This is a genomic window from Mycobacterium sp. MUNTM1 (genome assembly GCF_054660795.1).
This window is the reverse complement of the sequence record NZ_BAAGDE010000008.1, coordinates 55,936-137,133: the sequence shown is the minus strand read 5'-3', so window position 1 is coordinate 137,133 and position 81,198 is coordinate 55,936. Positions and strand designations below refer to the sequence as shown.

74 protein-coding genes, 1 tRNA gene, 3 rRNA genes and 1 pseudogene (1 of these 79 only partly in view) are annotated in these 81,198 nt (G+C 66.6%); 53 read left to right on the top strand and 26 right to left on the bottom strand.

Annotated features, from left to right (window positions below):
- Positions 1-260: 260 nt before the first annotated feature.
- The 15 genes and pseudogenes from rpmE to ACYQ8K_RS07030 all read left to right on the top strand — a co-directional run bounded on the left by rpmE (position 261) and on the right by ACYQ8K_RS07030 (position 13,131).
- Positions 261-491: a 50S ribosomal protein L31 gene (gene rpmE / locus ACYQ8K_RS07100; RefSeq protein WP_007773875.1), complete on the top strand. Its 231-nt coding sequence runs from the start codon at positions 261-263 to the stop codon at positions 489-491.
- 99 nt (positions 492-590) lie between these two features.
- The gene (gene prfA / locus ACYQ8K_RS07095; protein ID WP_459967773.1) at positions 591-1,664 is read left to right on the top strand and encodes a peptide chain release factor 1; all 1,074 of its coding nucleotides are present in this window, start codon (positions 591-593) and stop codon (positions 1,662-1,664) included.
- Between the two features lie 13 nt (positions 1,665-1,677).
- A complete protein-coding gene (gene prmC, locus ACYQ8K_RS07090) occupies positions 1,678-2,583 on the top strand; it encodes a peptide chain release factor N(5)-glutamine methyltransferase (RefSeq protein WP_459967772.1) in 906 nt (301 codons plus the stop codon).
- Positions 2,580-3,239, top strand: coding sequence for an L-threonylcarbamoyladenylate synthase (locus ACYQ8K_RS07085; protein WP_459967771.1), 660 nt, complete (start codon positions 2,580-2,582; stop codon positions 3,237-3,239). The genes prmC and ACYQ8K_RS07085 overlap by 4 nt, the downstream gene beginning before the upstream one ends.
- A 28-nt stretch (positions 3,240-3,267) precedes the next feature.
- A pseudogene (locus ACYQ8K_RS07080) lies at positions 3,268-4,477 on the top strand (glycosyltransferase family 4 protein); the annotation flags it as partial.
- Between the two features lie 215 nt (positions 4,478-4,692).
- Positions 4,693-5,187, top strand: a complete 495-nt coding sequence (locus ACYQ8K_RS07075) for an ATP synthase subunit I (protein WP_459967770.1) — start codon at positions 4,693-4,695, stop codon at positions 5,185-5,187.
- Positions 5,180-5,938, top strand: coding sequence for a F0F1 ATP synthase subunit A (gene atpB, locus ACYQ8K_RS07070; RefSeq protein WP_007773884.1), 759 nt, complete (start codon positions 5,180-5,182; stop codon positions 5,936-5,938). The genes ACYQ8K_RS07075 and atpB overlap by 8 nt, the downstream gene beginning before the upstream one ends.
- Before the next feature lie 81 nt (positions 5,939-6,019).
- Positions 6,020-6,268, top strand: a complete 249-nt coding sequence (locus ACYQ8K_RS07065) for a F0F1 ATP synthase subunit C (RefSeq protein WP_024636915.1) — start codon at positions 6,020-6,022, stop codon at positions 6,266-6,268.
- 9 nt (positions 6,269-6,277) lie between these two features.
- Positions 6,278-6,811: a F0F1 ATP synthase subunit B gene (locus ACYQ8K_RS07060; protein ID WP_459967780.1), complete on the top strand. Its 534-nt coding sequence runs from the start codon at positions 6,278-6,280 to the stop codon at positions 6,809-6,811.
- 6 nt (positions 6,812-6,817) lie between these two features.
- Positions 6,818-8,158 (top strand): F0F1 ATP synthase subunit B/delta, encoded by a 1,341-nt coding sequence (locus ACYQ8K_RS07055; protein ID WP_459967769.1) that lies wholly within the window; start codon positions 6,818-6,820, stop codon positions 8,156-8,158.
- A 52-nt stretch (positions 8,159-8,210) separates the two neighbouring features.
- Positions 8,211-9,899: a F0F1 ATP synthase subunit alpha gene (gene atpA, locus ACYQ8K_RS07050; protein WP_459967768.1), complete on the top strand. Its 1,689-nt coding sequence runs from the start codon at positions 8,211-8,213 to the stop codon at positions 9,897-9,899.
- A gap of 6 nt (positions 9,900-9,905) precedes the next feature.
- The gene (locus tag ACYQ8K_RS07045) at positions 9,906-10,814 is read left to right on the top strand and encodes a F0F1 ATP synthase subunit gamma (RefSeq protein ID WP_459967767.1); all 909 of its coding nucleotides are present in this window, start codon (positions 9,906-9,908) and stop codon (positions 10,812-10,814) included.
- Positions 10,815-10,832: 18 nt separating this feature from the next.
- Positions 10,833-12,281 (top strand): F0F1 ATP synthase subunit beta, encoded by a 1,449-nt coding sequence (gene atpD / locus ACYQ8K_RS07040; RefSeq protein ID WP_459967766.1) that lies wholly within the window; start codon positions 10,833-10,835, stop codon positions 12,279-12,281.
- A gap of 34 nt (positions 12,282-12,315) precedes the next feature.
- Complete coding sequence (locus tag ACYQ8K_RS07035; RefSeq protein WP_459967765.1) at positions 12,316-12,681, top strand: F0F1 ATP synthase subunit epsilon; 366 nt, start codon at positions 12,316-12,318, stop codon at positions 12,679-12,681.
- A 6-nt stretch (positions 12,682-12,687) separates the two neighbouring features.
- Positions 12,688-13,131: a DUF2550 domain-containing protein gene (locus ACYQ8K_RS07030; protein WP_064949973.1), complete on the top strand. Its 444-nt coding sequence runs from the start codon at positions 12,688-12,690 to the stop codon at positions 13,129-13,131.
- A 21-nt stretch (positions 13,132-13,152) separates the two neighbouring features.
- On the opposite strand, the gene ACYQ8K_RS07025 is transcribed toward ACYQ8K_RS07030, so the two are convergent.
- A complete protein-coding gene (locus tag ACYQ8K_RS07025; protein WP_459967764.1) occupies positions 13,153-13,734 on the bottom strand; it encodes a cob(I)yrinic acid a,c-diamide adenosyltransferase in 582 nt (193 codons plus the stop codon).
- Between the two features lie 68 nt (positions 13,735-13,802).
- Here ACYQ8K_RS07025 and murA point away from each other — a divergent pair, with 68 nt between their 5' ends.
- From murA to rrf, 4 genes are all read left to right on the top strand, one after another.
- Complete coding sequence (gene murA, locus ACYQ8K_RS07020) at positions 13,803-15,056, top strand: UDP-N-acetylglucosamine 1-carboxyvinyltransferase (protein WP_459967763.1); 1,254 nt, start codon at positions 13,803-13,805, stop codon at positions 15,054-15,056.
- 370 nt (positions 15,057-15,426) lie between these two features.
- Positions 15,427-16,957: ribosomal RNA gene (locus tag ACYQ8K_RS07015) — 16S ribosomal RNA — on the top strand.
- A 282-nt stretch (positions 16,958-17,239) separates the two neighbouring features.
- A 23S ribosomal RNA gene (locus ACYQ8K_RS07010) occupies positions 17,240-20,349 on the top strand.
- Between the two features lie 82 nt (positions 20,350-20,431).
- Positions 20,432-20,544, top strand: a 5S ribosomal RNA gene (rrf, locus tag ACYQ8K_RS07005).
- The 16S, 23S and 5S rRNA genes sit together here, the layout of an rRNA operon.
- 64 nt (positions 20,545-20,608) lie before the next feature.
- Here rrf and ACYQ8K_RS07000 read toward each other — a convergent pair.
- Positions 20,609-21,100, bottom strand: coding sequence for a methylated-DNA--[protein]-cysteine S-methyltransferase (locus tag ACYQ8K_RS07000; RefSeq protein ID WP_459967762.1), 492 nt, complete (start codon positions 21,098-21,100; stop codon positions 20,609-20,611).
- Positions 21,097-22,584, bottom strand: a complete 1,488-nt coding sequence (locus ACYQ8K_RS06995; protein ID WP_459967761.1) for an AlkA N-terminal domain-containing protein — start codon at positions 22,582-22,584, stop codon at positions 21,097-21,099. Before ACYQ8K_RS06995 ends, ACYQ8K_RS07000 begins: the two co-directional genes overlap by 4 nt.
- A gap of 226 nt (positions 22,585-22,810) precedes the next feature.
- On the opposite strand from ACYQ8K_RS06995, the gene ACYQ8K_RS06990 reads away from it, so the two are divergent.
- A complete protein-coding gene (locus tag ACYQ8K_RS06990) occupies positions 22,811-23,884 on the top strand; it encodes a GGDEF domain-containing protein (protein WP_459967760.1) in 1,074 nt (357 codons plus the stop codon).
- Positions 23,885-23,914: 30 nt separating this feature from the next.
- On the opposite strand, the gene ACYQ8K_RS06985 is transcribed toward ACYQ8K_RS06990, so the two are convergent.
- Positions 23,915-24,829, bottom strand: a complete 915-nt coding sequence (locus ACYQ8K_RS06985) for a LysR family transcriptional regulator (RefSeq protein WP_459967759.1) — start codon at positions 24,827-24,829, stop codon at positions 23,915-23,917.
- Positions 24,830-24,918: 89 nt separating this feature from the next.
- Between ACYQ8K_RS06985 and ACYQ8K_RS06980 the strand changes: the two genes are divergently transcribed.
- Positions 24,919-26,154, top strand: a complete 1,236-nt coding sequence (locus ACYQ8K_RS06980) for an MFS transporter (protein WP_459967758.1) — start codon at positions 24,919-24,921, stop codon at positions 26,152-26,154.
- A 25-nt stretch (positions 26,155-26,179) separates the two neighbouring features.
- Here ACYQ8K_RS06980 and ACYQ8K_RS06975 read toward each other — a convergent pair whose 3' ends face one another.
- Both ACYQ8K_RS06975 and ACYQ8K_RS06970 read right to left on the bottom strand, forming a co-directional pair.
- On the bottom strand, positions 26,180-26,554 hold the full coding sequence (locus tag ACYQ8K_RS06975) for a hypothetical protein (protein WP_459967757.1): 375 nt from the start codon (positions 26,552-26,554) through the stop codon (positions 26,180-26,182).
- A gap of 63 nt (positions 26,555-26,617) precedes the next feature.
- Entirely contained in the window at positions 26,618-28,237 is a 1,620-nt protein-coding gene (locus tag ACYQ8K_RS06970) for an adenylate/guanylate cyclase domain-containing protein (protein WP_459967756.1), read from the bottom strand.
- Positions 28,238-28,282: 45 nt separating this feature from the next.
- Here ACYQ8K_RS06970 and nucS point away from each other — a divergent pair, with 45 nt between their 5' ends.
- On the top strand, positions 28,283-28,954 hold the full coding sequence (nucS, locus tag ACYQ8K_RS06965; protein WP_459967755.1) for an endonuclease NucS: 672 nt from the start codon (positions 28,283-28,285) through the stop codon (positions 28,952-28,954).
- A gap of 23 nt (positions 28,955-28,977) precedes the next feature.
- A complete protein-coding gene (locus tag ACYQ8K_RS06960; RefSeq protein WP_459967754.1) occupies positions 28,978-29,286 on the top strand; it encodes a hypothetical protein in 309 nt (102 codons plus the stop codon).
- Position 29,287: 1 nt separating this feature from the next.
- Here ACYQ8K_RS06960 and mce read toward each other — a convergent pair whose 3' ends face one another.
- Positions 29,288-29,755 (bottom strand): methylmalonyl-CoA epimerase, encoded by a 468-nt coding sequence (gene mce / locus ACYQ8K_RS06955; protein WP_459967753.1) that lies wholly within the window; start codon positions 29,753-29,755, stop codon positions 29,288-29,290.
- Between the two features lie 89 nt (positions 29,756-29,844).
- On the opposite strand from mce, the gene ACYQ8K_RS06950 reads away from it, so the two are divergent.
- Positions 29,845-31,026 (top strand): acetyl-CoA C-acetyltransferase, encoded by a 1,182-nt coding sequence (locus ACYQ8K_RS06950; RefSeq protein ID WP_459967752.1) that lies wholly within the window; start codon positions 29,845-29,847, stop codon positions 31,024-31,026.
- 180 nt (positions 31,027-31,206) lie between these two features.
- The gene (locus ACYQ8K_RS06945; protein ID WP_459967751.1) at positions 31,207-32,121 is read left to right on the top strand and encodes a co-chaperone YbbN; all 915 of its coding nucleotides are present in this window, start codon (positions 31,207-31,209) and stop codon (positions 32,119-32,121) included.
- A 7-nt stretch (positions 32,122-32,128) separates the two neighbouring features.
- Here the strand turns inward: ACYQ8K_RS06945 and glgB are convergent, their stop codons facing one another.
- Both glgB and ACYQ8K_RS06935 read right to left on the bottom strand, forming a co-directional pair.
- Complete coding sequence (gene glgB, locus ACYQ8K_RS06940) at positions 32,129-34,324, bottom strand: 1,4-alpha-glucan branching protein GlgB (protein ID WP_459967750.1); 2,196 nt, start codon at positions 34,322-34,324, stop codon at positions 32,129-32,131.
- Between the two features lie 23 nt (positions 34,325-34,347).
- Positions 34,348-36,441 (bottom strand): alpha-1,4-glucan--maltose-1-phosphate maltosyltransferase, encoded by a 2,094-nt coding sequence (locus ACYQ8K_RS06935; protein WP_459967749.1) that lies wholly within the window; start codon positions 36,439-36,441, stop codon positions 34,348-34,350.
- 227 nt (positions 36,442-36,668) lie between these two features.
- Here ACYQ8K_RS06935 and glgP point away from each other — a divergent pair, with 227 nt between their 5' ends.
- Positions 36,669-39,314, top strand: coding sequence for an alpha-glucan family phosphorylase (gene glgP, locus ACYQ8K_RS06930; RefSeq protein ID WP_459967748.1), 2,646 nt, complete (start codon positions 36,669-36,671; stop codon positions 39,312-39,314).
- A 9-nt stretch (positions 39,315-39,323) separates the two neighbouring features.
- Here the strand turns inward: glgP and ACYQ8K_RS06925 are convergent, their stop codons facing one another.
- Positions 39,324-41,318, bottom strand: a complete 1,995-nt coding sequence (locus ACYQ8K_RS06925; RefSeq protein ID WP_459967747.1) for an ATP-dependent DNA helicase — start codon at positions 41,316-41,318, stop codon at positions 39,324-39,326.
- 17 nt (positions 41,319-41,335) lie between these two features.
- Entirely contained in the window at positions 41,336-42,661 is a 1,326-nt protein-coding gene (locus ACYQ8K_RS06920; RefSeq protein ID WP_459967746.1) for a nicotinate phosphoribosyltransferase, read from the bottom strand.
- Positions 42,662-42,727: 66 nt separating this feature from the next.
- Here ACYQ8K_RS06920 and clpS point away from each other — a divergent pair, with 66 nt between their 5' ends.
- The 7 genes from clpS (at position 42,728) to rph (ending at position 47,940) form a co-directional block, all read left to right on the top strand.
- Positions 42,728-43,033, top strand: a complete 306-nt coding sequence (clpS, locus tag ACYQ8K_RS06915; protein WP_064950340.1) for an ATP-dependent Clp protease adapter ClpS — start codon at positions 42,728-42,730, stop codon at positions 43,031-43,033.
- 24 nt (positions 43,034-43,057) lie between these two features.
- A complete protein-coding gene (aosR, locus tag ACYQ8K_RS06910) occupies positions 43,058-43,639 on the top strand; it encodes an oxidative stress transcriptional regulator AosR (RefSeq protein WP_459967745.1) in 582 nt (193 codons plus the stop codon).
- A gap of 10 nt (positions 43,640-43,649) precedes the next feature.
- A complete protein-coding gene (locus ACYQ8K_RS06905) occupies positions 43,650-44,699 on the top strand; it encodes a P1 family peptidase (RefSeq protein ID WP_459967744.1) in 1,050 nt (349 codons plus the stop codon).
- Positions 44,700-44,758: 59 nt separating this feature from the next.
- Positions 44,759-45,451 carry a rhomboid family protein gene (locus tag ACYQ8K_RS06900; RefSeq protein WP_459967743.1) on the top strand — a complete coding sequence of 231 codons (693 nt, stop codon included), beginning with the start codon at positions 44,759-44,761 and terminating at the stop codon, positions 45,449-45,451.
- Complete coding sequence (gene murI, locus ACYQ8K_RS06895; protein WP_459967742.1) at positions 45,448-46,263, top strand: glutamate racemase; 816 nt, start codon at positions 45,448-45,450, stop codon at positions 46,261-46,263. Before ACYQ8K_RS06900 ends, murI begins: the two co-directional genes overlap by 4 nt.
- 72 nt (positions 46,264-46,335) lie before the next feature.
- Positions 46,336-47,118, top strand: coding sequence for a cyclic nucleotide-degrading phosphodiesterase (locus tag ACYQ8K_RS06890; protein WP_076052426.1), 783 nt, complete (start codon positions 46,336-46,338; stop codon positions 47,116-47,118).
- Between the two features lie 42 nt (positions 47,119-47,160).
- Entirely contained in the window at positions 47,161-47,940 is a 780-nt protein-coding gene (gene rph / locus ACYQ8K_RS06885) for a ribonuclease PH (RefSeq protein WP_459967741.1), read from the top strand.
- A gap of 55 nt (positions 47,941-47,995) precedes the next feature.
- Here rph and ACYQ8K_RS06880 read toward each other — a convergent pair whose 3' ends face one another.
- Positions 47,996-48,439 (bottom strand): nitroreductase family deazaflavin-dependent oxidoreductase, encoded by a 444-nt coding sequence (locus ACYQ8K_RS06880; RefSeq protein WP_459967740.1) that lies wholly within the window; start codon positions 48,437-48,439, stop codon positions 47,996-47,998.
- 139 nt (positions 48,440-48,578) lie between these two features.
- Between ACYQ8K_RS06880 and rdgB the strand changes: the two genes are divergently transcribed.
- The gene (gene rdgB, locus ACYQ8K_RS06875; RefSeq protein WP_459967739.1) at positions 48,579-49,190 is read left to right on the top strand and encodes an RdgB/HAM1 family non-canonical purine NTP pyrophosphatase; all 612 of its coding nucleotides are present in this window, start codon (positions 48,579-48,581) and stop codon (positions 49,188-49,190) included.
- Between the two features lie 63 nt (positions 49,191-49,253).
- Here the strand turns inward: rdgB and ACYQ8K_RS06870 are convergent, their stop codons facing one another.
- Both ACYQ8K_RS06870 and ACYQ8K_RS06865 read right to left on the bottom strand, forming a co-directional pair.
- Positions 49,254-49,604 (bottom strand): DUF3817 domain-containing protein, encoded by a 351-nt coding sequence (locus ACYQ8K_RS06870; RefSeq protein WP_459967738.1) that lies wholly within the window; start codon positions 49,602-49,604, stop codon positions 49,254-49,256.
- Positions 49,601-49,981 carry a hypothetical protein gene (locus ACYQ8K_RS06865; RefSeq protein WP_459967737.1) on the bottom strand — a complete coding sequence of 127 codons (381 nt, stop codon included), beginning with the start codon at positions 49,979-49,981 and terminating at the stop codon, positions 49,601-49,603. The genes ACYQ8K_RS06870 and ACYQ8K_RS06865 overlap by 4 nt, the downstream gene beginning before the upstream one ends.
- A gap of 97 nt (positions 49,982-50,078) precedes the next feature.
- Between ACYQ8K_RS06865 and ACYQ8K_RS06860 the strand changes: the two genes are divergently transcribed.
- Positions 50,079-50,162 (top strand) — tRNA-Leu (locus tag ACYQ8K_RS06860).
- An 88-nt stretch (positions 50,163-50,250) separates the two neighbouring features.
- Positions 50,251-50,580, top strand: a complete 330-nt coding sequence (locus ACYQ8K_RS06855; RefSeq protein ID WP_459967736.1) for a hypothetical protein — start codon at positions 50,251-50,253, stop codon at positions 50,578-50,580.
- Positions 50,581-50,586: 6 nt separating this feature from the next.
- On the opposite strand, the gene ACYQ8K_RS06850 is transcribed toward ACYQ8K_RS06855, so the two are convergent.
- On the bottom strand, positions 50,587-51,009 hold the full coding sequence (locus ACYQ8K_RS06850; protein WP_459967735.1) for a thiol-disulfide oxidoreductase DCC family protein: 423 nt from the start codon (positions 51,007-51,009) through the stop codon (positions 50,587-50,589).
- A gap of 250 nt (positions 51,010-51,259) precedes the next feature.
- Between ACYQ8K_RS06850 and ACYQ8K_RS06845 the strand changes: the two genes are divergently transcribed.
- From ACYQ8K_RS06845 to ACYQ8K_RS06835, 3 genes are all read left to right on the top strand, one after another.
- Complete coding sequence (locus ACYQ8K_RS06845) at positions 51,260-53,875, top strand: ABC transporter ATP-binding protein/permease (protein ID WP_459967734.1); 2,616 nt, start codon at positions 51,260-51,262, stop codon at positions 53,873-53,875.
- Positions 53,872-55,608, top strand: a complete 1,737-nt coding sequence (locus tag ACYQ8K_RS06840) for an ABC transporter ATP-binding protein (protein ID WP_459967733.1) — start codon at positions 53,872-53,874, stop codon at positions 55,606-55,608. Before ACYQ8K_RS06845 ends, ACYQ8K_RS06840 begins: the two co-directional genes overlap by 4 nt.
- A gap of 87 nt (positions 55,609-55,695) precedes the next feature.
- On the top strand, positions 55,696-56,772 hold the full coding sequence (locus tag ACYQ8K_RS06835; protein WP_459967732.1) for a phosphotransferase family protein: 1,077 nt from the start codon (positions 55,696-55,698) through the stop codon (positions 56,770-56,772).
- A 4-nt stretch (positions 56,773-56,776) separates the two neighbouring features.
- Here ACYQ8K_RS06835 and ACYQ8K_RS06830 read toward each other — a convergent pair whose 3' ends face one another.
- The 3 genes from ACYQ8K_RS06830 to ACYQ8K_RS06820 are packed head-to-tail and all read right to left on the bottom strand — an operon-like array spanning position 56,777 to position 59,290.
- A complete protein-coding gene (locus ACYQ8K_RS06830) occupies positions 56,777-57,205 on the bottom strand; it encodes a pyridoxamine 5'-phosphate oxidase family protein (protein ID WP_459967731.1) in 429 nt (142 codons plus the stop codon).
- A gap of 49 nt (positions 57,206-57,254) precedes the next feature.
- Positions 57,255-58,076, bottom strand: a complete 822-nt coding sequence (locus ACYQ8K_RS06825; protein ID WP_459967730.1) for a mycofactocin-coupled SDR family oxidoreductase — start codon at positions 58,074-58,076, stop codon at positions 57,255-57,257.
- 29 nt (positions 58,077-58,105) lie between these two features.
- A complete protein-coding gene (locus ACYQ8K_RS06820) occupies positions 58,106-59,290 on the bottom strand; it encodes an acyl-CoA dehydrogenase family protein (RefSeq protein ID WP_459967729.1) in 1,185 nt (394 codons plus the stop codon).
- Positions 59,291-59,412: 122 nt separating this feature from the next.
- Here ACYQ8K_RS06820 and fabG point away from each other — a divergent pair, with 122 nt between their 5' ends.
- From fabG to ACYQ8K_RS06790, 6 genes are all read left to right on the top strand, one after another.
- Positions 59,413-60,153, top strand: a complete 741-nt coding sequence (gene fabG, locus ACYQ8K_RS06815) for a 3-oxoacyl-ACP reductase FabG (protein WP_459967728.1) — start codon at positions 59,413-59,415, stop codon at positions 60,151-60,153.
- Positions 60,150-61,370 carry an acetyl-CoA C-acetyltransferase gene (locus ACYQ8K_RS06810; RefSeq protein ID WP_459967727.1) on the top strand — a complete coding sequence of 407 codons (1,221 nt, stop codon included), beginning with the start codon at positions 60,150-60,152 and terminating at the stop codon, positions 61,368-61,370. Before fabG ends, ACYQ8K_RS06810 begins: the two co-directional genes overlap by 4 nt.
- Complete coding sequence (locus ACYQ8K_RS06805; RefSeq protein ID WP_459967726.1) at positions 61,367-62,566, top strand: CoA transferase; 1,200 nt, start codon at positions 61,367-61,369, stop codon at positions 62,564-62,566. Before ACYQ8K_RS06810 ends, ACYQ8K_RS06805 begins: the two co-directional genes overlap by 4 nt.
- 24 nt (positions 62,567-62,590) lie before the next feature.
- Positions 62,591-63,784 (top strand): acyl-CoA dehydrogenase family protein, encoded by a 1,194-nt coding sequence (locus ACYQ8K_RS06800; protein ID WP_459967725.1) that lies wholly within the window; start codon positions 62,591-62,593, stop codon positions 63,782-63,784.
- A gap of 4 nt (positions 63,785-63,788) precedes the next feature.
- Positions 63,789-64,481, top strand: coding sequence for a GntR family transcriptional regulator (locus ACYQ8K_RS06795; RefSeq protein ID WP_459967724.1), 693 nt, complete (start codon positions 63,789-63,791; stop codon positions 64,479-64,481).
- Positions 64,482-64,565: 84 nt separating this feature from the next.
- On the top strand, positions 64,566-64,928 hold the full coding sequence (locus ACYQ8K_RS06790) for a hypothetical protein (RefSeq protein ID WP_459967723.1): 363 nt from the start codon (positions 64,566-64,568) through the stop codon (positions 64,926-64,928).
- Here the strand turns inward: ACYQ8K_RS06790 and ACYQ8K_RS06785 are convergent.
- Genes ACYQ8K_RS06785 through ACYQ8K_RS06760 form a run of 6 tightly spaced genes read right to left on the bottom strand, consistent with a single transcriptional unit; the run spans position 64,925 to position 71,905 of the window.
- Positions 64,925-66,445 (bottom strand): class I adenylate-forming enzyme family protein, encoded by a 1,521-nt coding sequence (locus ACYQ8K_RS06785; RefSeq protein WP_459967722.1) that lies wholly within the window; start codon positions 66,443-66,445, stop codon positions 64,925-64,927. The genes ACYQ8K_RS06790 and ACYQ8K_RS06785 overlap by 4 nt on opposite strands.
- Positions 66,438-68,006: a class I adenylate-forming enzyme family protein gene (locus tag ACYQ8K_RS06780; protein WP_459967721.1), complete on the bottom strand. Its 1,569-nt coding sequence runs from the start codon at positions 68,004-68,006 to the stop codon at positions 66,438-66,440. The genes ACYQ8K_RS06785 and ACYQ8K_RS06780 overlap by 8 nt, the downstream gene beginning before the upstream one ends.
- Positions 67,996-69,465, bottom strand: a complete 1,470-nt coding sequence (locus tag ACYQ8K_RS06775) for a class I adenylate-forming enzyme family protein (protein WP_459967720.1) — start codon at positions 69,463-69,465, stop codon at positions 67,996-67,998. The genes ACYQ8K_RS06780 and ACYQ8K_RS06775 overlap by 11 nt, the downstream gene beginning before the upstream one ends.
- On the bottom strand, positions 69,465-70,265 hold the full coding sequence (locus ACYQ8K_RS06770) for an enoyl-CoA hydratase/isomerase family protein (RefSeq protein WP_459967719.1): 801 nt from the start codon (positions 70,263-70,265) through the stop codon (positions 69,465-69,467). Before ACYQ8K_RS06770 ends, ACYQ8K_RS06775 begins: the two co-directional genes overlap by 1 nt.
- Positions 70,256-71,068: an enoyl-CoA hydratase/isomerase family protein gene (locus ACYQ8K_RS06765; RefSeq protein WP_459967718.1), complete on the bottom strand. Its 813-nt coding sequence runs from the start codon at positions 71,066-71,068 to the stop codon at positions 70,256-70,258. Before ACYQ8K_RS06765 ends, ACYQ8K_RS06770 begins: the two co-directional genes overlap by 10 nt.
- 15 nt (positions 71,069-71,083) lie before the next feature.
- Positions 71,084-71,905 (bottom strand): enoyl-CoA hydratase/isomerase family protein, encoded by an 822-nt coding sequence (locus ACYQ8K_RS06760; protein WP_459967717.1) that lies wholly within the window; start codon positions 71,903-71,905, stop codon positions 71,084-71,086.
- A gap of 172 nt (positions 71,906-72,077) precedes the next feature.
- Between ACYQ8K_RS06760 and ACYQ8K_RS06755 the strand changes: the two genes are divergently transcribed.
- Positions 72,078-72,773, top strand: coding sequence for a hotdog family protein (locus ACYQ8K_RS06755; protein ID WP_459967716.1), 696 nt, complete (start codon positions 72,078-72,080; stop codon positions 72,771-72,773).
- Positions 72,770-73,678: an enoyl-CoA hydratase/isomerase family protein gene (locus ACYQ8K_RS06750; protein ID WP_459967715.1), complete on the top strand. Its 909-nt coding sequence runs from the start codon at positions 72,770-72,772 to the stop codon at positions 73,676-73,678. Before ACYQ8K_RS06755 ends, ACYQ8K_RS06750 begins: the two co-directional genes overlap by 4 nt.
- Before the next feature lie 19 nt (positions 73,679-73,697).
- Here the strand turns inward: ACYQ8K_RS06750 and ACYQ8K_RS06745 are convergent, their stop codons facing one another.
- Entirely contained in the window at positions 73,698-74,498 is an 801-nt protein-coding gene (locus tag ACYQ8K_RS06745; protein ID WP_459967714.1) for a TetR/AcrR family transcriptional regulator, read from the bottom strand.
- Between the two features lie 192 nt (positions 74,499-74,690).
- Here ACYQ8K_RS06745 and ACYQ8K_RS06740 point away from each other — a divergent pair, with 192 nt between their 5' ends.
- Both ACYQ8K_RS06740 and ACYQ8K_RS06735 read left to right on the top strand, forming a co-directional pair.
- A complete protein-coding gene (locus ACYQ8K_RS06740; RefSeq protein WP_459967713.1) occupies positions 74,691-75,488 on the top strand; it encodes an SDR family NAD(P)-dependent oxidoreductase in 798 nt (265 codons plus the stop codon).
- A gap of 43 nt (positions 75,489-75,531) precedes the next feature.
- Complete coding sequence (locus ACYQ8K_RS06735) at positions 75,532-76,548, top strand: dihydrodipicolinate synthase family protein (RefSeq protein ID WP_459967712.1); 1,017 nt, start codon at positions 75,532-75,534, stop codon at positions 76,546-76,548.
- A 64-nt stretch (positions 76,549-76,612) separates the two neighbouring features.
- On the opposite strand, the gene mbp1 is transcribed toward ACYQ8K_RS06735, so the two are convergent.
- Positions 76,613-76,852 carry a microaggregate-binding protein 1 gene (gene mbp1, locus ACYQ8K_RS06730; protein ID WP_459967711.1) on the bottom strand — a complete coding sequence of 80 codons (240 nt, stop codon included), beginning with the start codon at positions 76,850-76,852 and terminating at the stop codon, positions 76,613-76,615.
- A gap of 354 nt (positions 76,853-77,206) precedes the next feature.
- Between mbp1 and ACYQ8K_RS06725 the strand changes: the two genes are divergently transcribed.
- The 4 genes in view from ACYQ8K_RS06725 to ACYQ8K_RS06710 are tightly spaced (at most 31 nt apart) and all read left to right on the top strand, a layout consistent with a single transcriptional unit that may run on beyond the window.
- Positions 77,207-78,052: an enoyl-CoA hydratase gene (locus tag ACYQ8K_RS06725; protein ID WP_459967710.1), complete on the top strand. Its 846-nt coding sequence runs from the start codon at positions 77,207-77,209 to the stop codon at positions 78,050-78,052.
- Positions 78,053-78,082: 30 nt separating this feature from the next.
- Complete coding sequence (locus ACYQ8K_RS06720) at positions 78,083-79,285, top strand: amidohydrolase family protein (RefSeq protein ID WP_459967709.1); 1,203 nt, start codon at positions 78,083-78,085, stop codon at positions 79,283-79,285.
- A 31-nt stretch (positions 79,286-79,316) separates the two neighbouring features.
- The gene (locus tag ACYQ8K_RS06715) at positions 79,317-80,942 is read left to right on the top strand and encodes an acyl-CoA synthetase (RefSeq protein ID WP_459967708.1); all 1,626 of its coding nucleotides are present in this window, start codon (positions 79,317-79,319) and stop codon (positions 80,940-80,942) included.
- On the top strand, positions 80,939-81,198 hold the start of the coding sequence (locus tag ACYQ8K_RS06710; RefSeq protein WP_459967707.1) for an amidohydrolase family protein. Its footprint extends 571 nt past the window's final position; the window shows 260 of its 831 coding nt (coding positions 1-260); the start codon lies at positions 80,939-80,941; the stop codon falls past the right edge of the window. The genes ACYQ8K_RS06715 and ACYQ8K_RS06710 overlap by 4 nt, the downstream gene beginning before the upstream one ends.

Sequence of the window (81,198 nt, the reverse complement as noted above, 5' to 3'; positions counted from 1 at the left end):
GAGGACCTCCTACGGGTGAATGCCAGACACATCCACTCCGTCAGGAGGTCCTCCCACTTTCAAGCAGGCACGCCGTCAACAACCTCTCAGGTCACGACAACTAGCCCCCGGGAATGCGCGGGCGCGGCTCGCTGTTTGGGATGATGGCGGTTGACCTGGCATAATCGAGGCTCGATTATCCAACCGCCTGAGGTTTGGAAGTTCACGCCCGACCGTCCGAGCTGGACGGGGGCGGGCGGCAAACGATCGAAGAGGACATCATGAAAGCTGACATTCACCCCGCCTACGGGGAGACCACAGTGCTCTGCGGGTGTGGCAACACCTTCCAGACGCGCAGCACCAAGGACGGCGGACACATCGTCGTCGAGGTCTGCTCGCAGTGCCACCCCTTCTACACCGGCAAGCAGAAGATCCTCGACAGCGGCGGCCGCGTGGCCCGCTTCGAGAAGCGGTACGGCAAGCGCAACGCCGGCGCTGCTGCCGACAAATAGCTCGGTTACCGACGCCCGAACTGTGCGCACCAATGCACAGGCCGGGCGTCGGTTTGCGTTCGGCGTAGTGACAGGCGAAGCGGGGCAGGAGGTGTGGCGGTGACCAAGCCGGTACAGACCATCGATGTGCTGCTGGCCGAGCACGCCGACCTCGAGCGCCGGCTGGCGGATCCGGAATTGCACAGCAATCCCGACGAGGCCCGCAAGGCCGGTCGGCGGTTCGCCCGGCTGGCCCCGATCGTCGGCACCTACCGCAAGCTGGTGGCCGCGCGTGACGATCTGGAAACGGCGCGAGAGCTGGCCGCCGACGACGCATCCTTTGCCGCCGAGGTGACGGATCTGGAGACCCAGGTGGCCGAGTTGGACACCCAACTCACCGACATGCTGGCCCCGCGTGACCCGCACGACGCCGACGACATCGTGCTCGAAGTGAAATCCGGTGAGGGCGGCGAAGAGTCGGCGTTGTTCGCCGCCGACCTGGCGCGGATGTACATCCGCTACGCCGAGCGGCACGGCTGGACCGTCACCGTGCTGGACGAAACCACTTCGGACCTGGGTGGCTACAAGGACGCGACGCTGGCCATCGCCAGCAAGGGTGACACCGCAGACGGAGTCTGGTCGCGGATGAAATTCGAGGGCGGCGTGCACCGCGTTCAGCGTGTCCCGGTGACGGAATCCCAAGGCCGCGTTCATACTTCGGCGGCCGGCGTGCTGGTGTATCCCGAACCCGAAGAAGTCGGCGAGGTGCAGATCGACGAGTCGGACCTGCGCATCGATGTCTATCGCTCGTCGGGCAAGGGCGGCCAGGGCGTCAACACCACCGACTCCGCGGTGCGCATCACGCACCTGCCCACCGGCATCGTCGTCACCTGTCAGAACGAACGCTCGCAGCTGCAGAACAAGGCCCGCGCGCTGCAGGTGCTGGCCGCACGCCTGCAGGCCCTGGCCGAGGAGCAGGCCCTGGCGGATGCCTCGGCGGACCGTGCCAGCCAGATCCGCACCGTGGACCGCAGCGAACGCATCCGCACCTATAACTTCCCGGAGAACCGGATCGCGGACCATCGCATCAACTTCAAGTCGCACAACCTCGACCAGGTCCTCGACGGCGACCTCGACGCCCTGTTCGACGCCCTCGCCGCCGCCGACAAGCAATCCCGGCTGCAACAGGCATGACGGTCCCGCGACGATGCAGAGCGAAGCGATGAGGTGGGGGCACCTCCCGCTTGCGGGGGAGAGCGGGACAATCCAGCTGAGCCTGCGGCGCGCGATCGACGATGCTGCGGCCACCCTTGCCGAAGCGGGGATCGACTCCGCGCGTTGGGATGCCGAACAACTGGCGGCCCACCTGGCGGGAACCGACCGCGGGCGCCTGGCCCTGCTGGACCGGCCCGATGAGGAGTTCTTCGGGCGCTACCGCGACGTCGTGGCCGCCCGCTCGCGACGGGTGCCGTTACAACACCTGCTGGGGACCGCGGCATTCGGTCCCGTGCTGCTGCACGTCGGACCCGGGGTCTTCATACCCCGCCCCGAGACCGAAGCCCTGCTGGAATGGGCTGTCGCGCAACAACTTGCGCCGCGGCCCGTCATCGTCGACTTGTGCACCGGTTCCGGTGCTTTGGCGGTAGCGCTGGCTCACCACCTGCCCGACGCGCGAATCATCGCCATCGACAACTCCGACGCCGCGCTCGACTACGCGCGCCGCAATACGCGGGGCAGCGCGATCGAGTTGCTGCGCGCCGACGTCGCCGACGCCGCGCTGCTCGCCGAACTGGACGGCCGGGTCGATATGGTGGTGGCCAACCCGCCGTATGTCCCCGACGGCGCCGCGCTGGATCCCGAAGTTGCGCAACATGATCCGCACCAGGCGGTCTTCGGCGGCCCGGATGGATTGGCGGTGATCGGCCCCCTCATCCGCCTCGCCTGCCGCTGGCTGCGCCCCGGCGGGCTGATCGGTGTCGAGCACGACGACACCACCTCGGCACAGACGGCGGAATTGTTCCATCGCACAGGGGCGTTCGACGACGTCCGGGCCCGAACGGACCTGACCGGCCGGCCGCGTTTCGTGACGGCCCGAAAGAGGGCGACCCCATGAGTGAGGTCTTTGACTGCGCGGACCCGGGTCAGCGCTCACTCGGAATCGCCGCGGCGGCAGGAGCGCTCAAGGGCGGCCGGCTGGTCGTCATGCCCACCGACACCGTTTACGGTATCGGCGCCGACGCGTTCAACAGCGCCGCGGTCTCCGCGCTGCTGTCGGCGAAGGGCCGGGGCCGAGACATGCCGGTGGGGGTGCTGGTCGGTTCCTGGCACACCATCGAGGGACTCGTGTACACCATGCCGGACGGGGCGCGCGACCTGATCCGCGCCTTCTGGCCGGGCGCGTTGAGCCTTGTGGTCAGCCAGGCGCCGTCGTTGCAGTGGGATCTCGGCGACGCCCGCGGCACCGTGATGCTGCGCATGCCGCTGCATTCCGTTGCCATCGAACTGTTGCGTGAGGTCGGGCCCCTGGCGGTGTCCAGCGCCAACATCTCCGGCCGTCCGGCGGCCGTGGACGCCGACGAGGCGCGCACCCAGCTCGGCGATCTGGTGGACGTCTATCTGGAGGCGGGCCCGGCGGATCAGGGGGCCGCCTCGACGATCGTCGACCTGACCGGTGCCACGCCGCGGATTCTGCGGCCGGGCCCGGTGAGCGCGGAGCGGATCGCGGAAGTGCTGGCCGTCGACCCCGAAAGCCTGACCGCCCCGGCCTGACTGGAGGGGTTGTCGGGGTGCCAGGTTTGTCCAGTACGGTCTCGGTGATGTCCAGCGACGTAACCAACCTTGCCGGTGGGTTGCTCGCGCTGGCCGACCGCGGCGCCGGCGTTCCGCTTCGTGAGCTCGCGCTGGTGGGATTGACCGCGGCGATCATCACGTACTTCGCGACCGGGCCGGTAAGGGTGCTGGCCACCCGGCTGGGTGCGGTCGCCTATCCGCGCGAGCGCGACGTCCACGTCACCCCGACCCCCCGGATGGGCGGGCTGGCGATGTTCCTCGGCGTCATCACGGCCGTCTTTCTGGCGTCCCAACTTCCGGCGCTCACCCGTGGGTTCGTCTACTCCACCGGAATGCCGGCGGTCCTGGTGGCCGGCGCGGTCATCATGGGCATCGGCCTCATCGACGACCGTTGGGGCCTCGACGCGTTGACCAAGTTCGCGGGGCAGATCACGGCGGCCAGCGTGCTGGTCACCATGGGCGTGGCATGGAGCGTCCTCTACATCCCGATCGGCGGCGTCGGCACCATCGTGCTCGACCAGGCATCGTCGATCCTGCTGACCCTCGCCCTGACCGTGTCCGTCGTCAACGCGATGAACTTCGTCGACGGGCTCGACGGCCTGGCCGCCGGGCTCGGGCTCATCACCGCGCTGGCCATCTGCATGTTCTCCGTCGGGCTGCTGCGCGACCACGGCGGCGACGTGCTGTTCTATCCGCCGGCGGTGATCTCGGTGGTGCTCGCCGGTGCCTGCCTGGGCTTTCTGCCGCACAACTTCCACCGCGCCAAGATCTTCATGGGCGACTCCGGCTCGATGCTGATCGGGCTGATGCTGTCGGCCGCATCGACGACGGCCGCCGGCCCGGTGTCGCAGAACGCCTACGGCGCCCGCGACGTGTTTGTCCTGCTGTCGCCCTTCCTGCTGGTCGCCGCCGTCATCTTCGTGCCGATGCTGGATTTGCTGCTGGCGATCGTGCGCCGCACCCGCGCCGGCCGCAGCGCGTTTAGCCCCGACAAGATGCATCTGCATCACCGGTTGCTGCAGATCGGTCACTCGCACCGGCGGGTGGTGTTGCTGATCTATCTGTGGGTCGGGATCGTCGCGTTCGGCGCCGCCAGCACGATCTTTTTCCGTCCCCGCGATACCGCCGCGGTGATGCTGGGTGCGATCGTGGTGGCCGGCATCGCGACGGCGATCCCGCTCTTGCGCCGTGGCGACGACTACTACGACGAGGAGTAGTAGTAGGGTTCGCGGTGTGGTACGGTGCTGGTAGAACCCCAAAAAGCCGCGCAGGCTAACGGTCCATCGGAGGCTAATCCGATCGGGCTGGTTCGAGACCGGCCTCGGGAGATACCCCTTGGGTGATTCAACTGTGACGTGCGATACGCTCGGCGGGCCACCGATCAGTCGGTCGAGGGGTTCCCGTTTTACCAACCTGGGATTGAGGTGCTGCAGTGACGACACCAGCGCAGGACGCGCCGTTGGTGTTTCCCTCTGTTGCTTTCCGTCCGGTTCGGCTCTTCGCGATCAGCATTGCCATCACGGCGGTGGCGGTGCTCGCCGCCGGACTGTCCGGTCACCTGATGGTGGGCGTCTTCTTCGGCGTCGGGCTTCTCCTGGGTTTGCTCAACGCGGTACTCGTGCGTCGTTCGGTTGAATCGATCACCGCCAAGGATCACCCGCTGAAAAGGTCGATGGCGGTCAACTCGGCGTCACGACTGGCCATCATCACCGTCGTCGGGCTGATCATCGCCTACGTCTTTCGGCCCGCCGGCCTGGGCGTCGTGTTCGGATTGGCGCTTTTCCAGGTCCTATTGGTCGCCTCCACGGCGCTTCCGGTGTGGAAGAAGCTGCGCGCCGGCGACTGGGCGGAGTCTTCGGGCGCTGCCGAAGGCGGCGTGATCGCAGGATCGGAAGGAACGGAAGGAAGGAACCCCACCGATGCCTGAGACGACGTTCCTGGCCGAAGCCGCGATCGAGGTGGGCGAGCACACCCACGCGAAGTGGCTCGGCATGACCGTCAACACCGACACGATCCTGGCGACCGGGATCGCCGCGGTGATCGTGCTGGCACTGGCCTTCTTCCTGCGCGCGAAGATCACCTCCACCGGTGTGCCAAGCGGCGTCCAGCTGTTCTGGGAAGCCATCACCGTTCAGATGCGCGATCAGATCGAGAGCGCCGTCGGCATGCGGATCGCACCCTTCGTGCTGCCGCTGGCCGTCACCATCTTCGTGTTCATCTTGATCTCCAACTGGCTGTCGGTGTTGCCGCTGCAATACACCGACAAGTCGGGACACACCACCGAGCTACTGAAATCGGCGGCGGCGGACATCAATTACGTTCTGGCGCTGGCTCTCTTCGTGTTCGTCTGCTACCACGTGGCGGGCATCTGGCGCCGCGGCGTCGTCGGGCACCCGCTTGCCGTCCTCAAGGGCCACGTCGCGTTCCTCGCGCCGATCAACCTGGTCGAAGAACTCGCCAAGCCAATCTCGTTGTCTCTCCGACTCTTCGGCAACATCTTCGCCGGCGGCATCCTGGTCGCACTGATCGCCCTGTTCCCGCCGTACATCATGTGGGCGCCCAACGCGATCTGGAAGGCCTTCGACCTGTTCGTCGGGGCGATCCAGGCCTTCATCTTCTCGATTCTGACCATCTTGTACTTCAGTCAGGCCATGGAGATCGAGGATCACCATGACTGACACCATGAATTGTTTTGGCCCAAGCACCATTACAGAGGCCTGGTAGACCCCTACCAGATATCAAGGAGGATAAGAATGGCTCTGGACCCCCAAGTCGCTGCCGCTGCACTCATCGGCGGTGGACTCATCATGGGCGGCGGCGCGATCGGTGCCGGTATCGGTGACGGTATCGCCGGTAACGCGCTGGTTTCCGGCATCGCCCGGCAGCCCGAGGCGCAAGGCCGGCTGTTTACGCCGTTCTTCATCACCGTCGGTCTGGTTGAGGCGGCCTACTTCATCAACCTGGCCTTCATGGCGCTGTTCGTCTTCGCCACGCCCGTCGGCACCTAATCCGCCGTGATGGGTGACGCGAGTCTGAGCGTTCTGGCATCCAGCCAGGTGGTGGCCGAGGGAGGCAACAACTTCCTCGTTCCCAACGGCACCTTCTTCTTCGTGCTGGCCATCTTCCTGATCGTGCTGGCCGTCATCGGCACATTCGTTGTGCCGCCGGTGATGAAGGTGTTGCGCGAGCGCGACGCCATGGTCGCCAAGACGGCTGCCGACAACAAGAAGGCGGCCGAGCAGTTCGACGCGGCCAAGGCCGACTACGAAGAAGCGCTGACCGAAGCGCGAGTTGAGGCGTCGTCGTTGCGCGACAACGCCCGCGCCGAAGGTCGTAAGGTGGTTGAAGACGCGCGCGCCCGTGCCGAACAGCAGGTGATGTCGACGTTGCAAATGGCATCCGAGCAATTGAAGCGGGAGAGGGACGCCGTGGAACTGGATCTGCGTGCCAACGTGGCGTCCATGTCGGCGACGTTGGCCAGTCGAATCCTCGGCGTCGACGTCGCCCCCGCCGCCGCGACCTCATCCGCAACCAAGACATCCGGACGGTAATTACGTATGTCGACTTTCATCGGCCAGTTGGTGGGCTTTGCGGCCATCGTGTTCCTGGTGGTGCGTTATGTGGTGCCGCCGGTGCGCCGGTTGATGGCCGCTCGGCAGGACGCCGTGCGTCAGCAGCTCAAAGATGCTGCGAAGGCAAGTGATCGGCTGACCGAGTCGACCACGGCGCACACCAAGGCTGTGGAATCCGCGAAGGTTGAGGCCAAGCGGGTCGTCGAGGAGGCCCAGACCGACGCGGGCCGCATCGTCGAGCAGTTGCGGGCCCAGGCCGACGTCGAGTCCGAACGCATCAACGCGCAGGGCACCCGCCAGGTCGACCTCCTGCGCACCCAGCTGAGCCGGCAGCTGCGTCTGGAGCTCGGCCACGAAGCGGTGCGCCAGGCGGGCGAGCTGGTGCGCAACTACGTCGCCGACGCCGAACAGCAGTCGGCCACCGTCGACCGGTTCCTCGACGAGCTCGACGAGATGGCGCCCGCGTCGGCCGACGTCCAGTACCCGTTGATGACCAAGATGCGCTCGTCGAGCCGCGTCGCGCTGACCAGCCTCTCGGATCGGTTCAGCTCAATCGCCAAAGACCTTGACAGCAAGGCACTTTCGACTCTCTCCAATGAACTGGTGGCGGTCGCCCAGATGCTGGACCGCGAGATCGTGGTCACGCGGTACCTGACCGTCCCGGCCGAGGACGGGGCGCCCCGGGTCCGGCTGATGGAGCGGTTGGTCTCCGGCAAGGTCGGTGACGCCACGCTCGAGGTGTTGCGCTCGGCGGTCGCGGAGCGGTGGTCGGCGAACTCCGACCTCATCGACGCCATCGAACACGTGTCGCGGCAGGCGCTGCTCGAGGTCGCCGAGCGTGACGACAAAGTCGACGAGGTCGAAGAACAGCTGTTCCGGTTCTCCCGCATCCTGGACGCGCAGCCGCGGCTGGCGATCCTGCTGGGCGACTACGCCGTTCCGGTGGACGGCCGGGTTGCGTTGTTGCGCAAGGTGCTTGACAGCGCGAGCGGCAGGGTGAACCTGGTCGTGACGGCGCTGCTGACCCAGACGGTCGAACTGCTGCGGGGGCAGCCGGCCGAGGAGGCCGTTCAGTTCCTGACGGAAGTCGCCGTGGCGCGCCGCGGCGAGATCGTCGCTGCGGTCGGCGCGGCGGCCGAGCTCAGCGACGGCCAGCGGTCTCGTCTCACCGACGTGCTCGGCCGCATCTACGGCCACCCCGTGTCGGTGCAGCTGCAGATCGACGGCGACCTACTGGGCGGCCTGCTCATCTCCGTGGCCGACGAAGTGATCGACGGGACGCTCGCTTCTCGCCTTGCCGCGGCCGAGGCTCAATTGCCCGACTGACCATTCACCACAATCACACGCGAACCAAGATCAAGTAGGAAGACGAAAAGCCATGGCCGAGTTGACAATCTCCGCTGATGACATCCAGAGCGCCATCGAGGAGTACGTAGGCTCTTTCACGTCCGACACCTCACGAGAAGAGGTCGGTACCGTCGTCGAGGCTGGAGACGGCATCGCGCACGTCGAGGGCCTGCCCTCGGTCATGACCCAGGAACTGCTTGAGTTCCCCGGCGGCGTCCTCGGCGTCGCGCTCAACCTCGACGAGCACAGCGTCGGCGCGGTGATCCTGGGTGACTTCGAGAAGATCGAAGAGGGACAGCAGGTCAAGCGCACCGGCGAGGTCTTGTCGGTCCCCGTCGGCGACGGCTTCCTGGGCCGCGTCGTCAATCCGCTCGGTCAGCCGATCGACGGCCGCGGCGACATCGACACCGACATCCGCCGCGCGCTGGAGATCCAGGCGCCGTCGGTGGTGCAGCGGCAGAGCGTCAGCGAGCCGCTGCAGACCGGTATCAAGGCCATCGACGCCATGACCCCGATCGGTCGCGGCCAGCGGCAGCTGATCATCGGCGACCGCAAGACCGGCAAGACCGCCGTCTGCGTGGACACCATCCTGAACCAGCGGGAGAACTGGGAGAGCGGCGACGAGCGCAAGCAGGTGCGCTGCGTGTACGTGGCCATCGGCCAGAAGGGCACCACGATCGCCTCCGTCCGGCGCGCCCTGGAAGAGGGCGGCGCGATGGACTACACCACCATCGTCGCGGCGCCGGCATCCGACTCCGCCGGGTTCAAATGGCTTGCGCCGTACACCGGTTCGGCGATCGCCCAGCACTGGATGTACGACGGCAAGCACGTGCTGATCGTCTTCGACGACCTGAGCAAGCAGGCCGAGGCGTACCGGGCGATCTCGTTGCTGCTGCGCCGCCCGCCGGGTCGCGAGGCCTACCCCGGCGACGTGTTCTACCTGCACTCGCGGCTGTTGGAGCGCTGCGCGAAGCTGTCCGACGAACTCGGGGGTGGCTCGCTGACCGGCCTGCCGATCATCGAGACCAAGGCCAACGACATCTCCGCCTACATTCCGACCAACGTCATCTCCATCACCGATGGGCAGTGCTTCCTGGAGTCCGACCTGTTCAACCAGGGTGTGCGGCCGGCCATCAACGTCGGTGTGTCGGTGTCGCGCGTGGGTGGCGCGGCACAGATCAAGGCCATGAAGGAAGTCGCCGGCTCGCTGCGACTGGACCTGTCGCAGTACCGCGAACTGGAGTCGTTCGCCGCGTTCGCCTCGGACCTGGACGCGACGTCCAAGGCGCAGCTGGAGCGCGGTGAGCGCCTGGTCGAACTGCTCAAGCAGCCGCAGTACCAGCCCATGCCGGTTGAGGAGCAGGTGGTTTCGATCTTCCTGGGCACCGGTGGTCACCTGGACTCGGTGCCCGTCGAGGACGTCCGGCGCTTCGAGACCGAGCTGCTGGACCACATGCGGGCCTCGGAAGAGAAGTTCCTCACCGGTGTGCGCGACAGCGGAAAGCTTTCGGAAGAGGGCGAGAACCAGCTCACCGAGATCATCAACAACTTCAAGAAGGGCTTCGCGGCCACCGGCGGTGGATCGGTCGTGCCCGACGAGCACGTCGAGGCCCTCAACGAAGAGGATCTGGAGAAAGAGTCCGTACAGGTCAAGAAAGACAAGCCGAAGGACAAGAAGGAGTCCAAGGATTCCAAGGCGTCCGGCAAGGACAAGAAGTAACTACCGATGGCAGCCACACTTCGCGAATTGCGCGGCCGGATTCGTTCGGCCGGGTCGATCAAGAAGATCACCAAGGCCCAGGAGATGATCGCGACCTCGCGCATCGGTAAGGCGCAGGCCCGGTTGGAATCCGCGCGACCCTACGCATTCCAGATCACCTCGATGCTCACCACGCTGTCTTCCGAAGCCGCCTTGGACCACCCGTTGCTGGTCGAACGAGACGAGCCGAAGCGGGCCGGCGTTCTGGTGGTCTCCTCGGATCGTGGCCTGTGTGGCGCGTACAACTCGAGCATCTTCCGTCGCTCCGAGGAGCTGTTCTCCCTACTGCGGCAGGAAGGTAAGACACCGGTCGTCTACACCGTGGGCCGAAAGGCGCTGAACTACTTCAAGTTCCGCAACTGGGACATCACCCAGTCGTGGACGGGCTTCTCCGAGCAGCCGTCATATGAAAACGCCGCGGAGATCGCGTCCACTTTGGTCGAGTCCTTCATGGCCGGCACGGGTGACGAGGAGTCGCAGGACGGCCAGGGCGTCGACGAGCTGCACATCGTCTACTCGGAGTTCAAGTCGATGATGTCGCAGGCCGCGGTCGCCCACCGCATCGCTCCGCTGGTCATGGAATACGTCGAGGAGACCGACGAACTCCACACCTTGTACTCGTTCGAGCCGGACGCGACAACGCTTTTCGAGGCACTGCTGCCGCGGTATGTGACGACCCGGGTCTATGCGGCGTTGCTCGAATCGGCGGCATCGGAGCTCGCGTCGCGTCAGCGAGCGATGAAGTCCGCAACGGACAACGCGGATGACCTGATCAAAGAGCTCACGCTGATGGCGAACCGCGAGCGGCAGGCCCAGATCACCCAAGAGATCAGCGAAATCGTCGGTGGCGCAAACGCGCTCGCCGACGCTAAGTAGCACACGAGGAAGAAGAAAATGACTGCTACTGACGAAAAGACCACACGCGCCGAGACCAGCGGCCGCGTGGTGCGAATCACCGGTCCCGTGGTTGACGTCGAGTTCCCGCGCGGCTCCGTGCCGGACCTGTTCAACGCGCTCAACGCCGACATCACTTTCGAGGAGCTCAAGAAGACCCTGACGCTCGAGGTCGCCCAGCACCTCGGCGACAACCTGGTGCGCACCATCTCGCTGCAGCCCACCGATGGTCTGGTGCGCGGCGTGGAGGTGACGGACAGCGGCAAGCCGATCTCGGTCCCCGTCGGCCAAGAGGTCAAGGGCCACGTCTTCAACGCCCTGGGTGACTGCCTGGACAAGCCGGGATACGGCGAGGACTTCGAGCACTGGTCGATTCACCGCAAGCCGCCGGCGTTCGAGGAGCTCGAGCCCCGCACCGAGATGCTCGAGACCGGCCTCAAGGTCGTCGACCTGCTCACGCCCTACGTGCGTGGTGGCAAGATCGCGCTGTTCGGTGGTGCCGGCGTCGGCAAGACAGTGCTGATCCAGGAGATGATCAACCGTATCGCCCGAAACTTCGGTGGTACTTCGGTTTTCGCCGGCGTGGGGGAGCGCACCCGCGAGGGCAACGACCTCTGGGTCGAGCTGAAGGAAGCCGATGTGCTCAAGGACACCGCGCTGGTGTTCGGTCAGATGGACGAGCCGCCCGGCACGCGTATGCGAGTGGCGCTGTCCGCCCTGACCATGGCCGAATGGTTCCGCGACGAGGCCGGCCAGGACGTGCTGCTGTTCATCGACAACATCTTCCGGTTCACCCAGGCCGGGTCGGAGGTCTCCACGCTGCTCGGTCGTATGCCGTCCGCGGTGGGTTACCAGCCCACCCTGGCCGACGAGATGGGTGAGCTGCAGGAGCGCATCACCTCGACGCGAGGCCGGTCGATCACGTCCATGCAGGCCGTCTACGTGCCCGCCGACGACTACACCGACCCGGCGCCGGCGACGACGTTCGCCCACCTGGACGCCACCACGGAGCTGTCGCGTTCGGTGTTCTCCAAGGGCATCTTCCCGGCGGTGGACCCGCTGGCGTCGAGCTCGACCATTCTGGACCCGAGCGTCGTCGGTGACGAGCACTACCGCGTCGCGCAGGAAGTCATCCGAATCCTGCAGCGCTACAAGGACTTGCAGGACATCATCGCGATTCTCGGTATCGACGAGCTGTCCGAAGAGGACAAGCAGCTGGTTCAGCGGGCACGACGGATCGAGCGGTTCCTGTCGCAGAACATGATGGCGGCCGAGCAATTCACCGGCCAGCCGGGCTCGACGGTGCCGGTGAAGGAGACCATCGAGGCGTTCGACCGGCTGACCAAGGGCGATTTCGACCACATCCCGGAGCAGGCGTTCTTCCTGATCGGTGGCCTCGACGACCTGGCGAAGAAGGCCGAAGGCTTTGGCGCCAAGCTGGAATCCTGAGGCGTGAGCGACAAGGCTCTGAAAGGCTCTTGGCATGGCTGAATTGAACGTTGAGATAGTCGCCGTCGACCGCAAGATCTGGTCGGGTGAGGCAACGTTTCTCTTCACCCGCACCACCGTCGGCGAGATCGGCATCATGCCGCGCCACATCCCGCTGGTGGGGCAGCTGGTCGACGACGCAATGGTGCGCGTCGAACGAGAGGGCGAAGACGATCTGCGGATCGCGGTGGACGGCGGATTCCTGTCCGTCACCGAGGAATCGGTGACGATCCTCGCGGAATCCGCCGAGTTCGAATCCGAGATCGACGAGAGCGCCGCCAAAGAGGCTGCTGAGTCTGACGATCCGCGTATCGCCGCCAGAGGGCGCGCGAGATTGCGCGCCGTCGGCGCGATCGACTAACCGCCGATGAGCGCGCCCATGATCGGCATGGTCGTGCTCGTCGTCGTGCTGGCGAGCGCCGTAATCGGGCTGAGCTATCGGCTGTGGAAGCTGCGTCAGGGCGGCACGGCTGGGATCATGCGGGACATCCCCGCGGTCGGAGGCCACGGCTGGCGGCACGGCGTAATCCGTTACCGCGGTGGCGAAGCCGCGTTCTACCGGCTCTCCAGCCTGCGGCTGTGGCCGGACCGACGGCTGAGCCGGCGGGGCGTGGAGATCGTGTCCCGGCGCGCGCCGCGCGGCGACGAGTTCGACATCATGACCGACGAGATCGTCGTCATCGAGCTGCGCGACACGACCCAGGATCGCAGGTCTGGCTACGAGATCGCCTTCGACAAGGGCGCCTTGACCGCGTTCCTGTCCTGGCTGGAGTCGCGTCCGTCACCGCGTTCCCGTCGCCGCAGCCTGTAGGCGAACCGGCCGCCCGGCCGACTACGTGCCGGCGTTCTCGCCGCCGGGTTTCCACAGCACGTCGCCGTCGGGGTTGGCCACGCGCGACAGGATGAACAGCAGATCCGACAGGCGGTTCAGGTATTTCGCCGGCAAAACGTTGACCTGTCCGGGCGCGGCGTCGATGGCAGCCCATGCCGACCGCTCGGCTCGACGTACCACGGTGCGGGCGACGTGCAGCAACGCCGACAACGGCGAACCACCGGGCAGCACAAACGAATTCAGCTTGGGCAGCGGTTCGTTATATGCGTCACACCACTTTTCGAGCCGATCGATGTAGGGCTGGGTGACCCGCAGCGGCGGATATTCGGGGTTTTCGACCACGGGAGTCGACAGATCCGCGCCGGCGTCGAACAAGTCGTTCTGGATCTGCCGCAGCACGCCGGTGAGTTTCTCGTCCGGCTGACCCACGGCCACGGCGACGCCGATCGCCGAATTGGCTTCGTCACAATCGGCGTACGCAACCAGGCGAGGATCGTTCTTGGAGACACGCGAGAAGTCACTCAATCCCGTGGTGCCGTCATCGCCGGTTCGTGTGTAGATGCGAGTCAGGTGTACAGCCATGAGCAAACCGTACTCGGGTGTGGGTTGGCCGACTGACAAGCCGATATCGCTTCACTAGACTGACCCGGGTGGCTGAGCGATTCGTGGTGACCGGCGGGAACCGCTTGTCAGGCGAAGTCGCAGTGGGGGGCGCGAAGAACAGCGTGCTCAAGCTGATGGCCGCGACGCTGTTGGCCGAGGGCACCAGCACGATCACCAACTGCCCCGACATCCTGGACGTGCCGCTGATGGCGGAGGTGCTCCGCGGCCTGGGTGCGACGGTCGAACTGGACGGCGACGTCGCGCGTATCACCTCGCCCGATGAGCCCAAGTACGACGCCGACTTCGCCGCGGTGCGCCAGTTCCGCGCGTCGGTCTGCGTGCTGGGACCGCTTGTCGGCCGCTGCAAGCGCGCCCGCGTCGCGCTGCCGGGCGGCGACGCGATCGGGTCGCGCCCGCTGGACATGCATCAGGCCGGGCTGCGCCAACTCGGTGCGCAGTGCAACATCGAGCACGGATGCGTGGTGGCACAAGCCGATACGTTGCGCGGGGCGGAGATTCAGCTGGAGTTCCCCTCGGTGGGGGCCACCGAGAACATCCTGATGGCCGCGGTCGTGGCCGAGGGCGTGACCACCATCCACAACGCAGCGCGCGAGCCCGACGTGGTGGATCTGTGCACGATGTTGAATCAGATGGGCGCGCAGATCGAGGGCGCTGGTTCGCCGACGATGACCATCACCGGCGTCCCCAAACTGCACCCGACCGAGCACCGCGTCATCGGGGATCGCATCGTCGCCGCGACCTGGGGGATCGCCGCCGCGATCACCCGCGGAGACATCACGGTGACGGGCATCGACCCGGCGCACCTGCAGGTGGTGCTGCACAAGCTGCACGACGCCGGCGCCACCGTCACCCAGACCGACGACAGCTTCCGGGTGGTGCAATACGAACGCCCGAAGGCGGTCAACGTGGCCACCCTGCCGTTCCCCGGATTCCCGACGGACCTGCAGCCGATGGCGATCGCGCTGGCCTCGATCGCCGACGGCACCTCGATGATCACCGAGAACGTATTCGAGGCGCGCTTTCGATTCGTTGAAGAAATGATCCGCCTGGGCGCCGACGCCCGAACCGATGGGCATCACGCGGTCGTGCGGGGGTTGCCGCAATTGTCGAGCGCACCGGTGTGGTGTTCGGACATTCGGGCCGGCGCCGGCCTGGTGTTGGCCGGGCTTGTCGCAGACGGAGACACCGAGGTCCACGACGTCTTCCACATCGATCGCGGCTACCCGTTGTTCGTGGAAAACCTGGCGATTTTGGGAGCGGAGATCGAGCGGGTACAGTAACCAAAGTCAGTGCCCCACAAGCGCGGTCACCAACGCGAAGGTGGACGAGAGCGGGGCCTTGACTCCCTCGCTGGATTGGTACTAGCCTGGCACGGCTGCTCCCGAGACGGTCTCTAGAAGATCAAAATTGGGAGTTGACTTACCTGCCGGATCTGTATTAAGCTGGCAGGGTTGCCCCAAAACGGGCGAAACAAGTGTTGTTTGAGAACTCAATAGTGTGTTTGGTCTTTTTATTTGTTGTTGTTTTTTGGCCATACTTAAACACTCCCCGTGTGTCGGTATGGTCGTATTTTGACGCCAGTTATTTGGTGTCTTTTTGTTAGGTCAGATTTTCTCTGATTTGAATTCACCTCGTCCTGCGAGGAGTTTTTGTTTGGAGAGTTTGATCCTGGCTCAGGACGAACGCTGGCGGCGTGCTTAACACATGCAAGTCGAACGGAAAGGCCTCTTCGGAGGTACTCGAGTGGCGAACGGGTGAGTAACACGTGGGCAATCTGCCCTGCACTTCGGGATAAGCCTGGGAAACTGGGTCTAATACCGGATAGGACCTTTAGACGCATGTCTTTTGGTGGAAAGCTTTTGCGGTGTGGGATGGGCCCGCGGCCTATCAGCTTGTTGGTGGGGTGATGGCCTACCAAGGCGACGACGGGTAGCCGGCCTGAGAGGGTGTCCGGCCACACTGGGACTGAGATACGGCCCAGACTCCTACGGGAGGCAGCAGTGGGGAATATTGCACAATGGGCGCAAGCCTGATGCAGCGACGCCGCGTGGGGGATGACGGCCTTCGGGTTGTAAACCTCTTTCACCATCGACGAAGGTCCGGGTTTTCTCGGATTGACGGTAGGTGGAGAAGAAGCACCGGCCAACTACGTGCCAGCAGCCGCGGTAATACGTAGGGTGCGAGCGTTGTCCGGAATTACTGGGCGTAAAGAGCTCGTAGGTGGTTTGTCGCGTTGTTCGTGAAATCTCACGGCTTAACTGTGAGCGTGCGGGCGATACGGGCAGACTAGAGTACTGCAGGGGAGACTGGAATTCCTGGTGTAGCGGTGGAATGCGCAGATATCAGGAGGAACACCGGTGGCGAAGGCGGGTCTCTGGGCAGTAACTGACGCTGAGGAGCGAAAGCGTGGGGAGCGAACAGGATTAGATACCCTGGTAGTCCACGCCGTAAACGGTGGGTACTAGGTGTGGGTTTCCTTCCTTGGGATCCGTGCCGTAGCTAACGCATTAAGTACCCCGCCTGGGGAGTACGGCCGCAAGGCTAAAACTCAAAGGAATTGACGGGGGCCCGCACAAGCGGCGGAGCATGTGGATTAATTCGATGCAACGCGAAGAACCTTACCTGGGTTTGACATGCACAGGACGCGTCTAGAGATAGGCGTTCCCTTGTGGCCTGTGTGCAGGTGGTGCATGGCTGTCGTCAGCTCGTGTCGTGAGATGTTGGGTTAAGTCCCGCAACGAGCGCAACCCTTGTCTCATGTTGCCAGCGGGTAATGCCGGGGACTCGTGAGAGACTGCCGGGGTCAACTCGGAGGAAGGTGGGGATGACGTCAAGTCATCATGCCCCTTATGTCCAGGGCTTCACACATGCTACAATGGCCGGTACAAAGGGCTGCGATGCCGTAAGGTTAAGCGAATCCTTTTAAAGCCGGTCTCAGTTCGGATTGGGGTCTGCAACTCGACCCCATGAAGTCGGAGTCGCTAGTAATCGCAGATCAGCAACGCTGCGGTGAATACGTTCCCGGGCCTTGTACACACCGCCCGTCACGTCATGAAAGTCGGTAACACCCGAAGCCAGTGGCCTAACCTTTTGGAGGGAGCTGTCGAAGGTGGGATCGGCGATTGGGACGAAGTCGTAACAAGGTAGCCGTACCGGAAGGTGCGGCTGGATCACCTCCTTTCTAAGGAGCACCACGAAAAGCATCCCAATTGGTGGGGTGCGAGCCGTGAGGGGTTCTCGTCTGTAGTGGACGAAAACCGGGTGCACAACAGCAAATGATTGCCAGACACACTATTGGGCCCTGAGACAACACTCGGTCGATCCGTGTGGAGTCCCTCCATCTTGGTGGTGGGGTGTGGTGTTTGAGTATTGGATAGTGGTTGCGAGCATCTAGATGAACGCGTGGTCCTTGTGGCCGGCGTGTTCATCGAAATGTGTAATTTCTTCTTTGGTTTTTGTGTGTAAGTAAGTGTTTAAGGGCGCATGGTGGATGCCTTGGCATCGAGAGCCGATGAAGGACGTGGGAGGCTGCGATATGCCTCGGGGAGCTGTCAACCGAGCATTGATCCGAGGATTTCCGAATGGGGAAACCCAGCACGAGTGATGTCGTGTTACCCGTATCTGAATATATAGGGTGCGGGAGGTAACGCGGGGAAGTGAAACATCTCAGTACCCGTAGGAGAAGAAAACAATTGTGATTCCGTCAGTAGTGGCGAGCGAACGCGGAACAGGCTAAACCGCACGCATGTATAACCGGGTAGGGGTTGTGTGCGCGGTGTTGTGGGATTGATATGTCTCAGCTCTACCTGGCTGAGGGGTAGTCAGAAAGTGTCGTGGTTAGCAGAAGTGGCCTGGGATGGCCCGCCGTAGACGGTGAGAGCCCGGTACGCGAAAACCCGTCACCTACCTTGTATCAACTCCCGAGTAGCAGCGGGCCCGTGGAATCTGCTGTGAATCTGCCGGGACCACCCGGTAAGCCTAAATACTTCTCGATGACCGATAGCGGATTAGTACCGTGAGGGAATGGTGAAAAGTACCCCGGGAGGGGAGTGAAATAGTACCTGAAACCGTGTGCCTACAATCCGTCAAAGCCTCTTCGTGGGGTGATGGCGTGCCTTTTGAAGAATGAGCCTGCGAGTCAGGGACACGTCGCGAGGTTAACCCGTGCGGGGTAGCCGCAGCGAAAGCGAGTCTGAATAGGGCGCATCCCCTTTGGGGTGTAGTGGCGTGTTCTGGACCCGAAGCGGAGTGATCTACCCATGGCCAGGGTGAAGCGCGGGTAAGACCGCGTGGAGGCCCGAACCCACTTAGGTTGAAGACTGAGGGGATGAGCTGTGGGTAGGGGTGAAAGGCCAATCAAACTCCGTGATAGCTGGTTCTCCCCGAAATGCATTTAGGTGCAGCGTTGCGTGGTTCACCACGGAGGTAGAGCTACTGGATGGCCGATGGGCCCTACTAGGTTACTGACGTCAGCCAAACTCCGAATGCCGTGGTGTAAAGCGTGGCAGTGAGACGGCGGGGGATAAGCTCCGTACGTCGAAAGGGAAACAGCCCAGATCGCCGGCTAAGGCCCCTAAGCGTGTGCTAAGTGGAAAAGGATGTGTAGTCGCAGAGACAACCAGGAGGTTGGCTTAGAAGCAGCCACCCTTGAAAGAGTGCGTAATAGCTCACTGGTCAAGTGATTATGCGCCGATAATGTAGCGGGGCTCAAGCACACCGCCGAAGCCGCGGCACATTCACGTCTACGTGGATGTGGGTAGGGGAGCGTCCCTCATTCAGCGAAGCCTCCGGGTAACCGGTGGTGGAGGATGGGGGAGTGAGAATGCAGGCATGAGTAGCGATAAGGCAAGTGAGAACCTTGCCCGCCGTAAGACCAAGGGTTCCTGGGCCAGGCCAGTCCGCCCAGGGTGAGTCGGGACCTAAGGCGAGGCCGACAGGCGTAGTCGATGGACAACGGGTTGATATTCCCGTACCCGTGTATAGGCGTCCCTGATGAATCAGCGGTACTAACCACCCAAAACCGGATCGACCATTCCCCTTCGGGGGCATGGAGTTTCGGGGCTGCGTGGGACCTTCGCTGGTAGTAGTCAAGCGATGGGGTGACGCAGGAAGGTAGCCGTACCAGTCAGTGGTAATACTGGGGCAAGCCTGTAGGGAGAGCGATAGGCAAATCCGTCGCTCATTAATCCCGAGAGGTGATGCATAGCCGATTGAGGCGAATTCGGTGATCCTCTGCTGCCAAGAAAAGCCTCTAGCGAGCACATACACGGCCCGTACCCCAAACCAACACAGGTGGTCAGGTAGAGAATACCAAGGCGTACGAGATAACTATGGTTAAGGAACTCGGCAAAATGCCCCCGTAACTTCGGGAGAAGGGGGGCCGGAATACCGTGAACACCCTTGCGGTGGGAGCGGGATCCGGCCGCAGAAACCAGTGGGTAGCGACTGTTTACTAAAAACACAGGTCCGTGCGAAGTCGCAAGACGATGTATACGGACTGACGCCTGCCCGGTGCTGGAAGGTTAAGAGGACCCGTTAACCGTAAGGTGAAGCGGAGAATTTAAGCCCCAGTAAACGGCGGTGGTAACTATAACCATCCTAAGGTAGCGAAATTCCTTGTCGGGTAAGTTCCGACCTGCACGAATGGCGTAACGACTTCCCAACTGTCTCAACCATAGACTCGGCGAAATTGCACTACGAGTAAAGATGCTCGTTACGCGCGGCAGGACGAAAAGACCCCGGGACCTTCACTACAACTTGGTATTGGTGTTCGGTACGGTTTGTGTAGGATAGGTGGGAGACTGTGAAATACAGACGCCAGTTTGTATGGAGTCGTTGTTGAAATACCACTCTGATCGTATTGGACACCTAACGTCGAACCCTTATCGGGTTCACGGACAGTGCCTGGCGGGTAGTTTAACTGGGGCGGTTGCCTCCTAAAATGTAACGGAGGCGCCCAAAGGTTCCCTCAACCTGGACGGCAATCAGGTGTTGAGTGTAAGTGCACAAGGGAGCTTGACTGCGAGACTTACAAGTCAAGCAGGGACGAAAGTCGGGACTAGTGATCCGGCACCTCTGAGTGGAAGGGGTGTCGCTCAACGGATAAAAGGTACCCCGGGGATAACAGGCTGATCTTCCCCAAGAGTCCATATCGACGGGATGGTTTGGCACCTCGATGTCGGCTCGTCGCATCCTGGGGCTGGAGCAGGTCCCAAGGGTTGGGCTGTTCGCCCATTAAAGCGGCACGCGAGCTGGGTTTAGAACGTCGTGAGACAGTTCGGTCTCTATCCGCCGCGCGCGTCAGAAACTTGAGGAAACCTGTCCCTAGTACGAGAGGACCGGGACGGACGAACCTCTGGTATACCAGTTGTCCCACCAGGGGCACGGCTGGATAGCCACGTTCGGACAGGATAACCGCTGAAAGCATCTAAGCGGGAAACCTTCTCCAAGATCAGGTTTCTCACCCTTTTAGAGGGATAAGGCCCCCCGCAGACTACGGGTTCGATAGGCCAGACCTGGAAGCCCAGTAATGGGTGCAGGGAACTGGCACTAACCGGCCGAAAACTTACCAACACACAATCGCAACCACAGTCCATTTCGACGGCAGCAATGCCGCGGAACGCCACACCCCCCACCAAACAAATTTAAATAGAGTTACGGCGGCCACAGCGACAGGGAAACGCCCGGTCCCATTCCGAACCCGGAAGCTAAGCCTGTCAGCGCCAATGATACTGCCCATACGGGTGGAAAAGTAGGACACCGCCGAACATACACAAAAACACCCCCGGCAACGGGGGTGTTTTTGCATTCGCAATTCGTTTTGCATTCGCAATTAATCGAATAGCGTCAAATTCTCCCGTTGCTTTTCTAATTCGAGCAGTGCGCGCTTGCGGCCGAGCCCGCCGCCGAAGCCGGTGAGGCTTCCATTGGCCCCGATGACGCGATGGCAGGGGACGACGATGGCGATGGGGTTGTGGCCGTTGGCCAACCCGACGGCGCGGGCGGCGCCAGGCGCTGCGATCTGCTCGGCGATTTCGCCGTACGAGCGGGTTTCGCCGTAGGGAATGGTCAGCAGCGCCTGCCATACTCGCCGCTGAAATTCGGTGCCGTGCATGTCGAGCTCGACATCGAAATTCGTCAGCTCGCCGGCGAAATACGCGCCGAGTTGTTCGACGGCCTCGCCGAACGCCCGCGGGTTGGGCGACCATCCGGTGCGGCTCGGCTCGTATGTCTGGTCGACCATTCGGAGATTCGTCAGCACCGCGCCGTGACCGGCCAGCGTCAGTAGCCCGATCGGGCTGTCGATGGTGCGGTACTCGATCATGCGACCTCCCGTGGCGGCCAATGGTTTACCGGATGTTCGAGGGTGGTCCAAAGGTATTGGGTGGCGTAGGAACGCCAGGGTCGCCACCGAGCGCTGCGCGCAACGAGGGAGCGCTCGTCGGAGGGGAACCCCAGCTGTTCGGCGGCCAGACGCAGGCCCAGATCGCTGGCGGGGAAGGCGTCGGGATCGCCGAGGCCACGCATTGCGATCACCTCCGTGGTCCAGGGGCCCACGCCGGGCAAGGCGAGTAATTGCGTTCGGGCGCTTTCCCAGTCGCAGCCGGCGCTCAGGACGACACTGCCGTCGGCGAGGCCGGCGATCAGAGCGCTCAGCGTCCGTTGCCGGGACTTGGGCACCGCCAAATGGACGGGGTCGATGACCGCGAGCTGCTCAACGGACGGGAAGGTGTGCGTCAGCGTTCCCGCGGGATCGTTGATCGGCTGCCCATAGGCGGCGACCAGGCGGCCCGCGTGGGTGCTCGCCGCCTTGGTGGACACCTGCTGGCCCAGCACCGCGCGCACCGCGAGTTCGGCCTCGTCGACGGTTCGGGGAATCCGCTGCCCCGGCGCCTTGGCCACGACGGCGCAGAAGTCCGCGTCCCCAACCAGCGCCTCGTCCACCGCTTCCGGATCGGCATCGAGGTCCAGCAGCCGACGGCAGCGCGCGATAGCCGTCGTCAGATCGCGGAAGTCGTCGAGCACGAGCACGCAACGGACGTGATCGACGGCGGGGGTCAGGCTGACGATCGCGTTGCCGAACGGAAGGCGCAGACTGCGGCGGTACGCGCCGTCGCGGACCTCCTCGCAGCCGGGCACCGTGCCCGCCGCCAGGTGACCGAACACACCGACGTAGGCGAACGGCGTGCGTACCGGGAGCCGAAGACACACGGTGCCAGGCGAATTCGGGGTCGATGGGGAGCGTGTCGCCGCGCGTTGGCGCAGCGCGCGTGGTGTGTTCTCGAACACCGAGCGAACGGTGTCGTTGAATTGGCGGATGCTGGAAAAGCCGGCGGCGAATGCGACGTCGCCGAATGGCAGGTCCGTCGTCTCGATCAACACCCGGGCGGTCTGTGCCCGTTGTGCGCGGGCCAGTGCGAGTGGGCCGGCCCCGACTTCGGCCTGCAATAACCGCTCCAGCTGCCGGGTCGTGTATCCCAGGCGGGCGGCCAGGCCACCGACACCGTCACGGTCCACGGTCCCGTCGGCAATCAGGCGCATCGTTCGCGCCACGATGTCACCGCGCACATTCCATTCCGGGGATCCCGGCGACGCGTCGGGGCGGCACCGCTTGCAGGCCCGGAAGCCGGCCCGCTGAGCGGCCGCCGCCGTCGGGTAAAACCGCACGTTACGGGCGAACGGTGGCCGCACCGGGCAGCTGGGCCGGCAGTAGATGCGGGTGGTCAGCACCGCGGTGACGAACCACCCGTCGAACCGTGCGTCCTTGGACTGGACGGCGCGGTAGCAGCGTTCGAAGTCGTCGTGCACGGCTCCAGACTTACACCCGCCCACCGACAAAACTGGCGGAAAAGCGACATCGTCGTGGGATGGGCCTGAGGCGGGTAATCGGGCCGTGGCGGTGACTCGCCATCCCGCGGGGATTTCTCGTCGAATCGAGGTATTTACCGCGCTCGATGGTATTTACTGTGATCCGGCTCACTGACTCTGGTGGTGTGGCTCGGCGGGGTGAGCGAGTCCTGGGAAAGGCGAACGAATGAGGTGGCTGGCGACTTGGTGGGGCCAAGACGACCATTTCGACTGGCTGACAGGCTATTTGCAGGCCCACGGGCTGAGCACGCCCACCCGCAGGGTTCTGGCCGGGGTGGCGGCTTCCCTGGTCCTGGTGCCGGTCAACGTGTTGTACGGACCCGTGCCGATGTATCCGCGTGTGGCGCTGACCGTTTCGGTCGTCGCCGCCATCCTGGGGCTGGGCATGACGGCGCTGTGGTTGAGCGGATGGCCCACCCGGCGCCAGTCCGTGTTCTACATCATGACCGGCGCCGTATCCATCGGCGGGGGTTGTCTGTGGCAACCCCAGCCGCTCATCGGGCTGATGGCGTGTGCGGCGATGGCGGTGACGGGCGGCTACATCGCGTTCTTCCACACGGCCAGGCTCATGGCGCTGAACTTCGTCATGGCCAGCGCGATCGCGGCGTGGCAGGCGGTGCGCCTGGCCGCTAGCGGACAGGCGGTGCTGGCCTTCTCCGGTTACTTCCTGGTGCTGGAACTCAATGCGGTCGTCCCGCTCGCCATCCAGGTCGTGGTGCGGGCACTGTGGCTCGACCTGCTACGGGCCAACCGCGACCCGCTGACCGGGCTGCTGAATCGCAGGGCCTGCGATCGGGCGATCGTGGGCCGGATGCTCGCCGGCGCCAATCACATGCATCTGGCGGTGGCCATGCTTGATCTGGACCGCTTCAAAGAGCTCAACGACACCCGCGGGCACGCCGCCGGCGACGAGGCGCTCATCGCGGTCGCGGGCACCCTGACGACAGCGTGCGGCCAGACCTGCGTCGTCGGTCGCGTCGGCGGGGAGGAATTCCTGGTCGCCGACATCGTGACGACCGAACAGCTCCCGTCCTGGGGCCGACAGCTCTGTGACGCCGTGGCCGCGGTGAACGCGGCCGTGACCGCCAGCGTCGGAATCGCCACCCTGGCGCTGGGCAGCGTCGTCTCCGAATATGCCGAGCACGCGTTTCACCAGTTGGTCGCCCACGCCGACACCGCGATGTACGAAGCGAAGCGGTGTGGGGGTAACCAGACCCGCCATCACCAGATCGCCGTCTGAGTCGGCGCCCGCGGTCCCGACGCCGCGGCCCTAGCGTTCTGCGGGACGGATTGTCGGGGGCCGCATCTCGTGGTGCTCTACTGCCGCGGCGGCCGCGATGAAGTCCCGTGCCGAGCGAGACAGCGGGCGATCCGAATTCCAGATCATGCCCACATCACGGTATGCGTCGGCGTCGGCCAGCCGCAGCACCCGCACGCCCGGCGCGTACTCGCTGCCGTCGATAGGCACCAGGCTGACGCCCAGCCCGGCGGCGACCAGGCCCGCGACCGTCGTGAGATTCGGCGCCTCCAAGCCGATGCGGGGCCGGAATTGTGCGGCGGCGCAAAGCTCGTCGAGCAGTCGGCGCATGCCGAATCCGAGCTGCATGGTCACGAACGGTTCGTCGGCCAGATCGGTCATGGATACCGCCGTGACACCTGAAAATCGGTGATCTTCTGGGACGGCGACACCGAGGCGCTGACGAAACAGGCTGCGCCAGGCCAGGGTTCGTTTGCGCGGCCGTGGTGACACCACTCCGACGTCGACGACGCCGGACTGCACGCGATCGCCGATCGATTCGGCGGCCCCCTCCTCGAGCGTGAAAGTCACTCGCGGCGAGGATTCCCCGAATGTCGCGATCAAGCGCGGCACCACGGTCGACCCGAACGAACTCAGAAAGGCCAACCGGATCTCGCTGACGGCCGGGTTCGTCAGGTCCTCGATCGCGCGCCTGGCCGAATCGAGCTCCAGCTGGGCCCGCCGGGCGTGCTCGTAGAAGATCCGGCCGTAGGTGTTGAGGGACAGCCTCCTGCCGTGGCGGTCGAACAGCGACACCCCCAGCTGTTGCTCCAGACGCGCCAGCATCCGGGTCAGCGTCGGCTGTGCGACATGAAGCTGCTCGGCCGCCGACGTGACGTGCTGCAGCTCCGCGAGTGTGATGAACCACTCGTAGTCGCCGTCCGCCACCCCGCCACCTCTACTTATGCGATTTACACATCATAAACCGTGAAATAATTCATTTCCTTTTGGGCGATGCGGCACGAAGCATCGTTGCTATGCCTCAGGCCCCCGTCGCGCATCAAGCGGGAACCAAGGGATACCGGCGCATCACCGCGGCGCTGTACGGCGCCGGCCTGTCCAGTTTCGCCGCGATGTACTGCACGCAGGCCCTGCTGCCGGCGTTGTCGGCGAGTTACCGGATCACCCCGGCCACCGCGGCGTTGACGATCTCATTGACGACGGGAATGTTGGCGCTGTCGATCATCCCGGCGAGCGTGCTCTCCGAGCGATACGGGCGCACCACCGTGATGCTCGCCTCGGGGATGGCTTCCAGCGTCATCGGGATGCTGCTGCCGTTGAGCCCCACGCTCGGCGTCCTGCTTGCGGGACGCGCGCTGCACGGCGTCGCGCTCGCGGGCATACCCGCGGTCGCCATGGCCTTCCTCGCCGAGGAGGTGCACGCCGCGTCGCTCGGTTCGGCGATGGGCCGCTACGTCGCCGGGACCACGGTGGGCGGGCTGGCCGGACGGATTGTGCCCTCGCTGGTAATCGACGTCAGCAATTGGCGGGTCGCCCTGCTGGCCTGCTCCGCGATGACACTGGCCGGCACGGCCGTGTTCGCCCTTCTGGTGCCGAGGTCGCAATTCTTCACCGCGAAGGCGGCGAGCGCGCGGGCCACCATGCACAACCTTGCCACGCATCTGCGAAACCCGGTGCTGTTAAAGCTTTTTGCGTTGGGCTCGGTGCTGATGGGCGGATTCGTCACGGTGTACAACTACCTCGGCTACCGACTGACCGAGCAGCCCTTCGGGTTGGCCTCCTCGGTGGCCGGCCTGCTGTTCGTCCTGTACCTCGTGGGCACGTGGACCTCGGTCGTGGCGGGACGGCTCGCGGACCGCAGGGGCCGCCGGTTCGTGCTGGGCGCCGCGTTGCCGATCACCGTGACCGGCCTGCTGCTCACCGTGCCGCACGCATTGGTCGCGATCGTCATCGGTGTGGGCGTGTTCACCGGTGGGTTCTTCGCCGCGCATACCGTTGCCAGCGGCTGGGTGGGCGCGGTCGCGCACCGAGACCGCGCCGAGGCGTCCGCGCTGTACCTGTTCAGCTACTACCTGGGCGGGTCGGTGGCCGGCGCGCTGGGAGGTCTCGTCTACGGCGTTGGCGGCTGGCCGGCGACGGCGTGGTTTGTCGGCGGGCTGCTCGTGGCCGGCTCGCTGCTCGTCGCACTATTGCTGCGGGAGAACGGATCCCGCGCTAACGGCTTCGCCGGGGCGGTAGCCACCGCTCGGTGACCCGCCCGCCGCGCTAGCCCCGAAATCAGCCGGGAGGTGTCCCGACGCACACGCCGCCGGCGCACGCACCCGCGCCGCCAGGCCCGGCGGAAGCCCCGGCGCCCGGCACACCCGCGCTGGCCCCACCGGGCCCGGCACCGGCGCCCGATCCGCCGGGCCCGGCGGTGGTGGCGCCACCCGGTCCGACACCGGGTCCACCGCCACCCGGGCCGCCGGTCCCCGGCGCCGTCGGCGCTGTGGTGGTGACGCTCGCCGGCGTCGTGACCGTGGTGGTGACGGTCGAGGTGCTGGGGCTCTTGTTGTTATTGCTCGAGCATCCAGCGGACAACGAACTCAGGGCAATCGCCGCGGCGATTCCCGCGGCGACCGAAACACGGCGGGCAGTTCCACTACCGGTCATGTCAAAGCCAATCTCTGAGGGGTCAAGTTCTTTGTCGCTGTACCCATTTCGACTCGAAATCAATCATCGGGTCAGCGGTTCGACCGGCGACGCCAGCCGGGTGGGGCGTTCGTGCCCGCGCAGGGTCACGGTGTCACCCAAAGACCAACGCGCACGCTCGGTTTCACTTGCCCGGTCGATGGCGTCGGCAGTCGCGAGCAGCCGCCTCGAGTGCGACTTGGCGAGCTCGCACAGCCGGGCTGCCTCGTTGACCGGTTCACCGATCACCGTGTACTCGAAACGTTCCCTGGCGCCGACGTTTCCGGCGACGGCTTGACCCGCCGCCACCCCGATGCCGGCCGAGAGCTCAGACATTTCGGTGGCCAGTCGGTCGGTAATGCAGCGGGCGGCGGCCAGCGCCTCGTCCTCCGGAGAATCGAGATGATTCGGCGCGCCGAAGATCGCCAGCGACGCATCGCCTTCGAACTTGTTGACCAGTCCGTGATGCCGATCCACTTCTTCGACGACGATCGCGAAGAACTGGTTGAGCACACTGACGACTTCGGCCGGCGGTCTGTTGGTCACCAGCTGCGTGGACCCGACGATGTCGATGAAGACGACCGCCACATGGCGTTCCTCGCCGCCCAGCTTCGGCCTCTCGCGTTCTGCCGCCAGCGCCACCTCGCGGCCGACGTGGCGGCCGAAAAGATCGCGCACCCGTTCGCGCTCGCGCAGGCCGTCGACCATCGCGTTGAAACCCCGCTGCAGCTCGCCGAGTTCGGTGCCGTCGAACACCACCAGGTCACCGCGCAGGTCGCCCCGCTCGACTCGCTGAAGCGCCGCCCGCACGACTCGCACCGGAGTCGCGGTCAGCCAGGCCAGGATCCACATCAGGATGCAACCGAAGATCAGCGCGGCCGACGACACGATCAGCACACCGACCACGAACTGGGTCTGGGTGAGATTGTTCAGCCATACCTCGAACAACGCCAGGAGCGCGATACCGATGACGGGAACGCCCGAACCGAGAAACCACACCGTCATCGTTCGGCCCATGATCCCCGACGCCAGCCGCCGCGGCGGTGGACCCGCCTCGAGCGCCTGCGCCGCCACCGGACGCAAGGCGAACTCGGCGAGCAGATAACTGCCGGTGGCCACCAGGACGCCGCAGAAGCTCACCCCGACCAGGAAGCGGGGGATGAACATCGTGTTGACCATGCCGTAGAGGACCGAATACAGCACCGCTCCGGTTCCCCACAAGACCAGGTCCACCAGCGCAATCCGCCACGGCGCGATGAACGTGTTGCGCTCATCCTCGCGAGTCGGGGTGCGCTCCTCGATCGCCCAGCGCAACGCGAGGACGGTCCTGCGGGTGATCCACACCGTCCCCACCGTCAGCGCCAGGACGATGTAAGCCGGTGAAACCCCGAAGGTGAGCCACGCCGGCGCGTCATCGAAGATGCTCGGCACCGGGATGGCAATGGTGACCAGGATCAGCCCGGCGCCGATCCCGAGCAGGTTCGCGCCCAGAACCAGGACGGTCATGATGATCTGGATGCGTATCCGGCGCCGGCCCTGGCTTTCCGACACCCGCCCGAGCAGCAGGGAGCCATAGGCTGGCGTCGCCGGGAGCCGGCCGCTCTGACGGGTGATCCGCTCGAGCACCCGGCCTATTCGCTGTGCCACGGAACGGTGGGCCGACATGGTGGCGTCAGCCTATGTCGTCGGCCACGCTCTAAGGTGAATCGGGTGCGCCTAGTGATCGCTCAATGCACCGTTGACTATGTCGGCAGGCTCACCGCACATCTGCCCTCCGCACGTAGGTTGCTGTTGTTCAAGGCCGATGGATCGGTCAGCGTGCACGCCGACGACCGCGCCTACAAGCCGCTGAATTGGATGAGCCCGCCGTGCTGGCTGACCGAGGAACCCGGCGATCAGTCCCAGCTGTGGGTCGTCGAGAACAAAGCCGGCGAACAGCTGCGCATCACCGTCGAGGAGATCGAACACGACTCCAGCCACGAGCTCGGCGTCGATCCCGGGCTGGTCAAGGACGGCGTCGAGGCGCACCTGCAGGCGCTGCTCGCCGAGCACGTGCAGCTGCTGGGTGAGGGGTACACGCTGGTTCGCCGCGAGTACATGACCGCCATCGGACCCGTCGACCTGCTCTGCCGTGACGAACGAGGCGGCTCGGTGGCGGTGGAGATCAAGCGACGCGGCGAGATCGACGGCGTCGAACAGCTCACCCGTTATCTGGAGCTGCTCAACCGCGACACCGTGCTCGCGCCGGTAAAAGGGGTGTTCGCTGCGCAACAGATCAAACCGCAGGCCCGCACACTGGCTACCGATCGCGGGATCCGTTGTCTGACATTGGATTACGACAAGATGCGGGGGATGGACAGCGACGAATACCGGCTGTTCTGACGTTCGGTCACTAAGCTGATCGCATGGCTCGGCGCCGTACCCCGCCACGCCGGCAGCGGTCGTTGGCGCCGCCGCCGGCACTGCGCCGGGTGGAGGTCGGGCCCGATGGCTACGAGTACGAAGTCCGTCCGGTCCCGGCGGCGCGCGCGCTCAAGACCTATCGGTGCCCCGGCTGCGATCACGAAATACGTTCCGGCTCAGCACATCTGGTGGTGTGGCCGATCGATTCGACGCTCGGGGGAGGGCCCGGTCAGGTCGAGGATCGCCGGCACTGGCACACCCCGTGCTGGGCGCACCGCGCCACCCGCGGTCCAACCAGGAAGTGGTCGTAAATCAGGCCGCCGGTTCGACGAGCTCGATCAGCACTCCGCCACCGTCCTTGGGGTGGATGAAGTTGATCCGGGAGTTTGCCGTGCCGCGGCGGGGTGCGTCGTAGATCAGCCGCACGCCCTGCTCGCGAAGCTGGGCGACCAAGGCGTCGAGGTCGCTCACCCGAACGGCCATCTGCTGGATGCCCGGACCGCGCTTGTCGAGGAACTTCGCGATCGTCGAGGATTCATCGATCGGGGCCATCAACTGGATCTGTGCGGTGCCCGCCGGGGCGCCGCGCACGGCCAGCATGGCTTCGCGGATTCCCTGCTCCTCGTTGACTTCCTCGTGCACCAGGATCATGCCGAGGGTGTCGTGGTACCAGGCGATGGCGGTGTCCAGGTCGGCGACTGCGATGCCGACGTGATCGATCGCCGTCACCAGTGAGGTGGCCAGGATCTGACGGGCGTCAACTTGATCGGTCGTCATCACATAACGGTAACCTGGCGGCAAAGATTGCGCTTCTCCGGGAGGCCGAACCGGCCGTCGAGGGGGCGCCTAGCAGGCCTGAGGAGACAGTCATGACGACGTCGGTGATCGTTGCTGGAGCACGGACCCCCATCGGCAAATTGATGGGTTCGCTGAAGGACTTTTCCGCCAGCGATCTGGGGGCCATCGCGATCGCGGGCGCGCTGGAAAAGGCCAACGTGCCGGCCACCGCGGTCGACTACGTGATCATGGGCCAGGTGCTGACGGCCGGGGCCGGCCAGATGCCGGCGCGCCAGGCCGCTGTCGCGGCCGGCATCGGCTGGGACGTCCCTGCGCTGACCATCAACAAGATGTGTCTATCCGGCATCGACTCCATCGCGCTGGCCGACCAGCTCATTCGTGCCGGGGAGTTCGACGTGGTGGTGGCCGGTGGCCAGGAGTCCATGACCAAGGCGCCGCACCTGCTGATGGACAGCCGCTCGGGCTACAAGTACGGCGACGTCACGGTGCTGGACCACATGGCCTACGACGGCCTGCACGATGTGTTCACCGACCAGCCGATGGGCGCGCTCACCGAGCAGCGCAACGACGTCGACCAGTTCACCCGGCAGGAGCAGGACGAGTTCGCTGCGCGGTCCCACCAGAAGGCGGCCGCGGCCTGGAAGGACGGCGTCTTCACCGACGAAGTGGTGCCGGTCAACATCCCGCAGCGCAAAGGTGATCCGCTGCAGTTCACCGAGGACGAGGGCATCCGGGCCAACACCACCGCCGAGTCGCTGGCCGGCCTCAAGCCGGCATTCCGCCGCGACGGCACCATCACCGCCGGTTCGGCCTCGCAGATCTCCGACGGCGCGGCGGCCGTCGTGGTGATGAGCAAGGCCAAGGCCCAGGAAATGGGGCTGAGCTGGCTCGCCGAGATCGGCGCGCACGGCGTGGTGGCCGGACCGGACTCCACCCTGCAGTCGCAGCCGGCGAACGCGATCAAGAAGGCGCTCGGACGTGAGGGCATTTCCGTCGACCAACTCGACGTGATCGAGATCAACGAGGCGTTTTCCGCGGTGGCGCTGGCCTCGACCCGCGAACTGGGCGTGAACCCCGACCTCGTCAATGTCAACGGCGGCGCGATCGCCGTCGGCCACCCCATCGGGATGTCCGGGGCGCGGATCACGCTGCATGCCGCCCTGGAGCTGTCCCGACGCGGCTCCGGCTACGCCGTGGCGGCGTTGTGTGGGGCCGGCGGGCAGGGCGACGCCCTGATTCTGCGCGCGGGTTAGCCCGGGTTGGGGACCGTCGCCGACGTTGCTGGCGCGACGCGCCGATGACCAAGTGTGATCTTCGTCATACCTGCCGATCAGGACCCTTTTCGGTGCGCAGTTTCGCCGGCATGAGTCGCCTTCTGAGTGCCGCCGCGACCGGGTGGATGGGTAGCCCGTCCGCATGACAAACTTGACGGCGTGACACGCCCGCGACCTTCTATCGGCCCCGCCCTGGCTGGTGCGGTCGATCTCTCCGCCCTCAAGCAGCGGCCCCAGCCCGCGGGCCCTTCCGGAGGGTCCTCACCGTCGGCGGCCGAGGGCGACACCGGAATCATCGCGGTCACCGAGGCCAACTTCGAGGCCGAAGTGCTGCTGCGGTCCGAGGAAGTGCCCGTCGTCGTGCTGCTGTGGTCACCGCGCAGCGACGCGTGTGTCCAGCTGCTCGATACGTTCGCCGGCCTGGCCGCCCAGGACAACGGCAAGTGGTCGTTGACGACGGTCAACGTCGACGTCGCGCCCAGGGTCGCGCAGATCTTCGGTGTCGACGCGGTCCCGACGGTGGTGGCGCTGGCCGCCGGTCAGCCGATCTCGAGTTTCCAGGGTATGCAGCCGGCCGAGCAGCTGCGCGGCTGGTTGGATCAGATCCTCTCGGCGACCGCCGGAAAGCTCAGGGGCGCAACGGGTTCCGGCGAGCCCGAGGAGGTCGACCCCGAACTGGCCGCGGCCCGCCAACAGCTCGAGGACGGCGACTTCGAGGCGGCCAAGGCGTCATACCAGTCGATCCTGGACGCCAACCCGGCCAATGCCGAAGCCAAAGGCGCGATTCGTCAGATCGAATTCCTTACGCGCGCAACCGCGCAACGCCCGGATGCCGTCGACGTCGCCGATGCCGCGCCCGGTGACATCCAAGCGGCCCTGGCGGCGGCCGACGTGCAAATCCTCAATCAGGATGTCAGTGCCGCCTTCGATCGCCTGATTACGTTGGTGCGCAGCACATCCGGAGACGACCGCACCTTGGTGCGCACCCGGCTGGTCGAGCTGTTCGAACTGTTCGACCCGGCCGATCCCGAGGTTGTCGCCGGACGGCGCAACCTCGCCAACGCGCTGTACTGACCCGGCGTTACTCGGGCTCGAGCCACAGCGCCGACGTGGGCGGCAGCACCAGCAGCGCCGAGGCCGGCCGTCCGTGCCACGGGTCCTCGGTGGCGTCCACGCCGCCCATGTTGCCGATCCCCGTGCCGTTGTAGGCGGTCGCGTCGGTGTTGAGCACCTCGCGCCAGCGGCCCGCCGACGGCAGGCCCAGTCGGTATCCGCTGTGCTCGGCGCCGGCGAAGTTGAACACGCACGCCATCACCGAGCCGTCCTTGCCGTAGCGCAGGAAGCTCAACACGTTGTTGCCCGAGTCGTTGGCGTCGATCCAGGAGTAGCCGTCGGGCACGGTGTCCTGGCTCCACAGCGCCGGGTGACCGCGATAGATGTCGTTGAGGTCGCGGACCAGGCGCAGGACCCCGTTGGAGAATCCCTGCTCGTCCAGCTGCCACCAATCCAGGCCACGCTCCTCGGACCACTCGGCGCGCTGCCCGAATTCCTGTCCCATGAACAGCAATTGCTTGCCCGGGTGTGCCCACTGGTAGGCGAGCAGGCTGCGCAACCCGGCCGCCTTGACGTGGTTGTTGCCCGGCATCCGGCCCCACAGCGTGCCCTTGCCGTGCACCACCTCGTCATGGCTGATCGGCAGCACGTAGTTCTCGCTGAACGCGTAGAGCATCGAGAACGTCATCTCGTGGTGGTGGTAGCTGCGATAGATCGGATCGCGGCTGATGTAGTCGAGCGTGTCGTGCATCCAGCCCATGTTCCACTTCATCGAAAAACCCAGGCCGCCAAGGTTTGTCGGTCGCGTCACCCCCGGCCAGGAGGTCGACTCCTCGGCGATGGTGACGATGCCCGGGGCGGTCTTGTGCACCGTGGCGTTCATCTCCTGCAGGAACTGCACGGCCTCCAGGTTCTCCCGGCCGCCGTAGATGTTGGGGGTCCAGCCACCCTCGGGGCGCGAGTAGTCCAGGTAGAGCATCGAGGCGACCGCGTCCACCCGCAGTCCGTCGATGTGGAACTCTTCGAGCCAGAACAGCGCGTTGGCCACCAGGAAGTTGCGGACCTCCCGGCGACCGAAATCGAATACGTAAGTGCCCCAATCGAGTTGCTCGCCGCGCTTCGGGTCGGAGTGCTCATAGAGCGGGGTTCCGTCGAACCGGCCCAGCGCCCACGCGTCCTTGGGGAAGTGCGCCGGCACCCAGTCCACCAGCACGCCGATGCCGGCCTGGTGCAATGCGTCGACCAGGGCGCGGAACTCGTCGGGCGTGCCGAAGCGGGACGTCGGCGCGTAGTACGACGTCACCTGGTAGCCCCACGACCCGGCGAACGGGTGCTCGGCGACGGGCAGCAGCTCGACGTGGGTGAAGCCGTGTTCCACCACGTAATCCGTCAGCTCGCGGGCCAACTGCCGGTAGTTGAGGCCGGGACGCCAGGAGCCCAAGTGAACCTCGTAGGTGCTCATCGGCTCGAACACCGGGTTGCGCTGGGCGCGCTGCGTCATCCAGTCGGCGTCTTCCCAGGTGTACCTGCTGCGCGTGACCCGCGAGGCGGTGTGCGGCGGCACCTCGGTGGCAAACGCCATCGGGTCGGCCCGCTCGGTCACGACGCCGTCGGCGCCGTGTACGCGGAACTTGTACAGCCCATCGAGGGGGAACCCGGGCCAGAACAGCTCCCAGACCCCCGACGAGCCCAGGGCCCGCATCGGGGCTTCGCTGCCCGTCCAGCCGTTGAACTCACCGATCAGGTTGATGCCCTTGGCGTTTGGCGCCCACACCGCGAACGACACACCGGTGACCACGCCGTCGGCCGTGGTGAACGAGCGGGGATGTGCGCCAAGGACTTCCCAGAGCCGCTCGTGGCGTCCTTCCCCGAACAGGTGCAGGTCGACCTCGCCCAGCGTCGGCAGGAAACGGTATGCGTCGGCGACGATGTACGGCTCGGCGCCCTCGTAGGTGATTTGCAGCCGGTAGTCGATCAAGTTGACGAACGGCAACACGACGGCGAAGAGGCCGGATTCGAGGTGCTGCATCGGGAATCGATCGTCACCAACCAGCGCGACGACTTCGGCCGCGTGCGGCCGGTACGCCCGAATGACGGTGTGATCACCGTATTCGTGGGCGCCCAGAATGCTGTGCGGGTTGTAGTGGGTGCCAGCGACCAGCCGCGACAGGTCGGCCGGATCGGGCGCCAAGTGTATCCGAGCGAGTTGGTCGGCTTGGCTCATGTCCCATTCACCTCCGGTCCGTTTCATCGCCTGCGTAGCAGTGTCATTCGTGAATCATGCGGTATGAGTGGCATATTGATGATGTGCGCGACCGCCTGCCCGGGGTCGAGCCGGACGTAATTGGCCTGGCCCCATTGGAATTCCTGGCCGGTGATCTCGTCGCGCACCCAAAAACGCTCGTATGGCTGCATACCCAAAGCGGCCATATCTAAAAACAGCGTCGCCTCCTCGGCGCCGTACGCGTTGAGCGTCACGACCACCAACACGCAGTCGCCGGTCGCCGGGTCGAACTTGGAATAGGCGAGCAACGCGTCGTTGTCCACGCTGTGGAAATGGATCGTGCGCATCTGCTCCAGCGCGGGGTGTAGCCGGCGGATTGCGTTGAGCTGCGTGATGAATGGCTCGAGTGACCGGCCTTCGGCGAGCGCACCCGCGAAGTCGCGCGGCCGCAGCTCGTACTTCTCCGAGTCCAAGTACTCCTCGCTGCCCTCCCGCACCGCGCGGTGCTCGAACAGTTCGTAGCCCGAGTACACCCCCCACGCCGGTCCCATGGTCGAAGCCAGCACCGCGCGGATGGCGAACATGCCCGGCCCGTTGTGCTGCAGGATCGCGTGCAGGATGTCGGGGGTGTTGACGAACAGGTTGGGCCGGCGGAAGTCGGCGAGGTTGGCGATGTCGTTGCCGAATTCGGTCAGCTCCCACTTCGCCGTGCGCCAGGTGAAGTAGCTGTAGGACTGGGTGAAGCCGAGTTTGGCCAGGCCGTACTGCCGGGCCGGCGGTGTGAAGGCCTCGGACAAGAACAGCACATCGGGATCGATGCCCTTGACGGTGGCGATCAGCCAGGCCCAGAAATCCGGCGGCTTGGTGTGCGGGTTGTCGACCCGAAAGAACTTGACGCCGTGGTCCATCCAGTGTCGCACCACACGAAGCACCTCGTCGTAGAGGCCGGCCGGGTCGTTGTCGAAATTGATCGGATAGATGTCCTGGTATTTTTTCGGCGGGTTCTCCGCGTAAGCGATGGTGCCGTCGGGCAATTCGGTGAACCAGTTGCGATGGTCGCGCGCCCAGGGGTGATCCGGCGCGCATTGCAGCGCCAAATCCAGCGCCACCTCCATGCCGAGCTCGCGCGTCGCGGCGACGAAGGCGTCGAAGTCGTCGATGGTGCCCAGATCCGGGTGCACGGCGTCGTGGCCGCCCTCGTCGCTGCCGATCGCCCACGGCGACCCCACGTCTCCGGGGGCGGCGGTCGGAGAGTTGTTGCGGCCCTTGCGATGTACCTTGCCGATCGGGTGGATCGGCGGCAGGTAGACGACGTCGAATCCCATCTCCGCGATGCGCGGGAGCTGGGCGGCGGCGGTGGCGAAGGTGCCGTGCACGGGGTTGCCCTCGGCGTCCCACCCGCCGGTCGAGCGGGGAAACATCTCATACCAGGAGCCGAATCGGGCCAGCGGCCGGTCCACCCAGACGCCGTACTGCTCGCCGCGGGTGACCAGGTCGCGTAACGGATAGTTGGCCAGGATTTCCTCGATCTCGGGCCCCAGCGCCAGCGCGGTGCGGGTCACCGGGTCGCCGGGCTGGCGCAGCGCGACCGCGGCGGCCAGCAGCGGTTCGCGCAGGGCGCGCGGCACGCCCGTCGCAGCGCGCTCGAACAGCCCGGCACCGACCAGAAGATCGTTGGAGAGTTCGGTCTCGCCCTGACCGGCGTCCAGTTTGGCGACCACCCCGTGGCGCCAGGAATGAATCGGGTCGCCCCACCCATCGACCCGAAACGTCCACAACCCGACCTGATCGGGGGTGAACTGACCGTGGAAGACGTAGGGCTCGAGGCCCATCGTCATCGGCAGCAGCAGCGGTTTGATCCGTTGCTGGTCCACCTTGCCATCGCGTTCGGTGCGCTGCTTTTCCGGGGCCTGGACCGCCTTGACGCGGCGGGTCTCGGTTACCTGCGGATAGCCGGGCCCGAGGTAGCGCACGACCAGGGTCGCCGCGACCGCCTCGTGGCCTTCACGCCATACCGCGGCGCTGACCGGCACGACTTCGCCGACCACTGCTTTCGCGGGATACGCGCCACAGGAAACGACCGGCTGTACGTTATCGATCTCGACACGACCGGGCACCACCACTCCGTTCCGATTGTGGGCGGCCGATCCCGCGGTGTGCTCCGTGCGGAATGCCGCTCGTCGGGAAACTTCCTGTCGTGGGGAAACTTTCTGTGCGGGGAAGCATCGTTGCGACCCCGATAACTACCCGATACCCACCCTAGTCTCCGGTCACACACCGGCGGGGAAATGCGGTCCTTCCCGCCACAGTGCGCGGGCCGGGAACCTCAGTAAGGTAGTAACGCGTGAAAGCCCTCCGCCGGTTTACCGTCCGTGCTCACCTTCCGGAGCGTCTGACCGCGCTGGATCAGCTGTCGACGAACCTGCGATGGTCGTGGGATAAACCCACCCAGGAGCTTTTCGCGACCATCGACCCCGAGCTCTGGGAGCGGTGCGCCAGCGATCCGGTGGCGTTGCTGGGCGCGGTGGACCCGGCGCGGCTCGACGAGCTGGCGATGGATGAGGGGTTCCTGGGCCGGCTCGACGCGCTGACCGCCGATCTGAACGACTACCTGAGCCGCCCGCTGTGGTACCAGCAGCGCCAGGAGCAGGGCGCCGAAATGCCAGCCGCGATCGCCTACTTCTCGATGGAGTTCGGCATCGCCGAAGTGCTGCCCAACTACTCCGGCGGGTTGGGAATCCTTGCCGGTGACCACCTGAAGTCCGCGTCGGATCTGGGCGTGCCGCTGGTGGCGGTGGGGCTGTATTACCGGTCCGGCTACTTTCGGCAGTCGCTGTCCGCCGATGGCTGGCAGAACGAGACCTATCCGTCGCTGGACCCGCAGGGTCTGCCGTTGCGGCTGTTGACCGATGCGACCGGCGAGCCCGCCCTGGTCGAGCTGATGCTGCCCGACGCCGCGCAGCTGCATGCCCGGATCTGGGTCGCGCAGGTGGGCCGCGTTCCGCTGCTGTTGCTGGATTCCGACGTCCCGGAGAACGAGCACGATCTGCGCAGCGTCACCGACCGGCTGTACGGGGGCGACCAGGAACACCGGATGAGGCAGGAGATCCTGGCCGGCATCGGCGGGGTGCGGGCGATCCGTGCCTTCACCGAGATCCACGGATTACCCGCGCCCGAGGTGTTCCACATGAACGAGGGCCACGCGGGTTTCCTCGGTGCCGAACGCATCCGCGAGCTGATGACGGGTCCGGGATTGGACTTCGACACCGCACTGACCGTGGTGCGCTCCAGCACGGTGTTCACCACCCACACCCCGGTGCCGGCCGGCATCGACCGGTTCCCTGTCGAGATGGTGCGGCTCTACTTCGACGACCACGCCGGCGATGCGGCGGAATCCGGCGAGAAGGCCGCGACATCGGATGGCACGCCCGTATTGCTGCCCGGGGTGCCGACGGCCCGCATCCTCGCGCTCGGCGCCGAGGACGACCCCACCAAGTTCAACATGGCGCACATGGGTCTGCGGCTGGCCCAGCGCGCCAACGGTGTGTCGTCGCTGCACGGCCGGGTGAGCCGGTCGATGTTCAACGAGCTGTGGCCCGGCTTCGACGCGAGCGAGGTGCCGATCGGCTCGATTACCAACGGAGTTCACGCGCGCACGTGGGCGGCGCCGCAGTGGCTGCAGCTGGGCCGCGAGCTGGCCGGGTCGGATTCGTTCAGCGATCCGGGGGTTTGGTTGCGCCTCAAGCAGGTTGACGCGGGCCATCTGTGGTGGATCCGCTCGCAGCTGAGGTCGCTGCTGGTGGACGACGTTCGGCAGCGGCTACGTCGCTCGTGGTTGGAGCGAGGCGCTTCGGACGCCGAATTGGGCTGGATCGCAACGGCATTCGATCCAGAGGTGCTGACCATCGGGTTCGCCCGGCGGGTGCCGACCTACAAGCGGCTGACGCTGATGCTGCGTGATCCGGATCGGCTGGAACAGCTGCTGCTCGACTCGGAACGGCCGATCCAACTGATCGTCGCCGGCAAGTCGCACCCGGCCGACGACGGCGGCAAGGCGCTGATCCAGCAGGTGGTGCGCTTTGCCGACCGGCCCGAGGTGCGCCACCGCATCGCGTTCCTGCCCGACTACGACATGTCCATGGCGCGGCTGCTGTACTGGGGCTGCGACGTGTGGCTGAACAATCCGCTGCGGCCGTTGGAGGCTTGCGGCACTTCGGGAATGAAGAGCGCACTCAACGGTGGCCTGAACCTGTCCATCCGCGACGGCTGGTGGGACGAGTGGTACGACGGCGAAAACGGTTGGGAGATACCGTCCGCCGACGGCGTGGCCGACGAGAACCGGCGCGACGACCTGGAATCGAGCGGACTCTATACGCTGCTGGAAGAGGCCGTGGCGCCGAAGTTCTACGAACGCGACGAACACGGTGTGCCGCCGCGCTGGATCGAAATGGTGCGTCACACGGTGCAGACGCTCGGTCCAAAAGTGTTGGCGTCGCGCATGGTGCGCGACTACGTCGAGCAGTACTACACGCCCGCCGCGCAGTCGCTGCGCAAGACGATCGGACCCGCCGATGACGCGGCGGGCGGCGGCGAGTTCGGTGCGGCCCGTGAGCTGGCCGCCTACCGCCGGCGCGCCCAGGACGCCTGGCCCAAAATCGTCATCACCGACGTGGACAGCACCGGCCTGCCGGACAGCCCCGTGCTCGGCTCCAAGCTGACCCTGACCGCCACCGTGCAGCTGGCCGGCCTGGCGCCCGACGAGGTCACCGTCCAGGCGGTGGTGGGTCGCGTCGACGCCGGCGATGCGCTCCTGGAGCCGATCACCGTCGAGATGTCCTACACCGGCACCGCCGAGGGCGGCAACCAGGTCTTCTCGACGACGACGCCGTTGCCGCTGGCCGGATCGGTCGGCTACACCGTGCGCGTGCTGCCACACAACCCGATGCTGGCGGCCAGCAACGAGCTCGGCCTGGTCACGCTGGCGCGATAGCCGGTCCGGTCAGGCCGACAGGCCTTCCTGCGAATCCGATGCGGCGCGCAGCCGCTGCAGCGCCTGGCGCACCTGCTCGCCGTTGGTGGTCTGCCAGAACGGCGGCAGCGAGGCCCGCAGGTAGCCGCCGTAACCGGCGGTGACCATGCGCGAGTCGAGCACGGCGACCACTCCGCGATCGGTGACGCGGCGCAGCAGCCGTCCCGAGCCCTGCGCCAGGAGCAACGCCGCGTGGTTGGCCGCGACGGCCATGAAGCCATTGCCGCCGCGCGCCGCGACCGCGCGCTGCCGCGCGGACAGCAGGGGATCGTCGGGCCGGGGGAACGGAATGCGGTCGATCAGCACCAACGACAGCGACGGCCCGGGCACATCGACGCCCTGCCACAGCGACAGCGTGCCGAACAGCGACGTCTGCGGGTCGGCGCTGAACTGCTCGACGAGCGCCGACGTGCTGTCGTCGCCCTGGCACAGCACCGGCGTCGAGAGGCGTGCGCGCATCGCCTCGGCGGCCGCCCGGGCGGCCCGCATCGACGAGAACAGGCCCAGGGTGCGCCCGTCGGCCGCGGCGATCAGTTCGGCGATCTCGCTCAGCTGCTCGGCCGAGCCGGTGCCGTCGCGGCCGGGAGGGGGCAGGTGCGCGGCCACGTACAGGATCCCGGCTTTGGCGTGCTGGAACGGCGAACCGACGTCCAGGCCGCGCCACCGCGCGTCGTCGTCCTCGGACGTCAGTCCCCACGCGGTGGCCATCGCGTCGAACGAGCCGCCGATGGTCAGCGTCGCCGACGTCAGGACCACCGTCGACCGCGAGAACACCCGGGACCGCAGCAGCCCCGCGACCGACAGCGGCGCCACCCGCAGCACCGGACGCGATGAGCCCCGGATCTCCTCGTGCTCCAGCCACACCACGTCGGTGCGATCCGGGATGGCCGGGCCGAACGACGCCAGCACGCGCGAAGCGGTGTCCGAGATCTCGCTCAGTGCCGCAACGGCTTCGGCGCGCGCCGAAGCCGCCTTCGGATCGCTGCTGGTGTCGATCGCCGAGCGCGCCGCGGTCGACACGTCGCGCAGCGCGATCAGGTAGGTTGCCAGCTCGTCGTCGAGGCGGTCGATGCGGCCCGGCGTGCCGTCGTGGATGAGCGAGGCGAAATTCGCCGTCGTCGCCTCCAGGCGCTGGACCAATTCCGGGTCCACCAGCCGGGTGATCCGCCGGGCGGCCACCCCGAGGGAGGCCGACGTCAGCTCCGCGGTGGCCACCGACGTCACCCGGTCCACCAGCTCGTGGGCTTCGTCGACGACCAGCAGCGCATGCTCGGGCAGCACCGCCGACTCCGCGACCGCGTCGATCGCCAGCAGCGCATGGTTGGTGACCACGACGTCGGCGCGGCCGGCCTGCGCCCTGGCGCGTTCGGAGAAGCACTCGGTACCGAACGGGCAGCGCACCACGCCCAGGCATTCGCGCGCGGAAACACTGACCTGCGACCAGGATCGGTCCGGGACGCCGGGCTTCAGGTTGTCGCGATCACCCGATTCGGTGCTCGACGCCCATTCGGTGAGCCGCTGCACGTCGCGGCCCAACACGCTGACCGCCATCGGGTTGAAGAGCTCTTCCTGCGGCCGGTCGTCGCCTTCGTCACCGTCGCCCGCCCCGCCGTTGTGAATCTTGTTCAAGCACAAATAGTTTCGCCGCCCCTTGAGTAACGCGAACTGAGGGCGGCGCGGCAGCGCGTCGGCGAGCGCATCCACCAGCCGGGGCAGATCGCGATCGACGAGCTGGCGCTGCAGAGCGATCGTGGCCGTGGACACGACGACGGGGGAGTCGTCGTCGAGGGCGTGCACGATCGCGGGCACCAGGTACGCGAGCGACTTGCCGGTGCCGGTGCCGGCCTGCACCACCAGGTGCTCGTCGGTGGCGAAGGCCCGCGCCACCGCGGCGGCCATCTCCTGCTGGCCGCGGCGTTCACTACCGCCGAGCGCGGCCACCGCGGTGGCCAGCAGCTCGGACACGGAAACGTCGGACGTGGCTACCCTCTTCGCTGTTCGGGGGCGGGAATCTGCGTCGTCGGGACCGCGGGATCGCCGTGCGACAAGTTCAGTCCCTCCCACGGCAGACTGCGCAGCCCGGAAGTTACCAGTTCGCGCGCCGCGGCGAGGTTCGGTTTGGACACCAGTTCTCCACCGCGGACCAGCGGGACGGTCAACAGGCGGGCCGGATCGGAGACGGCGGGCTGCCGGCCGGCGGGATACACCACCTCCTCGGTGATGATGCCCGTGCCGCGCGACAGGCGCAGCGCCTCCTTGCGTCCGCCGTGAGATTCCTTGTGGCTGCTGCGCTTCTGGACCGGCAGGCCGTCCACCTCGACGAGCTTGTACACCATGTTCGCCGTCGGGGCGCCCGAGCCCGTCACCAGCGACGTGCCCACGCCGTAACTGTCCACCGGCTCGGCGGCCAGCGCCGCGATGGAGAATTCGTCGAGGTCGCCGGAGACCACGATGCGGGTCCCGGTGGCCCCCAGCTTGTCGAGCTGTTCGCGCACCTGGCGCGCCAACACGCCCAGCTCGCCGGAGTCGATGCGCACCGCGCCGAGCCCGGTGCCCGCTGCGGCCACCGCATTTGCCACACCGGTCGTCACGTCGTAGGTGTCCACCAGCAGGGTGGTGTCCACGCCGAGCGCGTCGACCTGCGCGCGGAAGGCCACCAATTCGGTCGATTCCGTGGGGGAGTCGGCGCGGGTGTGCAGCATGGTGAACGCGTGCGCCGAGGTGCCCTCGGCCGGTATTCCGTAGCAGCGCTGCGCCTCCAGATTGGACGACGCCGCGAAACCGGCGAGGTAGGCGGCGCGGGCCGCGGCGACGGCCGCCTGCTCGTGCGTGCGCCGCGAACCCATCTCGATCAACGGGCGTCCCCGGGCCGCGCTGACCATGCGTGCCGCGGCGGACGCGACCGCCGTGTCGTGATTGAAAATCGACAGCGCCAGCGTCTCGAGCACCACACATTCGGCGAACGTCCCGCTCACCGACAGCACCGGGGATCCGGGGAAGTACAGCTCACCCTCGGCGTAGCCGTCGATGTCCCCGCCGAACCGGAATTCGCGCAAGTAGCGCAACGTGTCCGGGTCGAGGAATTGCCCCAGCGATTGGCACGCCTGGTCATCGAAGGTGAACTGCGGCAGCGCTTCGAGCAGCCGGCCCGTCCCGGCGACCACGCCGTAGCGGCGGCCTGCGGGAAGGCGGCGGGCGAAAAGCTCGAACGTTGTCCGCCGATCGGCGCTGCCGTCTCGCAGCGCCGCCGCCAACATCGTCAGCTCGTACTTGTCGGTCAGCAGCCCAGTAACGACCGGGTCGTTCATTCCATAACGGTATCGGCTGCGATCGGGGCTCGGAAACGTCGTCCAACCCTCGGTATCGTGTAGGCCATGGTTGTTATGTCAGCGCCCACTAAGCCGGGCACTACAGGACAACGAGAGTCCGCTCCGGTAGAGGCCACGTCGAGTCCGTGGGTCACGATCGTCTGGGACGACCCGGTCAATCTGATGACCTATGTGACCTATGTGTTCCAGAAGTTGTTCGGCTACAGCGAGCCGCACGCCACCAAGCTGATGCTGCAGGTGCACAACGAGGGAAAGGCCGTGGTGTCCGCCGGCAGCCGCGAGTCCATGGAAGTCGATGTGTCCAAGCTGCACGCCGCCGGTTTGTGGGCGACCATGCAGCAGGACCGCTGAAACTCGAGGCGCTGGCGATTCCCTGTGCGCAAATGGAAGCGGGTCGAGACCCCGGGCGGTCCCCGTTTCCGCTCGTCCCTGGCCACGCATGAGGCCGCGCTGCTCAAAAACCTGGCCACCGCGATGATCGGCCTGCTCGACGAGCGTGAATCTTCCTCGCCCGCAGACGAACTCGAGGAGATCACCGGGATCAAGACCGGCAATGCCGACCCGCCGAAGGACCCCACGCTGCGCCGGCTGCTGCCCGACTTCTACCGGCCCGACGACGCGGACACCGCACCGCCCGACGACGCGGACAGCCTCAACGCCGCGCTGCGCAGCCTGCACGAGCCCGACATCGTCAACGCCAAACGCGTTGCCGCACAGCGGTTGCTGAGCACGATCCCCGACGACGGCGGCCGCTTCGAGTTGACCGAGGACGACGCGAACTGCTGGGTCGCGGCGGTCAACGACATCCGGCTGACGCTGGGGGTCATGCTCGAGGTCGGGCCGGACGGCCCGGAGCGCCTGCCCGCCGACCATCCGCTGGCCGTGCACTTCGACGTGTATCAGTGGCTCACGGTGTTGCAGGAGTACCTGGTCCTGGTGCTGATGGGGCCCCGATGATCGGCGGCAGATGAACGCCATCACCGACGTCGGGGGCATCCGCGTCGGCCACTACCAACGACTGGACCCCGAGGCGTCCCTGGGCGCCGGCTGGGCCTGCGGCGTCACCGTCGTGCTCACCCCGCCGGGCACCGTCGGCGCCGTCGATTGCCGCGGCGGTGCGCCCGGGACCCGGGAGACCGACCTGCTGGACCCGGCCAACAGCGTGCGGTACGTGGACGCGGTGTTGCTCGCCGGGGGCAGCGCCTACGGGCTGGCCGCCGCGGACGGTGTCATGCGCTGGCTGGAGGAACGCGAGCGTGGCGTGGCGATGGACGGCGGGGTGGTGCCCATCGTGCCGGGAGCGGTGATCTTCGATCTGCCGGTCGGCGGCTGGGAGTGCCGCCCGACGGCCGAGTTCGGTTACGCCGCCTGCGCCGCCGCCGAGGACGGCGCGGCGACGGGGGTCGGGACGGTCGGCGCCGGGGTCGGGGCGCGCGCCGGCGCGCTCAAGGGCGGCGTCGGGACCGCCTCGACGGTGCTGCCGTCCGGCGTGACCGTCGGGGCGGTGGCCGTGGTGAACTCCGCGGGCGAGGTCGTCGACCGGGATACCGGCTTGCCGTGGATGGCGGATCTGACCCGGGAGTTCGGGCTGCGGCCGCCGCCGGCCGAGCAGATCGACGCCTTCGGCCAGTTGCCGTCGCCGTCGAATCCGGTGGACAACCCCCTCAACACGGTCATCGCGGTCGTGGCCACCGACGCCGCCCTGAGCTCGGCGGCGTGCCGGCGGGTGGCGATCGCCGCCCACGACGGCCTGGCCCGCAGCATCCGTCCGGCGCACACGCCGGTCGACGGTGACACGGTTTTCGTGCTGGCCACCGGGGCGGTCGAGGTGGCTCCGGCGGCCAGTGCCCAACCACTGCCCGCCTCCTTCTCCCCGGAGACGCGGTTGGCCACCGAGGTGGGCATCGCCGCCGCCGATTGCCTGGCGCACGCGGTGCTGGGCGGCGTGCTGGCCGCCGAATCGATCGCCGGCATACCGAGCTACCGCGACGTGCTGCCCGGGGCATTCGGTCGATGAGACCGACCGGCCGCTGCGCCGGTAGCCTTGACATGCTGGAACACGCTGGAAGGGCAGCCATGGGTAAGAGGATTCCCACCGGACGCCCCGGCGCGCCCGCCGCCCAGCCGAAGAAGCGGTCGACCGCGACGGTGGGGGCCGCCACAATCTTCACCTTCGTGGCGTTGCTCTACCTCGTCGAGGTGTTCGACCAGTTGTCCCGGCATTCGCTGGACGTCAACGGCATCAGGCCGCTGGAAGCCGACGGCCTGTGGGGCATCGTTTTCGCCCCGGTGCTGCACGAGAGCTGGCAGCACCTGGCGGCCAACACCGTGCCACTGCTGGTGCTGGGATTCCTGATGACGCTGGCCGGCCTGTCCCGGTTCGTCTGGGCGACCGCCATCGTGTGGATCCTGGGCGGCTTCGGCACGTGGCTGATCGGCAATGTCGGCGCGCACTGCCCGTACGTCGGGGTGCGCTGCGAGACCAACCACATCGGCGCGTCGGGCCTGATCTTTGGATGGCTGGCGTTCCTGATCGTGTTCGGCTTCTTCACCCGCAAGGTATGGGAAATCGTCGTCGGCATCATCGTGTTGTTCGCCTACGGCGGCGTGCTGCTCGGCGTGCTGCCCGGCACGCCCGGGGTGTCTTGGCAAGCTCACCTCTGCGGGGCCATCGCGGGTGTGGTGGCCGCGTACCTGCTGTCCGGCCCGGAACGCAACGTCCGCGCCCGGAAGAACGCCGGCACCACCGTTTCGCGGCCCAAGACATGAGTTCGGCATTGGCACCCATCGGGGTCTTCGACTCCGGTGTCGGGGGGCTCACCGTCGCGCGGGCGGTCATCGACCAGCTGCCCGACGAGGACATCATCTATGTCGGCGATACCGGCCACGGCCCGTACGGTCCGCTGACCATCCCCGAAGTCCGCGCGCACGCGCTGGCCATCGGTGACGACCTCGTCGGCCGCGGCGTCAAGGCGTTGGTCATCGCCTGCAACACGGCGTCCGCGGCGTGCCTGCGGGACGCGCGCGAACGCTATGACGTGCCCGTCGTCGAGGTGATCCTGCCGGCGGTGCGGCGCGCCGTCGCCACCACCCGCAACGGGCGCATCGGGGTCATCGGCACCCAGGCGACCATCAACTCGCACGCCTATCAGGACGCGTTCGCCGCCGCCCGCGACACCGAGATCACCGCGGTGGCCTGCCCCCGCTTCGTCGACTTCGTGGAGCGTGGCGTGACGAGTGGCCGTCAGGTGCTCGGGCTCGCCGAGGGCTACCTGGAGCCATTGCAGCGCGCGCAGGTGGACACGCTGGTGCTCGGCTGCACCCACTATCCGTTGCTGTCCGGGCTCATCCAGTTGGCGATGGGTGACAACGTGACCCTGGTCTCCAGCGCCGAGGAAACCGCCAAGGAGGTGCTTCGGGTGTTGACCGAACGGGACCTGCTCCGGCCTCACGACGCGCCGCCCGCGACACGGGTTTTCGAAGCCACCGGCGACCCCGACGCATTCACCGCCATGGCGGCGCGTTTCCTGGGTCCGGCGGTCACCGGGGTCCAGCCTGTTCATCAGGTGCGCATTGACTGATCTGCGGACGAGATTCTGGTCACACCAATGCGGCGATGTTTTCGTCATGGTGCCATCGGGCATGGCACAGTGGTGTCCGTGCGAATAACCGTGCTCGGCTGCTCGGGCAGCGTGGTGGGTCCGGATTCGCCCGCGTCGGGTTATCTGCTCCGGGCACCGGACACTCCGCCGTTGGTCATCGACTTCGGCGGGGGCGTTCTGGGCGCGCTACAGCGCTATGCCGATCCCGGTTCCGTGCACGTGCTGCTGTCCCATCTGCACGCCGACCATTGTCTGGATTTGCCCGGGCTTTTCGTGTGGCGCCGCTACCACCCGACGCGGCCGCTGGGTAAGGCGTTGCTCTACGGACCGGGGGACACGTGGTCGCGGCTGGGTGCGGCGTCGTCGCCGTATGGCGGCGAGATCGACGACTGTTCGGACATTTTCGACGTTCGGCATTGGGTCGAAGGTGAGCCGGTGACGATCGGCGCGCTGACGGTGACGCCGCGAGTGGTGGCTCATCCGACCGAGTCCTACGGCTTGAAGATCACCGACCCCTCCGGCGCCTCGTTCGTCTACAGCGGTGACACCGGCTTCTGCGATCAGCTCGTCGAGCTGGCTCGCGGCGCCGACGTCTTCCTGTGCGAGGCGTCGTGGACGCACTCGCCGGACCGCCCCCCCGCGCTGCACCTGTCGGGCACCGAGGCCGGCCGGGCCGCCGCGGCGGCCGGCGTGCACGAACTCTTGCTCACGCACATCCCGCCGTGGACTTCGCGCGAGGACGTCATCAGCGAGGCCAAGGCCGAGTTCGACGGTCCCGTGCATGCGGTGGTGTGCGGTGAGACGTTCGATATCCGCCGCTCCGAGCGGGTCTGAGCCACCCGCGGCGCCGCCGAAGTGCCCGCTAGTGTTGGCGGCGTGACGAGACGAGAAGACGGCCGCCAGGACGACGAGCTTCGGCCCGTGGTCATCACCCGCGGTTTCACCGACCACCCCGCCGGTTCGGTTTTGATCGAATTCGGCCACACCAAGGTCATGTGCACCGCCAGCGTGACCGAGGGGGTGCCGCGCTGGCGCAAGGGATCGGGCTTGGGGTGGCTGACCGCCGAGTACGCGATGTTGCCGTCGGCGACCCACACCCGCTCCGACCGCGAATCGGTGAAGGGCCGCCTGTCCGGGCGCACCCAGGAGATCAGCCGGCTGATCGGGCGGTCGCTGCGGGCGTGCATCGACCTGGCGGCGCTGGGGGAGAACACCATCGCCGTCGACTGCGACGTCTTGCAGGCCGACGGCGGTACCCGCACTGCCGCCATCACCGGTGCCTTCGTGGCGTTGTCCGATGCGGTGACCTACCTCGCGGCGGCGGGCAAGCTGTCGGATCCGCGGCCGTTGTCGTGTGCGATCGCGGCGGTCAGCGTCGGTGTGGTCGACGGGCGGATCCGGGTGGACCTGCCCTACGAGGAGGACTCCCGCGCCGAGGTCGACATGAACGTCGTCGCCACGGACACCGGGACCCTCGTCGAGGTGCAGGGGACCGGTGAGGGGGCGACGTTCCCGCGCTCGACGCTGGACAAGTTGCTCGACGTGTCGCTGGCCGCCTGCGACAAGCTGTTCGCCGCGCAGCGCGAGGCGCTGGCCCTGCCGTATCCCGGTGTGCTTCCCGAGGGTGCCCCGGCGCCGAAGGCGTTCGGCAGCTGACCCCGCGGCTCACCATCGCCGTGACCGCGGCCACGACCAGACCCCGGCCGGCCGGTCACGGCTCGTCCCGCTGCAGCTCGAATATTGGGATCGTGCGGGTGGTTTTCGACTGGTAGTTCGCGAACGCGAACTCGGGTACGGTCGCGTTGATCTTGGGGATGATCGCCTGGCGTTCGGGCCAGTCGAGCTCGTGCGCGACGACGTCGAACGAGTCGGTGGCGACTTCAACGCGCGCCCGTGGGTTGGCCCGCAGGTTGTGCACCCAGCCCGGGTTGACGTCGGCGCCACCGTAACCCGCGACGATCAGCAGCTTGCCGTCGATACGGAAGGCGACCAGCGGCGCGACGCGTGGCTCGCCGGATTTCGCGCCCTTCGTAGTGAGGAGCAACAGCTCGTTGCCCTCGAATCGCCCGCCGACCTTGCCGGCATTGGCGCGAAACTCGTCGGTGATGTTCTCGTTGAGCGCCTTGAGCGTCTCGTTATCGGGTTTTTGGCTCACTATCGCCGAAGCTCCTTCCTCGCCCTGTCTATTCCGTGCGGAGCGGGTCGCGTTGCACGGCCGTGCCGGCACCGCCTGCCAGTCCGTAAGGTGACGGGGTGCATCGGCAACGGCCCAGACGTGCGTTCAGGAATCGATGATGACCCGGCTGCTGGTCGCCAGCCGCAATCCGAAGAAGCTGGCGGAGTTGCGCCGCGTGCTCGACGCCGCCGGCCTGACGGGATTGGCGTTGGTGTCGCTCGACGACGTGGCGCCGTTCGAGGAAGCACCCGAGACCGGCGCGGTTTTCGAGGACAACGCCCTGGCCAAGGCGCGGGATGCCTTCGCGGCGAGCGGGCTGGCAAGTGTGGCCGATGATTCCGGGCTGGAGGTCGCCGCGCTCAACGGCATGCCCGGTGTGCTGTCGGCGCGCTGGTCGGGTCGGCACGGCGATGACGCGGGCAACACCGCATTGCTGCTGGCGCAACTGCGCGACGTGCCCGACGGACGGCGTGGTGCGGCGTTCGTCTCCGCCTGTGCGCTCGTCTCGGCTGCCGGCGAGGTCGTCGTCCGCGGCGAGTGGCCCGGCAGCATCGCCCGCGAACCCCGCGGCGACGGCGGCTTCGGCTACGACCCGGTCTTCGTTCCACAGGGGCATGACCGCACGGCGGCGGAGCTGAGCCCGTCGGACAAGGACGCCGTCTCGCATCGCGGTCGCGCGCTGCGGCTGCTGTTGCCGGCGCTGGAAACGCTGGCTCGATCCGGGGGCTAGGGCGCAGGGCTCGGGCGTCGACGGCGGGCACTGGCGATGCTCTGCCCTCGGGAGCCGCGCCGCCTACAACCCGAAACGCGCCTTGACGTCCTTGGTCTGGAAGTGCTCGACGATGATGCCGAGCAGCGGGATGGTCCCGGACAGCAGCACGCCGACCGTCTTGCCGAGCGGCCAGCGCACCTTGACCGCCAGATTGAAGGCGGTCAGCACGTAGATGAAATACACCCAGCCGTGGACCACTTCGATCCACCGGATCTCGTGGCCGAAGGCGAGGTGCGAGACGATCTCGTAGCACAGCGCGATGAGCCACAGACCCGTCGTCCACGCCATGATCCGGTAGCCGAGCAGCGCGGTGCGGATCTTGTCGACGGGCACTGCGGGCACTGGTGTTCCCGGCGTCTCCGGTGTGGTCATGCGGTTGTCCTCTTCTGCTTTTCGGCGTCGTGTGCTGCGAGCTCGGCCAGGTAGGCGTTGTACTCGCGCAGCGCGGGGTCGTCGGGTGCCTGCGACGCGGGCTTGGGTCGCTCGGGCAGCAGCCCGGCGGGGATCTCCGTCATCGCGTCGGTGCTCCGCGGCTGTGGTGGTTCCTCTTCATAGCGAACGAATTTGCGGTACGCGTACACGCAGAATCCGGCGAACAGCGGCCACTGCAACGCATAGCCGAGATTCTGAAAGGAGCCGGAGACGGAATTGAATCTGGTCCACTGCCACCAGCCCAAAGCTAGGCAGCCGCACGCCGCGACGATTACCAGCGCGATGAGCGCGGGCCTGCGACGATGCGTAGTGGACACCCCTTGACCGTACCGCTCACGATTTGGGCCCGACGAATTCGTCGAGCCGCTCGCCGACGATTTCTGCGCCCTCCAAGGCTGTACGATCTCTACGCGCGCGGGCGTGGCGAAATTGGCATACGCGCCGGCTTTAGGTGCCGGTGCTCGAGAGAGCGTGAGGGTTCGAGTCCCTCCGCCCGCACTCACCAGCCAAGACGAAATCTTGAGCACGTAGGCGTCAAACCCTTCCTGGCGGGTATTTCGAACTCACTGGACACAAGGGAGACGCCATGCCCACCGGAAACGAGCCCTCCGCACGAAGCGAAAAAGCCTTCACCGCAGAAGATGTCGAACTCGCCGAACACAACGCCGCCGCGGCCCGCGAACGCGCCGCCCGCGCGGGATTATCCGCGGCCCACAGCTTCGAGGAATCCGCGCTCCAACACGAGCGGGTCGCCAGAATTCAAGACCAGACCATCGAGCAAGGTGCCTCGCACACCGAGGTGCACCGTATCTCGGCGCTCAAGCACCGCAAGGCGGCCGAAGATGACCGCAGGCTGGCCGAGTTGAAGCGGAAGGAATCCGAAGCGGACCTCGCCTCGGCACCCGGCACCGACTGAGGGCGGTCAGTCCGCCACGAAGCGGGCGCGGACCTGCGGGGCCGGCAGCGGACAAGTGTCGTACTTGCCGCCGACGCGATAGCGGATCGCGGCGAACCTGTCGTACAGCCAGTCGCGCAGCGGAGCCGGAATGACGCGCGCGACAAAGAACAGCCGCCATGGGCCACCGAGATAGTCCGCGACGCGCAACACGGCCTCGGATCGGACGGCCACCCGTTCCGAGGAACCGCCCGGGTCGTCCACAAACACCACCGAGTCGACGCCGTCGATCTCCGGGTGCCGCTCGGTGATCGCTTTGGCGAAGACGCTCTCCAACGCCGCGAAGCGCAACGGACCGGTGGGATCGAACCGAAGGATCGTGCGCACCGACCGGTTGCACACCCCACACACCCCGTCGTACAGCAGCACGGGCGCCGGTTCACCGCTCATGCCTTCCAGGTTACTGAGCGGGGCCCAGGTTGACCTATGGTAAGGCAACCCTTAGTTTGTGGGGGTAACGTACCAAGCCGTGGCCGGCTGGCCGGCGATCGCGGCGCCCAGGTGGGTCGTGGCAGCTGCCAATTCGGGGCGTGCGCGGCCCACGCAGGCCGCCTCGATCCGTGGCCTCGTGGCGGTGAACCCCGGGTCGTCCGACCGGTGAGGCCGTCGCGGCGCGGGGCGCCGCGAGAAAGGACCGCTGATGGCACGCGGATTCTCCGGTGTGATGCTGCGCAGCTTCGGCGCGCGCGACCACACCGCGACGGTGATCGAAACTGTCCGGATCGCCCCGCATTTCGTGCGGGTGCGGATGACGTCGCCGACGCTGTTCGAAGACGTCGACGCGGAACCGGCCGCGTGGCTGCGGTTCTGGTTCCCCGACCCGGACGGATCGAAAACGGAATTCCAGCGCGCGTACACGATCTCGGAGGCCGACGTTCCCGCCGGGCGTTTCGCGGTCGACATCGTGCTGCACGATCCCGCCGGCCCGGCGTCGTCATGGGCGCGCACCGTGCAGCCCGGGGCGACCATCGCGGTCATGGCACTGATGGGCTCGTCGCGATTCGACATGCCCGACGAGCAGCCGGCCGGATACCTGCTGATCGGCGACTCGGCGTCCATCCCGGGGATGAACGGGATCATCGGGGTCGTCCCCGACGACGTCCCGATCGAGATGTACCTCGAACAGCATGACGACAACGACCCCTTGATCCCGGTCGCGCAGCATCCCCGGCTGCGGCTGCACTGGGTTGTCCGCCACGACGAGAAGTCGCTGGCCGCCGCGATCCAGAGCCGGGATTGGTCGGACTGGTACGCGTGGGCGACGCCGGAGGCCACGACGCTCAAGCAGGTGCGGGCGCGGCTGCGCGACGAGTTCGGCTTTCCCAAATCCGAGGTGCACGCCCAGGCCTACTGGAGCGCCGGGCGCGCGATGGGCACCCGTCGCGGCGACGAGCCGGAGGCGCCCGGCAGCACCACACCCAGCGTGTCCACGGAAGACGTTGCGGCGCAACTGGAGTCGGCTCCCCAGGTATCGGACGCAGCCCCCGCCCCGGTGGCCCGGGGGAACTGGCGTGCGCAGGGCGCCGGTCGGCTGCTGGCTCCGCTGCGGTCGGCGCTGATCGTCTCGGGCGTGCTGCAGGCGGTGATCACGCTGGTGCAACTGGCGCCGTTCGTGTTGCTGGTCGAGCTGGCGCGGCTGCTGGTTTCCGGGGCGCCCGCCTCGCGGTTGTGGGATATCGGCATCGCCGCGGTGTCGCTGCTGGGCCTGGGTGCGTTGCTCGGTGCCGCGCTCACCCTCTGGCTCCACGTCGTCGACGCCCGATTCGCGCGCGATCTGCGATCGCGACTGTTGCACAAGCTGTCTCGGCTACCCCTGGGCTGGTTCACCGCACGCGGGTCGGGGTCCATCAAGCAGCTGCTGACCGACGACACGCTGTCGTTGCACTACCTGGTCACCCACGCCATCCCGGACGCGGTGGCCGCGGCCGTCGCGCCCGTCGCGGTGCTGGTCTACCTGTTCGCCGTCGACTGGCGGGTGGCGCTGGTGTTGTTCGTGCCCGTCCTGGTTTACCTCGTGCTGACGTCGTCGCTGACCATCCAGTCGGGCCCGCGCATCGCGCAGTCGCAGCGCTGGGCGGAGACGATGAGCGGTGAGGCCGGCGCATATCTGGAAGGGCAGCCGGTGATCCGCGTCTTCGGTGGTGCCGCCGCCTCCAGCTTCCGCCGCCGCCTCGACGAATACGTGGGCTTCCTGGTCGCCTGGCAGCGCCCGCTTGCCGGCAAGAAGACCTTCATGGACCTGGTCACCCGTCCCGCCACGTTCCTCTGGATCATCGCGGTCACCGGCACCTTGCTGGTGGTCACCGGGCGGATGAACCCGGTGGATCTGCTGCCGTTCTTGTTGCTGGGCACCACCTTCGGCGCGCGGCTGCTCGGCATCGCCTACGGCCTCGGCGGCATCCGCGCAGGCATGTTGGCCGCCCGGCGCCTGCAGAACACGCTCGATGAGGCCGACCTCGCGGTGCGAGAGCACGACGGAGTCCACCAGGAGCCTGCCGCCACGGTGGTGTTCGACAACGTCGGCTTCGGCTACCGCCCCGACGTTCCCGTCATCCACGATGTCTCGCTGACCCTGCGGCCCGGCACGGTCACCGCGCTGGTCGGCCCCTCCGGGTCCGGCAAGTCGACGCTGGCTGCCTTGCTGGCCCGGTTTCATGATGTCGGGCAGGGCACGATACGCGTTGGGGGACAGGATATTCGGTCGATGACAGCCGACCAGCTCTATGCGCAGGTCGGATTCGTGCTGCAGGAAACGCAATTGGTGCACGGCACTGTGGCGGAGAACATCGCGCTGGCCGTCCCGGATGCCACCGCGGCGCAAATCGAACAGGCGGCGCGCGAGGCGCAGATCCACGACCGCATCATGCGCCTGCCGGACGGCTACGACACCATGCTCGGCGCCGGAAGCGGGCTCTCCGGCGGTGAGCGCCAACGTCTCACCATCGCCCGCGCGATCCTGGCCGACACCCCGGTGCTCATCCTCGACGAGGCCACCGCCTTTGCCGACCCCGAATCGGAATACCTTGTGCAGCAAGCGCTCAACCGACTGGCTCAAGACCGCACCGTGCTGGTGATCGCGCACCGATTGCACACGATCACCCGGGCCCACCAGATCGTCGTGCTCGACCACGGCCGCATCGTCGAACGCGGCACCCACGACGAGTTGCTGACCGCCGACGGCCGGTACCGGCGGCTGTGGGAGGGTGGCCGCCGTGACCAGGTCGCCGCCGGCACCACGGGCGAGGGGACACGATGATCCGCACATGGCTGAGTCTGGTCCCGGCGGATCGCCGCAACCGGGTCATCACCTACACGGTGCTGGCATTGATCTCCGTGGCGGTACGCGCGGTGGCCACCGTGCTGTTGGTCCCGTTGGTGGGGACGTTGTTCAGCGACGAACCGCAGCGCGCCCTGGTCTGGCTGGGCTGGCTGACCGCGGCCACCGTGGCCGGCTGGGTGATCGACACCGCCACCGCGCGTATCGGTTTCAACCTGGGTTTCGCGGTGCTGGACCACAGCCAGCACGATGTGGCGGATCGGCTGCCCGGTGTGCGGCTGGATTGGTTCACCGCCGAGCACACCGCGACGGCGCGGCAGGCCATCGCGGCCACCGGACCGGAACTCGTCGGCCTGGTCGTCAACCTGCTCACGCCGCTGATCTCCGCCCTCCTGCTGCCCGCGGCCATCGCGGTGGTCCTGCTGCCGGTCTCCTGGCAGCTGGGCGCCGCCGCGCTGGGTGGCCTGCCGCTGCTGTTGGGCGCGCTGTGGGCGTCGGCCCGCTTGGCGCGTCGCGCCGATGCCACAGCGGCCGACGCCAACAGCGCGCTCACCGAGCGGATCATCGAGTTCGCCCGCACCCAGCAGGCGTTGCGGGCCGCGCGGCGCGTCGAGCCGGCGCGCAGCCTGGTCGGCGACGCGCTGGCCGCACAACACGGCGCCACCATGCGCTTGCTTTCCATGCAGGTCCCCGGCCAGCTGCTGTTCAGCCTCGCCAGCCAGCTCGCGCTGATCCTGCTGGCCGGGGCGACCACCGCGCTGACCGTGAACGGAACGCTCACGGTGGCCGAGGCCATCGCGCTGATCGTCGTCATCGTGCGCTACCTGGAACCGTTCACCACCATCAGCGAGCTGGCGCCGGCGCTGGAGAGCACCCGCGCCACGCTCGACAACATTCGTTCGGTGCTCACCGCGCCGCTGATGAATGCCGGCCGCGGCACGCTGGCTGGCGCCGCGGCGCCCCGTATCGAGTTCGACAATGTGGTGTTCCGCTATGACGGCGCGCGCGCGCCGGTGCTCGACGGGGTGAGCTTCGCCTTGGAGCCGGGCAGCACGACGGCGATCGTCGGACCGTCCGGTTCGGGCAAGAGCACCATCCTGGCGCTGATCGCCGGGCTGCATGACCCCACCGGCGGCCGGGTGCTGATCGACGGGGTGGACGCGGCGACGCTGGACGGCAAGGCCCGGCGCGCGGCGAGCAGCGTGGTGTTTCAGCATCCTTACCTGTTCCACGGGTCGATCCGCGACAACGTGTCCGCCGGGGATCCCGGCGCCGACGACGAGCGGCTCGTGCGGGCGGTGGCCCTCGCGCGGGTCGACGAGCTCGTCGGGCGGCTGCCCGACGGTCTCGAAACCGTGGTCGGCGAGGCGGGTTCGGCGCTGTCCGGTGGTGAGCGGCAACGGGTCAGCATCGCCCGCGCGTTGCTCAAGCCCGCACCGATACTGCTGGTAGACGAGGCGACCAGCGCGCTGGACACCGAGAACGAGGCCGCGGTGGTCGACGCGCTGACCGCCGACCCGCAATCGCGCACCCAGGTGATCGTCGCGCACCGGCTGGCCAGCATCTCTCACGCCGACCGCGTCCTGTTCCTCGACAACGGCCGCGTCGTCGAGGATGGAACCGTTGACGAATTGCTCGCTGCGGGCGGCCGTTTCGACGAATTCTGGCGTCAGCAGCATGAAGCCGCCGAATGGCGAATTCTGGCCGATTAACGCACCGCGGTTGACTGGGGCTCTTATGGTATGCCTTACAGTTTGTCGGTCGGACCGAGCTGTCTGCGTACAGGAGGCGTGCTGCTTATGAGTGCTGTGCTGTCGATACCGCGTTACCCCGGCGACGTAACCCCGCAGTGGTTGTCGGCCGCGCTGTCCGGCAGCGGCACACCCGTCGAGGTCGCCGACGTGGACGTGGTCGCGATCGGCACCGGGCAGACGGGTGCGACCTACCGGGTCACCGCTCGCTACGCGACGGATCCCGGTGACCTTCCGCAGACCTTCGTGATCAAACTGCCCGCCCAGGACGACGCGGTCCGCGACCGGGTGGTCATCGGCTATCGCAGCGAATGCGCCTTCTACTCTTCGGTGGTGGATCGGGTCCAGGTGCCCACGCCGCGGTGCTTCTACTCCGAGATCACCGAAGACGCAATGGATTTCGCGCTGCTGCTCGCCGATCAGGCGCCGGCGGTGCAAGGCGATCAGTTGGTCGGTTGCGGCGAAACCGAAGCGCGCCTTGCGGTTACCGCGCTGGCGGGCCTGCATGCGCCCAGTTGGTGTGACCCTCTCTGGCTCGATTTCCCGGGCATCGCGTTCGGCCGGCCGGACGAAGCCGGCGCCAACGGCATGGGCGAGGTGGCCAAGATGAGCGCCGACATCACGCTGCAGAAGCTGGGCGATCGGATGAGCGCGGAAGACCGCGAGACCTTCGGCGCGGCAATGGGTTCGATCGCTCCGTGGCTGCTCTCCGAATACGACCGGTTCGCCCTGCTGCACGGCGACTACCGGCTGGACAACCTGTTGTTCGACCCCGAACGCACGAGGGTCAGCGTGGTGGACTGGCAGACGCTCGGCGTCGGGCTGCCGGCCCGCGATCTCGCCTACTTCACCGCGACCAGCCTCAATTCGCGGCTGCGCGCGGCCATCGAGGAAGACCTCGTCGCCGACTATCACCGTGCGCTGACGGCCGGCGGGGTCGGCGACTACGACCGCGAAACATGTTGGCGCGATTACCGGCTCGGCGTGTTGCAGGCGCCGCTGATCTCGGCCCTGGGATTCGCGTTCGCCGCGGCGACCGAGCGCGGCGACGACATGGTGCTGACCATGCTCAGCCGCGGCTGCCAGGCCATCCGCGACCTGGGAACGCTGGACCTGATCGACTGAGACCTCAGAGGTCGCCGGTGAAGTCGGCGCTCAGCCAGCGGTCGGGCCGGATGGTGAACAGCACCTCCTCGACGCCTTCCATGCTTTGTACGAACGCGCGGCCGCCCTCTTCGCCGAGATAACGGATGGCGATCGACTCCTGCAGGTCCGCCGGGGCCGGGTTGGTGGTCTCGACGACGGTGCCTTCCACCACCACGTACTGATATGGCGGCTCCTCGCGCTGCACCACCAGCGTGACGGCCCCCGCCTGCTTGATCAGCCGAGCCTTGCGGCTGGACGCCCCGGTCATGATCCGGACGTCTCCGCCGGGGGTGTAGTCGTACCAGATCGGGACGCTGGCCGGCGGGCGGTCTTCGGTGGCTGCGACGGACAGCACCGCCACATGCTTGTCGGCGAGGAACTCCTGGCGCTCGGTTTCGCTGAAGGCTTTCATGACGGGTGCAAACGCCGGGACCGCGCGACTATTCCCGCGCGAGTGATGATCAGTACTGCGTCGAGCCCTGGTCGACCGGGATCTGTGCGGCGGTGACCTTGCGCGACTCGTCGCTGGCCAGCCAGCACACGGTATCGGCGATCTCCTCCGGCTCGGCGACCCAGTCGGGCAGGAACGGCGTGAGGACATGCGACAGCTGCGGGTTGGTCTCCATGGTCCTGCCCACCGCGTTGACCATGTCCCCGGAGCCCATCGCGGTGTTCACCGGGCCCGGGTGAACGCTGTTGACCCGGATCGAGTGCTTGCCCAGCTCCGCGGCGAAGGCCCGCGCCAGCCCGGTGACGGCGTGCTTGCTGGCGGTGTAGTGAATCATGAACGGCTGCATCTTCATTCCGGCCGCCGAGCTGATCAGGATGATCGAGCCGCCGCGACCGCCCTCGATGATCTTGTCGGCGCCGGCCATCACGGTGTTCCAGGTGCCCGTCACGTTGATGTCGATCACGTCGCGGAAGTTCTCCGGCGTGATGTCGTCCCAGGCCTGCGGAGCCGCGACGCCGGCGTTGGCCACGATGATGTCCAGCCGGCCCAGCTCGGCGACGCCGTCCTCGACGACCTTTCGCAGACCGTCGAAGTCGCGGGTGTCCACGACCGACGAGATGATCCGGCGGTTCGCCGCTTCGACCAGGCGCACGGTCTCGCCCAGGTCGTCGGGCGTCGCCGGGTCGTAGGGCACGCAGGACGGCAGCTTGCCGGCGATGTCGACGGCGATGATGTCGGCCCCTTCGGAGGCCATGCGCACCGCGTGCGCCCGGCCCTGGCCGCGGGCCGCACCGGTGATGAATGCCACTCGTCCGGCAAGCTTGCCGCTCATAGTTGTTCCTCCATTGGATTCGGCCACTGCTATCGCTGCGCGGCCTTGACGAGATTCGCCCCGATGATCAACCGCTGAATTTCACTGGTGCCCTCGTAGAGCCGCAGCAGGCGCACATCGCGGTAGATGCGTTCGACGGCGACACCGCGCATGTAACCGGTGCCGCCGTGAATCTGCACCGCGAGATCCGCGACATTGCCGGCCATTTCGGTGCAGAAGACCTTGGCCGCCGACGGCGCGATCCGGCGATCCTCGTCGGCGACCCACAGCCGGGCGGCTTCGCGGACCAGCGCGCGGCCGGCCATCACCCCGGTCTGCTGGTCGGCGAGCATGCCCTGCACCAACTGGAAGCTTCCGATCGGCGTCCCGCCCTGCGTCGCGGTGGCGGCATACGACACCGATTCGTCGAGCGCGCGTTGGGCGGCGCCCACCGCCAGGGCGGCGATGTGCACCCGTCCGCGGGCCAGCGAGGTCATGGCCGCGCGGTAGCCGTGGTCTTCGCTGCCGCCGACGAGGGCATCGGAGCCGACGCGGACGTCGGTGAAGTTCACGTCGGCCGTCCAGGCGCCCTCCTGGCCCATCTTGGCGTCCTTGGCGCCCACCTCGACGCCGGCGGCGTCGGCGGGAACCAGGAAGACGGCGATCCCCGGACCCTTGTCGTCCGCCGGCCGGGTACGCGCGAACACCACGAAGAGATTGGCGACGGGCGCGTTGGTGATGAAGCGTTTCTGCCCGGAGATGACCCAAGCCGCATCCTTTCCGGAGCCGTCGCGAACGGCTTTGGTGCGCAAGCCGGCCGGGTTGGATCCGGCGCCGGGCTCGGTCAGCGCGAAGGACGCGACGACGTCGCCGGACGCGATCGACTCCAGCCAGCGGGATTTCTGTTCGTCGGTGCCGAACCCCACCAGCACCTGTCCGGCGATGCCGTTGTTGGTGCCGAACATCGACCGCAGCGCCAGCGACGTGTAGCCCAGCTCCATCGCCAGCTCGACGTCCTGCATCAGGTTGAGGCCAAGGCCGCCCCACTCCTGGGGAATCGCGTAGCCGAACAGACCCATCTTCTTGGCCTCGTCGCGCAGGTCGTCGGGCACGCGATCGGTGTCGAGGATCTCCTGCTCGCGGGGGACAACGGCGCTGCGGACGAATTGCCTTGTCTGAGCGAGGATCTCGCGGAAGTCCTCGTCGGCGACTTCGGCGACTTCGGCGGTGCTCATGGGCTCCACACTCCTCTCTCGATCCGGGGCACCCCGGTTCAGGGCAGGATCCTATATCAAATATGATATTTGCCTTACGGGTGCCCGGTGCGGCGATAACAGTGAAGGGTGTGTGATCGACAGTGGCGTTGTTGACAGGTCAGACCGCGGTAATCACGGGCGGAGCGCAGGGGCTGGGTCTTGCCATCGCGGAGCGCTTCGTCGCGGAGGGCGCGCGCGTCGTACTCGGCGACGTCAACCTCGAGGAAACCCAGGTCGTGGCCAAGCAGTTGGGCGGCGATGACGTCGCGGTCGCGGTTCGGTGCGATGTCACCCAGTCGGCTGACGTCGAAGCCCTGATCCAGACCGCGGTCGAGCGTTTCGGTGGCCTGGACATCATGGTCAACAACGCCGGGATCACCCGGGACGCGACGATGCGCAAGATGACCGAAGAGCAATTCGATCAGGTGATCAACGTTCACCTGAAGGGGACCTGGAACGGCACCCGGCTGGCCGCCGCCGTCATGCGCGAGAACAAGCGCGGCTCGATCATCAACATGTCCTCGGTGTCCGGCAAGGTCGGCATGATCGGCCAGACCAACTATTCGGCGGCCAAGGCCGGCATCGTCGGCATGACCAAGGCTGCCGCCAAAGAGCTGGCCTACCTGGGCGTCCGGGTGAACGCGATCGCTCCCGGCCTGATCCGTTCGGCCATGACAGAGGCCATGCCACAGCGCATTTGGGACTCCAAGGTCGCCGAGGTGCCGCTGGGCCGGGCCGGTGAGCCCAGCGAGGTCGCCAGCGTGGCGCTGTTCCTGGCGTCGGATCTGTCGTCGTACATGACCGGCACCGTTATGGAAATCACCGGCGGCCGCCACCTATGAGTGCCGACGCCGTCATCTGTGAACCCGTCCGGACCCCGATCGGCCGCTACGGCGGGATGTTCAAATCCCTCACGGCCGTCGACCTCGGCGTCACCGCCCTGAAGGGTTTGCTCGAGCGGACCGGGCTGGCGCCCGACGCCGTGCAGGACGTGATCCTCGGTCATTGCTATCCCAACAGCGACGCGCCGGCGATCGGGCGCGTGGTGGCGCTGGACTCCGGTCTGCCGGTGACGGTTCCGGGCATGCAGGTCGACCGGCGTTGCGGCTCGGGCCTGCAGGCGGTCATCCAGGCGTGCCTGCAGGTGCGCGCCGGGGACCACGACCTCGTCATCGCCGGCGGCTGCGAGAGCATGAGCAACGTCGCCTTCTACTCCACCGACATGCGGTGGGGCGGCGCCCGCAACGGCGTGCAGGTGCACGACGGGTTGGCCCGGGGTCGCACCACCGCCGGCGGCCGGAATTACCCGGTGCCGGGCGGAATGCTGGAGACGGCCGAGAATCTGCGCCGCCAGTATGGCATTTCACGTCAGGAGCAGGACGAACTCGCGGTGCGATCCCATCAGCGTGCCGTCGCCGCGCAGAAGGACGGCGTCCTGGCCGAGGAGATCATCGGAGTCGCGGTCCGCACCCGCAGCGGCGAGGAACTCATCGATACCGACGAACACCCGCGCGCCGACACGTCGGTCGAGTCGCTGGGCAAGCTCAAACCCGTTCTGTTGAAGGATGATCCGGAGGCCACGGTGACCGCCGGCAACGCCAGCGGGCAGAACGACGCGGCATCGATGTGTGTGGTCACCACACCGGAGAAGGCCGACGAATACGGCCTGAAGCCGTTGGTGCGCCTGGTGTCGTGGGCCGTGGCGGGGGTCGCACCCAACGTCATGGGCATCGGGCCGGTGCCCGCGACCGAGGTCGCACTGGCCAAGGCGGGCCTGCAGCTGTCCGACATCGACCTCATCGAGCTCAATGAAGCCTTTGCCGCGCAAGCGCTTGCGGTGATGCGGGAATGGAACTTCGGCGCCGCCGATCACGAGCGGACCAACGTGCACGGTTCGGGGATCTCACTGGGCCATCCGGTGGGCGCGACGGGCGGCCGGATGCTGGCCACGTTGGCACGCGAACTTCATCGCCGCGACGCGCGCTACGGCCTGGAAACCATGTGTATCGGCGGCGGCCAGGGCCTGGCGGCCGTCTTCGAACGGGTCGCCTCGCGATGACCGGTTCGGCGTTGCCGCTGGACGGCCTCACCGTCGTGGAGGTGTCGAGTTTCGTCGCCGCGCCGCTGTGCGGCATGACGCTGAGTCAGCTTGGCGCAGAAGTCATCCGAGTCGACCCGATCGGCGGCGCATCCGATGCGCAACGGTGGCCACTGGCGGCGGATGGCACCTCGATCTATTGGACCGGCCTGAACAAGGGCAAGCGTTCGGCCACCATCGATCTGCGGTCCCCGGAAGGCCACGAACTGGTTCAGCGTCTGATCGTCGAGGGCGACGGCATCGTGGTGACCAACGCCGCGGGATTGTCCTGGCTCAGCCACGAGGTGCTGGCGGCGAGGCGCCCCGACGTGATTCACGTTCAGTTGCTCGGGCGCGGCGACGGATCCACCGGAGTGGATTACACGGTCAACGCCGGCCTCGGTTACCCGCTCGTCACCGGCCCGGCCGATCATGGCGGCGCGATCAATCACGTGCTCCCGGCCTGGGACGTGTGCTGCGGCCTGTACGCCGCGCTGGCGGTCGTCACCGCCGTGCGCCACCGCGAGCGATCCGGGGCGGGCGCGCGGATCAGCATGGCGTTGGAAGACGTCGCGCTGGCGACCGCGGCCAACCTGGGGTTGCTGACCGAACCGCAAGTCAATGGGACGCAACGCGAACGGCTGGGTAACGCCATCTACGGCCAGTACGGGCAGGACTTTGTCAGCAGCGACGGCGCCAGGTTCATGGTGGTTACTCTGACGGGCAGGCACTTTCGCGACCTGCTCGCGGTGACGGGCACCGGCGCCGCGGTGTCGGCGCTCGCCGAAGCGCTGGGCGCCGATTTCGGGTCCGAGGGAGACCGTTACCGCTACCGTGACGTCCTGTCGAGTCTGTTCGCCACCTGGTTCAGCGGCCACACCGCCGACGAGATCACCACCGCGCTGTCCGCCACCACGGTGCTGTTCGAGCGGTACCGTACCTTCGCCGAGGTCGCGGCCGGTCCGAAAGTCACCGACAATCCGATGTTTTCGCGGCTGCGGCAACCCGGTCTCGGCGAGTACTTCGCCCCCGGGCTGCCGGCCGCGTTCGACGGCACACATCCGGCCACCGCGCCCGCGCCGGCCCTGGGCCAGGACACCGCCGACGTCCTTGCGCGGCTGGGGCTGAGCGCCGCCGACATCGAGCGCCTAGCCGACGCCAAGACCATCGCCTGCTGAGCCGCCGGAAGGGAAACACCGCAGATGACCAAACTCGCCCAGACCCTCGGATTGACCGAGGTGCAGACCGAGATCATCGCCACCGTAAGGAAATTCGTCGAAAAGGAAGTCATTCCCCACGCGGCCGAACTGGAACGCGGTGACACCTACCCCCAGGCGATCGTCGACCAGATGCGCGAGATGGGCCTGTTCGGCCTGATGATCCCGCAGGAGTACGGCGGGCTGGGCGAGTCGCTGTTGACCTACGCCCTGTGTGTCGAGGAGCTGGCACGCGGCTGGATGAGCGTGTCCGGCGTGCTCAACACGCATTTCATCGTGGCCTACATGCTGCGCCAACACGGCACCGACGAGCAGAAGCAACGGTTCCTGCCGCGGATGGCGACCGGTGAGACCCGCGGCGCGTTTTCGATGTCGGAGCCGGAGCTGGGTTCCGACGTGGCCGCGATCCGCACCAGGGCGCGGCGCAACGACGACGGCACCTACACCATCGACGGCCAAAAGATGTGGCTGACCAACGGCGCCACCTCCACGTTGGTGGCGGTGCTGGTGCGCACCGACGAAGGGTCGAACAAACCGCACCGCAACCTCACCGCGTTCCTCGTCGAGAAGCCGGTTGGTTTCGGCGAAGTCGTTCCCGGCCTGCGCATTCCGGGCAAGATCGAGAAGCTGGGCTACAAGGGCATCGAGACGACGGAGATGATCTTCGACGGCTACCAGGCCGGCGCCGACGACGTCCTGGGCGGCACCACCGGCCAGGGCTTCTTCCAGATGATGGACGGCATCGAGGTCGGTCGCGTCAACGTGTCGGCGCGCGCCTGTGGTCTCGGGATTCGTGCCTTCGAGCTCGCGGTCCGCTACGCGCAACAACGGCAGACCTTCGGCAAGCCGATCGCCGAGCATCAGGCCATCGCCTTCCAGCTCGCCGAGATGGCGACCAAAGTCGAAGCGGCACACCTGATGATGGTCAACGCGGCACGGCTGAAGGACTCGGGGGAGCGCAATGACGTCGCCGCCGGGATGGCGAAATACCTGTGCAGCGAGTATTGCACCGAGGTCACCCAGCAGAGCTTCCGGATCCACGGCGGCTACGGCTATTCCAAGGAATACGAAATCGAGCGGCTGATGCGCGACGCCCCGTTCCTGCTGATCGGTGAGGGCACCAGCGAGATCCAGAAGAACATCATCAGCAAGCGACTGCTCGCCGAGTATCAGGTGTGAGCCGATGAGCGTGCCGGAATTCGCTGCGCGGCCTCAACTTTCCGAGGACGTCGCGCGGATCATCCGCGGGCGGATATTCGATGGGGCGTACGCCGCCGGATCGTACGTCCGGTTGGACCAATTGGCCGCGGAACTGGGTATCAGCGTCACACCGGTGCGTGAGGCGCTGTTCGCGCTGTGCGCCGAAGGCCTGATCAACCAGCAGCCGCGCCGGGGCTTCGTGGTGCTGCCGGTCACCGGACGCGACGTCACCGACGTGGCCAACGTGCAAGCGCACGTCGGTGGTGAGCTGGCCGCGCGGGCGGCGCTCAACATCACCGATGAGCAACTGCACGAGCTCAAGGAGATCCAGGCGCAACTGGAAAATGCCTACGCCGGCGACGAACACGAACGCACCGTGCGGCTGAATCACGAGTTTCACCGCGCCATCAATGTCGCGGCGGACTCGCCCAAGCTCGCGCAGCTGATGTCGCAGATCACCCGTTACGCCCCCGAATCGGTGTTTCCCGCCATCGAGGGCTGGCCCGAACAATCGATGCAGGACCATCGGCGGATCCTGTCCGCGCTGAAAAAGCGCGACGACCAGCTCGCCCGCGCGGCGATGTCCGAACATCTCGCCGCCGGCGCGGTGCCGTTGATCGATCACCTCGTCGCGCGCGGGGTGGTGGCCGACGAGAGGGGCCAAAGGTCCTCCTGAAGCCGCACCGGCGGCATCTCTTGTTGGTTGCGCGCGCTTAGGCCTACGCTGCAACGCAGGGGGCACCGAGCAGAGCGAGGAAGAATGTCCCCACCGCTTCGCACATCGGCAGTTTTGTTGGCCTGCGTTTCGGCGATCGCGTTTGCAGCACCGGCGAAAGCCGACCTGCTCGACCCCATCCCCGGTAATGGTGTCTTCGTCGTCGGGCCCGACATCGCGCCGGGCCTCTACCACACGGCTGGGTCGGGGTCGGCGTTCGGAGTGTGGATCAACAACGTGCCGACCCAGGACTCGATGTGCTCGTGGTTCACCTACAGCACGCCGGATGCGAACAAGGACCATGTACTGCAAACGAATACCTCGATCGGCCCGATGTTCGCGAACATCAACTTATCGGTGAAGGCCTTCGAGTCGCAGAACTGTCAGCCCTGGACGCGGGTCCCCTAGGCCTGGTCTGACAGCATCTCGCGCAGTCGGCGGATGTCGACCTTGCCGGTACCGCCGCGCGGCACCGCGTCGTCGGAATCCAGCAGCAGCCACACCGTCGGGACCTTGAAGGCGCTCAGCAGAGTTCGCGCCGAACCTCGTAGCCGCTCGGCGCTGTGCGCACGGCACACTACGGCCGCGCCTACCCGATTGCCCACCGCGCCGGGAACATTGGTGACGAAGGCGTTGTCGACGCCGTCGATGGCGCGCAACGCGCTCTCGACCTCACTGGGGTAGACGGTCGCGCCGCTGACTTTGAACATGTCGTCGGATCGCCCGTGGTAGAACAGGAATCCATCCTCGTCGAGGTGGCCGAGGTCACCGGTGGGGTAGAAGCCGTCGGCGGTGAAGAGGTCCTCCCGGGTGCGTCCGCAGATGCCGCGTAGCGTGTGCGGTCCGCGGATGTGGATCATGCCGGTGGCGCCGGCAGCGACTGTCGCGCCGCTGTCGGTGTCGACGATGCGAACCTCCATGCCGGGGAACGGTTTTCCGCAGCTGCCCCACGCCGAAGCGGGCATGTCGGTATCGGCGGCATACCCGCAGTACGGGCCGAACGCCTCGGTCATGCCGAACAACGAGGCGCGCGCGCCGGGTTGGGCGCGCTGCTCGGGCGGCAGCAGGGCCTGCAGGCTGCCCGCCTGTAGCGCCGACAGGTCGGCGCCGACCTCGCCGGCGTGCCGCGCCAGGGTCTCGGCCTGGTCCGGCCAGCCCCGAAACAGCGTGACCCGTTCGTCTTTCAGCAGTTTCAGGGTCGTTTCGGGCCGGGGAATTTCTTCGGTCACCAGGGTGGCGCCGGCCAGCAGCGCGGACAGTATTCCGCTGCCGAAGCCGCCCACCCAGAAGAAGGGCATCGGCAGATACAGCCGGGTCTCGGCGGTGATGCACCGCGCCGCGAGGCCCGACCGCACCGCGCCCAGCGCATTGCCGTGCGAATGAATGACTCCCTTGGGCGACCCGCTGCTGCCCGAGGTGAACATGATCACCAACGGGTCGGCCGGGGTGACCGTCGCCGTCACGGGGTCGACGATGTTGCGGGCCTGGTCGCTCGCGACGGCGCCATCGAGCCGGTCGACCGACCAAACCTCCCGCAACGCAGGAAGTTCGGTCCCTCGCGTCGTCTCGAGGTCGTCGAGGTAGCGGTGGCCGCGGAACTCCTCGACGCTGACCAGGAACTGCACCGCGGCCGCTCGCAGTTGCGCGGCCAGCTCCCCGGCCGTGAGCAGTGTGCTCAGGGGTACCAGCACCGCGCCGATACGGGTCAGGGCGATGGCGACCTGCACCCAGCGGGTGCCGTTGGGCATGATGAGCCCCACCCGGGTGCCCTTGCCCACGCCCGCCTCGATGAATACCGCTGCTAGATCCCTTGTGGTGGAGTCGAGTTCGCGGTAGCTGATCCGGGAGGTGGGGTCGATTACCATCGGCGTGTCCCCGTCGCGGCCTGCCCGCAACCGCACCAGCTGGTCGATGGTGCTAGACATCGAAGTGCTCCCTGAGTCGCCGCACGTCGACCTTGCCGCTGGACAGCAGCGGAACCTCGGCGCCGCGAAGGGCGATGAACCGCTTGGGAATCTTGTATGCGGACAGTTCCGTCTTGAGCCGCGCCACCAGTGCGGGTTCGTCGAAACCCTTGGCCCCGTCCGGCTGGACGACCACCGCGGCGACGACCTGCCCGCGCCGGGCGTCGGGTATGCCGAGCACATAGGCCGGCGCCCCGCCGGTGACCCTGCTGATGGTCTTCTCCACTTCGGCCGCCGAGACGTTGGCGCCCGCCGTTTTGATCACCGCGCTGCGCCGGCCGACGAAATAAACGAATCCGTCGCCATCGACGCGCACCAAATCGCCGCTGTGGAACCAGCCGTCGGCATCGAAACACTCTTCGCGGCTGCGTTTGTAGTAACGCTGCATCAGGTACGGCCCGCGAAGGCACAATTCGCCGACCTGACCGACCGGCACGGCGGTCGCGGTGTCGGGATCGACGACCTTGGTCTCAAACCCCGGCGCCGGCTTGCCGAACGAGCCGCGCCGGTGCTCGGGCTGGTCGGATTCGTCATCGCCGATCAGCACGACGCTTCCGGCCTCGGTCATGCCCAGCATGTTGTGCCGCAATTCCGGGTCGGCCGGGCGGGCGTCGGGCGCCATGATCGGGTACAGGTTGCCGCGCCGCATCGACGACAGGTCGCGTCGGGGGAAGCTCGGATGGTCGGCCAGGTGGGCGATTCCGGCCGCGAAGCCGTTGGTGACGGTCGGCTTTACGGCTTCCAGCAGGTCGAGCGTCACCCCCGCGTCGGTGGCGTTGGAACACACCAACGTCGACCCGGCGATCAGGGTCGCGAGCAGGCCGAACGCGAGCCCGCCGATCCAGAAGAACGGCGAATTGCAGAACAGCCTGTCGTCGGCCGTCAAGCCCCGGATTTGATTGAGGTTCCGCTGATGCGCGAGCAGGCTGCCGTGCGTGTGCACCACGCCCTTCGGGGCGCCGGTCGACCCCGACGTGTACACGATCGACAATGGATCACCCTCCGCCACATCATCTTCCAGCGCCATGAGCAGAGCCGGGTCGACGGAATCGGCGAGCCGGCACACCGGCGCGTGAGTGATCGCCACGCGGCGCAGCTGCGGCGCCGCGGCACACAACAACCGGGAACCGAGATCGAGGCCGGTGAAAATTTCGGACAGCCGCCGCACATAATCGTGAGAGCGAAACGCTGCGGCAGTCAACAGGATTTCCGCATCGCTGTCGACCAGTTGCTCGCGCAACTCACGGGCGGTGACGAAAGTGGAGAACGGGATCACCACGGCACCGATGCGCGCCGCGGCCAGCATCCCGACGACGAACTCGGGGCCGTTCGGATACAGCAGCCCCACATGGGTCCCCTTGCCGGCGCCGAGCGCGATCAGACCGCGCGCGAGTTCCGCGGACCGGACATCGGCCTCGGCGTAGCTGATCCGGTCGGCATCGCAGACCAGAAGCGGGTGATCGCCGCGTAACCGGGCTTGCTGCCGCAGCATCCCGGCGACCGTCGATGAATCAACGGGCATGGTCGCGCTGCACCGCGGTCTCGCGGAAGAAGCCGCGAATCGCACCGAGATCGGCTTTCCCCGAAGGTGTTCGGGGGATGGCATCGACGATCGCGATTTCGGTGGGTATTTCGTAACGGGCCAGCCGCTCGCGCAGGTACTCCACCAACGCGTCGGCGTCGGCGTCGGCTCGTGCGCGTAGCTCGACCATGGCGACCGGCGTCTCGCCGAGCCGCTCGTCGGGTCGGGCGATCACGGCCGCACCGGCCACCGCCGGGTGGCTTTCCAGAGCCGCGCGAACGTCGTCGGGCATCACCTTGAAGCCGCCGCGGATGATCGCCTGGTCGGCGCGGCCGACGATCCAGACAAACCCCTCAGCGTCGATCCGCGCCATATCCGTGGTCCGCATCCACGGTGCGGCCGGCCCCAGCTGGCCCGGCTTGACCTCCAGCAGGCCGACTTCGTCCGGGCCCAAGGGGGTTCCGTCCTCGGCGACCACCCTGAGCTGGGCGCCGGGATTGGCCCGACCGACGCTGCCCCGTTTGGTCTGCCAGTACCGCTGGTAATCAGCAAGGGTCCAGCCCGCCACACCACCGCCGAATTCGGTTGCCGCATAAGAGGTCAACACCGGAACGCCGTACTTCTCGGTGAAGGCGTCGGCATCCTCGGCCGACAGCGGCGCCGTCCCACAGGTGACGGCCCGCAGACTCGCCAGGTCGGCGCGCGGAACATCGGAGTGCAAGACGGTGCGCAGGGCGGCCGGTACCAGCGACGCCGCGCGCGGCCGATGCTTGCGCACCGCCGCGGCCCAAGCGTTGAGCTCGAATCGCTCCAGCAGCACGAACGGTCGCGCCTCGGCGATGCATTGCAGCACCCGGAACACGCCGCCGATATGCACCAGCGGCGAGTTCACGATCGCGACGCCGCGGCGCAGCTCTCGAGGCGGCGCCGCCCGTTCGGGATCCGGCCCCAGCACGCTGCGCGCCAGCATGTCGTAGCCCAGATCGATGCGCTTGGGCGGACCCGTCGTTCCACTGGTCAGCATGCGCACCGCGACACCGGCCGGCGAAGCAACGTCGCCGGCGGGGGGCGCGGTCCCGTCGACGTCGTCCAGCAGGCCCGAGATCGCGACCGTCGGCGTGCCCGCGTCGACCAGGGTCGTCAGATCGTCGGGCTCGCCGACGATCACGGGAAGCTTCAAGCCCTTGATGTCGGTCTTGGTGCGCTCGTCGCCGCGCGAGGGGTTGATGACGACGACCGTTCCGCCGCCGAGCAGCACGCCCAGAAACGCGGCCACGTGTCCCGGCCGGTTGCGCAACAGCATCCCGGCCTCGGTCCCGGCGGTCACGGCGGCGATGTGTCGTGCCGACGTGGCGAGCCGAGCCCAGGAGATCCAGTGGCCGTCATACTCGATCGCGTGCGCGTCCGGCTCGAGGTCGAGCACGTCGGAGATGCGTTGAACCAGTGGGTGAGGCGGCATCAGCGAATCTTCGGTGTGTGTGCGGAGCCCCGGGCCTGGGAATCGCTTCGAGCGGCCAGCTCGGCGGTGCCCAGCGGATTGCCCAGCCGGGTGTAGATCAGGTTCTGCTCCATCGCGGCGCGGTACGGCTTGTCCAGCGACTCCCAAATCGCTTTGACGGTGCCCGCGGTCGCGGTTGGCGGCTTGGCGGCGATGGTCGCCGCGATCTCGTGGGCGCGGGCCCAGAGCCGGTCGGCGGCGACGACCTCGGACACCAGCCCGATCCGCAACGCCGTGTCGGCGCTGACCCGTTCGTCGTTGCCCATCAGCGCGATCCGCAAAGTCTCACCCACGCCGATGCGGCGCATCAGGCCGATCGGCTCGAGCGCGCAGACCAGGCCCGCCGACACGTGCGAGTCGAAGAACGTGGCGTCTTCTGCGCAGATGACCACGTCGGATTCGTTGACGAAGTAGAACGCCCCCGCGGTGCACATGCCCTGAACGGCGCACACCACGGGCTTCCACATCTTCTGCCACTTGGGGCTCAGCAGCTCTCCGGGATCCTCGTGGTTCCAGATGTTTTCGGGCTGGCCGTACGGTGTCTTGATGTCAAGCCCGGCGCTGAACGCCCGGTCGCCGGCGGCGCGCAGCACCACAGCATGCACCGACTCGTCGAGTTTGACGGCGCGCCAGGCGCGGGCCATCTCCTCGCACATGGTGCGGTTGAACGCGTTGAGCTGATCGGGACGATTCAGCGTGATGGTGGCGACGTGGCTGTCCGCGTCGATGTCGAGCAGAATCGTTTCGAAGGTCATCGGCATTGCCAATTCGGTTTGCGTTTCTCGACGAACGCCCTGGGGCCTTCGGCCGCGTCTTCGGTGCGCAGCACGCGCTCGCGGAAGGTCTCGGCGAGTATCTCCGCCTCGTGCAGCGGCACGTTCAGGCCCTTGAGGATGGCCAGCCGGGTACCCCGAACAGCCAGCGGCGCATTGGAATTGACGATGTCGGCGATCTCGTGCGCCCGCTCCAGCAGGCGGTCGTGCTCGACGATCTCGCTGATCAGCCCGAGCTCGTAGGCGCGTTGTGCGCTCATTCTCTCGTGCTTGCCCATCAAGGCCATTCGCAGCGCGATCGAGCGGGGCAGGACCCGAGACACCCGCACCAGTTCCCGGCCGGCCACCAGCCCGATGCTGACGTGCGGATCGAAGAAGGTCGCCTGCTCGGAAGCGATGACGATGTCGGTCGTCGTGACCCAATCCATCCCGGCGCCACAACAGATTCCGTTCACGGCGGTCAGCACGGGCTTGGCCATGGTGCGGAACGGCGGCGTGCCCTCCTGCGGCGCCTCCCACTGGTCATACGTCGACAGGTATGGCCGCTCGTAGATCACCTTGCCGTCTTCGGGAATCTCCTTGACGTCGGCGCCGGTGCAGAACGCGCGGCCGACGCCGGTCACGATGGTCAGCCATACGTTGTCGTCGTTTTCGGCCTCGTCGTAGGCGGCCCGCAGCTCGGTGATCATGTGCGGGCTGAGCGCATTGAGGGCATCGGGGCGGTTCAGGGTGATGGTCGCGGTGTGGCGAGCGACTTCGTATTTGATCGTGTCGAACGAATCAGTGGGCATTGATCATCCCTTCGATCATCGGCCATCGAACTTCGGCGGGCGTCGCTGCCGGAAGGCCTGCAGGCCCTCCTTGAAATCACTTGTTCGGCAGGACAATTCCAGATTGAACAGCTCCTGGGTCAGCGATTGGCTCAGCGTCGCGTGCTGGCCGAAGTTCAGGGCCTGTTTGGCCAGGCCGACTGCGGCCGTCGGTCCGGAGGCCAGCCGGCGCACCAACTGCTCGGCCGCGTGGTCGAGGTCGGGGCCGCCTACCGCCTGGTGAATCAATCCCCAATCGGCCGCATCCGGCGCCCTTACCTGCTCGCCGAGCAGCAGCATGCGCCTGGCCCGCGCCACCCCGATGAGCCGGGGCAGCAGCCAGGTCGATCCCGAGTCCGGGCTGAATCCGCGATCGATGAAGGGCTCCCAGAACACCGCGTCGTCGGCGGCTACGGTGAAGTCGGCGGCCAGCGCGAGGTTGCAGCCGAATCCCACGGCCCAGCCCCGCACGCTGCACACCACCGGCAGCTGGATGGTCGCGACGAGCTCGATCACCCGGTGAGCGGCGTGCGGAATCCTGCGGACCAGATCACCGGTGCGGGGACGCTGCCCGCCGGGGTCGTTGGCAGCCACCCAGTCGGCGCCGGCGCAGAAGTCGTCACCCGCGCCGCGGATGTGGACGGCTCGCAGCGAATCGTCGGCGGCAGCATCGGTCAGCGCTTCGACCAATGTCCCGATCATCAACTGCGTCAATGAATTACGCCGGGCCGGGCGGTCGATCGTCACCAGTAACACCGCACCGTCGCGGTGCACTGTTACCGAACCCTCGGCACCGGCCGTGTCGGCCCCCTGACTCACCGTCGAATCCGGCCTTTCTTGCCGATACGGTTACCCATACAGTAGGCAATACGATTGATACGCTGTATAAGTTAGCAAGGATACGCTGCCTGCGAAACAACCCGGGGTGAAAGAGAGAACCATGGCCGCGCCGGCGACGATGCAGAGCGCAGCGACGAGGAGGAGTGGCGCGATGACTTTGTCGGAGGGGCATGCCGCGCCCGCGTCGGCGAGCAATGGCGACGCCAAATTCGGCGAGGCGCCGCTTGCCCAGACCGTCGCGGCGGCCGCGGCGATGCGGCGCCTGAGCTCGCTGCTGGTCTCCCTCGAGCACCCGCACCGCACGGTCGACGCCATGTTGCAGAAGTTCGCCGAGTGGGAGGGCGAGCTGTCGGCCGCGGCGCCGACGGACAATGCGCCGCGCATCGGCGAACTGCCCGACGATCCTCGCCGCGTCTATCTCAACCACGCAACCGACATCGGTGCGTACAACCCGTGCTTTCCGGAATACCGATTCGACCGACTTGACGCCGAGAAAGCAACGGGCGGTGTCGAGTTCCCGCTGGTGTACGAGGGACCGCCGGGACTGGTGCACGGCGGATTCCTGGGCGTCTTCTTCGACTGCGTCATTCAGCACCACAACTGTGTCACTGGCCTGTCCGGCAAAACCCGATCCCTGGTGGTGACCTTCCGCCGGCCGACACCGGTGCTGACCGAGCTGCGATTCGACATCACCCGCTCTGAGGGTGAACGCGGCATCACGTCGACCGGGCGGCTGTTGCTCGACGACGAAGTCCTGTGTACCGGCGAGGTCAACACGTTGGCGTCACGGCCGGAAAAGCTTGTCGGATCGCGATTCGGCAGGCGCCGAAAGGAGTCCGATACATGACCGCCTCGAGCAGCCCAGACGATCGGGTGCTCTTCGACGTCGATCGCGATCGGCGCATCGCGACCATCACGCTGAACAATCCCAAGCAACGGAACTCCTATGACGCCACGATGCGGGAGGCCGTCGCCCGCTGCCTGGACCGGGTGGCCGAAGACGACGACCTGACGGTGGTGTTACTGCGTGGTGCCGAGGGTGTCTTTTCCACCGGCGCCGACATGAACAACGCGTACGGCTGGTATGGCTCGCCCGCGCCACAGAGCCACGCGGCCGGCGACGACCGGGCGGCCAAGCGTCGCCCCAGTCAACGTCGGCGACTTACCGTGGACCGCAAGTCTTTTGGCTTCTATCACAATTTCATGGGCTTCCCGAAGGTGACGGTGGGGGAGATCGCCGGCTATGCCCTCGGCGGCGGCTTCGAGATGGCGTTGATGACCGACATCTCGGTCATCGCGCGTGACACCAAGATCGGCATGCCGGCAACCCGGTTCCTCGGCCCCGCGCTCGGCAGCCTGCACATGTTCTTCCACCGGCTCGGGCCGGTGCTGGCCCGGCGCCTGCTGCTGACCGGCGACATTATCGAGGCGGCCGAGGTCGAACACCTCGGAATCTTCACCGACACCTGCGCGCCCGGCGCGGTGACGGCCCGGGCCCGATACTGGGCCGAAAAGGCGGCGAAGATGCCGGCCGACGGGGTCGTGATCGCCAAGGAGGCTTTCCGGCTGGTTGAACAGAGCCAGGCGTACCAGGGGGAAGAGGTCGCGAGCTATCTGTTCCACGCCTTCGGCACCAATCTGCAATTCGGGCCGGACGAATTCAACTTCGTCAAAACCCGTGCGCAGCACGGTGCCAGGGAGGCTTTTCGGTTACGCGACGAGCACTTCCACGTACCGGAACCCGAAGGCTGACAAACTATTTCGGGCCGGTTTAGCGGGCCGCTGCCGCCTTGGCCCGGCTCCGGGTGGTAGCCGACTTGGCCGGTTTGCGCTGTCGCGACGGCGCCTTCGACCCGCTGCTTTCGTCGATCAGCCGGCTGGCGTGGTCGAGAATGCAGGTCAGGCCGTACTCGAAATTGGTTTCATCGGGCGCGCCGATGCGGTGACCGATCCGGGTCACCTGAGCCAGCAGCGGGGTCTTTTCCGGGTCGATCGACACGGCGTCTTCGATGGCCCGGGGGCCGACGTCCGACGACTGGTTCTTTTCGTAGAGCCGTTGCAGCACCACCGATCCGCGCACGTGAACCGAAATCGCCGAGTAGGTGTCGAACGCATCCTCCGGTGTCAGGCCGGCCTCCACCAGATTGGCTACCGCCTTTTCCATCTCCTGAGCGCCCATCCGCGCCGCCTTAGGGGAAAGGGCCGCCCGAATCAGAATCAGGTCGCACAGAATTGGGTTGCCCATGAACGTCTTACGCATCAACCGCGCGTGGTTGGCCAACGTCTCGCGCCAGTCGCTGGCCTCCACATACGGAGTGGCGAACACATACTTGCTCAGCGCGCGGTCGGTCATCGCATTGAGCAGGTCGTCCTTCTTGCGAAAGTACCAGTAGATGCTCGTCACACCGACACCGAGATGTTTGCCGAGCAGCGGCATGCTCAGGTTGTCGATCGACACCTGCTCCGCGAGTTCGAATGCGCCGCTGATGATGTCATCAGGATTGATGGACCCGCGTTCGCGTCGCTGACGCTTATCGGCGGTTGCCTGTTTTGCCACTACGGGCACCTCCATCAAAATCTGTTTCGTGCGTGTGGTCCGGCGGCCGTGCTGCCGGTAAAGTCGAATTTACCGGCACTTCTGTCCTGACCTGCGTATACGCCTACGTGTCGTATTCTTCCTCTGCTACTGTAATACCTATCGTAGGCTTTTTGGTAAACCGGCTGGACAGGCGAAAATGACCAGACTAGAGCTACGGATTAAGCAATGGATCTAGGGCTGGCGAATGCCACTGCGGTGGTAGTCGGCGGTAGCCGCGGTATGGGATTGGCGACGGCGCGCTGTTTCGCCGACGAAGGCGCCCGGGTGGCAGTGATCGGACGTAGCCGAGACGCCCTCGATGCGGCCGTGACGGATCTCACCCGACGTGGCAGCCCGGATGCGGTCGGCCTGGCCGCCGACATCGGGAACGACGATGCGGTCGGCCCGGTGTTCGGCGAGCTCGCGCGGCGATGGGACGGCGAGCTCAACGCTCTGGTCGTCACGGTGGGGCCGGGCGCTGCGGGCACGTTCGAAGATCTGACCGACGACCAGTGGCGCGAGTCTGTCGAAGACGGCGTGCTGGGGATGGTGCGCTGCGTGCGCGCCGCGCTTCCACTGTTGCGCAAGGCGCAATGGGCCCGGATCGTCACCTTCTCGGCGCACTCGACCCAGCGGCAAAGCGTCATGCTGCCGGCCTACACGGCGGCCAAGTCGATGCTGACCAGCGTTTCGAAGAACCTGTCCCTGCTGCTGGCCAAGGACGAGATCCTGGTCAACGTGGTATCGCCCGGCAGCATCGCGTCGGAATCCCTGGTCGGCTGGGCGAAGTCGGTGGGGGTCGACGGCAACGACCCCTACGCCCTGATGGGGGCCATCGCCAAGCATTTCGGCCACCCAGCGCACATGCCGCGCGCGGGCCTGCCGGACGAGATCGGCCCGGTCGCCGCGTTCCTGGCCTCGCGACGCAACTCCTACATGACCGGAGCCAACATCAACGTCGACGGCGGCTCAGACTTCACCTGATCGTGGATTCGAGAAATCGATTGGCAGACAAAAGGAGTCGACCATGGCTACGGCAGCAGAGGCGCGAGCGTGGGCGCCCGGCGCATTGCGGGGAATCGGTGACTCCCTCTACACCCCGTTCTGCGGCACCGACGGTGATGACATCGACTGGGACGCGTACCGGACGTTGGTGCGCTACTGCGTGGGTGATCTGGGGCATCCGATGTTGTGGTGCACCAGCGGTATCGCCGAGTTCTGGTCGCTGACCCTCGACGAGCGCAAACGATTACTGCAGGTGGCGGTCGAGGAGGCGCGCAGCATCAATCCCGACGTGGTGGTGCAGGCTTGTACGGCGGCTATGTCGGCCAAGGACTGTGTGGAGTTGACCCTGCACGCCCAGCAGGCGGGTGCCGACATCGCCTACATCCAAACGCCGATGATGGAGGCGCACGGCGGCGACGGCGTGCTGCGCTTCTTCAAATACGTTGCGGCGCGCACGGATATCGCTTTGGGCATGTTCAATTCACCTTCGTCGGGTTATGTGCTGACGCCGGCCGAAAGCGCCCGGATTTACCACGAGGTTCCCGCGGTGTGCGCCACCAAGGAGGGCGCCTTCCGACCGGCGGGCAGCCGGATGCTGCATGAACTGGCGCCCGGCCTCGTGGTGTGGGAATGTGACAAGACGGTGTACCGCGCGGGCTGGCTGCGCGACGGGATTGTCTGCCCGGCGCAGTTGGGCACCGCAGGCTATCTCTTCGAAACGCCCACGCGGCGTGTGTTTTCCGAATACTGGGATCTGGTGCGCGGCGACAAGCTCGTGGAGGCCATGGACTATGGCCGCGAGTCCGGCATGGACCAATTCGATCTCGACGTCGGATCCTGGTGGACGTGCTACCCGGGGCGGGCGGATTACTTCACGCACTGGGGCGGCGCGTTCAAGTACGCCGCGTCCCTGCTGGGCCTGCCCATCGGGGACTACCCCCACTCCCGGCCCCCGCAGGCCGAGCTGCCCGCCGAGGCGAGGGCCCAGATCGAGAACGCTTACCAGCGGCTCGGGTTGCTCGAAACCGTGTTGCAGTAGAAGGGATTACACAGCGAAGCGGGCCCGGTCGTCAGTGACCGGGCCCGCTCGATCAGCCGGCCGCCTAGTTCTGCTCGGCCCGCTCACGCTCCTCGTATGCCTTGGCCTTGCCGCGGGCCTTCTCAGCGGCGGCTTCCTTCTTACCGGCGTTGCGCTGTGCGTCCGCCTTGTCCTGCTGAGCCTTGCCCTCTTCGATCAGGCCGTCGTTCCCGATGATGATCCCGATGACCTGCTTGGTCTTGCCGAGGACATCTTCGACGATGCCTCGAACGAACTCGACCGGACCGCTCTTGACGTCAACCATTGCATGTACCTCCCATTGTCGGCTGGCTTGTGTTGGGTTTCCCGATCGCGCGACCGATGCAAACGTGGCGCAGGCGTGTCCCACACCACAAGAATTAAGTCTTGCCACGTCGCGGGCGGGTTTGCGTGCCGAAAAAGAGTTGTCGGCGCTCGAGGGTTCGCGCGTTACGACGCCGTCAAAATCGCCGCCGCCGGGTCGGTCGATCCGCGGGTGGCTCAGGCGACGGTTCGTGCGCGAAATCGCAGTTTAGTCGGGGTTTCACACCCGACTGGCGCCGGTTGTGGAATGCGGTACCGATAGGTATACAGTATGGGTACAAACTCGCCTGTTGGTCAGCTATGAGGGGACGGTCCGATGAGCGCCGCCGACCGTGTGGTCACCGATGAGGCGGTGCTGTATGAGACCACTGAAACCGGTGTGGCAATTCTGACGTTCAATCGCCCGGATCGACTCAATGCCTGGGGCCCCGACATCGCCGCGGGGTTCTACGCGGCGATCGACCGCGCCGAGCAGGACCCGGCCGTTCGGGCCATCGTGTTGACCGGCCGGGGCCGGGGGTTTTGTGCGGGCGCCTATTTGGGCGCACCGAGTTCGGCACCCAGCTACGGCGAGACGATGGAGAAGGCGGGGCAGACGAACCTGGTCGACCTGGTCGGGGAGCGCCCGCCCCACTTCGTCACGACGCTGCGTAAGCCCGTCATCGCGGCCATCAACGGTGCCTGTGTCGGGATCGGGCTGACCCAGGCGCTGATGTGCGATGTCCGGTTCGCGGCCGCCGGCGCGAAGTTCGGCGCCGTGTTCGCGCGCCGCGGCCTGATCGCGGAGTTCGGGATCTCCTGGATACTGCCGCGGCTGACCAACTGGGGCGCGGCTCTCGATCTGTTGCTGAGTGGGCGGACCTTCCTCGCTGAGGAGGCGGCCGAGCTGGGCCTCGTGAAAGAGGTTGTCGCTCCGGACAGTCTGATGAAGCGCGCCCTGGACTACGCCGAGGACATCGCCGCCAATTGCTCCCCGGCGTCGATGGCGGTGATCAAGAGGCAGGTCTACGGCGACGCGACCCGCGACGTCGAACAGGCCAATTCCCTCGCCGAGGTTTTGTTGCACGAGGCCATGCCGCGCCCTGACGTGATCGAGGGCATCACGAGTTTTCTCGAAAAGCGGCCGCCGCAATTCCCATCGCTCGATTCGACCGACGCTTAGTGTTCGCCGGTATTGGCGGAAAGGATGATCATGGCCGACTTGGGTTACCAGGCGATCGACGTTGACAACCACTACTACGAGCCGCTGGACTCGTTCACCCGTCACTTGGACAAGAAGTTCAAACGGCGCGGCGTCCAGATGGTCACTGAGGGCAAGCGGACGTGGGCCGTGATCGGCGACCGCGTCAACCACTTTATCCCCAATCCCACCTTCGACCCGATCATCGTGCCGGGCTGCCTCGACCTGTTGTTCCGCGGTGAGATCCCCGAAGGCGTCGACCCGGCCTCGCTGATGAAGGTCGAACGGCTCGCGGACCATCCCGAGTATCAGAACCGCGACGCCCGGATCACGGTGATGGACACCCAGGACATCGAGACGGTGTTCATGCTGCCGACCTTCGGATGCGGGGTCGAGGAGGCGCTCAAACACGACATCGAGGCGACGATGGCGTCGGTGCATGCGTTCAATCTGTGGCTCGACGAGGACTGGGGCTTCGACCGGCCCGATCGCCGAATCATTGCCGCGCCGATCATTTCGCTGGCCGACCCGGCCAAGGCCGTCGAAGAGGTCGAGTTCGTATTGGCGCGCGGCGCCAAACTGGTGCTGGTGCGGCCCGCGCCGGTGCCCGGCCTGGTCAAGCCGCGCTCGCTGGGCGATCCCAGCCACGACCCGGTGTGGGCCCGCCTGGCAGAGGCGGGCGTGCCGGTGGGATTCCACCTGTCCGACAGCGGTTATCTGCACATCGCGGCGGCGTGGGGCGGCAAGGCGACGTTCGAGGGCTTCGGGGCCAAGGATCCGCTGGATCAGGTTCTCCTCGACGACCGGGCCATCCACGACACGATGGCCTCGATGATTGTGCACGGGGTGTTCACCCGTCATCCGAAACTCAAGGCGGTCAGCATCGAGAACGGCTCCTACTTCGTGCATCGGCTGATCAAGCGCCTGAAGAAGGCGGCGAACACCCAGCCCCAGTGGTTCCCCGAAGATCCGGTGGAGCAGTTGCGCAACAACGTGTGGATCGCCCCCTACTACGAGGACGACCTGCCGGAGCTGGCCGAGGCCATCGGTGTCGACAAGATCCTGTTCGGTTCCGACTGGCCGCACGGCGAGGGCCTCGAATCGCCGGTATCGTTTGCCGACGAGCTGAAAGGCTTCAGTGAGTCCGACGTTCGAAAGATCATGCGGGACAACGCGCTGGACCTGCTCGGCGTCCAAGTCCGCTCGGCCGTCTGATCGACTTGTTTAGCCAAGGCCGGCTACGCCCGTGAGCGAATGGACCATCGGGGCGGTTCTCGACGAGATCGCCGACGTCATCGGAGACCGGACAATGACGGTGTGCGGCAGCCGCCGCAGCACCTTCCGCGAGTCGGCGGAGCGCACCCGCCGCCTGGCAAACTTCTTGGCGGGCAACGGGTTAGGGGCTCATCGGGAGCGTGCATCCTTGCAGAACTGGGAATGCGGACAGGACCGGGTCGCGCTGGTCATGCACAACGATCTCTACCCGGACATGGTCATCGGCTGCCTCAAGGCCCGCACCGTCCCGGTGAATATCAACTATTACTACACGCCGCGCGAGGTCGGCGAGCTGCTCGACTACGTGAAACCCCGGGCGGTCATCTACCACCGCGGGTTGGGCGCGAAATTCGCCGACGTGCTGACGGGCGCCGGCATTGACGTACTGGTGTCCGTCGACGACGGAAGCGACGCCGCGGAGCTGCCCGGTGCGGTCTCGTTGGATGACGCGCTGGCACAGGGGGATACCGACCACGGTGCGGCGCCGTCACCGGACGATCTGCTGATGATCTGCACCGGCGGTACGACCGGCCGGCCCAAGGGCGTGCTGTGGCGACAATCCGACATCTATGTGTCGTCCATGGCAGGTGCCGATCATGTATGCGCCCAGGAGATCCGCGACAAGGTGAGCGGGGCGGCCGGTGCGCCGTGGTTCGCCGTCTCGCCGTTGATGCACGCGGCCGGCATGTGGACAGCGTTCTGTGCCATCTTGGCCGGCACCCCGGTGGTGATGTACGACACCGGCAAAAAGCTCGACCCGCGCGTCATCTGGAAGATCGCCGAGCGGGAGAAGGTCGGGTTGCTGACCATGGTCGGCGACGCCTACGCCGCACCGCTGGTGGCACAGCTGCAGGGCGGTTCCTACGACCTGTCATCGCTGTACGCCATCGGCACCGGCGGCGCCGCGACCAATCCGAAGTATCAGCAGGCTCTGCTGGAGCTGCTACCCCAGGTCACCCTCATCAACGGTTACGGTTCCTCGGAAACCGGGAACATGGGCTTCGGTCACAGCCGGCGGGGGACTCAGGCCGACACCTTCATGCTGCGCGAAGGCGGATTGGTGCTGTCCGAGGATTACAGCCACTTCCTTTCTCCCGGCGAGGCGGAGGTGGGTTGGGTCGCCAGGGAAGGACGAATACCGTTGGGATACTTCAACGATCCCGACGCCACCCGCAAGACTTTCCCCGAGATCGACGGCAAGCGGGTGGTGATATCCGGTGACCGGGCCGCGCTGGAACCCGATGGAACTTTGCGGCTCTTCGGCCGTGACTCCCTGGTGGTCAACACCGGCGGCGAGAAGGTTTTCGTCGAGGAGGTCGAAGAGGTGCTGCGCGCCCACCCGGCGATCGCCGACGCGCTGGTGGTCGGCCGCCCCAGTGAGCGCTGGGGCGAAGAACTCGTCGCCCTCGTCGAACTCCGTGATGGAGCCGCCGCGGCGGCCGAGGAGTTGCACACGCTCTGCACGTCGCGACTCGCACGGTTCAAGGCGCCCAAGGAGTTCCTCGTCGTCGAGCAGGTCCAGCGGTTGGGTAACGGCAAGGCCGATTACCGTTGGGCGAAACGTCACGCAACAGCAAAGGCGCCGATGTCGACATGAAAGCTATCGATTGTCTGGTCAACGTGCACTTCGGTGAGACCGAGCAGCAGCCGACCTGGATGCTCAAGGTGCGCGACGACTACTTCAAGGGCCCGGAGTCCATGTTCGCGCCGGTCGAGTTGCCCAAGCTGCTCGAGGAAATGGACGCCCAGGGTGTGCGCAGGGCGATCTTGATGGACAACCTGGCCAAGCCGTCAGTGACCGCGCGCAAATTCGTCGAGGAGCGGCCGGACCGTTTCGCCCTGGCGATGGGCGG

What these genes read in the sequence shown, in the direction of transcription:
- rpmE (WP_007773875.1), top strand. Translation starts at nt 261, where the DNA reads ATGAAAGCTGACATTCACCCCGCCTACGGGGAGACCACAGTGCTCTGC.
- prmC (WP_459967772.1), top strand. Translation starts at nt 1,678, where the DNA reads ATGCAGAGCGAAGCGATGAGGTGGGGGCACCTCCCGCTTGCGGGGGAG.
- ACYQ8K_RS07085 (WP_459967771.1), top strand. Translation starts at nt 2,580, where the DNA reads ATGAGTGAGGTCTTTGACTGCGCGGACCCGGGTCAGCGCTCACTCGGA.
- atpB (WP_007773884.1), top strand. Translation starts at nt 5,180, where the DNA reads ATGCCTGAGACGACGTTCCTGGCCGAAGCCGCGATCGAGGTGGGCGAG.
- ACYQ8K_RS07060 (WP_459967780.1), top strand. Translation starts at nt 6,278, where the DNA reads ATGGGTGACGCGAGTCTGAGCGTTCTGGCATCCAGCCAGGTGGTGGCC.
- ACYQ8K_RS07055 (WP_459967769.1), top strand. Translation starts at nt 6,818, where the DNA reads ATGTCGACTTTCATCGGCCAGTTGGTGGGCTTTGCGGCCATCGTGTTC.
- atpA (WP_459967768.1), top strand. Translation starts at nt 8,211, where the DNA reads ATGGCCGAGTTGACAATCTCCGCTGATGACATCCAGAGCGCCATCGAG.
- ACYQ8K_RS07045 (WP_459967767.1), top strand. Translation starts at nt 9,906, where the DNA reads ATGGCAGCCACACTTCGCGAATTGCGCGGCCGGATTCGTTCGGCCGGG.
- atpD (WP_459967766.1), top strand. Translation starts at nt 10,833, where the DNA reads ATGACTGCTACTGACGAAAAGACCACACGCGCCGAGACCAGCGGCCGC.
- ACYQ8K_RS07035 (WP_459967765.1), top strand. Translation starts at nt 12,316, where the DNA reads ATGGCTGAATTGAACGTTGAGATAGTCGCCGTCGACCGCAAGATCTGG.
- ACYQ8K_RS07030 (WP_064949973.1), top strand. Translation starts at nt 12,688, where the DNA reads ATGAGCGCGCCCATGATCGGCATGGTCGTGCTCGTCGTCGTGCTGGCG.
- ACYQ8K_RS07025 (WP_459967764.1), bottom strand. Translation starts at nt 13,734, where the DNA reads ATGGCTGTACACCTGACTCGCATCTACACACGAACCGGCGATGACGGC.
- ACYQ8K_RS07000 (WP_459967762.1), bottom strand. Translation starts at nt 21,100, where the DNA reads ATGATCGAGTACCGCACCATCGACAGCCCGATCGGGCTACTGACGCTG.
- ACYQ8K_RS06990 (WP_459967760.1), top strand. Translation starts at nt 22,811, where the DNA reads ATGAGGTGGCTGGCGACTTGGTGGGGCCAAGACGACCATTTCGACTGG.
- ACYQ8K_RS06980 (WP_459967758.1), top strand. Translation starts at nt 24,919, where the DNA reads ATGCCTCAGGCCCCCGTCGCGCATCAAGCGGGAACCAAGGGATACCGG.
- ACYQ8K_RS06975 (WP_459967757.1), bottom strand. Translation starts at nt 26,554, where the DNA reads ATGACCGGTAGTGGAACTGCCCGCCGTGTTTCGGTCGCCGCGGGAATC.
- ACYQ8K_RS06970 (WP_459967756.1), bottom strand. Translation starts at nt 28,237, where the DNA reads ATGTCGGCCCACCGTTCCGTGGCACAGCGAATAGGCCGGGTGCTCGAG.
- ACYQ8K_RS06960 (WP_459967754.1), top strand. Translation starts at nt 28,978, where the DNA reads ATGGCTCGGCGCCGTACCCCGCCACGCCGGCAGCGGTCGTTGGCGCCG.
- ACYQ8K_RS06950 (WP_459967752.1), top strand. Translation starts at nt 29,845, where the DNA reads ATGACGACGTCGGTGATCGTTGCTGGAGCACGGACCCCCATCGGCAAA.
- glgB (WP_459967750.1), bottom strand. Translation starts at nt 34,324, where the DNA reads ATGAGCCAAGCCGACCAACTCGCTCGGATACACTTGGCGCCCGATCCG.
- ACYQ8K_RS06920 (WP_459967746.1), bottom strand. Translation starts at nt 42,661, where the DNA reads ATGAACGACCCGGTCGTTACTGGGCTGCTGACCGACAAGTACGAGCTG.
- clpS (WP_064950340.1), top strand. Translation starts at nt 42,728, where the DNA reads ATGGTTGTTATGTCAGCGCCCACTAAGCCGGGCACTACAGGACAACGA.
- ACYQ8K_RS06905 (WP_459967744.1), top strand. Translation starts at nt 43,650, where the DNA reads ATGAACGCCATCACCGACGTCGGGGGCATCCGCGTCGGCCACTACCAA.
- ACYQ8K_RS06900 (WP_459967743.1), top strand. Translation starts at nt 44,759, where the DNA reads ATGGGTAAGAGGATTCCCACCGGACGCCCCGGCGCGCCCGCCGCCCAG.
- murI (WP_459967742.1), top strand. Translation starts at nt 45,448, where the DNA reads ATGAGTTCGGCATTGGCACCCATCGGGGTCTTCGACTCCGGTGTCGGG.
- rdgB (WP_459967739.1), top strand. Translation starts at nt 48,579, where the DNA reads ATGACCCGGCTGCTGGTCGCCAGCCGCAATCCGAAGAAGCTGGCGGAG.
- ACYQ8K_RS06870 (WP_459967738.1), bottom strand. Translation starts at nt 49,604, where the DNA reads ATGACCACACCGGAGACGCCGGGAACACCAGTGCCCGCAGTGCCCGTC.
- ACYQ8K_RS06855 (WP_459967736.1), top strand. Translation starts at nt 50,251, where the DNA reads ATGCCCACCGGAAACGAGCCCTCCGCACGAAGCGAAAAAGCCTTCACC.
- ACYQ8K_RS06850 (WP_459967735.1), bottom strand. Translation starts at nt 51,009, where the DNA reads ATGAGCGGTGAACCGGCGCCCGTGCTGCTGTACGACGGGGTGTGTGGG.
- ACYQ8K_RS06845 (WP_459967734.1), top strand. Translation starts at nt 51,260, where the DNA reads ATGGCACGCGGATTCTCCGGTGTGATGCTGCGCAGCTTCGGCGCGCGC.
- ACYQ8K_RS06840 (WP_459967733.1), top strand. Translation starts at nt 53,872, where the DNA reads ATGATCCGCACATGGCTGAGTCTGGTCCCGGCGGATCGCCGCAACCGG.
- ACYQ8K_RS06835 (WP_459967732.1), top strand. Translation starts at nt 55,696, where the DNA reads ATGAGTGCTGTGCTGTCGATACCGCGTTACCCCGGCGACGTAACCCCG.
- ACYQ8K_RS06830 (WP_459967731.1), bottom strand. Translation starts at nt 57,205, where the DNA reads ATGAAAGCCTTCAGCGAAACCGAGCGCCAGGAGTTCCTCGCCGACAAG.
- ACYQ8K_RS06825 (WP_459967730.1), bottom strand. Translation starts at nt 58,076, where the DNA reads ATGAGCGGCAAGCTTGCCGGACGAGTGGCATTCATCACCGGTGCGGCC.
- ACYQ8K_RS06820 (WP_459967729.1), bottom strand. Translation starts at nt 59,290, where the DNA reads ATGAGCACCGCCGAAGTCGCCGAAGTCGCCGACGAGGACTTCCGCGAG.
- ACYQ8K_RS06810 (WP_459967727.1), top strand. Translation starts at nt 60,150, where the DNA reads ATGAGTGCCGACGCCGTCATCTGTGAACCCGTCCGGACCCCGATCGGC.
- ACYQ8K_RS06805 (WP_459967726.1), top strand. Translation starts at nt 61,367, where the DNA reads ATGACCGGTTCGGCGTTGCCGCTGGACGGCCTCACCGTCGTGGAGGTG.
- ACYQ8K_RS06800 (WP_459967725.1), top strand. Translation starts at nt 62,591, where the DNA reads ATGACCAAACTCGCCCAGACCCTCGGATTGACCGAGGTGCAGACCGAG.
- ACYQ8K_RS06795 (WP_459967724.1), top strand. Translation starts at nt 63,789, where the DNA reads ATGAGCGTGCCGGAATTCGCTGCGCGGCCTCAACTTTCCGAGGACGTC.
- ACYQ8K_RS06790 (WP_459967723.1), top strand. Translation starts at nt 64,566, where the DNA reads ATGTCCCCACCGCTTCGCACATCGGCAGTTTTGTTGGCCTGCGTTTCG.
- ACYQ8K_RS06785 (WP_459967722.1), bottom strand. Translation starts at nt 66,445, where the DNA reads ATGTCTAGCACCATCGACCAGCTGGTGCGGTTGCGGGCAGGCCGCGAC.
- ACYQ8K_RS06780 (WP_459967721.1), bottom strand. Translation starts at nt 68,006, where the DNA reads ATGCCCGTTGATTCATCGACGGTCGCCGGGATGCTGCGGCAGCAAGCC.
- ACYQ8K_RS06775 (WP_459967720.1), bottom strand. Translation starts at nt 69,465, where the DNA reads ATGCCGCCTCACCCACTGGTTCAACGCATCTCCGACGTGCTCGACCTC.
- ACYQ8K_RS06770 (WP_459967719.1), bottom strand. Translation starts at nt 70,265, where the DNA reads ATGCCGATGACCTTCGAAACGATTCTGCTCGACATCGACGCGGACAGC.
- ACYQ8K_RS06765 (WP_459967718.1), bottom strand. Translation starts at nt 71,068, where the DNA reads ATGCCCACTGATTCGTTCGACACGATCAAATACGAAGTCGCTCGCCAC.
- ACYQ8K_RS06755 (WP_459967716.1), top strand. Translation starts at nt 72,078, where the DNA reads ATGACTTTGTCGGAGGGGCATGCCGCGCCCGCGTCGGCGAGCAATGGC.
- ACYQ8K_RS06750 (WP_459967715.1), top strand. Translation starts at nt 72,770, where the DNA reads ATGACCGCCTCGAGCAGCCCAGACGATCGGGTGCTCTTCGACGTCGAT.
- ACYQ8K_RS06745 (WP_459967714.1), bottom strand. Translation starts at nt 74,498, where the DNA reads ATGGAGGTGCCCGTAGTGGCAAAACAGGCAACCGCCGATAAGCGTCAG.
- ACYQ8K_RS06740 (WP_459967713.1), top strand. Translation starts at nt 74,691, where the DNA reads ATGGATCTAGGGCTGGCGAATGCCACTGCGGTGGTAGTCGGCGGTAGC.
- ACYQ8K_RS06735 (WP_459967712.1), top strand. Translation starts at nt 75,532, where the DNA reads ATGGCTACGGCAGCAGAGGCGCGAGCGTGGGCGCCCGGCGCATTGCGG.
- mbp1 (WP_459967711.1), bottom strand. Translation starts at nt 76,852, where the DNA reads ATGGTTGACGTCAAGAGCGGTCCGGTCGAGTTCGTTCGAGGCATCGTC.
- ACYQ8K_RS06725 (WP_459967710.1), top strand. Translation starts at nt 77,207, where the DNA reads ATGAGCGCCGCCGACCGTGTGGTCACCGATGAGGCGGTGCTGTATGAG.
- ACYQ8K_RS06720 (WP_459967709.1), top strand. Translation starts at nt 78,083, where the DNA reads ATGGCCGACTTGGGTTACCAGGCGATCGACGTTGACAACCACTACTAC.